Source organism: Mediterraneibacter torques (assembly GCF_044591705.1).
Taxonomy (GTDB): domain Bacteria; phylum Bacillota; class Clostridia; order Lachnospirales; family Lachnospiraceae; genus Mediterraneibacter; species Mediterraneibacter torques.
Window position 1 is genome coordinate 2,595,222 of the sequence record NZ_CP172594.1, and the last position, 115,343, is coordinate 2,710,564.

A 115,343-nucleotide genomic window follows, 5' to 3' on the forward strand; every position below is an offset into this window, starting at 1 on the left:
TGTAAGATGTTTTTCCATCCGGCCAAAATTCGACGATACGGTTTTCTTTCTTAATCTGCTCCGGTGTATTATTTTCTTCCCACATTGGAATAATAGCACCGTTTTTCACAAATACAGGAAGTTTCCAAAGTGGAGCTGCAAAGTTGTTGAGAACCTGTCCTCCCTGATACTGCTGACCTGTGAAATAGTCAATCCACACTTCTTTTGAATCCGGAAGATAAATATTATTTCTTACATCATTTCCCTTATCATCTGCAGCAGTGCTCTTATAAATCGGAGCTACAAGAAGATTCGATCCAAGCATGTACTGATACTGCATTTCTTTACTGCTTGCATAACTGTCGTCCGGATATTCAAGGAACATTGCTCTTATAAGCGGCAGTCCTGTATCTCCATTGCCTGTATCAATGTTTGCCGCCGAAGCTGCCCCAGTATAAATATACGGAAGAAGCTGTGCTTTTGTTTTCAAATACATACGGTTGATTCCTGTATATGGATCTCCAAACGTATATGGCATCTTCGCATAAGTTCCCCAACCGTCCATGTTAAGCATAAGTGGTGTAAATGATTTCCACTGATAATCTCTTGTAGCAATCAACTGATTTCCACCGAAGATACCATCCATATCACTTCCTATGTTTGGGTTACCGCTAAGAGAAGTTCCGATATATGTAGGAATGTGAAAACGGATGTATTCCCATTCACCGCCGTACTGGTCTCCTGTCCAAATACCACAGTAACGCTGCGATCCTGCCCATCCGTCAAGAGAGATAATGTTCGGACGTACCTTACCTTCTGTTGTAGCAATATCGTAAGCTGTCTTCACACCGTCAAGCTGCATGGAATATCCATGTCCAACCCATGCAACATCTGTCTTCAATGTAGAAACACCACCGACTTTAACTTCGTTTTTAAAATCACGAAGAAGCTGCCATTCTGTCTTCGGATTAGAATCCGGTGTCAGATAACTCTGTGTCCAAAGTCCTGTTGCTACCCCTTTTTCATTTGCATATTTTGTAAAGTCTGCAAGATTCTGTACGTTTGCCGCTACTGCCGCCAATCGTTCCTGAGAGCTTTTTCCTTCATTATCAACGCCGCCTGTCTTGCCATATCCGTTCTGACCGTATCCCGCACCATATCCGTCATTTGGGAGAAAATATCCAATTGGCATATCATATGTAAAATAATCGTCAATCACCTGTCTTGCCGAATACTTATAAGGAGCTTCTACTTTTGGATAGTTTTCGATGCCTACTGTTGGTTTCGTGCCGTTCAAAGACTCAATGTTCATTCCATCTTTCGGTTTATATCCCGTAGACATTCCGCTCTCATACTTTGTCGTTCCTGCACTTGTGTAAGGTTCATTTCCTTTGATTGTCCAACCCTTCCCACCTTCTGTATCTGACCATGAATCACGGTTGTATGCGTTCAAGTGACCTTCATAAAACGCATATTCGGGAAGGAGAACCGGATTACCTGTTACATGATAATACTCACTCAAAAGTTCCTGTGTTTTTTCACTGCTGTCTTTTCCATCAGAAACAAAATAATAAGCGTCAAACTCTTTTTCTTTATGAGTCGCTGTTACAGTATCTCCTTCACTCTTTCCAAAGTCATATTTACCGTCTGCAAATGTGTTTCTCAAAACACCATATCCACTTGTCGTGTAGTAAAATGGATTTGGAGATGCAACTCCGCCATCTGTCCAGTTACTTTCATTAGCAATATTTATCGTCTCGCCTGTATGTACGAATCTTCCATTCTGCGTACCTCCGCCATAGAAGTTCTCTCCATTGTTCTTCTTAAGAGTCTGCACTGTTGCCGAATTCGAGATGGACAATGCTTCTTTTTCTTCCATCACGACCTTATCGCCACTTAAAACTTTCATCTTCGCCGTAGCTTTATCGAATTCGACAGAAACCGATCCACTTTTAATCGTAATTTTTCCATCTTTATCCGAAATATCAGCCTTTGGATGTGAATAGTTAGAAGAGTCGTCTGAATACTGCTGAATCCTTCCGACATGAGCTTGCGATTTGGGAGTCGCATATTTCGAGAACTCGCCACTCGGATCTACGTTATATCTGAAGATCCCATCCTCAAGAAACGTAAGCTGCGCTGTAACGCCACCATTGAATTTCACAACAACGATATTGTCCTTGCTGCCTTTTTCCACTGACTCGACGCTTGTCAACTGCCCGGCAAACTCTTCCGCAGCTTTCGCCGGTATCGGCGGAAATGCTGTAAGCACCATGCCAAGCGCCGTAACAGTTACAGCAGCTTTCTTTCCTGCTCCTTTCATTTTCTTAGTCCATTTCATCTTTTTCCTTCTCCTCCTTTTCTACGGGTAAATTGTACAAAATGTTTGCATTTACCACTAAGTACTTTATTATATAATAATTTTCAATAAATGTATTTATATAAATCATTACCCATTTGTACTTTTTTACTTTTCTCACCCCTTATATCCACTATTTTCGTCAATTTTCAACATATATAAAGCTTCTGTCGATTTTCTTTCAGTTGCAAAAAATCCTTTTTCAACGCATTCTTGGATTGCGTTTTTATAAAATTATCAAACAGGGGAGAAAATGCATTTTCTCCCCTGTTCTATAGATTTACCTATGATCAATTTATACGAAGATGGAACTGTTCAATCAGACAAGCAATATTTTCTTCCGTATCTTCAAGCTCATCTGCGATTTGAGAAATCGTTTTTCCTTTTTCAAGTTTTTTCTGAATAAGAGTGCTTCTTTCTGCTTTTCTACCTTCTTCTCGTCCTTGCTTTCTACCTTCTTCTCTCCCCTGCTCTCTTGCCTCTTCTCTCTGCACTTCGATATCTGTCTCATAGTCATATTCGTCTAATAACATATTGACAACCTCGCTTCCTTTTCGCATTAAATAATCAGCAAGAATCCCTTTTTCAATGCACTCTTTTATCGCTTTTTTATAAGGCTCTTCCTCCCCGGAGATCTGATAGTTCTGCACGATTTCCATGAACTGGCTGTATTCTTTCAGTACCTGACACTTTTCTAAGATTTCATGATGCTCTTCCGGCCGGATATTGATGACCTTTACTTTTAATTCCAGACTCGGCTCACCGTCTTTTACGATATAGGCATCTGACAGGCGCAGTTCTTTTTCCTTTTCCCACTTTTCTTTTCCGTTATAGAATGTGTAAAATTCCGGTGTCGGAAGGGGAACGATTTTCTTTTTATATCGGCTTCTCGGTGGCACGAGTCTTTCATATGCACGCCCGATGTACAGCAGACTCCGAAGGGGCATGTTTTCGTTGATCGTAGACTGATGCTCGCCGAATACGATCACTTTTCCTCCTGCGTCAAAAGAAATATCATTTTGAAAATTCATATAGATCGTATTGTCTACACGGAATCTGCGAATCTTCGTTCCTTCCGGCAACGGCTCATCATGAATTGCGTTAAAAAGTGCGATCTCGTTCGCTTCTGCTGATTCGTCCTCATAGAACAGATCTACAAAGACACTGTTTTTAATTTCTCTGTTTTCTTTTCCTGCCATAGGCTCTCCTTTCATGTGCATGAATAAGTCCTGCAGTACAGGTGGGAAAATACTTTTAAGCTTACTGCTTTCAAGCTTGCCGCTTTTAAACTTGCCGCTTTCAAACTTGCTGCTTTTAGATTTGCTTTCGCCAAAAGTTTTTCCTCTGAAAAAGAAAACTTTTTTCTTTTTTAAGACCTTCTCTTAAAAATCAGTATACGAAAAAAAGAACTATTCTACAAGGCTATCCACGCAAAAACTGTTGTTGTATTGTATCGGGTAATTTTGAGGGAATTCCTCAGACCGGCGAAGCTGCCGGTATCTTTCACAGAAAGAATTTCTGTGAGTGGAATTATCATAGCATCTATATTTTATCGCAATGCTATGTTTACATTTTTAACTAAGTTCAGACTAACTTCCGGTATTCCAATTAGGGGAGTTCTCAGATTGCCTCCCCTTCTCTGTAAATTTAATTAAGATCCGTTCCTCCCAAGTTGAAACTCTTCAATCAGATGAGCTATGTTTTCTTCCGTATCTTCAAGATCATCTGCAATTTCAGAAATTGTTTTTCCTTTTTCAAGCTTTTTCCGAATTAAGGCGCAAGTTTTTTGAAGAGTCCCTTGCTTTCTACCTTCTTCTCTTCCCTGCTCTCTTGCCTCTTCTCTCTGCACTTCGATATCTGTCTCATAGTCGTATTCGTCTAATAGCATATTGACAACCTCGCTTCCTTTTCGCATTAAATAATCAGCAAGAATCCCTTTTTCAATGCACTCTTTTATCGCTTTTTTATAAGGCTCTTCCTCCCCGGAGATCTGGTAGTTCTGCACGATTTCCATGAACTGGCTGTATTCTTTCAGTACCTGACACTTTTCTAAGATTTCATGATGCTCTTCCTGCCGGATATTGATGACCTTTACTTTTAATTCCAGACTCGGCTCACCATCTTTTACGATATAGGCATCTGACAGGCGCAATTCTTTTTCCTTTTCCCACTTTTCTTTTCCGTTATAGAATGTGTAAAATTCCGGTGTCGGAAGGGGAACGATTTTCTTTTTATATCGGCTTCTCGGTGGCACGAGTCTTTCATATGCACGCCCGATGTAAAGCAGACTCCGAAGGGGCATGTTTTCGTTGACCGTAGACTGATGCTCGCCGAATACGATCACTTTTCCTCCTGCGTCAAAAGAAATATCGTTTTGAAAATTCATATAGATCGTATTGTCTACACGGAATTTCCGAATCTTCGTTCCTTCCGGCAACGGCTCATCATGGATTGCATTAAAAAGCGCGATCTCATTCGCTTCTGCTGATTCGTCCTCATAGAACAGATCTACAAAGACACTGTTTTTAATTTCTCTGTTTTCTTTTCCTGCCATAGGCTCTCCTTTCATGTGCATGAATAAGTCCTGCAGTACAGGCGGGAAAATACTTTTAAGCTTACTGTTTTCAAACTTGCTGCTTTTAGGTTTGCTTTTGCCAAAAGTTTTTCCTCTGAAAAAGAAAACTTTTTCTCTTTTTTAAGACCTTCTCTTAAAAATCAGTATACGAAAAAAAGAACTGTTCTACAAGACTATCCACGCAAAAACTGTTGTTGTATTGTATCGGGTAATTTCGAGGGAATTCCTCAGACCGGCGAAGCTGCCGGTATCTTCCACAGAAAGAATTTCTGTAAGTAGAGTTACTATAGCATACATGTCATTTAAAAACAATGCCTTACTTTACGAAATGCAAAAAGAGAAACCGATTGCGCCTCGCATTTGGTCTCTCTTTTTATCATCCTATTTTTCGCTGTAATGATGAGTTTCTTCCAACATCATATCTTTCACTTTCATTAAGCGAATCTGTGTACTTCTTTCATTCTCATCCAGCTTCATCGTAATATATTTTATACTTTGTTCCGTCTCCGGAATGATCACATGCTCAAGTGCATTGACACGGCGTCTCGTCTTCTCGATCTCCGCCGCCATAAGCTGGCAGGCTTTCTCACATTCAGCAAGACGGATCATATCCGGAAGAACATCTGCAAGCGATTTTACTGCTCCGTCCAAGTCTCCTGACGTAAAAGCAAAACCATAAGAATAAATATCATTTTCATCCGCCGTTCTTGTTTTATACTGAAATGTCGGAATATCCACGCTCATGACGTTTTTTTCTCCGGCTTCCAGATTCACTTCCTGCTTCGGAGCCATAAGCGCCGTATTCAGAGCCGCCTCTGACATGCCTGCTTTTGCGATTACGAAGTTTTTATTTGCAGAGCGGATTCCCGCTTCTACTTTTTTACGAACTTCCATGTTTTCCCGCACGAGATCAAGGTACTGACGCATCAGCTCGTCACGTTTATCTTTCAAAAGCTTATGACCACGAATCGCCGTGATCCGCTTCTTTTTAAGCCGCGTCAGCTCCATTCTGGTCGGATTCACTTGTTTTGCCGCCAAAATTCTACCTCCTTTTCCTGCTGCCGCAGATGATCGCAGCATGCTTCCTCTCAGTTTTTTGAAGATATTTCTCCACTTTCTTTTGCGCGCTGTATCTCTGCGGCTGATTTGTAAGTATCGCAGATTGCCTTGCGGCAACTATGATACATTCTCTTACTCTGCGTAATACTGATCTAAATATTTATCATCAATACGTTTCAATTCGGTTCTCGGCAGCATTCTAAGCAATTTCCATCCGATATCAAGAGTTTCTTCAATACTTCTGTCTGCGTTATATCCCTGCGATACATATTCCGCTTCAAAAGCGTCCGCAAATTTGGCGTACATCAAGTCGATCTCTGTCAACGCTGCTTCACCCAGAATGACCATCAGCTCTTTTGCATCTTTTCCTCGTGCATAAGCTGAGAAAAGCTGGTTCATCGTATTCGAGTGATCGGCTCTTGTTTTGCCTTCTCCGATTCCTTTGTCTTTCAGACGGGAAAGGGACGGAAGAACATCGATCGGAGGCGTGACTCCTTTTCTGTAAAGATCACGGCTCAAGATGATCTGACCTTCCGTAATATACCCTGTCAAGTCAGGAATCGGGTGTGTTTTATCATCTTCCGGCATCGTCAGAATCGGGATCATCGTAATACTTCCGTTCTTACCGTTTTGTCTTCCTGCTCTTTCATAAATAGAAGCCAAATCTGTATACATATATCCCGGATATCCGCGGCGTCCCGGAACTTCCTTACGAGCAGCCGACACTTCACGGAGAGCATCCGCATAATTTGTAATGTCTGTCAGAATAACGAGTACATGCATCTCTTTTTCAAAGGCAAGATACTCTGCTGCTGTAAGCGCCATCTTCGGAGTTGCGATACGTTCGATCGCCGGATCATTTGCAAGGTTAATAAACAAAACTGTTCTGTCAAGCGCTCCTGTCTCGCGGAAACTTTCCACGAAGAAGTTCGACTCTTCAAACGTAATACCCATAGCGGCAAACACTACGGCAAAGTTTTCATCTGTTCCAAGCACCTTAGCCTGTCTTGCGATCTGAGCCGCAAGCTGCGCGTGAGGCAGCCCTGACGCCGAGAAGATCGGCAGTTTCTGACCGCGGACAAGTGTATTCAGTCCGTCAATAGCGGAAACTCCTGTCTGGATAAACTCTTCCGGATAGCATCTGGCCGCCGGATTCATCGGCAGTCCGTTAATATCCATACGGGCATCCGGCAAAATTTCCGGGCCATCGTCAATCGGTCTTCCGAGACCGTCAAATACTCTTCCAAGCATATCTTCCGACACGCCAAGCTCCATGCTTCTTCCAATAAAACGGACTTTACTGTTGGAAAGGTTGATTCCCGTCGCGCTCTCGAACAACTGGACGAGCACGTCGCTTCCGTTGACTTCCAACACTTTACATCTTCTTGTTTCTCCGCTTGCAAGCTCGATTTCTCCGAGCTCATCATAAGTCACGCCTTCTACGCCGCGCACAAGCATCAGCGGTCCGGCTACTTCCTGTATGGTTCTATACTCTTTCGGCATTTAGCGGTCCTCCTTTACAAATGCATTTGCAATCTGAGCGCTTAATTCCTCGTCTACTTTCACAAATTCCGCATCTAATGCATCTTCTTTCACATATTTAAAACGTCCGATCTGCTCACGAACCGGCATAGAGATCAGTTTCCGGAGAGACGCTCCTTCGCCAAGCGCGGCAACAGATCTTTCATAAAATGCATTTACTAATCTCATCATCATGTGCTGTTTCTTCAGAGAGGTATACGTATCTACTTCATGGAATGAGTTCTGATGAAGGAAGTCCTCTCGAATCGATCTGGCTGCTTCCATTTTCAGGCGGTCTGTCGGAGAAAGTGCATCCATTCCGACCATTTTTACAATTTCTTCCAGCTCTGCCTCTTCCTGGAGAAGTGTCATCATTTTCTGACGTCCTTCCATCCAGTCTTCCGCCACATTTCCGTTAAACCATTTTTCCATATCGTCAAGATACAGAGAATAACTGTTCAGCCAGTTGATCGCCGGGAAGTGTCTCTTATACGCAAGAGCTGAGTCAAGACCCCAGAATACTTTTACGATACGAAGCGTTGCCTGCGATACCGGCTCGGACGTATCGCCACCCGGAGGCGATACTGCGCCGATTACGGAAAGCGCTCCTTCCCTTCCGTCTTTTCCGAGAGAGATCACATGTCCTGCACGCTCATAAAACTGTGCCAGACGGCTTCCCAGATAAGCCGGATATCCTTCCTCGCCCGGCATCTCTTCAAGACGTCCCGACATCTCTCGAAGCGCCTCTGCCCAACGAGATGTAGAATCTGCCATCAGCGCTACAGAATAACCCATGTCACGGAAATACTCCGCGATCGTAATTCCCGTATAAATCGACGCTTCACGGGCAGCAACCGGCATATCAGACGTATTGGCGATCAGAACTGTTCTTTGCATCAGCGCCTGACCTGTCTTCGGGTCTTTCAATTCCGGAAACTCGTTCAAAACGTCTGTCATCTCATTTCCACGCTCTCCGCATCCGATATACACAACGATATCTGCTTCCGCCCATTTTGCAAGCTGATGCTGGATCACTGTCTTACCGCTTCCGAACGGTCCCGGCACTGCTGCCACACCGCCTTTTGCAATCGGGAAAAACGTATCGATCACTCGCTGTCCTGTTACAAGCGGCATCTTTGGCGGAAGTTTCTTTTTATACGGACGTCCACGGCGAACCGGCCATTTCTGCATCAATGTCAGTTCTCTGTCTCCGTTTTCCGTCTCAACGACAGCCACAACTTCTTCTACTGTAAACTCTCCTGCCTTGATTTCTTTAATTGTTCCCTTTACTCCATAAGGAACCATGATCTTCTGCTGCACGAGAACCGTCTCCTGCACTGTTCCGATCACGTCTCCCGTCTCGACTTCATCTCCGACTTTTGCAGTCGGAACAAATTCCCATTTCAGGTTTCGTTTCAAAGACGGAACTTCCACGCCGCGCTTTAAGCTGTTTCCCGATACTTTCATAATATCGTCCAACGGTCTTTGTATTCCGTCATATATACTTGTAATCAGTCCCGGTCCGAGTTCTACGGACATCGGCACTTCCATTGACTCTACCGGCTCTCCCGGTCCAAGTCCCGAAGTCTCTTCATATACCTGAATCGAAGCTTCATCTCCGTGCATCTCGATAATCTCTCCGATCAGACGCTGATTCGACACGCGGACTACGTCAAACATATTTGCATCGCGCATTCCCTCTGCAATAACAAGTGGTCCTGCGACTTTCTTAATCACTCCTGTGCTCATTAGCTTACTCCTCCAAACAGAATATCCGAACCGACCGCCTGTTCCACGGTCTTCTTTACACCGTTTACTCCCGCTCCCGTATTGCCTGACACGCCCGGTATCTGAATAATTGCCGGAAGCGTATTTTCACGGTACTGCTCTATCTCTTCTTCGATCTGTGCAGCCACGGCTTCGGTAATATATATAATCCCGTACTGACCGTCTGCAAGCTGTTTTAATTTTTTTCTGGCATCTTCCCGGGTCTTTACAGGGCAGATGCTAAGACCTAATGTGGCGAATCCGTAAATGCTGTCGTAATCGCCGATGACTGCTATCTTATACATACATCTCCCTTATCCTTTCCCTGATCGCCTCGTCCGAAAAACCGTTCTGTTTTCCTGTCAGTATAATCCGTACGGTCTTGATCTCCGTCTCTCTTGCGATCAAATATCCAAGCAGAGGTCCTACCGAAAACGCCTCGTACTTCTGCGGCTTCAACATCTCGATCATACGGTTGTCGCACCACCGTTCAAACGCGGAGGCTGACTCTCGAAGCGCCTGTGCGCCTTTTGCATACGCTGTTCCCTCCAGATACTGTGCGATCTCATCTTCTCCGGCAAGAGCCGCGCGGATGAGCTGTTCAACATTCACCCCATCACACTCCGCCATAGCGCTTCGCATGAAATCAGCGCTTTTTCCCGTTTTCCGGGAACGCACGGCAATCTTGATATCCGCAATAGCAACCATTGTATCTGCATAATTTTCAATGATCGGTTCACCGGATTCTTTTCCCGCTTTGCGAATAGCTTCAAGCGCCGCCTTATCAATCATAATATCGCACAACTGACCGTCTCTTGTATGAAGAAGCGTTTCAAGAGCTTCCTGCGCAACATTTCCCATATGAGACGGCAAACGCGAAAACTCTCTGTTCTCCACGATCCGAAGCATCTCTTCTCCCGGTATCGGGCAGTCATCATAAAAAATATTCGGATTACGCGCTTCCGTACAAACCTCTTTGATCGCAGCTTTCAGATTATGATACAACTTCGGATAAGAGAGAACATTAAATACGCTCGCATCAGGAGCGACCTCTTTGATCACTTCCCATGTTTTCTCTTCTTCACGCCGCAGGACGACATCAGGATCATCCTGATCCGCCATATCACCCCAGCCTTTCTCGACAACAAACTGCAGCGCTTCCGCCGCCGTTTTACAGGACAAAAGCTGCTCGATGACTGCATCAGAGAACAGGGCGACTTCCAGCGCACGTATACGTGCGACTGCGTAAGTATATTTTGTATTCCCCAATTCTAAACCTCCTTATGCTGTAACAATCCGCCGCATTAAAAATGCGGATTGTTATGCTCATTGCAGATCACTGTTTACGAAAAGAGCTGTCTCTTCACTACATCTGCCAGTTCTTCTCTTTTCGCATCAAAAACTGCTTTTATCGTACAATTTTCTTCGATGCCGCCATATACAAGGATAAATCCTCCGTCAATCTTTCTCGCCTCTTCGGAAATCACAAGTTTTCCGCCTTTTGCCTTTGCCGATGCATCGATTTTCTCTGCAAATGACTTCGGCATCCTGTCGAGATCTCTTTTAGAGAAGCAAATTGCTCCATCCTGGGCAAGCATATATTTATCAAGCATTTTTCCAAGCATTTCAAAATATGCCGCGTCATCCATGTTCATCACCTGACTGTACGCATCCTCAAGCACACTGCGGATCACATCCTGTTTTGCCGCCAAAAGAGCCTGTTTTCTGTTCATATCAGCCGACGATTCCGCCCGTTTTGCATATTCTTTCGCGTCAGCCGCAGCTTTTACACGGATATGTTCTGCATCCGCCCCGGCTTTTTCAACCGCATCTTTCACGATCTTTTCCGCATCTTTTTTTGCCTGATCGAGAAGTTCTGCCGCAGACTGCTCTGCCTCCTCGAAAATCCGGGATTTCATTTTATCTAATCCGCTCATTTATCGCTGTCTCCTTTTCATCAATTCCAAACCAGACGTCTTTTCCTTAAATCTGAATTCCGTTTACGGCAAGGAATGAGATCAGCAGCGCCAGAATAGCGTATGTCTCAACCATAGCCGGGAACAACATAGCTTTACCGAACTGCTCCGGTTTCTTTGCGACGATTCCGATAGACGATGCCGCCGTTTTTCCCTGTGCAATTCCTGAAAGAAGTCCTACGATACCGATCGGAAGACACGCTGCCAATATCAAAAGACCTGAAGATACGGAAACATCCAATGCTCCGCCTCCGAGAATACCGATCTTTGAAAGTGTGATAAATCCTACAAGCAGTCCATACAGACCCTGTGTACCCGGAAGGAGCTGGATAATAAGCACTTTTGCAAACTTACTCGGATCTTCTGTCACAACGCCTGCCGCTGCCTGTCCTGCAATACCTACTCCGATCGCCGATCCTGCTCCGGCAAACAATACCGCAACTGCCGCTCCGAGCAGTGCATAAACAATTCCTAAATTTTCCGCAATATTCATGATAAAGTTTCCTCCTTAACATCTGCATATTTTGTATTTTCTTTAAAAGGATTAAACGGCTCTCCGCCGCCTTCGTAAAATTTCCCGAAAAACTCCACAAACTGCAAACGGTTTGTGTGTACATACGCACCCAAAAGATTGATCGCCAGATTGAGCGTATGACCTGCGATAAAAATTACGACAAATGCGATCACGCCGATCACATTATTCGGAAGCATGCTTCCCATCTGGTTAATAACCGATGCGATTACTCCGGTTGCAAGTCCGAGCGCCAGCAGACGAGAGTAAGACAACACGTCGCTGAGCCAGCCGCTCACATTGTAAAGATCATATGCGCCAAGCGCCAGACGAAGCGCCGGGTTTTTCTTCTCTCTTCCCGACATAAGCACGATTCCCACCGCTCCTGCTATCGCCAATGCCTTCGCTCCTGTATTGAGCCATGCCGGAAATACAATATTCATCTGTGCGATAGATGCAAAAATATCGCTCGGCAAAAGCATCAATATAAGACCGATCAAAAGCATAAACCAAAGAACAACGTCACAGAAGAAGTCCATCACTTTTCCGTCTTTCAGACAGAGATATCCTTTGATCCCCAGTCCCACAAACAGGTGGATGACACCGAATAACAGTGAGAACACAAGCAGTTTCATCGGGTCGTTCAACGGCACAAACCAAAGCGCCGGAACGGTGATCGTCGTTCCGAAAAACTTCTCCGAAACAACATCTACGATATTTCCGAAATATCCTCCGAATAAAATTCCCCACACAAGAGTGGATAATCCACAATAGAAGAATAATTTCATCGATTTTTTCATTCCCTGAGACATTCTCGGGAATTTCTTCACAAGCACAGCGCAGACGATTGCCACAATCGCTCCATACGCCGCATCCGAAAGCATCATTCCGAAAAAGAATACATAGAAAAACGACATGATCGTCGTTGGATCAAGCTCCCCTTTGTGAGGAAGTCCGTAAGACTCTACAACGCCCTCCACACTTGCCGAAAACGGATTGTTCTTTAAAATAACCGGAGCTTCTTCGTTTTCCTGCAGTTCCTCAACATCTACCATACAGTCATATTTTTCTGTCAGATAACCGGAAAGATGCGCCGCCTCACACTGAGGAATGTATCCGCTTATGACAAACGTTCTCTCCGACTGCGGGATCTGACCGAGCACTGCGTATTTGTCCGCGCGTACTCTGTAGTAATCCGCTAATATTTTTAATTTTTCTCTCTGATCCGAAAGGTCTTTCACCTCATTCTCGATCTGTTCAATCCGCGCTCTGCAGTCTGCGATCTCACTTTCCAGCTCTTCTTTTTGAAACTTCGGAACGTCTCCCCACATCTGGGAAGGTCTTGCAAACCCGGCGCTTCTAAGCGCATCTTCCGCTGCCTGCACATCTTCTTTCATGCAGACGACTGCTAGATATACCATGCCCGGTTCTGATGAAACAATGTTTACATCTGCTCCGGTTATATCCGGCGCTTTCTCTGCCAAAATCCCATATACCGTCTCCGCGTCAGTACCTCCCGGCATCGTTCCGAAAAATACTGCCGTCCGGTCTGTCTCTGCCGGTGTCAGCGGAACGTCCAGGCTGATCCACGGATTGAGACTCTCGATACTGTTGTTCAGTTTCGTAATCTCCGCCATCTGTTCAGAGCGCTCTTTATCCAGCCTTCCGATCTGTTTTGCCGTTTTCAGAAGATCTCTTCGCTCATTGCGAATCCGCTCTTCTTCTTCCCGCTCAATCAATGCCTTTCCTTCTAAAGATGCAAACATCGACTTCTTCTCAGGAACATATTTATCAAGAATATCGATCGCCTGTTCTGCCAGAGTCGACGCTTTCTCGAAACCTGCCTTTTGCCCTGCAGTGTCCATCTTCTTAAAATCTTCATCTTCTTCGATTACATGATTGATCTCCACAACACCGAGGCTCTGTAATTTTTCGAGGATTGCTTTTCGGTCTTTCTTTAAGGCGCAGATGCTGATTCTCTGCATCTTAAGTACCGCCATCTGTCTATCCCTCCTTTACAGTCTTATTTCTGTTATGTCAATCTTTCCAACACAAGAGCAGCCGCCTCTTTCTTTCGTTCAAGAGCCGCCTTTTTCATCTGTTCTGCTTCTCTGCGCGTTTCTTCCGCCGCCTGTGCCAGCATAACTTCTCCGTCTTTCTTTGCCTGATTTGCTGTTTTCAAAGCGTCTGACTTTGCTTCGTCAATCAGCTTGTCGGCAGCCTGTTTTGCTTCTTCTTTCGCGGTCTTGAGGATTCTCTTGCTTTCCTGTTCCGCTTCTTTTACGATCTGATCTGCCTTATTTTCTGTTTCCCGGATAGATTTGATCGTTTCTTCTACCATTTCCGCAACACCACCTTCCGCTTTCTTTTCTATCTTTTTAGTTTTACCATACTTTCCCGCTTCATACGGGACGTTCCCTTTTCGGGAAACGATTCCCTCCTCCTGTGCCCTATCTGAACAGACGTAACACAGTGTACAGATTCAACGTTAAACGAATGTAAAACGCCCTCCCGCACCTTATCCGAACCGATGTAACCGCAAACGTTTCTTAGCAGTTTCTTAGCACATTGACACTATTATATACCGAAAGTCTTCAATAGTGAACTACACTTTTCCCGAATTTTTTTACATTATTTCGTCATTTTGCACATATTTTCACAACTTATTTCGTTCAGGTATTCCCATGCCATTCTAATTCATGAAGCTCTCCTTCCAACTCCATTTTCGCAAATCCGTTTTGACGCAGAGCTTCATAGAGAACAACCGCCACAGAATTTCCAAGATTCAAAGATCTGATCTGTCCCATCATCGGAATGCGCACGCAAGTATCTTCATGATCTACAAGAATCTCCTCCGGTATACCTGCGCTCTCTTTTCCGAACATAATGTAACAATCCGGTTCATACGCCGCTTCGGTATATACTTTTTTCGCTTTTGTAGTTGCCATATAGATTTTGGCACCCGGATTTTTCTCAAGGAAATCCGCATAATCAATATAAGTCGTGACATCCAGATCATTCCAGTAATCCATCCCCGCGCGTTTCAATGCCTTTTCGGATAATTTGAATCCAAGAGGCTCGATCAGATGAAGACGCGTCCCTGTTGCCACACATGTTCTTCCGATATTTCCGGTATTGGCCGGAATCTCCGGCTCATAAAGTACAATATTCAGCATAATTATTTTCTCTCATTTCTCAATCGCCCGATAAATCTTTCCAGCCGGCCGATTGCTTCTTTTAGATCTTCCAACGAATATGCGTAGGATATTCTCAAAAATCCTTCGCCGCATTCGCCGAACGCCGTTCCCGGAACAACTGCGACTTTCTCTTCATTTAACAGCCTGGTTGCAAATTCTTCTGAAGTCATTCCAAATTGTTTAATACTCGGGAAAACATAAAACGCTCCGAACGGTTCAAAGCATTCCAGTCCCATCTTTTTAAACTCATGCATGAGGAAGCGCCGTCTCTGATTATAGGATTTCCTCATTTCTTCTACTTCATCCCCACAGTTTCTAAGTCCTTGCACAGCCGCATACTGGCTGTTTGTAGGCGCACACATGATTGCAAACTGATGAAGCTTCGTCATCTGAGATATGATAACTTCCGGTCCGCAGCAATATCCGAGTCTCCAGCCTGTCATTGCAAACCCTTTTGAAAATCCGTTAATAACAAGCGTCCTCTCTCTCATTCCCGGAAGGCTCGCAATCGATACATGTTCTTCTTTATATGTAAGTTCCGAATAAATCTCGTCAGACATGACATACAGATCATGCTCTTCGACAAATTTTGCGATCGGTTCTAAATCTTCCCGCGTCATGATCGCTCCTGTCGGATTGTTCGGAAACGGAAGAACGAGAACCTTTGTCTTAGGCGTCGTATATTTTTCAAGTTCTTCTGCCGTCAGTTTAAATTCATTTTTTTCCTGAAGAGGAATGATCACCGGAACTCCGTCTGCCATAACCGTACACGGCAGATAAGACACATAACTCGGCTGCGGAATGAGCACTTCATCTCCGGGGTCGAGCATACAGCGAAGTCCGACATCTATTGCCTCGCTTCCGCCTACAGTGACAAGTGTTTCATGTACTGCATCGTATTTTACATGGATCTTTCTCTCAAGATAATTACAGATCTCTTTTCTCAGTTCTTTTAATCCGGCATTAGAAGTATAAAACGTCCTTCCTTTTTCAAGGGAAAACATTCCTTCTTCTCTTATGCGCCATGGCGTATCAAAGTCCGGTTCTCCTACTCCGAGGGAAATTGCGTCTTCCATCTCGTTCGCCACATCAAAAAATTTACGGATGCCGGACGGTTGTATCTCAACGATTTTTCTTGATAATGGATTTCTCATTACAGTGTCACCGGTATCCTTTCCGACCCTTTTTTCACGCCCATGATCGTTCCGTGGTCTTTATATTTTTTCAATATAAAATAAGTTGCCGTGCTCAAAACGCCGTCAATCGTAGACAGACGTTCAGATACGAATCTCGATACTTCTTTCAGCGTCTTGCCTTCCAAAGTTACAAGCAGGTCATAACTTCCGGAAATAAGATAAACCGCATATACTTCCGGATAGTTATATAACCGTTCCGCGATCCGATCGAATCCGCTGTCTCTTTGCGGCGTCACACGCACTTCGATCAGCGCCGTCACCATCTCTACGCCGGCTTTATCCCAGTCGATCAGCGTATGATATCCGCAGATGATCTTCTCTTTCTCCATATCTGCGATCTCATTTGCCACATCTGTTTCTTCCACACCGACTAACACTGCCAGTTCTCCAAGCTCTACCCGGCTGTGCTTTTCGATATACTTCAAAATCTCCATTCTCAACGCTTCTTTTTTCTCGTTCATTTTCTGCCTCCTATACCTTTATATATCATTTCCGTTTTACTTGTTGTAAAATAATATTTTATCATGGATAAAACTTTTCATCTGTATGTATTTTTATTATTTTTCACACTTTTTATAATCCTTCTGCCATCTCGCCAGTTCATCCGGCGCAGGTCTGTCCAGATATCTTATCTCTTCTTTGCTTGTGATCACCCGCGCATTCTGCGCTTTGGCAACCCCAAGCCTGACGGCTCGCGCCCCCGCCTTTTCCAGCACTTCAATCACCTGATCCGCTTCATCGGTCAAGATCAGATAACTTCCGGCAGAAGTCAGCTGATACGGATTCAGACGATAATATTCGCAGATTTCTACAGTCTCCTGCTTCAGCGAGATCGATCCCATTGCAATTTCAAAACCGATCTTTTCTTCCTCTGCCATTTCCCATAAGGCCGCCAAGATGCCTCCGCTTCCGATCTGCCAAACCGAAATATCTCTTCCTTTTGCCGCCTCTAAAATCTGCTCCGGCGTTATGAGCTGATCACGAAGCTTTTTTGCCTGCATCAAAAATGTGTTAATAAATCTTTGCGATAATTCTTCCTCCGCCGCTTCTAAAATGCGAAGAGAACCTTCCAGACCTGCATATCCGCATAAGAGCAATTCTCGATTTTTAACAAACTTCTGTCTGTTTCCCGTTTTTTTATCTGCAGTCTCTTCTAATGCATGCATCCCCGGATCTTGTACTTTCGTTCCGCCTGCACATGCGTACACGATCGGAGTTTGCACCGCCGCCGTTCCCTCTGCCGACAAAGACGTCAGCTTTGCTTTAATGCACTCGCAGCCTTTTTGGATTTCCCCGCAAACATCCGCAAGAAACTCTTCCTCTGTCTCTTCCGGAAAAAGAATTCTTACCGATATCCCTTCTGCCTGTATTTTGCGGGCTGCCAGTTCTCCCGCCGCGCCCAAAACCGCATAATACCCTATCCCGGCATGGCCGCCGCAAACACATACGTCTGCCCACGAAAAACTTCCGTCCGTCTGATCCATATGAACTTTCTTTTTCACCGACCGGTTCCATATAGTCGGTGAGATCTTTCCGATCTTCATATTTCTTTGCTTTTCCTTCCATTGTTATTTTAAAAATTGACAGCTCCGCCGCTTTCAGTATGTCTGCCTGTCCTTTACTCTGACAGATAATAAATCGCCGCGTTTCCTGTGAGCGGATCTCGGTTTTTATAATCAAACAACACTGTTTTCCCGTCAATTCGTTCCAAATGAGTCATTTTTCTCATCTGACGTCTGTCGTATCCTTCATATGCTTTCAAATAGGTCCGCTCTTTCTCTTCTTTTTTATAAAATGCCGCCGCTTCATCCGATGAAACTCCGCTTTCTCTAAGAAATTCCGGACGTTTTTTCACATTATCCCTCAAATACATATCCAATGTCAACATTTCCATATATTGTTCCGATCTTTCTTTACACGTTTTCACGATAAAATCATATAAGATCTCATACCTTCCGATCCGTGAATGACTTACGGCAAATGCATTTTTTTCATCATAATATGCCGCCAGACATTCATACATACAAAACGGAGATGCAAATTCTTGCTCTAATGCCGCCATCGTACAGCAAAACTGCCCGCTGTTATAATACACTTCAACCATCTCTTCTATCTGCTTTAACCGGATGACCTCCGCATAAGTAAGCCATTTTGTAGAAAGGACTTCATACGGCGCACGATCCTGATACACAATCCCGTATTCCTGCGCCCTGTCATGCATAACAGATCCTTTTAAAACTTTCAGAAAACCAAGCTGAAGCTGCTCCGGATTCATTTTATATACACGGTCAAATGATTTTCCGAAGCTTTCATATCCTTCATACGGCAATCCTGCGATAAGATCGAGATGCTGATGCACATTGTTTCCTTTTTTAATTTTGTCAACAATCGTTGACAAAACATCGATTTTCATCGTTCTGTTGATTTCCCGGATCGTAATCTCATTTGCCGATTGAACACCGATCTCAAGCTGGATCAGACCCGGACGCATACGATTGATCAACGCGATCTCTTTTTCATTCAATAAATCCGCGGAAACTTCAAAATGAAAATTTGTGATTCCGTTATCATGCTCATGAATATAAGTCCAGATCGCCATCGCATGATCATGCCGGCAATTAAACGTCCGATCCACAAATTTCACCTGAGGTACTTTCTTGTCGATAAAAAACTGAAGTTCTTTTTTTACGAGCTCTATCTCCCGGAAACGTAAACATTTGTCGATAGAGGAAAGGCAGTAACTGCATGAAAAAGGACATCCTCTGCTCGATTCATAATAGATGATCCTGTTCTCAAAATCTTCAATATGATCATAGACAAACGGAATCGTGCTCAAATCAATAACAGGACGAAAATCATTTTGGATTACAGCTTTGTCCTTATTTCTATAAGCAATTCCCGGAATATCAGAAAAGAGTTCATCTCTTTTTACTCCGGAACAAAGCGCCCCTTTTTCTTCATGATAAACACGGAGCAGTTCCGCAAACGTCTCTTCCCCTTCTCCGCACATCACGCCTTCTACTTTCGGATACTGTTCCAGCACAGCCTTCGCATCGTAAGATACCTCAGGACCTCCAAGCCAGATTTTTGTATCCGGAAGAATCTTCGGCAGTTCTCTCAAAAGCTGTCCTACATATTCAATATTCCACAAATAGCAGGAAATTCCCAATAGGTCCGGTTTTCTCCTATATATATCCTGCAAGATCGCATCAAACGTCTGATTGATCGTATATTCCGCAACTTCGATTTCTTCCGTATAAGTTCGCGCATATGCTTTTAAGCTGTGGACGGCAAGATTTGAATGAATATATTTTGCATTTACTGCCGCTAATAGTACCTTCATAATTTCTCCTATCTCTTTTTCCAACAAAATTTATACTCTATAATAACACTAAAAATAATCCGCCGCAAAGAACTGTTACATTTTACTGTGATTTTGCGCTCTATTCATTGACATTTCTCTTAAAACCATGTAAAATTAAGACTCGTGCAGCCGGGGTGTTAGCGGTACCTTGTACCTGCAATCCGCTATAGCAGGGGTGATATTGTGCAGAGGGCGACAGCCGGCAGAGCTGCCTTAGGTAAGTGGCGTTGATGTTTGGGTCTTACGCGACGGGAATCTGTGAATCGTGTCAGGTCGGGAACGGAGCAGCACTAAGCAGAACCTTCCGGGTGCCGTAAGGGCGCCTGAACTGAGTTAACTGCCTAAGTAACGTCTGTTAGCCTAGCTCGAAGCACAATGCACGAAAAAGTATTTATAAAGTTTATATGATCTCAATGAAAAGTCCGTGCCGAAACAGCTATACTGCTGTAACGTCTGCACGGGCTTTCTTTTTGTAATGGCAGCGAGCTAAAGTCCGGACTTGCCGGAGACCTTGGCGACCGCTTACAATCCCGGAATGTGCCTTTAGCGCTTCCGGCGATTCTTTTCCCTCAGTTCCCTGAAAAATCCGGTCATAAGCGCACTGCACTCTTCCTCAAGCACTCCGGTTGTCAATTCTGCCTGGTGATTAAATTGTTTTATATCCAAAAGATTCAAAACCGATCCCGCACATCCTGCTTTTGGATTCATGCATCCGACAACAACGCGGGTCAGCCTCGACTGAATGATTGCTCCTGCGCACATTTGACATGGCTCTAACGTCACATACATTGTACATTGCTCCAGCCTCCAGTCTCCCATTTTTTTGCTTGCCTTTTTGATTGCCTTAATCTCCGCATGTGCCAACGGGTCTTTATCTGTATTCCTTCTGTTATAACCTCTGCCTATGATCTTTCCTTCATAAACAATAACGCATCCGATCGGTGTTTCATTAATCGCATATGCTTTTTGCGCCTGTTTAATGGCTGCCCGCATATACTTTTCATCTAACTTCAACTTCTCATTTTCTTCCATTATATCCCTCCTGTATGTTCCTCCGCTTTCTTTCCTCCCATACGTTCTTTTTCTTTTCTTTCATGAATAGATTAGATTGAAAAGACAAGAATCGAGGTAAAAGATGGACACGGGTACTTTTTATCTATATGAATATGAAAACAATGTACGAAAGCGCAATGCGGGATTTCTGAAAATCTACCGCCGCTATCAATCCTGTATTTTTCAGGCACACATCCGAAGCATCAGCCTTGAAAATGTTTTCGAGGCGGAAATGTATGCGTTCTTTTTCAAGGAAAATCAAATCTGCGCAAAACAGATCGCTCATTTTCCCATTGACTCCATGACACACAGCATACGTTTCTGCGCTCCGCAATCTTCCTTCCCCGAATGCCGCCGTCTCGAATCGATCGACGGGTTTTTCCTGAAATGTTCCGAGTCATCCTCCCTTTGGCTTACGCCGAACTGTCCTGAAAACATAGATTCAGATCAAATTCATTTTCTGGATACCGACTCCACGATTCAAAGCGACTCATATCCCGCCTCCCTATCCACCAGACCGGACAGCCCGCAGAACAACTCTCAGGAGAAGGCGAATCCTCTCACAAAAAGCGAATCACCGGATGAGGCGGAGCCTCGCGCGAAAGACGAATCACCGGATGAGACAAAACCTCCCGCGAAAGACGAATCACCGGATGAGACAAAACCTCCCACGAAAGACGAATCACCGGATGAGACAAAACCTCCCACGAAAGACGAATCACCGGATGAACCAGAACCTCGCGCGAAAAGCGAATCAAATTCCTCCATCCGGGGAGAAGTGCGGCAAAATGAGATCTCAAAAACCGGTCTTTCTCTTCCGCGAAAACTATCGCTTTCCGATCTGACAGTTCTTCCTCGGAAATTTTGGTTTCTTTCAAACAACAGTTTTCTTCTGCACGGTTACCACAGTTACGGGCATCTTCTCCTTACCGAGCAAAACGGACGGCTCTGGCTCGGAGTTCCCGGCATATATGACTTAAGAGAAGCCCGCGCGGCAGACCTTTTCGGTTTCCCACGCTTCTGCAGATCTTACGCCGATTCTGATATGCTGACTGACGACGAGCGAAACGCAAACGCTGATTTCGGTCATTGGTTTCGCTGTGTCGGACTCCGGCCTAGATGATCCCGTTCATTTCCTGATAGAGACGTTTTGCATAACTATCTGTCATACCGCACACATAATCCGTCACAAGCAGCAGGCGGAGATACAATTTCTCCGCTTCGCTTTTGCCTTCTGATTGGATTCGGTATGCATTCTTATAATTATCCGATATAAACGATATTACTCTCCTGTCAATCGTTCCCTGCTTTTCTTTTGTATCGAAATACAAAGCCGCCTGTACAAGACGCTCCATCAAATAATCTATAACAGCCGACTCAGATACTTCCATCTTGTAGATTGCCATTGATGAAAAAACATATCTGTCCGCCATGTCTCCAAGCAGTTCCATCAGTTCTTCCCCGTTTGTTCCGTAAAACAGATCCTGACCGAACTTTCCCGACATGATCGCATCGTAATTCGCCATAAATCCTTCTGTCGCACAGTTAAGCAAAAATCCCTGTGCATTTACAATCCAATTTTTCACGGCGTAAGATTCCGGATCATGCACCCGCTTTTGTATTCCCCTCTCGTAAAGCTGCCGAAGTCTGTATGCGGGTCGAAACGTACCGTTTCGTTTCTTCTCTTCCAACTCTTTTAGTTCCCGCTCCAGATCCGCATATCGGATAAATCCTTTCACAAAAGAATCTTCAATATCCGCCGTCTTATAGGCAAGATCATCCGCCGCTTCCAACATATATGTCAGCGGATGCCGGTTTCTTCCCGCCCCTGTCTCTTTTGTCACTTTATGAAATATTTCCTCGTCCGCAAAATAATATCCCATCTTCCGGTCTTTTATATTTCCACTGTTCTCATCTATCTGCAAAGATGATCCGGGGTATTTAATGATCGTATTCAGGAGCGCATATGTCAGATTCATACCATGCTCATCGACAAGATAGTGCAGTCTTGTCACAAGACGAAGCGCCTGAGCATTTCCTTCAAAGTGAAAAAAATCCTGTTTCATCTGCGCGGTAAACATCTCGGAAACATTCTTTTGGCAAAACGTAAGTTTCGGAAGATTTCTTTCAAACCATTCCCGGATCGCAATTTCTCCAAAATGTCCGAACGGAGGATTTCCGATGTCATGGATCAAGCCCGCACACTCAAGTATATGAGAAATATCCTCTTTCATCTGAGGCGTAAATCCTGAGTTTTTCCGATGCTCCAGTATATTTTCTCCTATCGTCTGCCCCAGTGATTTCCCAAGCGAAGATACTTCCAGAGAATGAGTCAGCCTCGTCCTTACGAAATCGCTTTTATCAAGAGGGAAAACCTGCGTCTTATCCTGCAGCCGGCGAAAAGATGCACTTCCGATTATGCGGTGATAGTCTTTTTCAAATTCACTTCTTAGATCGCCCGCCTTTGCAAAATTCCCGCCTGCTCTCTCACGTTTTGTCGAAAGCAGCCTGCTCCATTCCATACGTTATCGTCTCCTTTCCTCCCGCAAACAGGCGGAAGCGCCAAAATCCACATTCCGAAGTTGTAAATGGCCGCCAAGTCTCAGGCAAGCCCGAACTTTGACATATCGCCGTTGCAAATCAACCCCACAGAAAACTCTGCGGGGCTGTATCACTTTCCTTATTGTTCAATTATCCGCCGAATTGAAACGAAACGTCAATCGAGATAAATCGGCGGTTCATACGCCTTGCCGAGTAAAGCTTTCTTACGTTCCTGAAGTCCGAGAAATGCCCACTCTGTCATATCTGTCCATTTATGGATCGTACGGTCATACACCTGAACGTATCCGATCCTTGTCGGATGCATCCGCACGCTGTTCGACTGGTATTCTTTTCCGGTGTACGGATTCACATCGCCTGCCTGAGTATCCTCATCCGCATCATCATGTGTAATGACCGGCTCAAAATCTTCCGTGCTCCCGCTTTCTGCAAATGCCGTTTCATCTTCTGCCGCATCTTCTGTCCATTTTGCATCCGACGAAACAGACTCATCTTGAACTACAGCTCCTGCTTTGTCGGCATGATCCGTATCGTTTTGATTTACATTTTCTCCGATACCGCTTTCTCCGACCGCATCCGTCTGCACTTCATTTTCTTTTGGTGAAACTTCTTTTTCCGCTTTTGACTGTGAATCTCTTCTTCTGAAAAAACTTCCGAGCCTGCGTTCTTTTTTCGGCTTTTCGAGTTCCTTTTTAATCTCTTCTATCGACTCGCCCGCCTGCACGTTCTTTTCAAGTTCATTCAACTCTTCATGAATTTCGTATAATTCGCCGATCGTCATATCGCGATCGTTCGATACCTCTTCTCCCGGTGTCTCTAACCCTTCCGTATCCGGCATACTCATATCCGCTTCTTTTTCCGGCTGGATATATTCTGCCTCCACAGATTCTTCCGGCTGGATATACTCTGCTTCCACAGGTTCTTCCGGCTGGATATACTCTGCCTCTACAGGTTCTTCCGTCTGAATATACTCTGCTTCCACAGGTTCTTCCGTCTGAATATACTCTGCTTCCACAGGTTCTTCCGGTTCAATATACTCTGCTTCTGCCTTGTTTTGTGCAAACTCTTCTGTATGCTCAAACATCTCCGGCACAGTCTCTTCGATCAGTTTTTCTTCCGGCTCTGCATACTCCGCTTCTGCCTGCTCTTTTGCTGTCAGCTCTTTATGACCGGAGGCTTCTACAGCTTCAACTCTCGCTGCCGCCGCACGCTCCAACGCCGCAATGCTTCTTACTTCCCCTGCCCCTTCTGCCGACATGATACTCAAATGAAACGGACACTCAAGCATTTCCGCGATCATACGCATATCCTGTTCCTGAAAATTATCTCTGCCAAGACGCTGTGTCAGGTTCTGTCTCGACATTTTCTTCCCTGTTTTTTCCTCGATCAATTCCGCAAGCTGCTTGATCGTCATTCCTTTCCTTCCGAGAATGATCTTGACTTGTTCCCCAAATGTTAAATCCTGCATTTTTTCCTCCTTATGTATATTTATACTCTTTACCAACCCTTTACGGTATTCCCCATATACTTTATCCTATCTCTTTTTCCCAGTCTGCGTCAAGAGATTTTCCGCAATGCGGTTTTTAGAACCAGCGCGGACCGGACTGTTGCTTATACTTATACTTATGCGATTCTTCTGCACGGTACTGTCAGGCTTTTTATTGAAGAAGATATTCTTCCAGTGTCAGATTCTTTTTCATGATCTCTTCCGCCGCCGTTTTCCCTACATACCGATAATGCCACGGTTCATAAATGATTCCCGTGATATCCACCTTTTCCGGAGGATATCTTAAAATAAATCCATATTCCCAACAATGTTCCATCAGCCATTTTTGTTCGTCCGTCTCTCCCTGCCGGTCATCCAGACCTTCATACTCGGACGCTATAATATCCACTGCAAGTCCGGTCGCATGTTCGCTCGTTCCCGGAACTGCCACTGACTTTTTCGTCTCATCATAAGCTTCCAAAGGCGTACGTCCGTTTGCCATCCAGTCCTGCATGGTTGCATTAAACACTTCCTTCTGCTTCTCAGAAGAACGGTAAGCGGAAGCAACATACATACTAAGTCCCGCTTTTGCCCCATCGTCAAGCATCTGCCGAAGAGGTTCTTCGATACGCGCATCGACAAACCGTTCGCTTTCCAACTCCACCATAGATTCCGGCACATAAGAAACATCCAGAGGATGAGAGTCGTTGACAAGAACCAATGCCCACCCTTCTTTGTCGCTTCCTAAAGCCTCTGCGCTGTTATTCGCCGCCTCATGCTTCATGATCTCTTCTTTCAGCTCATTTGTTTTCTTTTTTAATTTTTCTTTTTCTGCGGCAAATTCCGCTTTATTTTTTGACAAAACCGACTTCGCGGCAACTCCTGTACACAGAACTCCCGCCACAAGACCGATCGCTATGCCGATGACCAACATTCGTCTCAGCCGGAATTCTCCGGTCAATTTTTTCATAATTTCAACTCCATATCTATATCGGCGGCAATCTCTTTCTCTGTAGAACAGATCGCCATTTTATATAGTTTATTCGGATGCTCATATTCCCGGTAATAATAATCTTGCCGAAACAGATCCGGTTTCCGTATCAAAACCGGCGGATTTCCCAATCGTATCTCAAACGAGTCAAGCGAAAGCTTCATACCGAATCTTGTCGCTTTCAAAAAACTTTCTTTGAGCACCCAGTATCTGTAAAATATATCCGCCCTCTCCTCCGGTGTCTTTCCCGACATCACTGCCTCATATTCCGAACCGCAAAAATACCGTTTTGCCAAATGCTCCCGCGCCCTGCCGATCTGCTGAATATCACACCCGACCTGTATGCGTTTTCCCTCTGCCAAATCCCCTCCCATACAGACGGCACACATGACAAACTCCCCTGAATGTGACAGGTTAAACACTGTTTCCTTCGGAAGTCTGTATTTCTTCCTCAACTTCTCCCACAGACTCCATGCCGCCACGCTCTGCACTCTCTTTAAAGGATCTGCCTGCGCCATTGCCTTTTCTTTCCGAAAACGGGGAAGCCGTTCAAAATATTTTATATATATTTCTTTATCGTAAAGCGGCGTAATGTCCGCCGCCCATCCCTTTACCATACTTTTCCTTATCTGTCTCTTAAATATCTCACTTCAAACGTTTCAATCGTGATCGGTTTATTAAACAATGTTCCCTGTGCATAATCACAGCCGATCTCCCTGAGTACATTAAACTGATCCTGAGTTTCCACGCCCGCTGCCTGAACAGACGCTCCCAACTGTCTGCATATGTCGATAACAGCCTGCGCCACGATCCGGCTCCTTCCGTTTCCGACAATATTTGAAATCACGCTCTTATCCAGTTTCAATCCGTCGAACTCCATAAGAGACAAGATCGAAAAACTTGAATCTTTTGCACCGAAATGATCCAAGATCACTCTTACATTTCCTTTTCGTATCTTACTGCTCGTCTCTGCCAGCATCTCCTGATTCATATCGCTGCTTGATTCCGAAACTTCAACTTCGAGATACTCGCATCTGACATGATGTTTTTCTATGAGATGCAGCATTTTATCCGCAAGTCCTTCCTGCCGAAGAGTTGCCCCTGCAAAATTCACCGAAACCGGGATCATCGGAATATCTCTTACTTCCCATTTATGAAGCGTTTTGCACACTTCCTCAAACACATAAAGATCAAGGTAATGGGAAAGTTTTGTTTCTTCCAGCATATTAAGATATCTTCCCGGATCTACTATTCCGAGATCTTTGTGATGATAGCGCACAACCGCTTCCGCTCCGCCGACCTCGCCTGTGAGCGTATCGATCTTCGGAACAAGACATACGATAAAATTCCCGTTTTCAATATCTTGTAAAAGATCTTCTTTTATGATCGGTTCGTGATGTCCTTTTTGCAAATTTTTGTAATATTTTCTTTTTTCCTCGCGCATCATCACTTCCGCGTTGTTGACAAGCTTGTCTACCTCGATATCGATCTTCTCCCACGCATAGCCGATAGAAACAAGTCCGAGACTGATATTGTCAAGCTTTGTATGCACCGCATGAACCTGTTTTGTAAAATCCTGATAAGACGTATTTTCTACAAGCACGAGATACTCATCTCCCGTCAGCCGATATGCTTCCCCACTGTGAAAATACTCCTCCAGAACTTCTCCGACACGAATTACGACTTCGTCTCCGTAATCTCTCCCGAACTCTTTATTAAAATTTTTCAGTCCGTTGATATCGACGGAAAGCGCGCCGATCGATTTTAATTTCTTCTCATCCACAGTATCAAAATAGTGAACAAGACTGTTTCTGTTCAAAAGACCGGTAAGATCGTCATGATAACTCAGATATTCCTGCTGCTTCTGCATCTTCTGCAGTGCGATTGCCTGCGGAATATACTGAACGATAGCGCGCATCAAGTCGATGGTGCAGCCTCCCCGTCTGACTCCGACAACCGCAAGAACAGCAGTCACATCTTCACTGATCGGAAGAAACACGCTATAATCCCGAGCCGTCGTATCGGTAATCTCTGTTTTCATCCATTTCGGCTGACGCTCTTCCGGGAGAAGTTTCATCCGATCACGCTGCCACTCGATATTCTCATCGCACCACTCGTAGATCGTCTCGATGTCTCCTCTGTCTTTTTCAATATAATAAGCATACTCCGCATCATAATAGCTGCGAACCGTACTTAATATTTCGTTTACGATCTCGCTAAGAGACCGGATTTTGTAACCTTCACTCATAATTCCCCGCCCGTTTCATTTTCTTTGATCTGTAAATCCATATATTTATTTAAACTGTTCTGTCTGACATTTTTCTGTGCATTTTAATGCAAATAATTTACTTGCATAAGCATTATTATTTTAGTATACAGCCATATAAAATGCAAGATAAAAAAAGAGCCAGTCACTCGTGATCTGACTCTTTTTATCTGTTTCTTTTCACAAACATGCTATCGATGTATCCTTTCGACAACCGTAAGCATCTGTCACACTTAATAGTGGATCAGGTCTTTCGCTCCCTGTGCAAGTTTCAGGCGGTTCATCGCCCGAGCAAGAGATGCCTGCGTGTGGTAATATTCCTGAATGCTTTGTTTCTGCCGCATCCGCTCTTGTGCATGTTCCCTTTGTTCTCTGGCATGACGCACGTCAATATCTTCCGGGCGTTCCGCCGTATCGACGAGCAGTGTCACACGGTTATTCACGATCTCCGCAAAACCTGTTCCGACTGCGATTTCCGTCACTTCACCTTCTGTTGATTCCATGCGCGCAATACCGACAACAACGGCGATCACCATATTTTCATGGTGCGCCAGTACGCCTTTTTCTCCGTCCGGCGCCGGAATCGTCAGTTTCTTACATCTTCCATTGAAAAATACTTTATCACTTGCTATGATTCTCAATCCAAATGTATCCATAATACACCTCTGCCTACTCCGCCGCCTTTGCTTTCTCGATCACATCGTCGATTGAACCTACATTGAAAAATGCCGACTCAGGATACTCGTCCATCTCTCCGTCGATGATCATCTTAAATCCTCGGATCGTCTCTTTCAGCGGCACATATTTTCCCGGAACTCCGGTAAACGTCTCAGCCACAAAGAACGGCTGCGACAAAAACTTCTGGATTTTTCTCGCACGCATAACGGTTGCTTTATCTTCATCCGACAACTCTTCCATACCGAGGATTGCGATAATATCCTGCAGTTCTTTATATTTCTGAAGAATCGCGATCACTTTGTTCGCCACTTCGTAATGCTCTTCCCCAACGATCTCCGCTTCCAAAATACGGGAACTTGACTCCAGAGGATCAACTGCCGGATAGATACCTTGCTCTACCACTTTTCTCGAGAGAACCGTCGTCGCATCCAAATGAGCAAACGTCGTTGCCGGAGCCGGGTCTGTCAAGTCGTCGGCAGGAACGTATACCGCCTGTACGGAAGTAACCGAACCGTTTTTCGTTGACGCGATCCTCTCCTGAAGTTCTCCCATTTCCGTAGCAAGCGTCGGCTGATATCCGACCGCCGACGGCATTCTTCCAAGAAGCGCAGACACTTCCGATCCCGCCTGTGTAAAACGGAAAATATTATCAATAAACAACAAAACATTTCTGTGTTCTTCATCGCGGAAATATTCTGCCATAGTAAGCCCTGTTTCCGCCACGCGCATACGCGCTCCCGGCGGCTCGTTCATCTGACCGAACACTAACGCCGTCTTTTCAAGAACTCCCGATTCTTTCATCTCTGTCCACAAGTCATTTCCTTCACGGGAACGCTCTCCTACTCCTGTGAATATGGAGTATCCGCCATGCTCTGTCGCTATGTTTCGGATCAGCTCCTGAATAAGCACCGTTTTTCCTACTCCGGCGCCGCCAAACAGTCCGATCTTTCCCCCTTTTGCATAAGGAGCAAGAAGATCGATTACTTTGATTCCCGTTTCCAGGATCTCAACAACCGGGCTTTGGTCTTCAAATGTCGGAGGATCTCTGTGAATCACCCACTGATCTGCATCTGTGATCTGTTCGCCGTCATCTACCGTCTCTCCAAGTACGTTAAACAATCTTCCCAGCGTCTTCTCTCCGACCGGAACTTTAATCCCCGCTCCTGTTGCAGTTACTTCCATGTCTTTGTGAAGCCCTTCGCTTGCAGCCAGCATCAGACAGCGAACTTCATTGTTTCCGAGATGCTGCGCCACTTCCATAACACATTTCTTTCCGTTATTTTCAACTTCCAAAGCGTCTTTGATAAAAGGAAGGTTCCCGTCTTGAAACACAACGTCTACAACAGGACCCATAACCTGTATGATTTTTCCTTTATTCATGATCTTTCTCACTTTCTTAGAACTATAGCGGCATTCTGCCGCCTGTTTGACATACTGATCTTCCCGAGGTATCAGCCCCGGCTTTTTTCTGCTGCATTTCTATTTTCGCTGTGCCCTTGCCCCGCTGCACACTTCTGTAATTTCCTGTGTGATCGCCGCCTGCCTTGCTCTGTTATATATGATCGACAAGTCATGGATCAGACTTTTCGCACTGTCTGTCGCAGATTTCATCGCCATCATGCGGGCGTTATGTTCGCTTGCATATGCTTCCACAAGCGCTCCGTAGACGATTCCGGTCACATAATTCGGAATGATACTATCCATTACCGCTTCTGCAGACGGATACAGCGCGATTGCTTCTCTGTGCACGTTCAACGGCATTTTCATTTCGTTAAACGAGCTTCTTTCAAGCGGAAGAAGCTTCATTACTTCTGCTTCTGCCTGAACAGAATTTTCCATCCTCGTATAAACAATATAGATCTCGTCCAATTCCCTCTCCCTGAACTGGTCGAGCAGAACCGCGGCAATATCCCTCGCCCTGTGCATCGTCGGATTTTGTACCGTATATTGAAAATTGGTATCGATCTGCACGTCCCGCTTTGCAAAGTAATGACGACCGAGTTCTCCTACGATAAACAATTTATGAATCCCCGGACGGGCCAGTATCTCTTCTTCTAATTTCACGATATTATGATTATACGCCCCTGCCAGTCCTTTATCCGCCGTAATAACGATCGAACCGATCTTGCGCTCTCCTTCCGGAACATTCTCGCGCGCCGAAAAATATCCATGATGCAAGTCCGGCAAATGTCTGAGTATTCTCGATATTTCGCCTTGCAGGCCATAAAAGTAAGGCTCTGTATCCGCAAGTTTTTTCTTCGCATGGGTCATTTTCGACGAAGAGATCATATACATCGCGTTCGTAATCTTCATCGTATCTTTTACACTGTTGATACGGCTTTGTATCTCTCTGATATTTGCCATATTATCACCTGCTCTTTTTAAATTCCTCTGCGATCAACACAATCTGATCGATCAATTCATCAGACAACACTTTTTTCTCTTCGATCTCTTCGCCGATATTTGGGTATTTCGTATCAAACCACGTCATGAGATCAAGACGGAACTGACGTATTTCTTTTTTATCGATGCCGAGGAATATTTTGTGTGTCGCGGCACAAAGAGTAATTACTTTTTCATGCAGTGACATCGGATGATATAACGGCTGTTTCAAAAGTTCCATCAGTCCGCTTCCATATTCCAGCTGTTCCTTCGTCGCAGGATCCAGGTCCGAGCTAAACTGTGTAAACACTTCCATCTCTCTATACTGCGCGAGATCGATACGGATACTTCCCGACGCTTTTTTCATCGCCTTCGTCTGTGCCGCCCCGCCTACACGCGATACGGAAAGACCGACATTTACCGCCGGACGCATGCCCGCCGCAAACAATCCGCTCTCCAAAAAGATCTGTCCGTCTGTGATCGAGATCACGTTCGTAGGAATATATGCAGATACGTCTCCTGCCTGTGTCTCGATGATCGGCAGCGCAGTGATCGAACCGCCGCCGTTTTCATCACTTAATCTGCTTGAGCGTTCCAGCAGTCTTGAGTGAAGATAAAATACATCTCCCGGGTAAGCCTCTCGTCCCGGAGAACGTCCGAGCAAAAGGGAAAGCGCCCTGTATGCAACCGCATGTTTTGACAGGTCGTCATACACGATCAATACGTCTTTTCCTTTATACATAAAGTATTCTGCCATTGCGGTTCCCGCATATGGAGCAATATACTGAAGCGGCGCGCAGTCGCTTGCCGTTGATGACACGACGATCGTATAATCAAGAGCGCCGTTTGTCTTTAATGTATTAACAACTTTTGCTACCGTAGACGCTTTCTGTCCGATTGCAACATAGACACAGATCACATCTTTGTCTTTTTGATTCAAAATCGTATCAAGAGCGATCGACGTTTTCCCTGTCTGTCTGTCTCCGATGATCAGCTCTCTTTGCCCTCTTCCGATCGGAAACATAGAGTCAATAGAAAGGATTCCCGTCTCCATCGGAACACTGACAGATTTTCTGTCAACGATTCCGGGCGCTTCCTGCTCAATCGGACGATAACCGTCGGCTTCTATACTTCCTTTTCCGTCTATCGGCTCGCCAAGCGCATTTACGACTCTTCCTATATAAGCGTCTCCAACCGGAACTCCGGCTCTCTTTCCCGTACGGGTTACTTTCGTTCCTTCACTGATTCTTGTATCGCTTCCGAAAAGAATACAGCCGATCTCGTTTCTTCGGATATCCTGAACCATTCCCTTCAATCCGTTTTCAAACGTAACGATCTCACCGTACATCGCATGATCTATTCCATAAATCGAAGCGATCCCGTCGCCTACTGTAATGACAGTTCCCACTTCACTGTCTTTGCTCATCATATCAAAATTCTCAATCTCTTCTTTTAAGATCGAAATGATTTCATTTGAGTTGATCGAACTCACCTCGCTCACCTCCGTGTTAATCTTTGTTCTAATCTGTCCAGACGGCCTTTCGTGCTCCTGTCATACTCATCGTTTCCTACCCGCAGAATAAATCCGCCTATCAGAGAATCATCTTTTTTCATCTCAATATACGCGCGTTTTGCTCCGTATTTTCTGCACAAAAACGATTCCATGCCTTTTTTTTGTTCTTCACTTGGAAGCGCCGTGTAAAAAAGAACCGCTCTTATGATCTGTTCCTCCTCATCTGCCCGCATATCGTATGCGTCAAAAATTTCTCCAAGCAGACGAACCTTACGATAACGGCAGACAATCTTCAGAAAGTTTCTCATTTCCCGCGGAAACACTTTATCTATGACCTGTTCCTTCTTCTCTTGACGAATCGTCGGATTGTCCAGAACATCTGTGATCTGCGGTACTTCCGAAAATATTTCACGAGTTTTTTCTATCGTCTCTTTCGGAATATTCAGTTCAAAAAGCGTTTCTGCGTATCTCACTGCCGAAGAAGAACAAATTACTTTTCTATTTGTTTTCATTTCCGTGTCCCTCTCCTGTTTCTCTTAGAAACTGATCGAACAACTGACTCTCTCTTTCTTCGTCCGACTTCCCGCCTGCAATCTTCGCCGCCGAAGCGATCGCAAGACCGGTGACCTCGCCCTTCAGTTCATGGATCGTTTTTTCCCGTTCAATGCGGATTGTCTCTTTTGCCGACGCGATCATGCTGTCCGCTTTGTTCCCCGCTTCTTCCAGAATACGGTCATACTCTGCCTTTGCGCTTTTTCTTGCATTTTCTACGATCTGAACAGACTCCTGTTTTGCTCCGTTTAACGCCGCTTCATATTCTTGTTTCATTTTAAGAGCGCCATCCTGCGCATCCTGCGCGCTCTGCAGTCCGTCTGCAATCAGTTGTTTACGTTTCTCCATAATGTCTGTCACAGGCTTGATCAGAAAATGTCTCAGCAAGAGATAGAGAATTATCACATTTATTATTGTATAGACAAGATTCATATTTATTTCTATCATCTTTTTCCCATGCCTTTCCCGTCATTTTCACAATGTAACATCTGACTTTATTAACCGAGAAGAATGATGATCAAAATTCCGATAATAAATCCATAAATAGCCGTTGCCTCCGCAAGCGCACATCCGAGAATCAGATTCTTACTGATCTTACTCTCTGCTTCCGGCTGTCTTGCGATCGCTTCTGCCGCTTTTCCTGTTGCGATACCGATACCGACGCCTGCTCCGATACCTGTCAATACTGCTACTGCTGCTCCGATTGCTATAATTGCTTCCATGTTTTTTGTTCTCCTTTAATTTTTTAATCTGTTTGATTGTTTTTTATTGATTGTTTTTTATTCTTAATCGTTTCCATCATTTGAAACAGCCCGGCTGTTTATCTTTTGATTCTATTCCATTTCCTCCGTCATAAATAACGCGGTCAGAAATACAAATACATATGCCTGAAGAAGCCCGTCAAAGATATCAAAATAGAAACTTACGGGGATCGGGCAAATAAGCGGCACAAAATATTTCAAAAATTCCAGCACTACAAATCCCGCCAGCATATTTCCGAAAAGCCGCATACAAAGCGACAATGGGCGGATCACAATTTCCAATATCGTAATCGGCGCCACAACCGGAACCGGCTTTGCAAAATGTTTCATCCAGTGGACTACTCCGTTTTTATGAATTCCCGAAAATTCAATCACGCACATACTCATGATCGCCAGCGCCGCAGTCACATTCAAGTCTTTTGTCGGCGGTTTAAAACCTAACAATCCGATCGTATTCGACACTGCCAGATAAAGAAGTACCGTGATAAGATACGGCACATAAGCTTTATTTTCTTTTCCGATAATTCCTTCAAAGAAATCCTGCGCCCAACCGATCATTGACTCCAATGCAAGCTGTACCTTTCCGGGATTTTCAACCTTAAGGTTTCTTACTAATATAATGGATAAAAGAACCAAAACTGCCATAATGATCCAAGTGACAACAACCGATTCCGAAATTCCTCCTAAAACAGGAAGTTTCAAAACCGTTTTACAATTCAGTTCCTCCATCAATGTTTCTGTCAGATTTCCCGTATTGCTCCCTCCTTTTTCTTTGCTTTTTTATTACAGGCTTCCGTTCGTTTTGGGTATAAAAAAAGAGCTCTTTTCCATCGAGAACCGTTCCCCATCGAACCCCTGTTATATCTTCATCTCTTAGGTCCGACCGTTTTCGGTACAAGCCGTTTTTTCTGTATTTCCGGCTTCCCTAAAAGTCGAGTAAAACATTACACCCGAAGAATATTTTTGTCAATATTTCCACTTTATTTTCTGTTTTGGCAAAAAATCCGTTTTTTTCTTTCATTTTGCCACCTCATAACATAAAAAAAGATGAAAATTTATTCAATTTTCATCTCTCTTTTTTAACAATATTCTTTTTCTGTAAATTATCAAAAATTATATACAATGCACCCGCTGTTTTTGCAATATATTTTGTCGCTTTCCACAATCTTTATGTCTATTTTTTAACAAACATTGTCAAAAATAGACTTGTTTCTGTGATAATGTTTATAAAACCACATCTATTGTACCGACTGCCGTCTCCCAAGCGCCGCTTATGACGCCTGTTTCATATACCTTTTCTTCTTTCTGTCATCTGTCTCCGTTTTTTGCACTGCCTTTCGGCACTTTCTGCGATTTCTCCTGTATATCTTGCTCCACTTCCGAAGACTCTCTCGCAATTCTCAAAAAGTCTCTGTCATGCGCTTTTCTTCTCGGTATAAAGCTTCCTGCCACCTTTCCTTTTCCTCTGCTTTTCACATAGAAAAATCCAAGTACGGAAAATACAGCCGCGCCGATAAAATTAACGATCAAATCCTGCATCGTATCAAGCAGTCCGATATCAAGATATCCTCCCAATCCAAGAGATTGTCCGTTCACCGCAACATCTGTTATGTTTTGTATCGCATACGGCACATTATGTCCGCCCGGATCAAGCATAACAGATCGAATCGTATGGATAACCGTATCTTTCTGCATATCGAGTTCCATGATCATATCCATCCCAAACTCAAAAAACTCCCACACAACTCCGATCGTCATCGAAAAACAAAACGCTACGATTGCCGTAAAAAGCGGCGACAGTGAAAAAACCGTCCGGTCACTTCTGTTCAGCAGATCAACAAGCGAAAATCCGATCGCCGCCGCAAGAAAACCGTTCAATGTATGTAACACTGTATCCCAGAACGGAAATACAAGATAAAATTCACTGATCTCGCCGAGTATCTCTGCCGAAAAAATAAATACAAGAATGATAATCTCCAATGCTGTCGGCAGTTCCACTTTAAATGTAATCTGTGCCAAACTCGGAATCACAAGCAAAAGAAGCGTAAGTATACACAAAAATACATTTTCATAATTCCGATTCAAAAGTTGGAGCACGAGCATAATGATCACAAGCGCCCTCAATGTAAAATACACTATAGCCGAACTTTTATGTTCCCTTAGCTCCATGCTAAGAGCTGTTGTCCAATTTTTAAATTTTCCGGCCGCTTTCTTATTATCTCTTTTGCCATTTACGTCATTTACATTATCATTCTTATTTTTCTTTTCTCTCATAAACCTCTTTCCTCTGTTTCTGATCTTTCCTTATCAGACCCTTTGCCGCTTTTCTATTCAAGACCGCCTTCTTTACTTTTTTACTTTTACAGTTACATGTATAAAATTATACCTGCCGCTCCGCTTACGAGCATCAGCATGATCGGGTTGATCTTCCGCTTCCGCGACAAAAACAACACTCCTCCGAAAATAGCTACCGCGCCGATATCAAGCGATTCTTTCATTGTTTTTAAATCCGGATCTCCTGTTCCGAAAAAAGAAAGCAATATGATCGTTGCCGCGGCTGATACGATCAATCCCAGAGAAGCTGCTTTCAATCCGTTAAGCGTCTCAAAAATATAGACTGACTCTTTATGCTTCTGAAAAAAACGATACAGAGTCAATGAAATCGCAACTCCGCAAAAAACGCATCCGACTGTTGCCACAACCGCGCCTGCCGCACCTGCGATCTGCAAGCCGACAAACGTAGATGTATTCACTGCCAGAGGACCGGGCGTCATCTGAGATATCGTAATAATATCCGCAAATACTTTTTCTCCGATCCATCCCGCTTTTACTACAACTTCTTCATGGATCGAAGGGATTACCGCATACCCGCCTCCGATACTGACAAGGCCGATCTTCAAAAATGTCAAAAATAATTTTAAAAGAATTTCCATTTGTGACCTCCGCTTCTTACGTAAACCCGAAGGATACAAAGCCCGCAGCATACTGCCAGAATCAGCGCCACATTTACATCAAAAATAAAATTTGCTATAAAGGCGATCGGAATAAGGGAAAAAAGAAAAAATGATTTTTCTTTCAATATCACAGTGCACATATCTGCTACAACACTGACGATCAAAGCCGCAACTCCGGATTGCATTCCTTTTAAAACAGCGGCAACAATTTTATTTGCAATAAATAAATCATAAAATCCTGAAATGATTCCGAGAATCACAAGCGGCGGAATTACAGAAGCCGCACAGCTAATCACCGCCCCTGCCGTTCCCGCCGCCTTATACCCCGACAACGCCGCCAGATTCACCGCGATCGCCCCCGGACTTGACTGCGCCACAGCGGACATCTCCATCAGCTCATCTTCTGTAAATATCTTTTTCTTTTCAACAAAACTTCGGCGTACAAGAGGAACAACAACATAACCTCCGCCAAACGCAAACATGCTGATATAAATATTCACTGCAATCAGCCACAAGTAAATGCCCGGTGTTATTGACTTTTGTTCCTCATTGCTCATTGTGATTCCTTCCTCTTTCCTGCACCTTTCATTCCGGCATGCGTAAAATATATTCAAACGGGCATACCAAAAGATCAGTAAGGTTTCTCAGCCGCCTTGTTTCTTTGTTTTCATTCGTTTAATTACTTTCAAACGGGTAAATTCTTCACGCTCTTTTTCTTCCAAAGCATTCGTGATCGTATATACAAGTGATGTATACATCGGAATCGTGATATTCTGCAATGCATTTGCCCTCTTCTGCGTCTTTTTGATATTTCCCGCAAGGCGGTACGCCGCATTTTCTACCATAGACAATTTCACCGTCAGATCTTTTACCTTGCGGAATGCTTCTCTCGCCTTATCGATCGATTCACGGGTCGTACTAAATGAATACGTTGGCTTTCCGGCATCAGGCATATATTTGACATGAGGGATTTCCGTTCCCATAATACTGCGCGTCTGGATCGTGATCGAATTTTCGATCGGAACTGTATATGCAAGCATCTCAACATTGCTGATTCCGTTTTCGATGTTCGCCCTTTGCAGACATTCATACGCATAAGTGAACGTCGTGTCGATCTCTTCTTGGATCGTCCGTGCTTCATCGATCAGATCCATCAGTTCTCTGATCAGTATATTTCTTTTTTTATCCATCAGATCATAACCTTGCTTCGCCAACGCAAGCGAATTTTTCGCCAGCATAAGATTTCCTTTTGTCGGAAATGTACGCGGATCCATATGCCTCCTCCTTCCCCGCTTTTATTTTTACTCTGAAAGGATCAGTTTCTCTGCACCCTAACTTATTCTTCTTCAGACGGTTTATAATATTTATCAAGAATCTTCGTATCAACGCGGTCAAGCTCTTCTCTCGGCAAACGTCCGAGCAGTTTCCATCCGAGATCAAGCGTCTCCTCCATTGTACGGTTTTCATTCATTCCCTGACCGATATATTTTTCTTCAAATTCTTTTCCGAACTCAAGATACTTCTTATCAATAGGCGACAATTCATCCTCACCTATAACAGACGCCAGATTTCGGGCATCTCCGACTTTTGCATATGCGGAGAACAACTGATTTGCCAGATCCTGATGATCTTCTCTCGTATATCCCTCGCCGATACCGTCTTTCATAAGACGGGACAATGACGGAAGAATGTTGATCGGCGGATAGATCGACTGTCCGTTAAGGGGACGGTCAAGTACAATCTGCCCTTCTGTAATATATCCCGTCAGATCGGGAATCGGATGTGTGATATCGTCATTTGGCATCGTAAGAATCGGAAGCTGTGTTACAGAACCGTTCACTCCCTGTACGATCCCCGCTCTTTCGTAAATCGTGGCAAGTTCACTGTACAAGTATCCCGGATAACCTTTTCGGCTCGGAATCTCACCTTTTGACGAAGAAACTTCACGCATCGCTTCTGCAAAGGATGTCATATCAGTCAAGATTACAAGAATATGCATATTCTGTTCAAACGCCAGATATTCCGCCGCCGTCAATGCCACTTTCGGCGTGATAAGACGTTCCACAACAGGATCGTTCGCCAGATTCAAAAACATGGCTACGTGATCCGCAACCCCGCTCTCCTCGAACGTATTGCGGAAGAAATCCGCCACATCATGCTTTACACCCATTGCCGCAAATACGATCGCGAACTTTTCATCTGAATTTTCTCCCAGAGACGCCTGTTTTACAATCTGCGCCGCCAGTTGGTCATGGGGCAGACCATTTCCCGAAAAGATCGGCAGTTTCTGTCCGCGGATCAGCGTCGTCAGTCCGTCGATCGCAGAAATTCCTGTTCTGATATAATTTCGAGGATACTCTCTCTTCACAGGATTGAGAGGAGATCCATTCACGTCTCTTCTTAACGTAGAAGCAATCGGTCCAAGTCCGTCGATCGGATTTCCGATCCCGTTAAACGTTCTGCCAAGTATATCCGGCGAAAGCGCGATCTCCATCGGATGGCCTGTCAGTTTTGTATGCGTATTTTTCAGGGACATATTTTCAGAGCCTTCAAATACCTGAATAACGGCTTTATCTTCATATATTTCTACGATACGGCCGATCTTTCTCTGCGTACCGTCTACGACGAATTCCACGATCTCGTCGAAAAATGCATCCTGTACGCCCTCCAGCGCGATCAGCGGGCCGTTGATGCTGCTTAATCCTAAATATTCGATTGACATGATCTTCGGTTCTCCTTATGCATTCTTTTCCAAAACATTCTGATAAAACGCGTCGATATCACGATGATATTGAGCAAACATTTCCAATCTGTCGTTCGGCACATCATATTTGATCGAGATTACACGGTCGAAAATATTTTCCGCCTTCAGCACAGACATAGGATGCCCCATCGTCACAAGCGTCCTTGCCTGTTTATAAAGATATAAAATTGTGTCCATCATCAAAAACTGTTTTTCCATTGAGACACATGTATCGTCTTTATGAAATGCGTTCTGCTGTAAAAATCCCAAACGGATCACGCGGGCAATCTCAAGTACAAGCTTCTGATCATCCGGCAGAACGTCGCTTCCGATCAATTTTACGATCTCCAACAGGCTGCTCTCCTGATTCAGAAGCGCCATTAACCTATTTCTATAATCAACAAACTGCGGGGATACATTATCCTGATACCAATGGCTTAAATCGTTCAGATATTCGCTGTAACTTGTGAGCCAATGAATTGCCGGAAAATGTCTCGAATACGCAAGACTTTTATCCAGTCCCCAAAAACAGCGCACAAAACGTTTCGTATTCTGTGTGACCGGCTCGGAAAAATCACCGCCCTGAGGCGATACCGCTCCGATGATCGTAACCGATCCGTCTGTTCCGTTCAGATTGTGCATCATTCCGGCTCTCTCGTAAAACGCCGACAATCTTGATGCCAGATAAGCCGGAAATCCTTCTTCTGCCGGCATCTCTTCCAAACGTCCCGAAAGTTCCCTCAGTGCCTCGGCCCATCTGGACGTAGAATCTGCCATGATCGCCACATCGTATCCCATATCCCGGTAATATTCCGCCAGCGTAAGTCCTGTATAAATACTTGCCTCACGGGCAGCCACCGGCATGTTTGACGTATTTGCGATCAGCGTTGTTCTGTCCATAAGCGGATTGCCTGTCCGCGGGTCTGTCAATTCACCGAACTCTTCCAGAACCTGCGTCATCTCATTTCCACGCTCTCCGCATCCGATGTAAATAATAATATCCGCATCCGCCCATTTGGCGATCTGATGCTGAGTCATTGTCTTTCCGGTTCCGAATCCTCCCGGAATCGCAGCAGTTCCTCCCTTTGCGATCGGAAACATCGTATCGATGATACGCTGTCCGGTCACAAGCGGAACAGACGCCGGAAATCGGTGATGTGTCGGGCGGGGCACACGGATCGGCCACCGCTGTGTCATAGTCAGCTTCTTTTCACCGCCATCCGGAAGTTCTAATATAACGAGAGTTTCATCGATCGTATACTCTCCGTCTTTTACAACCTCTTTTACCGTTCCTTCCACATCCGGAGGAATCATACATTTGTGAAGGATCGCATGTGTCTCCGGCACTTCCGCTATAATATCTCCGCCATGAAGGTACTGACCTTTTTCAACGACGATGTGAGTCTTCCATTTTTTCTCTCTGTCAAGCGAATCCACGCTGACTCCTCTTGTAATAAACGCGCCGCCTGTCTCTGCAATTCTCTCAAGCGGACGCTCGATTCCGTCAAATATATTATTCAGGATTCCCGGCGCAAGCGTTACCGAAACCGCATTTCCGCTTGCGACAACTTCCTCTCCCGGTCTAAGTCCTGTCGTTTCTTCATACACCTGGATCGTCGTCCTGTCTTTATCAAGAGCGATCACTTCGCCTACTAATTTTTGTTTTCCGACATAAACCATTTCCGACATACGAAATCCTGTATTTCCTTTCAGGTAGATGACAGGTCCGTTAATTCCATAAATCGTTCCTGTGTTAAGCAATTCCGTCACCTCCTAAAAACAAAAATTTGTCATATTCGTCCTGGATCTGCGTTTTAAACGAATGGTCCATCAAAATATTACGCGAACGGATTACCGCGCGCACCCCGCCGATAAAATCTTCCGCACTCACCGTAAGCTTCGCCCCGGTTTCTTTTTCCAGCTCCGTACGTTTTTTTTCATCGGACGGATTAATATAAATAACGACCGGGTCATCGCCTGCAAACCGCTCTGCCTTTCGGATACACTTAACAAGAAAGTCGTCGTATGCTTTTGTTTTCATATAATCGTTCACAAGCTGCATCGCTTCTTCAAACACTTTGTCTTTCAGCTCCTGCTGCACTTTTCCCTGGCTTCGTTTAATCTCCAGCTGAGACTTTGCCAATGCCTGACTTACTGTCCGTTTTGCATTTGTCGTCTCTGCTTTTATGCGCGTTTCCGCCTGCCGCATCATCTCTGACTTATGGTCGCTGAATATTTTTTCCAGCGCTTCTCTGTGCGCATCTATGATCGCATTTCCTTCTGCGCGCGCCTGCTCCATAGACACAGTCTGCATATATGTGAGTTTTTCTTCAAGAGTCAACCGAAAGCCCTCCCTTTTCTACGATTTATCTGCTTCATTTGCCTGATTTATTTTCTGCTCTATCACTGCTTTGTCCGCTGTATTCTTCATTCGTCGGAATGAATATCTCCGCCTTATAATTTCAATCCGATCGCTTCCGTTATATAAGATGTGATAAAATCTTTTTTTCGTCCCGTTCCGTGCCGGTCCGGAATTTCCACAAGAAGCGGCATCTTACGTTCCAATCGGAATGTATCGATGATCGCCGGAAACTCCCTGCCGAATTTCTCTGTCAAAAGTACAATTCCTATACTTTTGTCTTCAAGAACACGTTCCAACGCCTGCTTTAGTTCATCTTGTTCATGAACGACAATGCCGTCTACTCCTGCCAGACGCATCCCGGTATATGTGTCAACATTGTCGCTGATCAGATACATCTTCATAACTTCAGATCCTTTTCCTTTCTGCCTTACCGTTTACGCTGCTCCCGCCGCGCCGTCCGCATGTATCTTTATTACAGGTTTCCTAAAATCATGAAGGAAATGATCAAACCATAAAGACACACTCCTTCTGCAAGACCTACAAAAATAAGAGATTTTCCGAGTACGCTTGAATCTTCACTGATCGCACCTAACGCTGCGCTGGCTGCGCTGGCAACCGCAATTCCGCCGCCGATACAGGAAAGTCCCGTAACGATCGCAGCCGCAAGATATCCCATGCCTGTTGCGAATCCCGCATCGGCAGTCACAGCTTCCGCAGCCTGTACATTCGGTCCGCCAAGAAGCATGATCGATGCAATCGCAAACGCTCCGAAAAAGAAGAAAGCATTCGTTCCTATTGCTCTTTTATAACGTTTTCTGCTCTTTTCCCCAAGAAGATAATACCCAAACGGTACGATAATGCTCACGATCAGCGTGATGATAAAAACGATTTTTGTTCCCATTGTCATTGTAAGTTCCTCCTATGATATGATGAATTTTAAGAAATCTATTTTCGGCTGTTTTTCTTTGTCTTTCTTTTTGCATACGGATCAAATGCATGACCGCTGCCTTTATAAAAACGGCTGAACAGTTCGTAATATTCCAGACGCAGCACCTGGATTCCGACGATCAGACCTTCGAATCCGCAAACGAACAGGTTTCCGAAGATCACGCCTGCCCAGTTCGGACTTCCGCTCTCTGCTCCCGCCAACTGCAGCACAACTTCCATGATCGCGGCATGACTCACCGCAAACGCTCCGATACGGATAAAGGAAATCGTATTAGAGAAGTAACTGAGCAATGTTTCAAAGAGTTCAAAAAATCCCTGCACAACAAACATTGCCTTTCCTGTCTCCATCTTATCCGCCCGCTTCTGAAGCATCCTCGTAAGGGGTTCTCTGAAAAAGATGAGCAAAAGCGGGATTCCGAACATGATCGCCATAACGATTCCGCCCGGAAGCGGATTTCCCGTCATAAAGAGAACGACTGTCACTACGACCGCAAGATAAAATACAAGTCCTGCCGCACCGTTCGGATCAAACCATGCGCTTTCCATATTTTTCCCTCGTACCGCATTGATAATGTGAAGCACCATCGCAACCATGATCAGAAACATACCGAACGCCACCGCAACAATAAACACCGTATTCAGCTTTCCGAGAAACGGCAAAGTCGTCATATGATCGATCGGCCGTATCCACAGCGCCGGAAGAACGTCTTCAAATCCGAAAATACTTCCAAACAGAAATCCGAAGATCGTGGAAAAAACACCTGCCGTCGCAATAATCCCCGCAAGCGGCGCTTTCTTAAACTTATAGACCAATCCTCCGCCGATCATCAAAAGCAGTCCCTGCCCGACATCTCCGAACATCACTCCAAAGATAAATGAGTACGTCAGACCGACAAACATCGTCGGATCCATCTCGTTATGTGCCGGGAGTCCATACATACTGACGAACATTTCAAATGGTTTGAATAATTTCGGATTTTCCAGCTTTGTCGGCGGTTCTCCGAAATATGCGTCATGATCGTCTTCCACAACGACGAATACTTTATCGTCTTCCTTTACTTCCTCAACGAATTTATCTACATCATCTTCCGCCATCCATCCGCACAGAATATAGTAATCTTCCTGTTTATCTTCCATTCTGGCCGCAAGTTTTCTCACATCGAAGTTATTGGACAGTTCTTCCAGCCTGTCCCTTGCCGCAACTAACTGCGGAGCGCGGTCCGCCAGCATCTCTCCTGCCTGTTTATCCAGATCTTCAATTTCTAAATTGACACGGGCAATCTCGTTTTCGAGTACCCGGTATGCCGTATCGGGAGTTCCTTCAAATTCATCCTTCAACTCGATTCTTTCAAAATGCAGCGACCGGAATACCGCGTCAACTTTCTGTGTCTCCGCCTGCGAAACGAAATATACTCCATAAACATAACTTTCATCCCGCTCTCCTTCTACGAAGATTGCTTTTAGATCATCCATAAGATATTTTTGCATCTTATGATAAAATTCCACTGCGATACGGCCGAAACGATAAGTGATATATCGATAATGAAGCACACGGTGAAGATCGCATTCCAACGGTCGAAACGGCGCTACGATCTGCTGTTTTGCCCTGTATTCTTCAATTTTCTGCTTAAGCTTTTCCTTTTTTTCCTGAAGTGTACGATAATCTTCATCCGCCTTGCGTACAAGCTCAAACATATCGTCAAGACCGAGTTTCGTATCCGGCTCTACTGTTTCTGCATTCGGAAGATATCCGACAAATTCATTTGCCTTACTTAACACTTCCCTGTAGGGGTTCAGCTCCACAAAAGGTCTTAAGTTATCTACTGTCTTAAGTTCCGACAGCGCAGACTCAAGCTGAATCTCATACCGCGAAAGATACTGATCGGTAACACGGTCGATATCATTTCGCGGACCTGATATATTAATAAATTTCATCTTTACGATCATCGGGTTCTACCTCCAATGTATGCTGCCGTTTCTCCCGGATTCAGTCCGTACCGGACGCATTCCATAACGGTTGTCAGCTTTTTCAATTCTTCTTCTTTTAAGAAGAGATAGGTGTTGATCGCGGAGACCGAATACGGATTCTTTCGCCGGTCTGCCGTGTACAGATGATGCAGACAGTCCGCATACATCTGCTCCATTGTCAAATTTTGTTTGAAATTATAATGCCGGGCATAAGTTGTTCTTATTACGACATTTTCAAACTCCTCGACTCCCGGAGCCTCCACCATATCTTTCACTAATTCTGTTGACAATTTATAGTGTATCGGAATCAGCATCAGATAGATATCCGCGGGCTTCATATTGTAATACTTTTTCGCCCTGTAGATCCACTGAATATTCAAAAGATCGATCTTTGACCCACGATCTCTCATAAACAGCTCAAGATCCGACTTTTTCAAAATCTTCTTCTGCTCTTTCCATGTAGATGTATAATAATAAAGATCCAACGCCAGATTGTAATCATAAAGAGTCACATTATCGGTATCTTTTATTTTTTTCAACGGAGCGTAATACTCCGTTTCTTTTAGATTTTCCACAAGCTCATCTGTCGTTCTGGCTGTGATCAGCTTTCCGATAGATATTTGCGAATACCGGTCAAAAAACGCACTTTTATAATTAAGATCAAACGGTTTCTTATAATGGTTGATCACGATACGCAGACAGTAATTGATCAGCTCGATCTCGTATCCTTTCATGATCAGCTTCATAAATTCTCTCTGACTCTGCCCGCAGAAACGGTAAATCTTTGTGTAATCGTGATAAAGCGACTGCACAAGCACCTTCTCTATGTTTCCTCGATGGATCTGATCTTCCGTTAAAGTGTCAAGCACTTCCGCATACGCCGTATTTTTCCGCAGATAGTCCGCAATATCCGGAACACTTCGTAAATTTGCTATATCCGCAAACTGCTCCGGCGTCAAAAGCTTCGCCTCCATTGCCCGGATCTTTGTCACAATCCCGCTGTACTTAAGTAAATTTCCCATAAGTTACACCTCTGTGATCCGTCTCAATATCTCATGCGCATATTCTGTATGCTTCTCTTCATATTCTTTCCGGAGGCTGCAGATCGTATCCTCACTTGCGCCGCTGCTGCTGTTAAGAACTCTCGACTGTTCTTTTTCCAACTGTTCCCGGATTTTCTCAAGGCGTGCTTTCGTTTTATTTTCTAAGTCCTCGTCAAATTTTTTCCGTTTTTCATCAAATTCCTGTCCAAGTACGTCTTTTTGCTCTTCTGCATGACGAACAATCGCAGACGCTGCATTTTCAATTTCCGTCAATTTATCCAAAATAGCGTCCATAAAAAGCCTCCTGTCAGCAATAATATATCCCTATGATACACCTTTTCCTCCAAAATGCAAGCCACATCTTCCAAAAATGCGCTCCCTTTAACATTCCCTTAACATCCGTCCATGTTATCCTCTGCCTAAACAGGAACGATTCTCAAACATCCGCAAATCTTTGACCTGACATATGCTGCATATTATGATACAATCTAGTATAACGACCAAAATACAAGGAGACACATATGAGACTTAGAAATATTCCCCGCGCCGACGATACTCTTCAGGCACATTTTACTGTAATCAAGAATCCGAAAGAGTTCCGCGGAAACTGGACTTCGGTTTTCGGAAACGACCGTCCGATACGGATCGAGATCGGAATGGGAAAAGGACGCTTCTTATTAAATATGGCAAAAACCTATCCTAATATCAACTTTATCGGAATCGAACGATATTCCAGCGTCCTGCTTCGGGCAGTAGAAAAATTTGACACCGAAGAATTTTCAGATTTGCCGAATATCCGCTTTGTCTGCATGGATGCAAGAGAACTGCCGGAAGTATTTGCCGAATCAGAAGTCGACCGCATTTACCTGAATTTTTCCGACCCATGGCCAAAATCACGTCATGCAAAACGCCGTCTTACATCAACAGAGTTTTTATCCCGTTATGAAAAAGTCCTCCCACCGCAAGGACTTGTGGAGTTCAAAACGGACAACACCCCTCTTTTTGACTTTTCTCTGGAACAGGTAAAGGAAGCCGGATGGACGCTTCAGGCTTTTACATACGATCTGCATCACAACAAAGAGCTAAACAAAGAAAATATTATGACAGAATATGAAGAAAAATTTTCTTCAAAAGGAAACCCGATCAATAAACTGATCGCAATGAGAAAATAACGGCGGCAGCACGGATATGCTATAAAAAGCAGGGTGAGACGCTTCCAACGAACCTCTCCCTGTTTTTTTCATATAATATAGAAAGATGTATGAGACGCTTTCCGGCCTCGCTTATTTAAGCTGTCCGCTCAATCCGTTCCGTTAAAAGGAGTTTATATGAAACGAAAACATCAAAAATACCGTCTCTGTGAAATATGCTACTGTCATCCGAGACTTAACCGAAAACTTCTTATTATCAAAAATTCTTTTGATGAAGTGTACAAAATCTTAAATTCAGACTTCTGTTCCCGCAAACACTCCTGACAAACAACTTTTTATTCTCATGTACACACAGCCGGTGACAACCGCAAATACAGACAAAAACAATACTATTTTTTAACAAAAGATGAAAAGTAAAAACAAATCGGTAAAATAAAGACGAAAATAAAAGAAAAAATAAAGAAAATCGAATTTTTTTGTTAAAAAGGGTTGATTTTTCATAAATTTTAAATTATAATCTTTCTTGCGTTGTAAAACAACATACTATTGCATGCGCGATTAGCTCAGTTGGTAGAGCACCTGACTCTTAATCAGGGTGTCCAGGGTTCGAACCCCTGATCGCGCATTCTAATCACTGTTTTTGCGGACTTGAGAGCCGCGGGGACGGTGATTTTTTTGTACTTTAAATTCAAATATCCGTCTCTTCCCCATTACAAAAAGCGGACAGCTCAATCACCATCCGCTTTTCTTATCGATTTACTATTTACATCACTTACAGGCTTTCTACTTTTCCGCAAACAACTCTCAGGATTGTTCTCAAGTCTTCGATATCAACAGTTCCGTTTTTGTTTATATCTCCCGCCTGTTTCTGCGTTTCTGTCAGTTGTGTCTTTTTACAAATACTTCTCAAGGCTTCACGGACATCGCCGATTTCAACCTTTCCGTTCAAGTTTACATCCCCTTTGACAACTTCAACTTCATCTTTTACAAACTCGACTTTTACAATGCCTGATGAAGCTGTAATCGCATATTTCATAGTAGTACCAGTATAAACCTGACCGTTTTCTTTGTACACTTCTCCGTTAATCGTCCAGTTTTTCACAGAATAACCTTCGTTCGGAGATGCCATAAATTGAACTTCTGTATTCGGAAGAATCTGCGCTCCATTTGATAAATTTTCTCCTGTTGCCGCATTAACCGCTCTTAAAGAACCGTTTGAACCGGATTCATACTGAAGCGTGATCTTCTGTTCTGTGCTTGAATCACCTTTGACAATAATTTTTACATCTACCGAGCCTTCCAAATAGTGATCTGTAGCTGTCGCATGCACAGTTACAGTCGCTTCACCCGCCTTTTTCGGGATCAGCTTACACGATCTGTCTGCGTACGCCTCTTCCACGTCACAAATGTCAGGGTTGTTCGCTTTAAAAGTCACGATTCCCGGAGCTGCCCCCTGCAGGAATACCTCTTTTGCATTTCCTCCCAGTTCAACTGTCATTACCGGACTTGTCACAGCGATCGGGTGTTTCACTTTCTGATAGTTTACATCAATTACATACTCCCGCTTTTCTTTCTCATTCTTTTCGTAAAGAGACGTCTCGTAATAAACTTTGCCGTCCGCTACATGCAAATACCAGATACTGCCCGAAACATTTTCTTCTAACTCAAAAACTTTTTCCGGCTCTGTATTCTTATCAAAGTTCCATTTCCATACAGCTTTCGGAGTGTTGTAGTAAAGCATCCCGTCATAATATGCAATTTCCATACAACCCTTGCCTTTATTATACTGTGACACCGGCCACTCATCCTCGATCTCAACGACCAGTTCTCCCTTCTGAGTCGGGTCTTCCGAATCATACCTCCATATTCCGCTCTTTATCACTCCGTCTCTGGGGAATGATCCGGCAACATATAAACCGCCTTTATATGCGGCCATTTTTCTGGAAACCCATTTCCACTCTACGTTGTCATAAGTTGTATCGTTACAAATTTCATAGCCTTCTCTGTTCCATGTGTGATCTGAAAATTCCGTCTCACTTTTCAGGAAATATTCATGTTTTACAGGGTGGCTTTTTTCCTCCAACACACAGCTTCCGTCATCCCATGTCGCGTCTACAAAATACCATTTTCCATTAATTTTAATCTGATTCCACGCATGAGGCTGGCCTTTTGAAACTCCACTCACTACTTTACACGGAATATTCAGGCGATTCATGTAATACTTATACGCCAATGCATATCCTTCACACACACATTTTTTCTCAAAAATGGCACCTTCAATATCATGGGCCACAAAAGCGCCCAATGACGCACTGTACTGAATTGTTCTAACCAGATGATCATGCACTACAAGCGCTTTTTCCAGATCAGTCGTACAGTTTTCCGTCATCTCTTCAACCATTTCCCATTCCCGTTCCAATTCTTCCGTACGGTCAAAAGGACTTCCTGTCTCGCCGGAATAATAAGGATAATAAGTTTTCAAAAGTCCTGTTTGCGGATCTGTATCGGTTATATCGTTTCGGATCGTCCAATAATATTCCGGTTCCTCATAGTGGATACCGAAAATCACCTTGTTCAATTCTTCATGCGTTATTTTGTACGCGGTTAAATCAATCGCCGTCTGCTTCTTTGCCCAGCAGTCTTTCAGATATTGATCTAACGGAAGCAGCTTCTCTTTAGAGTTTGCTTCTGCAAGCTGTACTTCTGACTGCACTGCCGCCTGCTACGGGTTTTCCTGTGCTCCTACGACGGACGTCCCCGCAATCAATATTCCGCCGCAAAGCGCCAGTGCGCCCGCTCGTTTTTTCCAACCTCTTTTCCATGCCTCATAGTTTTTGTTCATTTTTCTTTTTCCCCTTTACCTTCAATCTGTCTTATGAGTCGCTATGCTGCACTCTATCGTTTTATAAAATTCTTAACAAGTTGCTCCGCCTTTCAAATGTTTCTGCGCTCTTATGTTTTCATCTTTGCGGGCTAACAGTCCATCTCCCAAAAGCTGTTCCTGAACATTTTCAAATCCGAGTCTTTCAACCGTATCCGCAAATCGCTCTCCCGTGATCCCCTGTTCCCGGAACAAAAGAATTGCTTTTTCCACAATATCAAGCACTTCTTCTTTATCTGTAAACACTTTTTCAAGGTATCTTCCCCGCGCTACTTTCTTGCCCCAGCGTCCGCCTATATATACGCGATACCCCGAAACAAATTCTTCAGTCACACCAAACGGACATTTACTGATGCACCTTCCACAGTGATTACATACATTTTCGTCGATCACAATCTTTCCGTCCACCATTTTTGCCGCATGGATCGGACAATTTTTTTCTACCTGGCAAATCCGGCAGCCACGGCACTTTTCAAGATCGACCCACGGAACTTTCTGACCGATAATTCCAAGATCATTCAGATCCGGTTTTACACAATTATTCGGACATCCTCCTACCGCGATCTTAAATTTATGCGGCAGCTTCACATCGCTGTATCCATGGAAAAATCTTTCATGAATTTCTTCGGACAATGCAAACGTATCGATCAGCCCGTACTGACAAGTCGTTCCCTTGCACGATACAACCGGACGGACTTTTGAGCCGGTTCCTCCCATCTCAAGTCCTGCCTGCATCAGATATTCCCGCAGCGGTTCTATATTGTCATAAGGAACGCCCTGAATCTCCATCGTCAGACGAGAGGTCATTGTCACTTCTCCGCTTCCGTATAACTGCGCCGCCTCGGCAATCGTGTGCGCTTCTTCGGCTGTAATCTTTCCGTTTCTTGTGATCACACGTCCGTTAAATTTATCCGGCGTCCTTTTATCCTTTAAAAATCCAAGCGCTTTTACTCTCGTCTCGTCTTCTTTAGAGACAGCTTCTTCTATATTATTTTTCACTTTTACATCATTGAAAAATGTTGCTCCTTCAAGAACGACTGTATTCGTATAGCCGTAATGACGCAACCGGTTTTGAAGAAAATATCCTCTTTTGCCCTTTGCACAGACAAGAAGCAGTTTCTCCTCTTTTCCAAGTCCTTTGATTTCGCCGTTTACAGCTCCTAAGTTTACATATACCGCTCCTCTGATCGACGGCTCCGGCGCAACATCGACAACCGTATAGCCTTCTGCTTTTCCTGCGGCATACTCCGCAGGAGTCATGCTGACGATCGTACCGTCCAGTTTGTTCATCAATACATAAACAGCCTGCACAAACGGATGGATTGCTGTTGAGAACGGCGGTGCATATGCGAAATCCGCATTTTCAAAATCATCCAGAACCGCGCCCATATTCAATCCCATCACTGCGATATCAACCATCTTATCAACAGAGCCCGGACCAAACACCTGAACGCCAAGCAGTTTTCTTGTACTCCGGTCTGCAATCAGTTTCGTAATGAAAAACGAAGCGTCCGGATAATAATGCGCTTTATCATCCGTCGGAACAAGCGCCGTAACTACATCGTAGCCCGCTTCTTTTGCCTGCGCTTCTGTCAGTCCTGTTCTTCCGGCATTCAGACCCGGAAGCTTCACAACGCCTGTGCCGAGAACTCCCGGATACGACTTCTGCGCTCCGGCAAGTACCTGTGCCAATGTACGTCCTTCCAGATTCGCCGAAGATCCCATCGGTGACCACTGACGTTTTCCCGTCAGACGGTTCTTCACCATCACACAGTCTCCTGCCGCATATACATCATCCAGATTCGTTTTCATCTGATCGTCTGTAAGAATCGTTCCTTTGAACATCTCTATACCGCTGTCATTTAAAAACTCCGTATTCGGACGGATTCCCGCAGCCATGATGATCATTTCACACGGCAGATTTCCGGCAGACGTCTTAATTCCCGCCACACGGCCCTGTGTACCTCTTTCATATATCTGCTCCGCTTTCGTTCCTGTAAGCACGCGGATTCCCTGCCGGATCAGATGTCTTTTCGCATAGAGCGCCATCTCAGGATCAAAAATATTCGGCAGGATCTGATCCGCAAAATCAATGACGGTCACCTGGATTCCTTTTGCCTGTAAATTCTCCGCAGCCTCAAGTCCGATGAAACCAGCTCCGATCACAACCGCTTTTTTCACATTGTTTTGTTCTGCATATGTACGGATTCCTTCTGCATCGTCAGGCGTTCTCATCTTAAATACGCCTGCCAGTTCTTTTCCTTCTATCGGAAGGATCGCGGGAGATGCTCCTACTGCAACTACTAATCTATCGTAGGAACAGACTTCTTTCTCGCCTGTCTGTACATCCTGCACCGTCACTTGCTTTTTTTCTGCGTCGAGTGCAACCGCTTCTTTCCCCGTTCTTACTTCAACCCCGGTCAGCGCGGAATATTTCTGCGGAGTATTCACGATCAGCTCGTCCCTGCCCTCGATCAGTCCGCCCACATAGTACGGCAGACCACATCCCGCATAAGAGATATCTTTATCTTTCGTAATCACAGTCACATCAATATTTCTGTCTTCCCGTTTCAATTTCGCAGCAGTTTTTGTTCCGGCAGCCACTCCGCCGATGATTAATATCTTCATTTTGACGCCCCGCTTTCTTCCATATTCAGTTGATCGATCTTTCCGCAGACAAATCTTAAGATCTTCCTTAAATCTTCTATATCAACGTTTCCGTTTTCATTTACATCCGCCGCCTGCTTCTGAAGCGCTGTCAGTTCTGTCTTTTTGCATATACTTCTCAAGGCTTCACGAACATCGCCGATCTCGACCTTCCCACTTAAATTTACATCGCCCTTCACAAATGCCGGCTCATCTTTTACAAATTCAACTTTCACGCTGTCAGATGAAGCGGTGATCGCGCGCTTTAATTCCATGCCTGTATAAACGATGCCGTTTTCCTTATATACTTCTCCGTTTACAACCCAGTTTTTCACAGAATAACCGGAATTTGGAGACGCCGTAAACTGAACTTCTGCATTCGGTTTGATCTTTGCTCCGTTTTCAAGTATTTTCCCTGTTGCCGCATCAACTGCTGCTATACTTCCTCCGTCTCCGGCTTCATATTGAAGAGTGATCTTTTCTTCAATATCATCCCGCTCTTTAACGATCACTTTTACATCTACCGCACCTTCCGCATAATGATCCGTCGGATCTGCATGAACCGTTACGATCGTCTCCCCGGCTTTTTTAGGAATCAGCTGACAGGACTCGTCTTTCCACACAACTTGAACGTCGCAGATCTCAGGATTCTTCGACGTATATGTTACGTTCCCCGGAGCCGCCGACTGCAGGAACACATTTTCACCGCCCATTACAACTGTCATAACCGGTTTGGTTACTGCGATCGGATGCTTTGCTTTCCGGTAATCTTCGTCAAACACATATTGCCCCTTCTGTCTCTCTCCTTTTTCATAAACGCCTGTCTCGTAATAAATCTTCCCGTTTGCAGCCTCTGCATCCCATATTTCGCCCGGAATACTCTGATCCAGTTCAAATACTTTCTCAGGTTCTGATTCAGGATCGAAATTCCATCTCCATACAGCCCGCGGCGTATTGTAGTAAAGCATTCCGTCATAATAAGAAAGTTGTGAATATCCTCTTACTACATTGACAGAGTTCAGCTGCCACTGATCTGTGATCGGAAGCACTAATTCCGCTTCTTTCTCTATATTTTCCGCATCGATCCGCCATATACCGCTCACTTCTTTTCCGCCGACGATCAACGATTTAGAGCGGTACAGTCCGCCCTGATAAGCGTACATTCCCTGAAGATCATTTTTCCAGTCTAAATTGTCATACGTCGTATCGCTGCAAGTTTCATACAGTTCGCTTTCCTTGTTCCATACATGATTCGGAAACTTATTCTCACTGCACAAAAAATACTGATGCTTTACGTCATGACTGTTCGCCACATCATCCCATGTCGGATCTACCATGTACCAATTCCCGTTAAGCTGAATCTGATTCCACGCATGAGACTGACCATTTGACGTTCCGCTTACGATCTTGCACGGAATTTCCAAACGATTCATATAATATTTATACGCAAGCGCATATCCCTCGCACACAGCTTCTTTCTCAAAAATTGCGCCTTCAATGTCATGAGCCGCCGCCTGCAGTCTGGAAGAATACACGATTGTATCGCACAAGTGCTCATGTACTACCAGCGCTTTTTCTATATCCGTTTTACAATATTTCGTTTTTTCCTTTACAACTTCCCATTCCCGTTCCAGTTCTTCGCTCCTGTCAAGAGGTTTTCCCGTCGTTCCCTCGTAATATTGATAATACGTTTTTACGAAGCCTGTTTCCTCGTCTTTATTAATAGCAGTGTTGCGCAACACCCAATAATACTCCGGATTTTCATAATGTATCCCGAAGATGACCTTATTCAGTTCTTCTTCATTCAGTTTATACGCGCTTACATCAATCACCTCTTGTTTGTTCTTCCAGCACTCCTTCAAATATTCCTCGATAGAAAGCTGCACCGTTTGCAGCTCCTCCTTTGCCAATCGTATCTCCGTTTGATCCGCCGTAAACTGCGGATGCTCCTGTGCTCCGGCGACAGACGTTCCCGTTATTATCATTCCTGCACAGAGTGCTAGCGCTCCAACCCGCTTTTTCCAGTCCTTTTTCCATAATCCATATTCATTTTTCTTTTTCCCTTTTCTCTACGCTCTTCCGCTTCTGTTTTACAGACCGATATTATACAGACAGGCTAACATTTAGGAATATAATTGTCAACCATATTCCGCATATTTTCACCCTTTTTTCTGACGATTATTTTCCCCTCTTTTATTCCTTTTCTCCTTCGGTTCTCCGAACTGTTTTCCTCGTTTATGACGGTGCAAAAATCCCCCTCTCCGGATGATCCGAAAAGGGGGATTTTATGTTTTTATTTGATTCTATTCTGATGAGCCGCTATCTTAACACGGTTACTCTTTTATCTATATCTTCTTTTTCTTTTTTATCGGGTTCGCTGACTATGCCTCCAAACGGCATCTGAGCTACCAGTTTAAAGTTTTCCGGTATATCAAAAATTTCCTTCACCCGTGCATCTATTACCGGATTATAATGCTGCAGCGAAGCGCCGACATTCAACTCTCTTAGCATAGACCAAACAGCAAGCTGCAGCATCCCGTTTGCCTGATTTGCCCAAACAGGAAAATTATCCGCATATGTACTGAACTGTTCCTGCATTTTCTTAACAGTTGCCTCGTCATATAAAAACAGCACTGTTCCGGCTCCGGCTTTAAACGAATCTATTTTTTCCCGAGGTACTTTTCCCTCAAAAACATTGTAAATTTCATCCCACAGCCGATCGTGTTTTTCACCAAATGCAAGCACGATTCTTGCACTTTTCATATTGAATGCATCCGGCACTAATTCTGTAACTTCCTTTATCTTTTCTTCAATCTCTTTTTCCAAAACCGGCAGATTCTTATCAATGTTATAATATGTTCTTCTGTTTTCTAATGATTTTATGATGCCCATAACTGCCTCCTCCTTTAACAGTACGTCTAAATATTCTTTCTTTAACTTAAATTCCCTTTTTGCGAAAGAACATAAAGGAATAATTTTTATATCGTTTTTTCTCGCTTCTTCAACCAGTTTAGCAACTAATCTGCCTGCGATTCCCTGTCCGCCATAACTTTTTTCCACAAAAGTGTGGTCTATGATCCATACTTTATCCGACTTAGCATATGTGCTTTCTCCAATGAATTTTTCATCATCGTATGCGGCCGCTCTGTTTTCTTTTTGTTCATATATAATTTTTATCACTGTCGATTACCTCCTGCTTATACAATACATTTTTTCATTTACGTTTGCGCCTTTTTCATCATGCTTTTTCCAGCCTGCTGTCCGGTACGATCCAAGTCAAAGCGATCGCAATATATATCAAATACGAAATGACCGGAAAATAAAAAGCAAAAATAATAGCGGCGGCATATGCGATAATAGAAAGCTTTCCTTTTAAATCATTTCCGATATTTCGGAAAATTTGAGAGTCCTTTCCATTAATCTTTATAACTTCAGCCTGGACTATATTGTAAGAGACAGCACACATAAAGAGTATGATTCCATAAAATAAAGCCGGTAAACTTTTATACGGATTTAGTCCCATCCATTCCGTTGCCATCGGGATCAATGACATCCAAAAGATCCAATGTAAATTTTTCCATAACAATCTACCTGATACTGAATCTGTCATATTAATTAAATGATGATGGTTTGCCCAATATATCCCCACATAAATAAAACTTAGAATATATGCTAAAAATGTCGGGAAAACCTCTTTTACCGCATCCAAAGTTAAATCTTTCGGTGCATTAAGCTTTAGCACCATGATTGTTATAACGATCGCTAATACGCCATCACTAAAGGCTTCCATTCTCCCTCTGCTCATTATACTTTTCCTTGTAGTTCGTATTAATACTCTGCTGTTTCTTTGATGAATGTATTGCTTCTAAGTTCTAAAAACGCCTTTTGAAGCTCTTCCTGCGTATTCATTACAATCGGACCGGCCCATGCAACCGGTTCATTCAACGCCCTTGAATTCATATATAAAACTTGAGCCTTCTCATTCCCGTTCTTAATTGTAAGACTGTCTCCTTCCGTTAATTTGACGGCTGTTTTTTCCTCTATGTGCTCGCCGTCAATATAAACGTCTCCTAAAAGTGTAAAGACCATTACCGAATCATCCTCTTCCATCGTAAGTGTAACTTCTGCATCAGCATTTAGATGGATATCGTAATAATCCATAGAGAGATAATCGCCTTTATAGCCTTCATGTTCCCCATATTTTCCGGCTAAAAGTCTTATCTTTCCTCCTTCTATTTCAATCTCCTTTATATCTTCGTTTTTAATACTATTGTAACTTGGCTTACTCATTTTATCTTTTGCCGGTAAATTCAGCCACAACTGTACTCCTAAAAGCCTTTCTGCCGCCGGAACCATCTCCTCATGCATAATTCCGGAACCCGAATTCATCCACTGAACTTCTCCGTCTGAAATACCCGCTTCATTCCCAAGACTGTCTCTATGAACCATCTTACCTCTCGATACATAACTGATCGTTTCGATCCCTCTATGCGGATGCATTGGAAATCCTGCTGTATAATCGTCGGGATTAATGCTATCAAAAGAATCAAGCATTAAAATAGGATCAAACTCTTTTGTTGTCAGATTCCCCAAAACTCTTACTAATTTTACGCCTGCGCCATCTGTTGTTCTGAATCCTTTGACTTTAGTCTTCACTTTTCTTTTCATTATAATTTTCCTCCTATTTTCTTCAAAAGATACAGCAGTTTTTCCTTTTCTTCCTGATCTAAAACTTCCATGCTTTCTGCTATCATCGCTTCATTTCGAGGTACGATTTTACTAATTACATCATATCCTTCTTGCGTCAGATGCAGTATGCACACGCGTCTGTCTTTCTCGTTACACATTCTTTCGACATAGTTCATTTTTACTAAATTGTTCACTATAAGAGGTATCGTTCCTACACTGCTTAAGATTCTTTCCCTTACCTCTCCTACACTCATATCTCCCTTGCTGTAGAGAGCCTCTAAAACCATAAACTGGCTAAAGGTTAAATTGTACTCCGCTGCTATCTTGGATGTCTTTTTATCCAAGGCGTTTACATTTCTGTGAAGTCCGATCAATATCTTCATCTCAGTTCTTCCCAAAAATCATTCACCTCCTTAAGCATTTTATATCTAACTAGATAATATCTATATAGATAGATTATATTATTTTTTCACATTTGTAAATAGCCAATCAGTATTTCTCAAAAACGCCCTTTAGATTAAGGATTATACAGATTACTCCAACAACAAACGCCTGCAAAGAACTCTCGGAAGTTTAACACCGATGGAAAAACGCGAAATTTACTTACAAGCCGCACAAAAAAACTCCTGCCGGAAGATAATCTACCGGCAGGAAAAAATTTTATATTTTTCAGTTGTCTACTTGACAGAGAGCAGTTCCATTCCCACTTCAGCCTTGATTGTGTACCCAAACTATGTCATTTTATTCTTCGCCTTTTTCCAAGACTATAATTTCATATGGGCGCAATGTCAGCACCTTATAATTGTTCTTATGATTTTCCTCGTAATTTCCCAGGATTTTTCTTCCGGACTTCCATTCCTGTGTAAATTCCATCTGACTTTCTACATCACGAAAATTACAACAAACAAGGAGCTTCTGTTTATCCAAACATCTTGTATATGCCAACACGCCGGCATTTTCTACTTCCATAAATTCAATGTTTCCCCTGGCGATAACTTCTTTTTCTTTACGAAGCATAATCAGCTTTTTATAAAATTCTAAAATGGAATCTCTATCCTGTTTTTGTTTCTTTACATTGATTTTTTCAAAATTATCCGATACAGGAATCCATGGCTTTGTATCCGAAAATCCACAGTATCTTTCATCTGTCCATTGCATCGGGGTACGGCTGTTATCTCTTGAACGGGCGGCCAGAATTTCCAGCGCCTCCTCTTTTGTTTTTCCTTCGTTTAAAAGAATCTCATAGTAATTCCGACTCTCTACGTCTGCATACTGCTCAATAGATGTATAGTGCGGATTCGTCATTCCGATTTCTTCTCCCTGATAAATATAAGGAGTTCCTCGCATTAGATGAATCATACCGGCAAGCATCTTTGCTGATTCTTTCCAATATTCCCCTTCGTTTCCAAAACGTGATACGATACGAGGCTGATCATGATTGCACCAAAACAGTGCATTCCATGCATTTCCCCTCTGCATTCCCATCTGCCATTTTTCAAAGATAACTTTCAATTCCATATAATCCGGTTCCATAAGTTCCCACTTGTTTCCATCCTTATAATCCACTTTCAGGTGATGGAAATTAAAACACATAGACAACTCTTTTTCTTCTGCACCTGAATAACGGATACAATGTTCAAGCGTTGTAGATGACATCTCCCCTACTGTTACATAATCTTCAATTCCTGTATCTCGTACAAGTTCTTTCAGATATTCATGAACGTACGGTCCGTCTGTATAAAATTTTCTTCCGTCTCCTTCAAAATCATCTTCCCAAATCTCAGGCTTCGAAATCAAATTCACTACATCAAAACGAAAGCCTTTTACACCTTTTGCTTTCCAAAAACGAATAACTTCTTTCAACTCTTCTCTGACTTCCGGATTTTTCCAGTTCAGATCTGCCTGTGTCACATCAAATAAATGCAAATACCATTTTCCGAGAGAGGATACATATTCCCATGCAGAACCTCCAAACTTTGACTGCCAGTTTGTCGGGGGCTGATCCGGCGCCCCCTCCTTAAATATATAATAATCCTGATATTTTTTTTCACCTGCAAGCGCTCTCCTGAACCATTCGTGTGATGTAGATGTATGATTAAACACCATATCAAACATCAGTCCAATATTCCGTTTTTCCCCTTCTGCAATGAGATTGTCTAAATCTTCCATTGTCCCAAACATCGGATCAATATTTCGATAATCCGCTACGTCATACCCATTGTCTCTCTGGGGTGACACAAAAAATGGTGTGAGCCACAAATAATCAACACCTAAATCTTTCAGATAATCCAATTTTTCTGCAACACCTCTAAGATCTCCGATTCCATCTCCATTGGAATCCTTAAAAGACTTTGGATAAATTTGATAAATCACTTTATTACTAAAATCTGCCATACTGCTTTCCCTCTATTCTATTTCAATAATCACTGTTTCATTTTCCTGCGCGTAAATTCCTGTATGAAAATGAACTGTTTTTTCATCTGCCCCATCTGTGATCACACAAACAGTCACGTCCGAGTATCCTGCTTCCTTAATTTTCTGACGATTAAAACGAATTAACGGAGTTCCTGCTTTTACCTCCTGTCCTTCTTTAATCAGATACTCAAATCCGTCTCCCTGCATTTCCACAGTGTCAATTCCGATATGTAATAACAATTCCATGCCATTGTCTAATACAAGTCCACAGGCATGTCTTGAATCTTCCATAACTCTATCACGGGTTTTGTTGCCACAAATCGGGCAAATTATCCATTCTGAAATCATAAATTATCCATCTCCATTTATCTTGTTTTATTTGATCTTTCTATTTTATATTTACTATCTTGACAAATTCATATCGTACACTTATCTGGAATTACTATTGTTCTCTAAACTTTTTCAAAAATAAAGAAAATGTTGTACCTTTTTCATCGGATGCCACCTTGATATACCCGTTCTGCTTATTCACAATATCACGGGTAAGATATAAACCGATTCCCACACCGTCAACTCCTGCTGACTGCTTTCCACGGTAAAATCTGCCGAAGATTTTTGCCTGTTCTTCTTCAGGAATGCCAATTCCGTTATCGGATACATCCAATCGCAAATACGATGGATATTCGGTGATTTTCAAGTCCACAACTCCTCCGCTTGGTGTGTATTTCACAGCATTGTCAAGTACATTGGTAACAGCTTCTGCCGTCCAGTTAAAATCAAGCAGGGCTTCAAAGGTCTGCCCACAATCAAAGGTAATCGTAATATTTTTATCCCTTGCTTTGGCATAAACCGTTTTCACCGCTTGCATAACAATATCATTTAAACTGTTTTGTTCAGGTTTCAATCGGATAATGCCACTTTCCAAACGGGACATTTTAATCAAACTGTTTGTCAAAAAAGTCAGCTTTTCAAGGGACATCTGCAAGGTGGCAATATATTCACTTCTCTCCTCATCGGATAACCCTGTATCACCTAATAACTGTGCAAAAGTGTTTGCCGCTGCTACGGGCGTTTTGATTTGATGCGAAATATCAGAGATTAAAGTTTTGATCTGTTCTTTCTCTTGTGTCAGCATTTGATTCTGTGCCTTTAAAATATTGCGGAGTTTTAGAAGTTGGTGCTGCAGCCGTGCGGTCAGGGTATCCTCAGCTTCTGAAAAGACCATCCGTTCCTGCTGTTCTACCAAAGCTTCAATGAGCAGCGTAATCTCCTCTAACAGATTATCGTTATAGCGGTTGTGCAGAAAGTCCATTAGGAACAACAAGCCACATAAAAATACAAATGCAAAAGAGATAAAAAGCGTACGGAAAAGGATGTCCTCCATAAAAAAGAACACACCAACAGATACCACCGCCGTAGCAGTACCTATAATTAAAATCAGTTTTCTGTAAATTCCAAAATGCTTCATCGTCATTCTCCAAAAGTGTAACCCATACCAAAAACCGTCACAATGTATTCCTGCTTTTCATCATGCAGTTTCTGCCTTAGTCGCTTAATATTCACACGCACGGTATTATCATCAACAAAGTTTCCGTCTATATCCCAAAGCTGTTCCAAAAGCATTGCCTTTGTAACAACCCTTCCCCTGTTTTCCATTAGATAAAGGAGCAATTTGTATTCTGTTGAGGTCAAATGTATTTCCTGTCCCTTCATCAAAACAACACACTTTTCTTTATCTAACTCTAAATCTCTGTATTTCATACGAAATTTTCCTATGCCGGTTCTTTTTAGAACTGCCAATACTTTTTTTCGTAAAACTTCAATAGAAAAAGGCTTTGATATATAATCATCACAACCAACGCCAAACCCTTCCAACATATCTTCTTCCGTATCATTAGCGGTCAAAAATAATACAGGTGTTTCCGATGTTTCCCGAATTTTCTTACAAAATTCCAAACCATTTCCGTCAGGCAGGTTAATATCAAGCAGAAACAAATCATACTTTTGCTTTTGGTATTGCTGCAATGCTTCCAAATACCCATAGACTGCTGTAACCGTATGCTCGTCTTTTTTTAAGGCGATAGAAATACCCTTGCTCAGAATTTTATCATCTTCAAGGAGAAAAATATTTGCCATAGCCGTAAAACGCACCACCTTCCTCAATATGCAAAATTGCAGGAACAGACGCAGCAACGCTGCGTCCGTCCCGCAACCTCATTTAATTCTCAAAATTGTGCAGTCTTTCAATGACCGTTTCATCAGAAGTTGCCTTGTGAACAATGGCAGGAACACTTAAACAAATTACAAAGATTGCTGCAATCAAACCGATGACAAGAGCAACAGGGTATTTAAATACTGCATAGTTTGCCATATGCGGAACTGCATCTGCCACCAACATTAGGAACGCATTGCCAAAAGTCATAATCAGCAGAGTAGAAATCAGAGCATAAATACCGCCTTCTAAAGTAAGTATCTTCATAATCTGCTTTTTCGTTGTTCCGATACTTTCCATAATGGCAAATTCATTTTTCCTTGCCACCACACCCGTCAGCATTACATTGACAAAGTTAATCAAACCAATGACAATGAGCAGAATTGCGGCACCGTTCCCCAACAAGCTTAAAGAGTAGTTCATCTGTTCAAATAGTTCTTTCTGATTAACAGAAGATCTAAGTTGCCATTCTGATCCAGTCAAGGTACTGTTGATCGCCTGTAATTCGCTGTCAATTCGCTCTAAATCGTTGAAATTCTTAATGTCAACACCGATTGCCGAAATGATCGGTTCTTTCGTCAGTCGTTCCATACCCGCTTCGCTGACAAAGATGATATTCGGCACAATTTGAATGTCCTTGCGTCTGCCAATACCTTCTGAAAGAGTATTATCATAATCATCATAGTAAAAAGCTCCGCCAATTTTGAAATCAGTTGCCTTGCCGTCTGTACTGTCGGCAGTTAGTGTCAATGTTTCACCCACTAAAGCGGTATTAGGAGCGTTATATTCGGTATCTTTTCCTGCAATCGCTGTTTCGCCACGCTTAAATGCTTCCATGTCAATAGGCGTATCAGAATGCTCTGCATTGTATTCTTCCAGTACCCTGTCGTCTGGAAGTGTTGTAATATAGCAGCCGTAGTCACCGGCATCAGCATACCCTTTAAGTGCCTCTATCATTTGTTCATAGGACTGCCCTTTGGATTTATATCTACTATCCTCATATTGGATTTTCATAAAGCCTTCTAAAGCGGTTTCATCAAAGTCAATACCTGCCCAGACTGTCTTTTGAATATCTACATTTTCAACACCGTCGATTTGCTTAATCTGTTCCACAAAATGTTCGTCGAATTGAGGTACTTCCTTGTTGAGTTGCTCAGGCTGTTCAAATTGAATATCATTGTATTCAAAGTTATAATCCATGTATTCCTTAATAAAGTTCTCAGCCGACATACTGCTTATAACTCCATTTACACCTAAAATCATAGTAATTCCCATAAATAAGGACATAAACACAAGGATAGCCCGCTTTTTGTCACGGAACACATTATGAAATGCCATCACATGCAGCTTGCCACCATTAGTGGAATTTCTGCTTTTTGTTTTCTTCGGTGCAAAATTCTGAAACTTCAATGCTTCTATTGGCGAAATTTTTGCAGCCGCTTTTGCAGGAGCATTGCAGGCAATCCAAACAGTTACCGCCGAAAAGAGAATGGACAGAATATAGATAGATGGATGGAAAAACACTTCGGCATCCATCATCGACTTGCCCTGTTCAAAGCCCTCGTTCAAAACAAAGGGAACAATTCCAAAGGAAACAGCAGTGGCTAACACAATACCAATCGGGATACCAATGCAGGCAAACTTAACTGCCTGATTTTTTACCAGTGATTTAATCTGTTTTTGCGTTGTTCCAAGCGTTTTCATCAAACCGTAAAAACGGGTATCCTTTGAAATGGATATATACAAAACATTGTAAATAAGCAGATAGCCGCTGCCAATGATAAAGAATACCAATAGAATTACCATTGCGATAACTGAACCGCTTGATGATTTCATGGAAACCGCACCGCCGAAAGATTGATTTTCGTTAAGCTCCACATCTTTTTGAATACGATAAAAATCATCGGGCATTTTATTCAGCGACAAAGAAAGAACGCCGTCCTCTGCCATTGTATAACCTGCATTTTTGCAATACGCTTCGGAAACAAAGCCCATTCCCGTACCTGTATAGGAATGAAACCATCCGCTTAATGTGAAATTTTTTTCCTGCTGACCGTTTTTATCATAATAGGACAGAGGAATTTCCATATTCAGCTTCGGCTCTTTCATTCCAAGCTGTGAAAGAGCATCCTCTGACAGCATAATTTCATTTTCATCTGAAGGATATTTCCCTTCTATATCTTTGATTGTTTCTTTATAGTGTTTTTCCCATTCCGTAGGGTCGTAATACGAAAGTGCGATAGAAAGATCACGCCCCTCGTCGTTCTTCTCAGCAACCGAGCCGACCATATACTGCGTACCGACAGTTTTAACATATTCCAAATTCTTAATCTGCTGTTCCTGCTTTTCTGTCGGCATCGCAAGGGACGCATTAGCGGTTGTGCCTGCGGTACGCACCTGCATTAACTTCATATTTTCCATATAGTTAATGCCCAAACTAAACACAGTTGTAATCATAAAGGTAGTGAGAACGATCGCAAACACCGCAAACAGGTTACGAATACGGTTTGCTTTCATCATTCCCTTTTCCACTCTCTTAACTGCTTTTTTATTTCGGTTAGCGTGCATATCTGACACCTCCCGAAACAACCTTGCCATCCTCAATGCGGATTGTACGGTCTGCCATTTGAGCGATTTCCTCATTGTGCGTGATCATAATGGTGGTTTGGTGGAACTGACGGCTGATCGATTGCATCAGCAAAATAACATCCATACTTGTTTTTGAGTCCAGATTTCCCGTCGGCTCATCCGCAAGGATAATGGCAGGCTTTGTCGCAAGGGCACGGGCAATCGCAACCCTCTGTTGCTGACCGCCTGAAAGATTATTCGGCATATTTTTAAGCTTTTGTTCTAAGCCAAGAGTATGGATAATCTCTTTTACAAATCTTGTATCGGTCTTGCCACCGTCGATCTCAATAGGGTACACAATATTCTCATAAACATTGAGAACAGGAAGCAGATTGTAATTCTGAAATACAAAGCCGATATTTCTGCGGCGGAAAATTGTCAATTCCTCGTCCTTCATTTTCAAAAGTTCTTTTCCTCGGATAGTAACACTACCAGAAGTAGGGCGGTCTAACCCACCAATCATATTTAAGAGAGTGGATTTACCGCTGCCTGATGTACCGATAACAGCAACAAATTCGCCTTCCTCTACGGAAATGGATACCCCATCCAAAGCATGGACTTCGTTTTCTCCGCTTCCGTATATCTTTCGTAAATCTTTTGTTTCAAGTATTGCCATATTGAAAACCTCCAAATTTGTATTTTTTATTTTGTAAGTTCAGTATAGCAACCACTTCTTACAATCTCATTACAATCCAAACTAAAAAATAACAGCATCTCTTTTGTTCCTACCATGCACTTTTACGAATTGATTTCTTTTTTTAATGAAGCAATCCACTCCTCTATTGCCTCTGCCAATGTGTATTGTTGCTGTAAAACTGCCATACCCGTAACAGGAATATCTTCTTTACTTTTTTTCAAAGCAATATTTTCTTCCAGATATTTTTTCAATACCTCCATACTGCTCTCAATATTATCCAGACATTCTTGCTGTCTTTCTCTGGGCATACTGTCCAGATTTACAATGACAGCATTAAAATCTAAAAAAATGTTTATCGGCTTACAGGATATTTCAAGCATCAATTTTTCAAACTGCCGTTTCCCTTTTTCAGTTAAAGAATACACTGATTTTTCTGGCATTTTGCCCTCTCTTTCAATATGACTTGAAATATATCCTTTTTCCTCCAACTGGATAACCTTTTTATAAATGGACGGGGTACTAATTTTTACCCATTTTGAAATATTGCGGTACTCTACCAACTTTTGAAGGTCATACGCACTCAGAGGTTCTTTCTTTAACATTCCCAAAACAATTAAGTCAATGGTCGCCATATCAATTTCCTCCTTTACTCTCTTGACAACTACTATAAATTATAGTAGAATACCATTTGCGTTTCAACTACTATAATTTATAGTAGTATATTTTATTCTATTTGTCAAGTGAAAGGAGAAAGAACACTATGGACAATCAAAACAGAAAATTGGAGTTATTGGGCAATGCTCCAATCCCAAAAGCCCTTTTAGCTATGGGTATTCCAACAATGATTGGTATGCTCATCAACGCCTTATACAATCTCGTTGACGCCTATTTCGTAGGCGGATTAGGCGAAAGTCAAATGGCTGCCATCTCGGTTGTGTATCCACTCGGTCAAGTAGTCGTTGGCTTAGGATTACTTTTTGGTAATGGGGCAGCATCCTACATTTCTCGACTGTTAGGACAAAGAAATAAGGATCAGGCAAACAAAGTGGCAAGCACTGCACTATATAGCAGTCTTGTTGTTGGTGCAATTATGATTGTTTTATCAATCCTCTTTTTGAAACCCATTCTAAGACTTTTAGGTGCAACAGAAAGTGTCCTTCCTTATGCAGCTACCTATGCCAGTATTTACATTGTTTCCTGCATTTTCAATGTTTTTAATGTCACAATGAACAATATCGTGACAAGTGAAGGAGCTGCAAAAACTACAATGTGTGCCTTGTTGTTAGGTGCAATCCTCAATATCGGTTTAGATCCATTATTTATATACACTTTTAATTTTGGTGTTGCAGGAGCTGCTATTGCCACAGCAATTTCTCAGGTAGTATCTACTCTTGTGTATCTATTTTATATTTTCAGACAAAAAAGTGCTTTTCAGTTTAGAATAAAGGACTGTACTTTTTCTAACGAAATTTTATCTGAAATTTTCAAAATTGGCGTTCCGACACTTGTATTTCAATTATTGACAAGTATTTCTATCTCTCTAATAAACAATGCCGCAGGTAATTACGGCGATTCAGCCATAGCAGGAATGGGTGTTGTTACTCGTCTTATATCTATGGGCAGCTTAACAGTATTTGGTTTTATCAAAGGCTTTCAACCGATTGCAGGTTATAGTTATGGGGCGAAAAAATTTGATCGTCTGCGTACTGCAATCAAAATTTCCATCTTATGGTCAACTATTTTCTGTGTAATCGTAGGGTTATTATTCAGTCTGTTTTCTACGACTATTGTTTCACAGTTTACAACCGGAAACACAGAAATGATTCACATTGGGGCTTCCTCTTTAAGAATAAACGGTATTACATTTATGCTGTTTGGATACTATACGGTATATTCCTCTTTATTCCTTGCTCTTGGAAAAGGAAAAGAAGGGTTTATTCTTGGGGCTTGCCGACAAGGTATCTGCTTCATTCCCGTTATCTTAATTTTTCCATTTATATGGGGATTAAACGGTATTTTATACGCACAGCCGATTGCCGATGTTCTCTCTGCACTTATTACAGTATTTATGGCAATCCCTTTGCATAAAAGTTTAACTATTGCCGAACAGAAAATGAAAACAACTTCTATCCCCTGTGACAGACAATAAAATCAAGCATAAAAGTAGTAACAGAGCCGATGAACTGTGAAACATTTCTCAACTTCATCGGCTCTGCGTCTTTGCGTCTGGCTCTTTGATGACAGTTATTTGCAAGTTCTTTGCATCAATTAAACTTTCCTGTTTACATTTCGGACAATAAAGGGGGAAGTTTTTCAATTCTGTATCTTCCCTGATTTTGTCACGGGTTTTATTGCCACATATTGGACACATTATCCATTCTGATTTCATAAATTATCTATAATCCTCTATTCTATATTGTTCTACAACTTCATTTCCTAAAAGAGTTATTGCCTTTTGGGGGCATAAGCTAATACAGCGATAACACATTGTACAGCGATCATTCGACACAACTTTCTTATTTCGTAAAATAAGATTTTTCATTGGGCATATAGAAACACATTTTCCGCAACCAATGCAATTATTGTTAATCTTTAACTTATTGGAATAACCTTTTGTTTTTTTATAAAACCAAAGCCTTTGTCCCAATAATCCGATGATATGTGAAACTAGCGTAATACCTTCTTGTGGATAATCTCCATTTATAATCTGCAAAGCCACTTCCTCGATTTTTCTATCTGCCTGTGCTATAATACAACGATTTTCATCCATTGTCTTTTTTAATAACTTGCTATCACAAACAGAGTCTGGCATATGAATATGTATTCCACCCAAAATAGTTGCCCCGTATCTTTTTAACATTCTTGTCGTGCAGCCCGCACCATCACCACTAAAAGCCCCCATTGTCGCAATGCACAGTATTTTCTTATTTTTCCAGATGTCAGCATTCTTTTTAATAAAGTCACGCACCATATATGGAGCATTAGAAAACTGTGTAGGATACCCTATGTAAATCTCTTCGTTTTGTTGAATTGCTGAAATAGCTTCAGGGCTTTCCATAGGAATAGCTTTTGCAGATGAATGAATAAGAGATACCAACTTTTCAATGCAATATTTTGTATTACCCGTACCACTTAAATAAATTCCAACCATAAATTCTCCTAAAACTCACAACTAAATATTCCAATTAAATCTGTCAGTTTATCTTCCCATTTGTATGCGTAATGAACATTCTCCATCGTTGCAAGAGTCGTAAGACCTTGCACATAAGCAAATAATGCAACTATCAAATCTTCTTTTTTGCTTTGTGTCATATTTGTATCGGCAAGTAATTTCAACACCTGTTCTTTGTAAATCGCAAAGGGCTGATAATTACTTTCTCTACCACTATCAATATTCAAATCAATTTGTATATTTCCTTGCTGAAAAAGAAAGTTAAAATATTGCGGATGGCTTATAAAAAAGGAAATATATGCTTTGCCAAATTCCAATAAAAAAATAGGTGTCCCTCTATATTGGGAAACTGTATTTTCGAGTACTTCTGTAAACTTTTTCGTAATATGTAATTGCATTTCTTGAAGCAATTCTTCCTTGTTAGAAAAATGACTATATGGTGCAGCGTGACTTACACCACAAGCTTGTGCCACCTTACGGAGAGAAAGTTGATTTATTCCATTCTTATTTACCAATTCAATTCCTTTTTCTATCAAATCATTTTTCAAATTTTTATGATGATAAGGCTTCTTTTCCATACACAACCTCCAATCTTTACAGTGTCTATATTATATTCTAAAATCTTTACACTGTCAAGATTTTAGACGAGGTTTCATTGAAAACACAGAGCAAATGATCGTGGTTACTCACAATTTCATTGGCTCTGCGTCTGTGCGTCTGGCTCTTTAATGACGGTTATATATAGTTCCTTTGCATTTACCAAAGTGTCCTGCTTACATTTCGGACAGTAGAGGGGATAGTTTTTCAATACTGTATCCTCTCTAAGCCTATCACGAGTTTTACTACCGCAAACAGGACAGCGTATCCATTCATTTTTCAGCATCTTTTCTTCCTATTACGATATTGTGCAATCTTTTATCGGTTATAAATTTCTTCCTTCTGGGGTCACCTTCTGCACGATAAATCATTAAATTTGACAAATCAAATATAGAACTCCATATTGTTTCAAAGTCTGGCTCATCATCGTATTGACACATAAAACCATATTCACCTTTTAACAGTTTTTGAGTTTCAACAACAGGGTCATTGTTTTTTACATTGTTAATGCAATTATCCATAACAACAGAATATCTTGTATAGGAATGATAATCATCTCCCTTAGCAAAATCATAAGGCTTAAGTTTGTCTGAAATAAAACTATTAACCGTACATACCAAGTAACCATCGTCAACGCTTTTTGCTTCACCGATTTTCTTTATATTCGGCGTACATTCAACTACCACCATTTTACCTCTTTTGTCTGCAATCAAAATATTATAATTTGATGCAATAGGTAACTGCATTAACAGATTAAGCGCTTGCTCTGTGGTATTTGCTTTTTCAAGCAAATATCTAACCGCGAAACAAGAGTTGAAGAGCTGTTCGTCAAATAGGAATAATCAGAGTATTCCAAGCTCTGCCTATCTCTGTAATCTAAAAAAACATCACAGACCTTTCTCTGTTCCATTGTCAAATCAAGTTGTTCATAGTTTCGTTCCGCCTTATCCCTTTCGTCGCTTTCTTTTTGATAATCCTCGCTGCGTGTGAGCATTTTATAAACGGTATCTTCTTTTAATTTCTCCGCTGCAATTTTCACAAGCTCGGCAAAATCTTTGTCATACATCACAACCTCCTACACCAATACTTTTAGTTTCTTCACAGGGGCGTTTATGACTTTGACAATCAGCTCGTCAACACAGTCTGTATATCTGCCTTGCTGAATAAGTTGATTTTTCAATTCCACAAGGCTATGTAAAAGAATTGTTCTTTCCTCACTATCCAGATATGCGTGGTATTTTATTTCTCTCATTGTCAGCACCTCCGTTCTTGATTTCATTATATAGAAAAACGGTCAGGGTACTCAAATGTGTAATAGAAGTATAAAAATAAGCGTACCACTATTTCTAATGATACGCTTATCTGCCCTTATACAAATGAATGTCGCCTACATTTTTGTAGCAAGGTGGACACTACATAGATAAATATATTTCAAAAAACCTTTATTTTTCGTTTGTGTTCCCATACCCGATATCTATTACCACTGAAACATCAAAATAGTTTTTTAGGTGTTTATTGCGTGAATTTTTGCCCTCTGAAGTAAAGGTAAAATGTTTCGCAAAGTGCCTAAAATAAAGGATTTCTACGAGTTTTTCTTTTGTATCAACACAATAGTCTCCACATGTGTCGTCATCGGAAATTGATCAACCGCTCTCCATTTCTCAATCTGATACCCTGCTGTTTTTTCGTCTTCCTGTGCCCCTTCGCACAATATTTTCAGATCTCTTGCCAATGTTGCGGAATCGCAGCTTACATAAACAATCCTCTCCGGCTGCATCTTAAGAATCGTTTCCAACAATTCAGCGTCGCACCCTTTCCGAGGCGGATCTACGACGATCACATCCGCGTGTGCCTTTTCTCCTCCGTGCTGTTCTTCATAATCTTTATAGTATTTCGGAAGGATTTCTTCAGATTTTCCCACAAAAAACTGTGCGTTTTCTATTCCGTTTAACAGTGCGTTTTCTCTTGCATCATCAATCGCAGGGGGCACGATTTCCACGCCGTAAACCTGTTTTGCCTTCTGCGCAAGAAACAAAGAAATTGTTCCGATACCGCAGTACAAATCCCAAACCGTTTCATCTCCTTTTAAGCCTGCATATTCAAGCGCCTGAGAGTATAATTTTTCCGTCTGTACCGGGTTTACTTGATAAAACGACAAAGGAGAAATCTGATATTTCACTGAGCCGATATAGTCTGTAATATATCCTTGCCCCCAAAGCACCTCAAACGTATCTCCCATAATTACGTTTGTTCGCTTTGTGTTGGGACTTGCCGTTATACTCGTCATTCCGTCAATTTTAGCAAGCTCTTCCACCAACTCTTTCTGATGCGGAAACCATTCTCCGCTTTTATCCGCTTTATCTTTATTCACAACAAAACACACCATGATTTCTTTTGTCGTAAATCCATAACGAAGCAGCACATGACGAAACAGACCCGTTCCTGTTTTTTCATCATAGGAACGGATCTTATATTTTTTCATAAAATCAAGAATGCTCTCTAAAATATGTTCATTTACCGCTGCACCGAGAATGCAGTTTGTATTTGCTATAATGTCATGTGTACGGCCTGCGTAAAATCCTGTTACGGGATTTCCTTCTTTGTCTGTTCCAAACGGAAACTGCGCCTTATTTCTATAATAAAACGGAGTTTCCATCCCAATGATCGGCTCTTTTGTACATTCCAAAAGTTCAGATGAAAAACCGCCGATCCGTTCAAGATTTCCCCTGACTTTTCTTTCTTTAAACTCAAGCTGCTTTTCATAGGACATTTCCTGAATCTGACAACCCCCGCATTTTCTTGCGAAAGGACACTTAGGTTCAACCCGGCTGTTTGACGGTTCAAGCACGTTTATCAATCGGGCATATCCGTAATTTTTCTTAGCCTTGATCACTTTAACTTCTGCAACATCTCCTATTACAGCGTCTTTTATGAACAGCGTATATCCGTCTATCTTTCCGATTCCTTCTCCGTTGACACCGATATCCGTGATTTCAACAACTACAGTATCATTTTTCTGCATACACATATCTTCCCTTTTCTTTCTGTTTTCCTGCATTTTTTGCACATCCGCATCTGCGCACATATTTCCCCACCGGAAACACCGTATAGTTACGATCTATCCGCCGCCTACAATCGGCTTTTTCTGTTTACGCTCCTGACGTTCTGCGCAAATTAGAATCGAACAATCGGTTAAATCCTAACCAGTCTGTACCTGTTTTCCCTTTAAATATTTCCGTCAAAGTCTGCATTTTTGCATCTGCATTATCCGCAAGATTCAACGCTACCGCCTCCGCAAGCGCCGGTTTTTTCGGAGAACCGTATTCCAACTCTCCGTGGTGGGCGATAATACAGTGTTTCAATTCATTTGCAAGGCGAACCGGAAAATCCGGTATTGTCCTGATTGCCTCGTCGAGCATTTCCACTCCGATCACAATATGCCCTATCAACTGTCCTTCATCTGTATAATCATTGTCCGGAAATGACGAAAGTTCCCTTGTTTTTCCGATGTCATGGCACATTGCCGCTGTCAACAGAAGATCTTTGTTTAAAATTCCATATGATCCGGCAAAATATTCGCACATCCGAAGTACGCTCAACGTATGTTCCAGCAGTCCTCCCGAAAATCCGTGGTGTACCGTTTTCGCTGCAGAATGTGACCGGAATTTTTTAATAAATTCCTGATCGTTCACAAAGAAATATTCTAACAGACTTTTCAGATACGGATTGGAAATGTGACGGATAAACTCTGTCAGCTGTTCATACATCCCGTCAACGCTTTTCTCTGTGGTAGGCATGTAATCTGCCGGGTTGTATTCCTCTTCACCGGCTTTGCGGATCTGTTTTATATTAATCTGCAGATTTCCGTTATAATTGATCACTTCTCCATATACTTCTATAAAATCTTTTTCATCATAGTCCGCAATCCCCTGCGAATTCGGGTCCCATACTTTTCCGTCAAGCGTTCCTGTCTTATCCTGCAAAAGCACGTTGTCATATGGTTTTCCGTTTCTTGTTTCAGCCGAACGTTTTCCCTTACACAGATAAATATTTCTGATTGTTTCTCCTTCATGTAACCCACTGATATATCTCATGTCTCGCTATTCCTCTTTCTATTTTTTCTTTATTTCTCTATGTTCTATTTCTTTTAATCTGTTTTCTTATTTTTTCATTCCTGCTTTTTTACTGAACTTCTTCTTTTCTTATTTTCTCATTCCTGCTTCTTACTGAACTTCTTCTTTTCTTATTTTCTCATTCCTGCTTCTTACTGAACTTCTTCTTTTCTTATTTTCTCATTCCCGCTTTTTACTGAACTTCTTCTTTTCCTATTTTCTCATTCCTGCTTCTTACCAAACTTCTTCTTTTCTTATTTTCTCATTCCCGCTTCTTTATTTAACTTCTTCTTTTTCTGTGGTCACGACAGAAAATTTTATATTGACATATCCGTCTGAACCGAGCCGTTTTCCGACAAACTCCATCGTTTCTCCTACAGACGAGCCTATCACAATGTTTTGGTATGCGGCAATATCCTTTATCTCTTCTCCCGATGCTTCACATATAATATCTCCGATTTGTATTCCCGCCGCCATCGCCGGTGAATCCGGATCAACATCTGCCACATAAATACCTGACGGCATTTTATGTTCTTCTGCAAGCTGCTCCGTCACCGTTGTTCCGTAAATTCCGATATATGGAACGCTTTTCCCATTGATGAGCAATTCTATAATCGGCTTCAAATCTGAAATTCCATATGCATTCACAACATTTTTTCCTGTGTCGTTCCATACGGATGAAGAAATCATCCCTACCACTTCGCCATCCATGTTAAACAACATGCCTGTTCCTTGTTCCTCTGCCGGAATGTCTGTCGCGATCACTGCGCATTCTCCGTCGAAAAATGTCGCCTTATAATTCGATGCGCTGACAACGCCGTAAGACATTCCGTCTGCATATCCAAATATATTTCCGAGAGCGATCACTGCATCTCCCTGCGCCACTTTCTTTGAATTACCTAAAACGGCTACTTTGATCAATCCGCTGTCATCCTCATCTACGACATGTTTCCCGATGCCGAACACTGCTATCTTTCTGTTATTATCGACCTTTTTCAGCGCTGCATCGAAGCTTTTTCCATCGGAAATTGTCACTCTCCATGCAGAAGCGCCTGTGCAGATCGAACTGTCGGCGATAATCAAAAATTCCCGACCGTTATCTCCGGCGATAACACCTGTAACACTCTGCAAAATTCCTGTCATCTCTCCGTCCCAGTCTGCCTTTTCAGATACAGAAGATACAGAAACAATACTTTTTCTCGCCTCTTTTACACGTTCATTCAACCCGGCGGTCATCTCTTCATAACTTTCCGCATCGAGCGCAGGATCTTCTTTTCCCTCTTGATTTTTCTCAGAATCTTCCGCTGCCTGTTCATCTTCGGGGATCATCACAGTCTTTGCATTTCCCGCAAACCATTGCTGCATCCACGGTTTAAGCGCAAAAAAACCTAAGCAGGCAAACATCCCCAATATCAGACCATAGATCGCAATTCGGATAAATTGTTTTATAAGCGTTTCCCTGCTGCCCTGTTTCCCTTTTATCTTTTCTTGTAAAAAAGAATATTTCTTCTCTTCCGCCTCTTCTTCGGGCGATTTTTTTTGTTCTTTATCACTCGGCATGGACTTATTTTCCTCCAAATTCTAGTATACCTGATTCAATCCTCTATGAAAAGGTTTTTCTTACTTCCTGAAAGTCCTTTTCTTTATACGGATAATAGAGTAGAATGAGGATACAAACATTACAGACAGGTGAAGATTTATGAATAACAAAACATTAATAAAACTTGAATTTGATAAAATTATTTCCATGTTGGAAAATGAGGCAAGTTCTTTCCGCGGAAAACAACTTTGCCGACGGCTGAAACCGGTAACGGATCTTACGAAGATCGATTTGCTTCAGGAACAGACCGCCGCCGCTTTTACAAGGATCATTAAAAAGGGGCGGATTTCTTTCGGCGACGCAGCTCCTGTGGAAGAATCTCTCAAACGACTTGAGATCGGAGGCGCTCTAAATACAGCGGAACTTCTCCGCATCTGCCGTCTTCTTTCAAACACTGCGCGGGCCAAGTCATACGGACGGCATGACACGCAGGAAGATCTTGCCGACTGTCTTGATATTTATTTTGACGGACTTGAGCCGCTCACACCTCTTTCAAATGAAATTGAAAGATGCATCATTTCCGAAGATGAAATCAGTGATGACGCAAGCAGTGCGCTAAAGCATATCCGAAGGAGCATGAATAATCTCAACGACCGTGTTCACACAACACTTTCAGGTCTTGTAAACGGTTCTTTAAGAACGTACCTGCAGGATGCTCTGATCACAATGCGCGGCGACCGCTATTGTATCCCTGTCAAAGCCGAATACCGCAGTCAGGTACAAGGGCTGATCCATGACCAGTCCGCATCCGGTTCTACATTATTTATTGAACCTATGGCTATTGTAAAACTGAACAATGACTTAAAAGAATTATATGTACAAGAACAGGATGAGATCCGAAAGATTCTTGCTTCTTTAAGCGAAGAGGCCGCACAATATATCGAAGAGATCCGAACAGACTACCGATCTCTCACCGATCTGGATTTCATTTTTGCAAGAGGCGCTCTTGCTCTTACTATGCGCGCAAGTCGTCCGATTCTAAATGAAGAAGGACGTATCCGTATCCGGGAAGGACGCCACCCTCTTCTCGACCAGAAGAAAGTTGTCCCGATCACCGTATCTCTCGGCGATGAATTTTCTCTTCTCATCATCACCGGACCTAATACAGGCGGAAAGACCGTCTCTTTAAAAACGGTCGGACTTCTCACCCTCATGGGGCAGGCCGGACTTCATATTCCGGCAGGCGACCGTTCGGAAATCGCCGTATTCCGACAGGTTTACGCCGATATCGGAGATGAGCAGAGCATAGAACAAAGTCTGAGTACATTTTCTTCACATATGACAAATATTGTTTCCTTTTTGAAAAAGGTCGACGATCGTTCTCTCGTTCTTTTCGACGAATTAGGCGCAGGAACCGACCCGACAGAAGGAGCGGCCCTTGCCATTGCTATTTTATCGCATCTCCATAAGCGAAACATACGCACTATGGCAACAACCCATTACAGCGAGCTGAAAATCTATGCCCTTTCTACCCCGGGCGTTGAAAATGCCTGCTGTGAATTCGATGTGGAAAATCTCCGGCCGACTTACCGGCTTCTCATCGGTATTCCGGGTAAAAGTAATGCTTTTGCGATTTCCGGAAAGCTCGGACTTCCCGACTATATTATCGACGATGCAAAAAAACGTCTGAGTGAACAAGACGTCTCTTTTGAAGATCTCCTAAGCGATCTTGAGGCAAGCAGACGCACGATCGAAAAAGAACAGGCTGAAATTGCCGCTTATAAAAAAGAGGCCGAAACTTTAAAGCGGCAGGCTGTACAAAAACAGGAAAAGCTCGAAGAACAACGTGACCGCATCATCCGTGAAGCAAATGAAAAAGCAAATGCAATACTAAGAGAAGCGAAAGAAGTTGCCGACGAGACGATCCGCAATTTTCACAAATTCGGAAAGGAGAATATCTCCGCCGCTGAAATGGAAAAAGAACGGGAGCGTCTGCGCAAAAAGATCAAAGATACTTCCGCTTCTGCTTCACTGAAAACAAACAAACCGAAAAAGACTTACAAACCGTCTGATTTCAAACTCGGAGAATCTGTAAAAGTATTAAGTATGAATCTGACCGGCACCATCGGCTCTCTCCCCGATGCAAGAGGCAACGTCACAGTTCAGATGGGAATCCTTCGGTCACAAGTCAATATTTCCGATTTGGAAATTATCGAAGAAGTATCGCCTTACGCACCGAAGCGGATGAACCGTACGGCAAAAAGCAAGATCAAGATGAGCAAGTCACTTTCTGTAAGTCCTGAGATCAATCTGCTCGGAAAAACAGTAGACGAAGCGGTCGCCGAACTGGATAAATATTTAGATGACGCCCTGCTCTCGCATCTAAACAGCGTACGCGTAGTTCACGGAAAAGGAACCGGAGCTTTAAGAAAAGGAATCCACGAATATCTCAGAAGACAAAAACATGTAAAATCATACCGCCTTGCCGAGTTCGGAGAAGGCGATGCCGGAGTCACAATCGTTGAGCTCGGATAACGGGTTCACCCATAAAACGGAGGAAAAATATGATCGGAAAACAAAGAATACTAATCGTTGACGATGATGAAAATATCGCAGAACTTATCTCTCTCTATCTTACAAAAGAGTGTTTTGACACAAAAATAGTATTTAACGGAGAAGACGCCTTGAGCACATTTGAAACATACGAACCGAATCTGATTCTTCTTGACCTTATGCTTCCGGGCATCGACGGCTATCAAGTATGCCGGGAGATCAGGGCAAAATCAGGCGTGCCGATTATTATGCTTTCGGCGAAAGGGGAAATATTCGACAAAGTACTCGGTCTGGAACTCGGTGCGGACGATTATATCTTAAAGCCTTTTGATTCAAAAGAAATGATTGCGCGTGTGCGCGCCGTTCTTCGCCGTTATCATCCGATAAAAAACGAACCGTCCCAGGCGGAAAAGCCAAAGTGTGTCGAGTATGAAGGACTGACCATCAACCTGACAAATTATTCTGTTCTCTGTGACGGAAACACTGTTGAAATGCCGCCAAAAGAACTGGAGCTTTTATACTGTCTCGCCTCATCTCCGAATCAGGTATTTACAAGGGAGCAGCTCCTTGACCGTATATGGGGTTATGAATATCTCGGTGACACCCGCACTGTCGACGTCCATATCAAACGTCTCCGGGAAAAACTTAAAGATCATCCTCAGTGGAAATTAGGAACCGTATGGGGCATCGGCTATAAATTTGAGACAAAATAACAGATAAACAGGAGACTACCGCGTATGAGAAGCACTCTGCACATTAAATTTATTGCACTTTATATCATATTTGGATTTTTATGTCTATTCTCAACTGCAACGCTTACAGAGCAGCTTGTGACAGATAAGCTTACCGAAGACACTTCTCATACGCTTTACAGAGAAGCTACTTTTGTTGCCAATGATTATCTCCCATCTTACTTCTCCGGCGATTCTTCCATCTATAACGTCCAGTCACAGTTGTCTGCAATGAGACTGTACTTCAACGCTTCTATCTGGTTCGTAGACAGTACCGGAAGAACACTTACCTCTTCCAGTTTAGAAGACACTGTATGTCCTGATAGGATCAAAGACTTCAACCCTGCCGAAATCGGCGGAAACCGCTATATTACAGGTACATATCACGGATATTTTGACGAAGATATGATCACCGTTATGGCGCCTGTGACACAAGGTTTTTCTACAAAGGGATACCTTCTGATCCACAGTCCCGTCTCTGCCATCGAAGAGAGATGCGCTCCGATCATGACTCAGGTATACATCTCCACAGCAGTCATTTTCGCACTTTCTCTTATCTTTCTCCTCGGCGTACAGTTTTTCATCCATCGTCCGCTCAGGCAGATTTCCGAAGCGGCAAAACAATACGCTATCGGAAATCTTGACTATGAGATTCCGGTACACACTCATGATGAACTCGGATATCTCTCTGCTTCACTGAATTACATGGCAGTCAGACTGAAAGATATGGATGACTATCAAAAAAAAATTGTCGCAAATGTCTCTCATGATTTTCGTTCTCCTCTCACGTCCATAAAAGGATATGTTGAGGCAATGGCCGACGGAACGATCCCGCCTGAATTGTACGGAAAATATTTAAATATTATTTTGTTTGAAACAGAGCGTCTCACCGACCTCACGCGAGATCTGCTGACATTAAATGAATTCGATACAAAAGAACTTCTTCTTAACAAGTCAGATTTTGACATACAGGAAGTTCTGAAAAGTACCGCCGCATCTTTTGAATCTGCCTGTACCCAAAAACATATTTCCATCGAACTGCTTCTCATGCCTGATGCTGTTTTTGTTTTGGCAGACAAACGTAAGATCCAGCAAGTCCTCTATAACTTGATCGATAATGCGATTAAATTCAGCGAAAACGATTCTTTGATTACTGTAGAGGTTAGTGAAAAGAACGAAAAAGTATTTATTTCCGTAAAAGATCACGGAATCGGAATCCCGCGGCAAGAGCAGACTAAAATATGGGAGCGTTTTTACAAATCAGACCTTTCCCGCGGCAAAGATAAAAAAGGGACAGGCCTTGGCCTGTCCATCGTAAAAGAAATTATTCAAGCTCATGACGAGCATATTAATGTAGTAAGTACCGAAGGAGTCGGCACTGAATTTATCTTTTCACTCAGTCGGAGCGGGTAACTCTTTACCCGCTAATGGAAAACAGAGTTTCCTCGCTTACGCCTGACGAAAACTATTTGTAAAGCATCCGCTTACGCCTGACGAAGACTATTCGTAAAGCATCCCCTTCACGTCCGGGTCGTCCATATTTTCTTTATCCACCCAAACATATCCTGTATCGACGGTTGCCTCATTTCCGATCTCAAGCGCAGCCCGCGCCGCCGCCACAACTGTCGCATATCCCATGCCGAACGGATTTTGCACAATAAGACCATCTATCGTTCCGTTTTTCAATGCCGCGATCTGTTCCTTTCCGGCATCAAATCCCATCAACACGATATCTTCTTCATTTTCTGCTGTCTCAAAAGCATCCATTGCCAGTAAAACCGCATCGGCATTTACCGCAAAACAGCCCTTCAGGTTCGGGTATTTTTCCATATAACGGGCAACCACATCCGCATCTGTCATCCCGTCCGCGACAGCGCGAATATCTTCCAGTTTCGTGCGCACCTCTTCCGACATCGCTTCTTCCCCTTCATCTGCCGGAGTCTGACCGGACGATTCCACCGTCCACTCGGCAAGCTGCTCTTTCGTCACCCCGAGTTCGTCCGCTGCAGCCTGCATCTTAAGATCGTCAAACTGATCCATATAGATCGTCTCTACAACCTTCACATTCGGATAATTTGCCGTAATTTCTTCTGTCACTGCCTTTGTTCGCTCTTTTGCCGTTCCCGAAACAGAATCCTGTGCGATCAACAGAATCTCTCCTTTTTCTTCGATCGCCTCGCTCATTTTCCGAGCCCCTTCTTTTGCCGCCGCCACATTATCCGTCATGCAGGTGCACTGAATTCCCTGATAATTGTTCCTCGAATCAAATGCCACGACTGCAATTCCGTTTTCTGCCGCAAGATCGAACTGAACAGCCGACGCATCTTCCGCTACGCTTGCAACAGCGATCACATCCGGATATCGCGCCAGCTCCTCGTCAAGGATATTCACCTGTTCGTCAATATTCTCACTGTCTGCCGGAGCGTTATAAAGAACTTTTATCTTGTCCTCCCCTTTATATCCCAGATGCTTATTAATGTCTTCCGCCGCCTGCTCAACTCCGGCCTGCACTTCGCTCCAGTAAGCCGTTCCCTCTCTCTTTCCGATGACTGATATATACGTCCCCGGCTTCAGGTCAAGATTACTGATATCTGCATATACTTCAGGGGAAATCCGGTCAAGATTCGGCTGCCACGCAAGCTCTTCCTTTTCCTTTCCCGTAAATGTATCTTCCTTTTCAGACGGACTGCATGCGCAGACTCCCATTGCCACACACAATGCAAATGCCGCCGCTGCTGTAATTTTTCTCTTCATTATAATTTATCCCTCCGCTTTTATCCTTTTATAATACACCATATCATACAAAATAAATGTGAATTTTTACTAAACTTTTATTTCTTGAAGAAATCCCCTTATTATGGTACAATTTTACAATATATTGCACATTTTGCGAAAGGAATGAGTGACAAACATGACAACAGAACACATTTGTATTATGATCGCCATTATTGTTTATCTTGGCGCCATGCTCTATGTCGGCTACCGTTGTTCCAAGAACAACCATGATACGACCGATTTTTATCTTGGAGGGCGTAAGCTCGGACCTCTTGTGACGGCAATGAGCGCCGAAGCCTCCGATATGAGCAGCTGGCTTCTGATGGGGCTTCCCGGTCTGGCCTATCTGACAGGTATTGCCGACGCCGGATGGACTGCCATCGGACTCGCCATCGGAACGTACATAAACTGGAGGATCGTAGCAAAACGGATCCGCCGCTACACTCTCGTAGCCGGCAATTCGATCACGCTTCCTTCTTTTTTCAGTAACCGATACAGAGATCAGCGTAAGATCCTTCAATCTATCGGAGCGATTTTTATCGTTATATTTTTCATACCGTACACAGCCTCCGGATTCGCCGCATGCGGAAAACTGTTTTCCAGCCTGTTCGGGGTTAATTATGTTGCCGCTATGATCATAAGTGCGATCGTCATCGTAGGGTATACGGCGCTTGGCGGATTTCTTGCCGCCTCAACAACAGACTTCATTCAGAGTATTATCATGTCTGTTGCCCTGATCATCGTCTTTATATTCGGCATCAATATTGCCGGAGGTATCCCTGCCGTAGTTGAGAACGCACAGTCGCTTCCGGGATATTTGACGATGATGACTACATACGATCCTGTTGCAGGTGTCGAACAGCCTTATCCGATCATCAATATTATTTCCATGATCGCATGGGGGCTCGGTTACTTCGGTATGCCTCATATCCTGCTTCGCTTCATGGCTATCGAGGACGAAGAAAAACTCACGCTCTCCAGACGCGTTGCGACAATCTGGGTTGTCATTTCCCTTGCAGTTGCGGTTTTGATCGGTGTGATCGGTCTGGCAATGAGCGATGTAGGCGCTTTAAAAACTCTGACAGGTTCCGATTCTGAAACGATCATTGTGCAGATCGCCGACTTGTTAAGTAAACACGGTATTCTTCCTGCCTTACTTGCGGGAACGATCCTTGCCGGCATTCTTGCCTCTACAATGTCCACGGCAGACTCACAGCTTTTGGCTGCATCCTCCGCCGTATCTTCCGACCTTTTCGGCGACAGAGTTGCCAAAACGGGAGACAAGAAAAAAGCAATGAACGCAGCTCGCTTCACCTTGCTTGCCATCGCGGTAATCGCCGCTTTTATTGCCCGTGATCCGAACAGTTCGGTATTCGGCATCGTTTCCTTTGCATGGGCAGGTTTTGGCGCCGTATTCGGTCCTGTCGTATTATTTGCCCTCTTCTGGAGACGCTCAAACTGGCAGGGCGCACTTGCCGGAATGATTTCAGGCGGAGCTATGGTATTCATCTGGAAATACCTCGTACGTCCTCTCGGCGGTGTATGGAACATTTATGAGCTGCTCCCGGCTTTCAGCGTATCATGCCTTATGATCGTCATTGTAAGCCTGCTCACAAAAGCACCTTCAAAAGAGATCACAGAAGAATTCGACCGGGTTTAGGTTCTTAATTTAGAACATACAAATCACTTGTATATTCAAACTCATTGTATTAAAATAGTGATAATAAAGAGAACTACCTTTCTTTGTTTCTCTTTTTAAATTCAAAAAAGGAGGATACATACTATGGCACACGTTATTAGTGATGAATGCGTAAGCTGTGGTTCTTGCGAAGCTGAATGTCCTGTAGGCGCTATCTCTGAAGGCGATGGCAAATACGAGATCGACGCTGATGCTTGTGTAGACTGCGGAGCTTGTGAAGCTGCGTGTCCGACAGGCGCTATCTCAGCTGAGTAATATAAATCGCAAAGTGATCACAAAAGAGAAGCACCGCTCCTATGTGGAGCGGTGTTTTTTTGTAGGAACTTGACGAACGATTTTTTCGTTCTGAAGTCATGGTCTATGCTATAATAACCTCAAAAGCAAAATGAGGAGGTTCACATATTAATGGGTGAAGTCAGATTTATGATTTCCGAAGCCGCAAAACAGGTCAATGTCGAATCACATGTATTAAGATATTGGGAAGAAGAACTCGACCTGACGATCGGGCGAACGGAAATGGGACATCGATACTACACCAAAGATGACATTCAGCTCTTCTGCTGTATCAAAAAACTCAAAAACGAAGGAATGCTCTTAAAAGACTTAAAACCACTCATTCCCGAATTAAAAGAAAAAAAATCTAAGTTAAAAACTCCCGAAAAAGAAAAAACTCAACTTCAGACAGTCACTTCAGAAACAGGAGATATTCTTCTTCCTCTTAATACGATCGATCAAATGCGTGCTCTCGTAGGCGATGTTTTCCGCGAAGCGCTGAATGAAAACAACTCCATATTAAAAAATGACATCAGCAGTACGATCACCACTGACGTCATTCATGAAATGGATTTTATACTTGAGGCAAAAGAACGCCGTCAGGAAGAACATTTCCGCAAACTGGACATGCTCATCCGCAGACAGCAGACCGCGCGAAAAGAATCCTCTAAATCAGGCGCGATCATGAAATTAAAAAGCATATTTACATAATCACTGCTGCTGACGCAGTTCATTTCCGAAACGGGTATACTGCGGCATCCACGCAAGACGGACGGTTCCGATGGGACCGTTCCTCTGTTTTGCGATAATGATCTCCGCAATATTCTTATCCTCCGTATCCGGATTATAATAATCATCACGGTAAATAAACATACATACGTCGGCATCCTGCTCGATTGCTCCCGATTCACGAAGGTCGGAAAGCATCGGTCTTTTATCCGTTCTCTGCTCAACCGCACGGCTCAACTGAGACAATGCGATCACCGGTACGTTCAATTCTCTGGCAAGTCCTTTCAACGATCGTGAAATCTCCGAAATTTCCTGCTGGCGGCTTTCATTTTTACGTCCGCCGCTTCCGCTCATCAACTGCAAATAGTCGATGATGATCAGATCAAGTCCCTGCTCCAATTTGTATTTACGACATTTTGAGCGCATCTCCGAAATACTGATACCCGACGTATCGTCTATGATCATACGAGAGCTTCCGATCGTGCCTGCTCCCTCGATCAGTTTCTCCCAATCCGTATCTGTCAGGTTTCCGTTTCTCAGCACCTGTGCGTCAACATGCGATTCCAGTGAAAACAGACGGTTTACAAGCTGTTCCTTTGACATCTCAAGACTGAAGATCGCTACCGCAAGATTTTGCCGAAACGCTACATGCTGCGCAATATTGAGCACGAACGCCGTTTTTCCCATAGACGGACGCGCCGCTATAAGAACAAGGTCTGATCTTTGCAGACCGGACAGTTTGTAATCAAGGTCGATGAACCCTGTCGGTATTCCGGTGACATTTCCTTTCGTCTTAGACGCCTTTTCGATCACATCCAGCGCGTTTAATACGACCTGCTTTATCGGAACGTATTCCTGGGAATTCCCGTTTTCCGCAAGTTCAAACACTCGCTTCTCTGTTCGTTCAAGCAGTTCATCAAGAGGCTCGTTTTCAAGATAACACGCATTCGCCGTCTCTTCGTTAAGTTTGATCAAACTGCGTAAAACCGATTTTTCTTTTACGATTTCCGCATAATATTTTACGTTGGCAGATGTCTGAGTTCCTACGAGAAGATCTCTTGCAAATTCCATACTGCTTACTTCCGGAGGCACGTCTTTTGTTTTTAAATATTCCTGAAGCGTGATCAAATCTACCGGACGCCCCGATTTAAACAGATCTGTCATAGCGTCGAATAAGATCCCATATGCCGTCTGATAAAAATCCTGTCCGGCCAAAATCTCCGATGTGACCGTAATCGCATCTTTATTCATCAGCATCGCCCCAAGTACAGCCTGCTCGGCTTCTGTACTATGGGGCGGTATCCGCTTCATGGCAGCTTCTATATTTTCCATGAGAACTCCTTATGCTTCTTCTTTTACAACAACTTTCAACTCTGCCGAAACTTCAGGATGAAGTTTTACTGTCACGATATGCGTACCAAGCGACTTGATCGACTCTTTCAACTGGATTTTTTTCTTATCAATATCTAACTGCATCTGATCTTTGACCGCTACCGCGATTTCTTTGCTGGAAACAGAACCGAACGTTCTTCCGCCTTCGCCGACTTTGATCGCAAGCTCGACTTTGCCTGCCGATAATTCCGCTGCAAGTTCTTTCGCAGCGTCAAGATTTTCCTGAGCCACTTTTTTCTCGTTATTTTTCTGAAGTTTCAGATCATTCAGATTTTTTCCCGTTGCTTCCACGCCCAGTTTTTTCGGCAAGATAAAATTCCTTGCGTATCCGTCGTTCACATTAACGATCTCCCCTTTTTTCCCGAGAGATTTTACATTTTCCAATAAAATAACTTTCATCTATATATCTCCTTTCTCAATCATATCGTCTATCGTTTCTTTCAATGTGCTGATCGCCTCTTCCATATTCGTATGGTCAAACTGCGCTCCCGCAGAATTAATATGACCTCCGCCTCCCAGCTTTTCGGCAATAATCTGCACATTTACCTCGTCGATCGAACGCGCACTCATATAAATCTTTTCCTGATAAACCGTCAATACAAACGACGCGTTGATCCCACTGATATCAAGAAGCTCGTTTGCGGTCTGCGCCGCAAGAACCGTCGGACTTTCAATATCGCCCGGGCAGACTGCGATCGCAAACTGATTCTTATAAACCTCAGCCTCCCTCATCGCCTCTGCTTTCGCTCTGTATGATTCCATATCGTCCCTGAACATCTTTCTTACCCGGGTGATATCCGCACCGCAGCGGCGAAGGAATGCCGCCGCTTCAAACGTACGCACTCCCGTCCTGTTCATAAAGTTCCTTGTGTCGATCATAATTCCCGCGTACATGCACTCCGCCTCGACAGCCGGGATTTTGATACTGTCAGAGATATATTGAAGCACTTCGGCTACCATTTCACATGTAGATGAAGAATACGGTTCTACATAAGATAAGACTGCATTTGCGATTACCGTACTGCTCTGACGGTGATGATCTAAAACGGCAGTCATTCTGGAACGCCTCAAAAGTTCGGGACATTCTGTCATCTGCGGCTTATTTGTATCGACTACGATCACCATCGTATTATCCGTAATATAATCCATAGCTTCATCTGAAGTCAGAAAGATATCATCCTCATACGCCGGACTTTCCACAATCTCATTATAAAGCGGCCGAACCGACTCTGTCACCGTATTCACGATAATATGAGCTTTCTTCTCAAGGCTGACCGCCGCTCTGTAAATTCCCATACAAGCGCCGAACGAATCCGGATCCGCAATCTTATGACCCATGACAAGAACTCTGTCTTTCGTCACGATAAACTCTCTTAAAGCCTCTGCTTTTACACGGGCTTTTACACGGGTGTTTTTAGCAGTCTGTTCTTTCTTACCGCCAAAATAAGTGATTCCGCTGCAGTCTTTTATCACCGCCTGGTCGCCTCCGCGCGCAAGGGCAAGGTCGATCGCCACACGCGCATACTGGTAACTAAGCGCATATGTCGCCGTATTCAGACCAAGTCCGATACTTAACGTTGCCGAGCGGGCATTTCCGATATTAACCTGCTTTACTTCTTCAAGAAGCGAAAAACGGTCTTCCGCTATTTTTTTGTAAGCAGATTTGCGAAGAACAATAAAATATTTGTCCTTCTCCATTTTCTTTACAATACCGTCCACATCGCCGATATATTTATTGATCTTTCGATCGATCAGAGCAACCAGAAGCGACTGTCGTACCTCTTCAACGCTCTCCATCACCTCGTCGTAATTATCGATGTAGATCAGCCCTGCGATCATCCGCTGCTCTTCATTTTCGCGGATATACGCATTCAATTCTGTTACATCCTGCATGGATACCGCTACGAAAAACTCCTCTTCCTCGGGAATCTGTAACAATTTTTCCTTGTCGCTGAAGCCGTGAAGCGATACTCTGCGCAATTCTGCCTGATAGTGTCTGTCACAGTACTCCACCTCCATCTCAACATGTTCCATGTCGTCTTTAGGAAAAACACTTGTCGTAAGAGCCGGTATCATCCTGTACAGATATTTTTCTTTTCTTGAACTTTGCGTTAATTTTGAAAACGCATCATTTTTCCAAAGAATACGTCCATCCTCAAGAGCGATCGCATAAGGAACCGCAAGTTCCTTTAACAGCGTATTTTCAATCCCCTTATACTGCGTGGAAAATTGAATCAAATCCGCTAAAATAAGCGATCTGTTATAAAAATACAATCCTCCCGCAATCGCCAGATAAATCAGGATAAACATAAACATGATAAACGCTGCTTTCCGGTCTACCATTAAAACCCATATATTCATCGCAACGAGTAAAAACGTCATGATAAGCGGCCAGTTCATATACAGCCTGAGTTTTCCTTTTAAGCGCATTTTCTTCTTTTTCATAGTGATACTACCTCATCCGCACCCTTTAGGACACATGCAATGTGCATCATTAGATTACCAAAAAACTTTGTTTCGCTACAATGTCTTATTATAACATCTTTTTGAATTTTATTCTACTATACTTTTTTCTTCAAATTATTGCAATCACCTATTATTTTAGTATCAAAAACCTTAATTCCCTACCTATACGCTATATTATAAATAGAAAAGGAAAATCCCAGGCGACTTCCCCAAAAAGTAATTGACTGTTACAAAAAAGGCTGACTCAAAGAGTTTCCCCTAAGAATCAGCCTTATATTCTTGATTAGTCCTGAACGTACGGCATCGGCTATGTACTTTTTACCAGTTACATGCATGATTATTCGCTGTTTTTAGCGGTGTTTTGCCTTGAAATTGTGCAGATTTTCCACTCTTTACATTTTTCTAGTATCATTTTGGTATCACCGGAAAGCCTGGAACTTCGCCCAGCAGATAGGTCAACCCGCTCTCATATCTTAAGCGAATGACAGCAGGTAACCTATCCGGGAGCTGATCCACGGCAATGTTCCTTTCGGGATTCCAGCTGCTACGAGATCCTTTTGTCCCATGCACGCCCTTGCTCTCGCAAGCTCATACTTTTGTCTGTCAAGTTTCATCTTTATATCACCTCACTTTTCAGATTGTTTTCAGATGTTTTTCAATCTGTAAACTTCTTTTTTAGATTGTTTTCACTCTGTACATTTCGAGTCAAATATGGCATTCTGTTTTTAAATGAAAAGAGGTGAATAGATATGCCAACCTATACAGGCGATATGATACGAAAATACCGCACCGAAAAAGGACTGACACAGAAGAAACTCGGCGAATTATGTGGTATCGCTGACTCAAATATAAGAAAATATGAGTCCGGTAATCAAAACCCTAAAATAGAAACGCTTCAAAAAATAGCCGATGCCTTAGATATTCCGGTAAACCGTTTGCTTGCCGGAAAAATTATATCTAGGGATGAATTAAAAGAGAAACTCTCGGAATATGGTCTGACTCATCTTGTACCAGACACAGAAGAAGAACGGACTGTATTGGAAAATTGTAAAAAACTAAATGAAACCGGAAAGAAAGAGGCCGCAAAAAGAGTAGAAGAACTTACCCATTTAGAAAAGTATACAAAATAACCACCGTACCTTAAAGTACGCCGGTAAATGAGTTTTCCCAGAATTGGGAGAAGCCGAATAGCCATTACACAAAATCGTGCAGTGCAACCTGCTCAAAAATGAGCGAAACCGTACATTGACAATAATATACTTACCCAGGGAGCCGATGAGGTGCTATACCAGTTGCCGGACACATTGAAAGGAGCTGGTAATATGGTTACATACTCTGACTTGTTCACGTTTGTAATTATGCTTTGTGCAGTCATAACCCTTGTTGTTACGATTTTTAGACACAAAAAATAGCGCCCCTGTCTGGTAAACTAAGGCGCTATCTTTATAGGTTTTATTTTGCCGGCGGCTAGGTGTGCACTAGCTATCGGCTCCCTTGTTAAATATATTATAGTTAATTAAATAAAATATGTCAATTATCTTCGATCATTTTCAAAAAAGCCGGAGTGAAACAGATCCGCGTTCACGATCTCCGGCATTTCTCACGCCTCGCTATTGATTGAACGTGGTTTTTCTGCTATTTTGGTATCTGAACGCCTGGGACACGAGAACGTGTCAACCACACTAAACGTATACTCCCATCTTTTCCCCTCTAAGCATTCAGAAGTTGCGGAAAAACTCGAAAGGTTATATCATTACGAATAGTATCATATCAGTATCAAAAAAGGCTGACTCAAAGAGTTTCCCCTAAGAATCAGCCTTATATTCTTGATTAGTCCTGAACGTATGGCATCAAAGCGATATGTCTTGCTCTTTTGATTGCTACTGTAAGAGCTCTCTGATGTTTTGCACAGTTTCCTGTGATTCTTCTCGGAAGAATTTTTCCTCTTTCAGAAACATATTTCTTTAATTTTGCTACATCCTTGTAATTGATCTCGTTATTTTCTTTTCCACAGAATACGCAGACTTTTTTTCTTCTGCGAGCCGGACCTCTTCTCTTAAATCCGCCTTCCGGTCTGCTTCCCTTTTCGTAAGCCATGATGATTCTCCTTTCCTAATTGAACGGCAGCTCCTCATCAATACCATCCGGGATATTCATAAATCCGTCTCCTGCCGGAGCGCTCGGCGCCGGACTCGGTGCAGACTGCTGATACATACCTCTGTTGGCTTCGCTCTCTGCTCTGCTCTCTGCGAACTCCTGCTCTTCCACGATCACTTCTGTTGTGTATACTTTCATACCGTCTTTATTCGTGTAGCTTCCTGTCTGAATACGACCGGAAACAGAAACCCGCATGCCCTGACGAAAATATTTTTCCGCAAACTCTGCCGAGCGGCCGAATACAACGCACGGAATAAAATCCGCTGTCGGTTCGCCGTCTCTTTTAAATCTACGGTCAACGGCAACTGTATATCTTGCAACTGCCGTTGTATTATCTCCCTGTGAATATCTGACTTCAGGATCTCTAGTCAACCGTCCCACTAAAACTGCCTTATTCATATATACCTCTTTCCGCTTATGCTTCCTGTTTCACGCATAAATATCTGAGTACGTTGTCCATGATGCGGATACGCTGCTCCACTTCTCCCGGAACTGTACTTTCAGCTTCGAAGTGTACGAAGTAGTAAAATCCTTCTGTCATTTTCTGGATTTCATAAGCGAATCTTCTTTTGCCCCACTCATCCACGTCTGTTACGTTACCGCCGAAACGTGTGATAAGAGCTTTCACTTTCTCGATTACGTTCGCTCTTGCTTCGTCTTCGAGTTTTGCGCTCACAACAACAGCTAATTCATACTTATTCATGTTCTTATACCTCCTTATGGTCTCTGGCTCCTGTTTTCATTACAGGAACAAGGAATTATGATACATATCGGTTTCAATCCGACAGTATGTCACAATTATTGATGATACCATAAGTCTTTTTTAGTTTCAAGTCCTTTTTACGATTTGTCTCGTGTTTTTTTCGACTAATTTGCGGGCAACCATGATCTGATGTCCGCAGCCTACGCACTTCAATCTGAAATCAGCTCCGACCCGAAGCACTTCCCACTCCTTGCTCCCGCACGGATGAGGCTTCTTCATCGTAATGATATCGCCTATATCAAATCTGTCTGCCATATAATTTCCTTTCTTCGTCATCAATCTACCGCAGTCAGAACTCCCTGTACAAGAAAACGTTCGTCATCGCGGACATTTGTACACGTTGACAGACTGACAATCTGCGACTGCGCCGTCAATTCCACGTCTTCTACCTTATAATTCGAGGATTCCTCGCAAAGCTTCAAATACGCCTCATAATCCGCATCCGTAGCATAATCAAGCTTATAATTATCCGCCGTATCTTTCACAACTCCAGCTGAGAACACCTTATATGTTCTAACCTTTCCATCCGGTGTATATATGTAGAAGTTTGGATGCTTCTTACAGAAAGATTCATTTTCGTATTTAAGAAGCTCCGAAAACATTTCTCCTCCGACGTTAAGATGATGACCGTAGATAAACGTGTTTTTGTCTGAAAAATCATTACTGTTTCTCATATCTACAAAAATCGCACCAAGCTTATTGTCATTTGCCGTAAACGTCTTTGTCAGATACTCATTATTATCCGCGCTCTTTACAACGGGATAATTGATCACCGCCGGCTCATCAAAGCGAATCCATGCAACCGTGTCTTCGTTTTCTTTCAGCAAAGCGTCAAAATCAACAGTAAAACCTTTCCCTTCTTCATCCGCCGTAATGGCAATGTTTTTAATCTTATCGTACTCTTCCCCGCCGGAGTAATACGGAATCAGCATCGTGATAAGCTGATACAACGAAAAAATAAACACGCACGCCGCTATAATAAGCACTCCTCCGGAAGCAAAATTAAATGCTGCCCGTTTTTGTTTCTTTTTCTTTTTTGACATCGCCTTTGATTTTCCGTTCGGATGACCGCCTTGCTTTCTGACAATTCCATCTGCCGATCTGACCGGCTTCTGTTCTGCAGGATTTCCCTGAGCCTTTCCCGCCGCTCTTCTTAAGGACGGATCTGCCGGCGTTCCCGCTTTCCCCGCTGTTCTTCTTGCGGACGGATCTGTCGGCGTTCCCGCTTTCCCTGCCGTTCTTCTTGCGGACGGATCTGTCGGCGCTCCCGCTTTCCCTGCCGTTCTTCTTGCGGACGGATCTGTCGGTGTTCCCGTTTTCCCCGCTGCTCTTCTTGCGGACGGATCTGTCGGTGTTCCCGTTTTCCCCGCTGCTCTTCTTGCGGACGGATCTGTCGGCGTTCCCGCTTTCCCTGACGCTCTTCTTAAGGACGGATCTGTCGGCGCTCCCGCTGCATCCCGCGTTCTTCCTGTTTCAGAATGTTCCTTTCGCAGACTTCCTTGCGCACGCCCTGCCTGTTCAGACGGTTTCCTCACACTTCCCGACTCTCGTCTCATCGGAGTAACCGTTCCGCCCGGCGTTGTTCTTCTGGTCGGATCGCCGCTTTCCGATGTTCTTCGTACAGATGCCGAACTGCTTTTTCCTGACGGTCTTCCTGCTGAGGCGGGAGCGCCGTTTCCCGACGGTCTTCTTCCCAGACCTTCATTTGCCCGCGCGCTTCCCTCAGCATTCCCTTCTCTTCGCACCGTACGTTTTCGCGCGTTTTGATCCATTGTATTTCTTTCATTTCTGTCCATAGGTAATTTCCTCTCCTAAAATCCCAAAACATCGTCTACAAGAATTATTTTAAACCGCTTCGGAATTCTGCTGAATCTTGTGACCAAGACCTGACAGCAGATGCAGTCTGAACTCTTGCAGTCAAAACAGCTTCCGTTTTTTACGCATGGAGTCTCAAGTCCGAATCTCTGTGAATTGATCGGCGCAGCTTCGTTTCTCGCCCTTTGCACCGCATCTTCTTCTGACTTCACCACTTTATTCATTCCTACGATAAGCAGTACGTTTTTCGGTCCGAACGCATATGCCGCCACACGGTTCGCATTTCCGTCAATATTAACAAATACTCCGTTCTCACTCATAGCATTGACACTTCCGAGGTACCAGTCGCATGTAAACGCTTTCAATGCAATCTCCTGACGTTCTTCGGGTGTCGCCGCCTGATCCCTGTCATAAAACTCATAATTTCCCGCATTGATCGCATCAAGAAGTCCCGATTCCCGAACCGACATCGAGCCGCCCATTGTAACCGAGCTTCCCTCCTCCATCAGCTCCAGCGCTTTTTGAACAGCTTCTTCTTTCGTTGATGCATAATAAGCTTCCATATTTCTTGATTCAAGCGCTTTCACAACACGTTTGCCAAGCGCTTCATTTCTCATCCGTCTTACATCCATAAGAAATACTTCCTTTCTTTTATTTTATATTTACAGCAACAAGCGTAGTGTTCCCGCCAGAACTTCCACCTGCCGGAAAATCTGTCTTTCTGTCACACTCTCTGCAGCCGGATCAGGTATGTCTTTTTACCGTTTCCCGAAGCACATATTTTTTATCGCTGTACCTGTCGGCAATATAACTGTTTGCTTTCTTTTCCGTCTCGTCTTTCAGCGGCTCAAGCTTCACTTCTTCACCGTATTTTCTTTGAAGCGCTTTTTCAAGAAGATAATCACATACCTGCGGATTTTTCGGAAGAAGAGGTCCGTGCAAATATGTTGCGATCACATTTTTATATATAACGCCTTCATAACCTGATTTTCCTGTATTTCCCAAGCCGTAAAACACTTTCCCGAACGGAGTGTGATCACCGATATATGTCCTTCCTCCATGATTTTCAAATCCGACTACAGGCTGTTCAAAAAGCGGACTGTTCAACACGATATTTCTGATCAGTCTCTCCGGCTGCCATTCTGTCGTTATATCAAGAATCGAAAGACCTTCTATCGTCTTTTTATTTGTCTTGTAATATTTCCCGAGAAGCTGATATCCCCCGCACACAGCGAGGACAACTCCCCCGTCTTCAACATATGCTTTAAAATCATCTTTGATGTCTTTTAGGAAACCGCATACAAGTTCCTGCTCTCTGTCAGATCCGCCGCCTAAGAGCACGATATCCAACTTAGAAAAATCAATTTTTTCACCTGATAGAAACGGAATCACCTCTGCCTCCATCCCCCGCCATTCAAGACGTTTCCGAAAACACTGTATATTTCCTCTGTCACCGTATAAGTTTAAGAGATCCGGATATAAATGTCCGATTGTAAGTTTCTTCATCGTTCCGTACCTCCTTTCCCCTCTAATTCAGTCAGCATATGGTTCGTCTGATACAATCCGGAGTAGTTCACGATAACATAAAGATTTTTCGTGCCCTGCTCTACACACTCAAGCACCGATGCACGCATATCGTCTGTAGATTCGCAAGAAACATCTTCGTATTTCAACCGAAGCGCCATATCATACTTCCTTGTTCCCGCCGTAATAATCTTTCTTGCGTTACTTTCCGCAAGATACTGAAAATCCACATCCCAAAGCCATGATACGTCTTCCCCATCCTGATACGTATCATTGATCTGAATGATAATATCTTTCGGATTCGGATCTCTGAGTACATGCGATACTTTCTGCTGAAAACCGATCGGATTTTTCGCAAGGTGGAGCTGCACTCTTGCACCGTTTATATTAAAAATACTTTCTCTGTTATTTCCATAATCAAACGCCTCTATCATCTCTTTAAAATGTTCATATCCCGCTCCCATCGTTTTAAGAGCCGCATACGCCGACAGAGTATTGTAAATATTATAAGGTGTCCTTATCTGCGGATCAAAGTGGATTCCGTCCATATCAAATGAATACAATTCATCTTCTCTTACGACATGTTCAGCCGTATATTCCGGATTTGGTCTGTTCCATCCGCAGTTCGGACAATGATACAACCCTAACTGACCATAATGGAAAAACTGATATTCCAGTTTCTTTCCGCATTTGCGGCAAAAAATGCTCTCCCGTATTTCAGATCGTGAAACATCGTCAAATATCTGCTCGCTGATACCATATGTGACAAATGCATTTTTGCTTTCCTGCGCCAAAGAGTAAGATAAAATGTCATCACAATTTATAATAAGCGTTGTCTTCGGAACGCTTGTCACCGCTGTCATCAATTTATTATAAGTAATATCAACTTCACCGAAGCGATCAAGCTGATCTCGCGAAATATTTGTCAGCAGCGCACAGTCTGGCTCTATTTTCGGCAGCACCCCTACAGATGCGATCTCATCTACTTCTATGCATGCATAATCCGCATCCAGATTGCCATGCTTGTCTGTTGCAAGAACAAACGCCGAAATAATTCCGTTTAACATATTAGCGCCCGTACGGTTAATAATCACTTTCTGACCTTCATGCTCTAACGCCTTACATAAAATCGCGTTCGTCGTTGTCTTTCCGTTTGTTCCCATTGTGACGATCGTCTTTTTTCTAACCTGACCCGATAATTCCTTCAGTATATTCGGATCGATCAGACGCGCCACATATCCCGGAAGCGTCACCCCGCTTCCACGGTTTAACTTTTTGATCAGACTGCTCGTCGCTTTCGCGCATTTCACAGCAAATTTACTTCTCAATCTCATACTTGAACCAATTTCCCTTTTTATTTATTTTTCTGCTTTTTTAACAGTTCCCGAATGGCATACGCAACACCAAGCTCATCATTTGACTTCGTAATATATTTTGCCGCTTTTTTCAATTCCGAAACCGCATTTCCCATCGCTACCGTCGCTCCGAAATCCATTGACATCATCGAATAATCATTCAAACTGTCTCCGAGAACCATAACCTCATCCATAGTATATCCAAGCGACTCGATATATTCCTTCAATATCGGACCTTTCTGCGCTCTTGCATCCGTGATCTCCACATTTGATTCAAATGATGAAGCGACTGCGATTTTAGGATTTTTTTCAAGATGTTTTGTCACCCTGCGGACTAACTCAAGATCATGTGAAAACATAAATAGTTTAAACACCGGGATACCCGCTTTCTCAATCTCTTCAAAATCAGAAACAACCTTTACACTTTCTATCGCCCTGCGATATTCGCTTGTTTTCACGACCTCTTCCCGGGTCATATTTACATGAAAAAGCTGCATCTCCGCTATAATACTTTCTTCGACTTCTTTTTCCGTTCCGATACGGTAATCGCCTTCATTTGTAAGAAATACGATCGATATCGGAAATTCTTTCACCTCTTCGCAGATCTCTCTGCACAACTCCATTCCGATGCCGCATTCTTTTACAATTTTTCTCTGCGGATCTCTGACTTCCGCTCCGCTTCCCAATATATAATCACAAACAATTCCTGTTCCGTCAAGCTCTGCCATAGCGCCTTCATAACCTCTGCCTGTCGCCACCATAAACCGGATGCCTGCCGCACACGCTTCCTTTACTGCCGCGATCGTATCCGGAGCGATTCTGTGGTCATCACAAAGAAGCGTTCCATCCATATCGCTCGCTATCACTTTGATCATATCTTCATATCTCCAATCTATATACAATAGTTCAGCCATACAGTGTACGTAGAGCATAAAACATGCTTGCATGTTTTTACCGACGGACATCTGTGTGCGGTTACTTGCTATTCTATCTATTATAAAGTTTTTCCCCGCATTTTACAACACAAATCGCCCTAACCTGCACAGTCGTTTTTCCATAACCGTCACAGTCGTTTCTACAGTTTGATTTCCCCAAGTCTTCCGCTGCCTTTCAGATATTTCCTATATACAAAGAAAAAAACAACGCTTGTCACCGATGCCGCCAGTATATCCGCCACCGGCTCCGCATAAAAAGCATCTTTCGCCGTAAACAACGCCGGGAGAAAACATGTTGATGAAAAGTAAAAAACTTTTCTTACAACAGACATCCCAAGAGACAACTTCGTCATGCCAAGAGCAGTAAGCGCATCAACAAAAACATACTGCAGACTTAACGGAACAACCATCAGAGTAAACACTTTGATCCCCCACACGGACAGTTCCCGGTACTCTGCATTATCCGTAAAAATACGAACAAAATACTGCGGAGCCACTCTTGAAATAATAAACATCACCGCCGTAAAGAAAACACAGAGCATCAACACCCAGAGCACTGTTTTCCGAATACGATCCGCTCTGTTTGCTCCATAATTATAACTAATAAGCGGCTGCGACCCTCCTGTCACGCCAAGCATCGGCGCCGTGATCAAAAGCATATAGCTTTGCACGATCGTAGCCGCCGTGATCAACGTATCCCCGTAGTCTGCTCCGCCGTAATACTGCAAAACAGCATTCAGCGCAATGATGATCACACTGTCTGATGCCAGAATCAAAAACGGAGAGAAACCAATCTTCACGATTCGTTTTCCAATCTCCCGCTCAGGCTTCACCAGCGTCAGCGGAATACGCATCTTCTTTCTCTTCAATGTATAAAGAACAAAGATGCATGATGACATCTGTGCAATCACCGTAGCCACTGCCGCCCCCGCAATATCCATTTCAAGTCCGAAAATAAATACCGGATCAAGCACGATATTTACGATTGCTCCGATCAGTGTCGTCAGCATTCCAAGCCCCGGATATCCCTGTGCCGTAATAAAATAATTCATCCCCATTGACAAAAGAGCGAAAAAAGTTCCAAGCGTGTAAATAGTCATATAAGTATTGGCATACGGAAATATATCTGCGCTTGCCCCAAACCATCTCAGTAAATAATCTTTCGTAAGTAAAAATACAATCGTCAATATTCCCGAAAAAATAAGCAGCATAGAAAAACTGTTTGCCAGTATCTGCTTAGCGCTTTTTTCATCTCCCGCCCCGAGACGTACCGAAAACAAGACGGAACCCCCGATACCGATCAGCGTTCCGAACGATGACAACAATGTAATGATCGGAGCACATACCCCCGCGCCTGCCAGCGAGTCAGCCCCGATCACCGGAATATTTCCTATATAGATTCTATCCACAATACTGTACAGCACATTAACAAATTGCGCGAACATAAACGGAATTGAAATTTTTAATACAAGCAAAGGAATAGAATCCCTGCCAAAATCATTTTCTTTTTTCATAACTCATATAACCCTCTCCCTAAGATTTCAGGTTATATATTATCACTTTCTCACAGATATAAAAACCGCGAAAAGTGATTTTTCTAAAACTTTTTCTCGATTTTATTCCTGCAATATCCTTACATCCGCTCTTGCATGTAAAAACGGCAGTGAACGGGAACAGCACACTCGCCGTTCCCGTTCACTACCGTCAAAAACTTGTCAAAAGAAATGAATTTATCCTTCAATCGCAATGGATTTCTTAGTCTCTACTGCTTTCGCATCCTTTTTCGGAATTGTCAGGCTCAAAATACCGTTTTCAAATTTTGCTTTAATATCTTCGTGAGTGATCGCATCGCCTACATAAAAACTCCTCTGCATTGTACCTGCATAACGCTCTTTCCGAATGTATTTTCCCTTCTTATCTTCCTCGTCCTTGTCAAGTCCTTTCGCCGCCGAGATGGTCAGATAACCATTTTCAAGATCCACGGTAATCTCGTCCTTTTTAAATCCCGGAAGATCAATATCCAACTCATATCCCGCTTCATGCTCACGAATATCTGTCTTCATCATGTTTTTGGCATTCTTACCATACAGCGGATTTTTCTTTCCCCAGAAATCTCTGTCAAATCTCTCAAACGGGAAATCCATCCAATCATCGTCAAACAAATTCTCTCCAAAAATACTAGGCATCAACATAAGTCATATCTCCTTTCAAAACACTTTTGAATTTATTGTTTTCTTTGTTATATCTGTAATATAGCACCCGTTATTAGCACTGTCAAGGGTTGAGTGCTAATATTTTTGCTATTTTTTTGCAAACCCTTTAAAATCAATGGTTTGCAGTATCTTATTTCTTTTGAAATTGTGATTTTTTCTGTTTTGACACCAATTTGACACCATTTGCGCTAAAACTACAAGCCATGCAAGCGAAAAATGAGCTCCCGTTGAGAGTTTGATCTCATAAGTGGAGATCATTTTTTTCGCTTATAAGGCGATAGCCGCGACCGAATGAATGCAGGTCATGAGGTCCATAGCGAGTAGTTCTGTAATCATTCTTAAAGAAATCTGAGCCGTCACATAATCTGAACCAAATCCCTCTTCGCAATCTCTTTTCGATCCTGAACCAGTCTGTGATATGGTTATAAACTTCCATTTCATTGAACTGCTCCACAGCTACATTATATCCGGTCACAATCGATTCGTAATGCCCTTGTTCTGGATGATTAACTGTATACGTTTTTGTTCCTGTTTGCTCTTTTCTCCAGCCCGAGTAATATCCCGCATGCATTGTCTCGTCTAAATGTTGTCCTGCAACTCCTGAGATATCAGCTTGACATGTGCTACAAATTGTATGTTCTACCATTTCATATACTGGTTCATTGACAGTTTCTGTCCAAGCTTCCTGATCGACTACCCATTCTCCTGTATAGATCGGAATACTATAATCATGAGTATGTACCGGAGCTGTATTTTGAGTTCCGCCGTTTCCTGAGTTCCCTCCATTAGATTCCCCTGTTGTTTGGGAAGCGTTATTTTTCTGTGTAGAAGCAGAAGCATCCGGTTGAGATGCTGTCTGCTTCTCATCCTATTCTTTCTTGTACCGAATTTCGGTACAAGAACCTGTTCTAAAAAACACCACACATTTATTATACTTGTTATGCAAGTATTTGCATGCCCATATTATAGCTACAAAATATTAGTTCAATCGGATTTTTGCAACCGTACACCACAACTCCGCAACACTTTCTTATAGTTTAGATTAATCAAAAGAAGGGTGTCAAGCATTCAACACCCTATTATTCGACCTTGCAATCATTATACAAATATTTTTATTCATAAATGTTTGAATACATTTCATTGAGTTTTTTCACTCCATTCTCTATCTCCTCTTTCAGTTTAGCATATACTTCATAATCATCTGCTTCCATTTTTTCTTTATGTTTTATCTGACCGTTTCTATCAAGACTATACTCTTTTGGTTTTGTAGAACCGTCGTCTGCCAAATGGTTTTCTCTTGAAATATAAAGTGTTATAAAATCGCCTGTTTTCCGAATTGTAATACCCGGATTTTCTTCCAAATCGCTATTCTTTACGAGAAGTGTGGCTACGATAAATTTCTCTCTGTCACTCATTTCCTGATTCCATTTCCATATAGAAGGTCTGTCAAACATATAAATATCATACTTAAAATCGGAATCTGTGAGGCAATAATTATTACCTTCTTGCTCAAATCCAAGTTCCTCCAACTTATCTTCATATGTCCGCACAAGATGGTCCTGCTTGCCGTTTTGAATTCCTATATAAGCTGAAACTAAAATAACTATCGCCAATACTACTATTGTTCCTATTTTAAATATTTTTAAGTGTCTTACTTTTTTATCGATTTCTTGTACCATAGAGAAGTTATCCTTAAGCATAGAATCCAACGGAACTCCTGATTCGTCACTAATCTTTACTAATGTTTGTAAATCCGGATAATTCTTTTCCTTTTCCCAGTTTGAAATAGTTTGCCTCGTCACATGATAATATTGTGCAAACTCTTCTTGAGACATCTTTTTTTCTTCTCGTAATTTTAAAATTGTTTCTCCTATTTTCATACCGCTTACCTCCTTTTTATTTTATTTTATCTCTCCACTCTGCAAAGTCCAGCAAACTTTATTTACCCCCTCCTTTTTCGGGCGCAAATAATTTTTACCTCTTCATATTTTGAAAATATTCCTTATAACATCGATTTCTAAAATTAACACCTTGCTGCCTTAGCATCTCACCGGCTGCAAATATAAGTTCTGTTTTTATTGATTTTTGCTTCGCAAAATGGGATAATAGACGTAAAATTTTTTATTGATTTTTAATCTTACGCAAGAGGAGGTTATTTCATATGGAAAACACTGAACTTATCATCCCGGCTCCGTCCGATCCGTTAAAAAAACACAAGAGTCATTTTTCCAAGATCGGACTTTTTTATTTCTGTGGAGCGATCATAATTTCGGGAGTGCAGATTTCTGTCATTACATTGATTCAGTTGATCGCACCCCAGCTTATGGTGAATCCGAATATTTCCCTGATCATCTCATCGCTTTCGATGTATCTTATTGCAATGCCGCTTTTGGTCATCATCGTACGCACGATCCCCGGCATGGTCATCCACAAGAAGAAAATGACGGCAGGGCAATGGATTATCGCCTTTTTTATGTGCTATGCGCTTATGTATGTTACGAATGTAATAGGCACATTTACGACAGCTATCTTCGGAACACTAAAAGGAGATCTCGTAGACAACCCGATCCAGGACATTCTTACCGGACTGTCTCCGCTCACAGCATTTTTCCTTATGGTGATCTGCGCTCCCATCGTCGAAGAATATGTTTTCCGAAAACTCATCATCGACCGGACAGTACAGTACGGACAGGCAACGGCTATCCTTCTGTCAGGATTGATGTTTGCGTTATTCCACGGTAATTTTAATCAATTTGTATACGCATTTACACTCGGTGTGTTCTGGGGATTCATTTATGTAAAAACCGGGCGCTTGATCTACACGGTTGCCCTGCATATGACAGTCAACTTTTTAGGCTCGATTCCGGGACTGCTTTTAATGAAATCAACATTTTTCAATCAGCTTTCTCTGTTAGCGGAAAATAACCCGTCAGCCATCGTCGGACTCGTTATGCAGCATCCGGTTCAGTTTCTTTTGATTTGTTTTTACATGCTGCTTCTTTTCGGTCTTGTCATTACAGGCATCATATTTTGGGCGATCAACTTTAAGAAATTCAAATGTGCCCCCGGAGAGATCACAATTCCGAAAGGAAAACGTTTCTCAACGATCATCTTAAATGTCGGAATGATTCTGTATTGTCTGTTTTGGATCATTCAGATTATTTTACAGTTGTTCGCTTAAACAAATCTATTTTCAGATTAAAATGCAGCTTTACCCTCACAAGAGAAAGCTGCATTTTCTAATATCTCACTATTCTTGTTCTATCAATCATTCTGCATCGTCATATCAGCAAATCTTCATCGCAGTCTCGTAAGCGCCCCACACCACGCTCCGTAAATTTCCAACCTGTTCACAATCGCCGACCAGGTAAATATTCTTTCCTTTTCTTTCCAGCGGATTAGGCAGGTAACCGACTGATCCGATCACAGAGTCACAAGGAATCTCTATCTCTTTTCCGGTTTTATCTGTACAGATCACCGAATGTTCTTTTACTTCTTTTAACTTTGTTTCGAGATATACCGGAACTTCGTGCAGCTCAAACCATTCCCTCAAATAGGAACTATTGGCAAGGCAAACTCCTTTCTGCGCCACAAGATCATTTTTCATCTCAACAATAACCGGTCTCTTTCCCTGAAGCGCAAGCTCATAGGCAATCTCGCTTCCCGTAAGGCCTCCTCCGATCACTACAACTCTTTCTCCTACATCCCTTCCGTTCAGATAGTCGCATGCCTCAATCATCCGTTCATGTCCCGGAATATTTTTCATCACGCGCGGAACAGAACCGGTTGCAATTATTACCGGAGCATCGCCGAACTTTTCAACGCTGTCAATCTCCTTACCTAAATGAACCTCCACATCCAGTTCTTTCATTTGTCTTCTGTACCATGCCAAAAGTTCTCTTAATTTCCCCTTATAAGATTCTGCACTTGCCGGGATGAACGTGCCGCCAAGAACGTTGTTCTTCTCATAAATAACCGGATCATGCTCACGAAGCTTTAACACTCTGGCAGCTTCCATCCCTCCGATTCCTCCGCCGATAATATAGACTCTTCTTGGATTCTTTGTTTTCTCTATAAAATGCCGATCCCACTGCATCGTTTCCGCATTAACCGCACACCTTGACAAATGCAGGCTGTCACTTAATTCCTGATCGTTTGGCACTCCTTTATAGTGACACATATTAAAACATCCGTTATGGCATAAAATACAAGGCCGAATCTCTTCTTCCCGATCTTCCATCATCTTTGTGACCCATTCCTGATCTGCCAAAAACTGCCTCGCGAATCCCGCTCCGTCCAATCTTCCTGCGGCGATCGATTCTGCCGCTGTTTTCGGGTTCATTCTCCCCGCACATACAACCGGAATCCGAACAAACTGTTTAATATGTTCTACATCTTCCAGATTACAATTTTCCGGCATATAAACAGGCGGATGCGCCCAATACCACGCATCATATGTACCATTATCGCAGTTGAGCATGTCATAACCTGCATCTTGCAAATATTTCACCGCTTTTTCAGATTCTTCCATATCTCTTCCGACTTCCGTAAACTGCTCTCCCGGAAGAGCGCCTTTTCTGAATCCTTTTGTCTTGGAAAGAACACTGTACCTTAGCGATACAGGAAAATCTTCACCACATACTTTTTTAATCGCCTGCACGATCTCTACAGCAAAGCGATATCTGTTTTCAAAAGATCCTCCATATTCATCTGTTCTATGATTTACATATTTTAATGTAAACTGATCAAGAAGATATCCTTCATGTACCGCATGTATTTCCACTCCGTCAACTCCCGCATCCTGCAAAAGTTTCGCCGACTTTGCAAACGCTTCCACAAACTCATGAATTTCTTCTCTTGTCATCTCTCTTGAAGGAACTTTATCCGACCAGCGGTTCGGAGACGGGCTTGCCGTCGCAGTAATCTTATCCAGATCCATAAACGGCTTTGATAAAACGCGCAGCGCCTTATTCGTATATAATTTTTCCATCATCTCGCTGATCGTAAACGACCGGCCGAAACCCGCTGTCAACTGAACAAAAAGTTTGGCTCCTGTTTTATGAAACTCCGGCATCCACTCTTTCAGATCTTCATACATCTTTTTATTCTTGTACAGCCATTGTCCAAACATAGGATTATATACCGGCTGACACCCCGGAAGGACAAGACCCGCATTGTTTTTTGCAGCCTCCCTAAGAAATCGCGCACCCATTTTGTCAAAATGGTTTTTCTCCATCCATCCGAACAGATCGGTTCCTCCCATAGAAGTCAATACGATACGGTTTTTTATCTCGCAGTTTCCGATACGCCACGGAGTAAATAAAGGTTTTAGTTTCTCATCCATGTTTCAATTCTCCCTTCTGTTTTCTATAGGAAGCGCATACTGCTCCGCAAGTTTCTCAATCTCCTTGCGCACCTGATTTACAACATTCTTCGGGCTGACAATTTTTGCCTGACTGCCAAGCGCAAATACCCAGCTTATGAACTGACTGCTTACCTGAACGTCTACACTCACAGTGAAATGATCGGCATCTGCCGGAATCATCATCACATCTTTCCCGAAACGATCTACAATAACACCTGCCAGCGAATTTTCAACAAGAAGTTTTACCGACTGTTCTTTTCCCCCGAACATGCCAAAACTCTTTTTTGAATACGACGCCATGTCGATCTTTTGAAACTCCTCCTTTCCCTCCCGTATCTCTTCCGACAGCAAAATATGAAGCATTTTATCGACTCTGTAATGCCGGATCTGCTCTGCCCGGGAATCATATCCGATCAGATAATAATTCTCATGATCCCATAGCAGCCCCCACGGGCTGATATGGTAATACGCTCCTCCGTGACGAAGCTCCGGTTCTTTTTTCACATTCCACTGATAATATTGAAATTTAATTTTTTTGTTTTGTGAAATTGCATTATAAATCGTATCGACGCTGTAATAAACAGTTTCATTCATCGTCTTAATCCGCCCTGAAACAAACACCTGCCGCCGAAGATCCGCCGCATCATGCTGACTGACAAGAGTTTCCAGTTTTCCTATCAACCGGTTCGTCATCTTCTCTGTAATAAATTTTGACGACTGTATCGCATCAACAAGAAGTTTCAGTTCAGCCAGTTCAAATTGTCTGCCTATCACATGATAGCGGTATCCTCTCCCGCTGCGCTCACCTTCTACTTCAATGCCGAATTCTTCTAAATCTTTCAACGATTCATACAGACTTCTTCTCTCTGCGATAATATCATACTTTTCCAACTCTTTTTGAATCTCCGGCATTGTCAGATAATGTGTTTCATCCGTCTTTTCACACATGATCTGTGCGAGACGGTACAGCTTAAACTTTTGATTTGCTCCCTTCGGCATAATACAACGCTCCCGTACTTTAGTCATAATGATATAATATCATATTTCTGCGTTTTCCACTACGGAAACCATCTCTGACTTCTCACTTCACGGCTTTTCACTCTATGAATTCATAATAATCCGCTTCGCAGCTAAAAAGCATCCACGTTCCTTCTACATACCCCATATAACCCTTTTCCGTATTATATCCTTTCATATCTTCTTCCCCTTTCGACAGACTGATTTATAATTTTTATATTTATTCCGCTTTTGTTATATTTACAATATCAGTTAAGCTGTCGTATAAAAATGACTCTTTCATACTTCTTCGTTACGGCAAGGGATTTGATTTTCTTTCATTTTGTTTAATTTTCGCTTCGCTTTTAAGGCTTCAAAAAAGACGCCGATACGTCAATATGATATCAGCGCCTTTTCCCCAAAATTTTTATCTAAGTTCCGTTACGGATTCTGAATTTTCTTTGGAAATTCATTCCATCTGCCAATCGTCTATTACAGGACAAGATCGTCTATTTTTTCAAATCCGTTTAACGTAAATGATTCGACTGTATTTCCGGCTACAAGATAAAATGTTTCTCCGATATACAATCCTCGGACATTTCCGTAATTAACAATATCTTTTGAAAATACTTCTTTAAAACCTTCCGCTTCATCGTAAGTAAACATTTTATATTCGATCGAATCTCCGTACGCCATAAATCCAAACAGATTCTTTTCTGCATCGGCAAATACCGCCTTATAATTATATCCTGCGTCTGTGCTAAGCACATTCTCTAAAACATAGGTTGACATCTCCTTTACATTTGCCGGATCACTTATGTCAAACATAGACAGCTTCACACCTTCTGTCGTCATGCCCTCTTCATCTACGCTCAATCCGATTCCAAGCAGTTTTCCATCGCCATACGGATGCAGATAATCTGAAAATCCCGGTATCTTCAATTCTCCGATGATCTTTGGATTTGACGGATCTGAAAGGTCCACGGAAAACAGCGGATCGATCTGCTTAAATGTCACAAAATATCCGATATCGCCCATAAATCTCGCTGAATGGATTGTTTCCTCTTTCGCCAGATTCTGAATACTTCCGGTCATTTCCAGATTTTCATCCAACACATATAACGCATTTGTTTCTATAGATGCATTATCCACTGCCACTTCATCTTCAACTATAACATCCGATCCGCCTTCTTCCACATACGGAACAGGCATGATCCGGTTGTTATAATCACTGGGAATCACTGTCGCTGCAATTCGCAAATATCCGTTATATTCATCGATACTAAAGGAATCATTCAAAACGCCGTCGATCTTTGTCTGTCCTACCGCATCTAAAGTTCCCTTATCATAAGCGATCTTACGGATCGAAGTCTGGATATTCTCTGTCTCGCTTTTTCCGTAATACTCCTCTGTTATATAAATATTATTTTCGCTCACATAACACATTCCCGCGTTTCCGAAAATCGCCTTTGTCTGTAATTTCTCAGTCGGGTCGGAAAGCGCAAATGCAGAAATAACCGTGTGCTGACTTCCGGTCGTTCCCTGCGGCATATATATATCTTCCGCGCGGAGCAGACTTCCCTGGATCTGCGGGATATAATCGCTTTCGTTTGATACCGACGAATCATAATATGTGTAAAAATTGCTGACTAAATAAACATATCCGTCTTTCACGCGCATTGTATGATACTGCCCGCTCTGAGAAATCACTCCTGCTTCTCTCGGATTCGCCGGATCGGTCACATCATAAACTGCCGCGCATGTATAATCTTTATAAATTCCGTCTTCTGCTTTCTTTCCTTCTTCACATTTTGATTCGGTATACAATATCACAAGCCGCCCATCGGAAACAAAAACCTCTCTTATAAAACAATTTTCATCTATCTCGATACTTGCCAGATCTTTCATCTCTGCTTGAGATACATCTACAATCTCTACTGTCTGATCATTTAGAATGTAAAGATTCTTCCCGTCAGTCTTAACAGTGTCCGCTTCGCCGACTCCCTCTTGTCTGATATTTGTATCAGAATAATCGGCACCTGCCATATCTTTTGTCGATTCGGCTACAGAAGATTCCGCCATGGCCCCGTCCGTCATATAGGCCGCGTCTGCTCTGCCGAATCCGTTCTGCCCTTTCGCCCTTTTCTCATTTTCTTTCAAATATTTTTTAATTTCATCATAATTTTTTGCCAGTGCGATTTTTCCCTGATCTTCTTCTGATCTGCCTTCTGTTACCGTTCCCGGCCGTTCATTTTTTCCTGCGTTCATATTCGTATATCCGACTGCTCCCACTACAAGACAAACGCAAGCCGCTGCTGCCACTGAGGCATATTTCCAACGGCGATTATTCGACTTTTTCTTCTTTCTCGTCTCCAACATCTTTTCAACCGCTTCCGGCTCAAGCGAACCGGGGATCTTTTCATCTTCAACAGTTTGCTTCATCTTCTCTTTCATTTCTTTCTCAATCATATCCTGATTTTTCGTTTCTTTTTTATTCTCTGACATAGATAATCTCCTTTCGTTATTTTGATGGTTTTTGTTATTTTTTCTTCTTATTATCTTCTATTTTCTCCATCTTCAAAACGCCTGCCATTCAGTCCAGCATTTCACGCATCTTGCCGAAAGCACGGCTCTTCCTTGATCGGACCGTTCCCGGGTTCTTCCCCAGCATCTCGGCTATTTCTTCGCTTCTGTATCCTCCGAATACGGAAAATGCAACTATCGTCTGCTCCTCTTCCTCTAATGATTCAAACGCCTTCTTTACATCATGGCGCTGTGCAAAATCTATTTCCTCTGCTCCGAGGTTTTTGGCATCCTCTTCACTCACTTGATTCGACGTATTACCGTTTTTCCGTAATATCTTTTTACACTCATTATTTAGAATCGTAAACATCCAACTCTTGAAAGAATTTTCTTTCTTTAGTCCGGATATATTTTCATATGCAGATATCACTGCCTCACTGACCGCATCTTCTGCATCCTGCGTATGTTTCGTCATATAAAGCGCAAACCGATACAGATCTTTATAAATCTCAGCATACAACTGCGAAAAGGCTTTCGTATCTCCCAACTTCGCTTTTTTAATAAGCTGACGCTGTATATCCACTATTCCTGCGGACATAAGCTCCCTCCTTTCATCTCTTTCGCACTGACTTAAATATGCTTTCATATATAAGAGTACCTTGATAAGCATTTTGTTGCATTAAAAACAACAAAATTTTTTAACTTTTCTCTGTAAGAACAAAGTGACAATCCCACTTCAATATCTTCCCGAAAGATGTTATCCCATAAGAACTCAAAATTTTCTATAGAATAAAAAAATATCTGCGGGATGAACTGTCTGTGTTCAGCCAACAGATATTTTTTCTCTATGTTTCTCTGATCTTATCTAATCTTATCTAATCTTATCTATTCTTCTCTATTCTTATTAGCAGATCTCCGCTCCCGCAGGCATTGCTTTCTCAGGAGTCATAAGCGCCAGATTGCCTTCTGCATCTTCTGCACAAAGAAGCATGCCTTCACTGAGTACTCCCGCCAGCTTTGCAGGCTTCAGGTTCACAAGTACCATCACTTTTTTCCCTACCATCTCTTCCGGTGTATAATGTGCTTTAATACCTGAAACGATCTGTTTCACCTGACTTCCTACCTTTACCTGAGAACAAAGGAGTTTTTTTGATTTTTTCACTGCCTCACAAGCGATGATCTCTCCTACTTGGAACTGCATCGCTCCAAACTGTTCAAACGTAATCTCCGGCTTTGCCTCGATATCGATCACATCTTCCTCTTCCTCTGCTTCTTCTATATGAGGATGAAGTTCTTCTACTTTTTTCATTACTTCTTCCAGATCCAGTCTTTGGAAAAGAATCTCCGGTTTCTCCGTCACATGCCCGTCTCCGAGCTGATCCAGAATCTTTTTGCTTGTAGACGGCATGAAGGATTCAAGAAGGCGCGCTCCTGCTGAGATTCCCTGGATCAGATTCCAAAGAACTGTTTCCAGACGATCTTTCTTTTCTTCATCTTTTGCCAACGCCCACGGCATCGTTTCATCGATATATTTGTTGCAGCGTTTGAACAGATTAAAGATCTCTGTGATCGCATCCGCCACACGCAGCCCGTCCATTTTCGCATCAACCGCTTTCGGTGTATTGTCGATCACCGCTTTCAGATCTGCATCGACATCCTCCGCCGCTCCTTTATCGGAAACAACGCCGCCAAAGTATTTATTTGTCATAGAAACTGTACGGTTTACAAGGTTTCCTAATGTATTGGCAAGATCGGAATTTAAACGTTCTACCATAAGCTCCCATGTGATCACTCCGTCATTTTCAAACGGCATCTCATGAAGAACGAAATAACGTACTGCATCTACCCCGAAGAAATCAACAAGCTCGTCTGCATAAAGAACATTTCCTTTTGATTTGCTCATCTTCCCGTCTCCCTGAAGAAGCCACGGATGACCGAATACTTGCTTCGGAAGCGGAAGCCCAAGCGCCATTAAAAAGATCGGCCAGTAGATCGTATGGAAACGGATAATGTCTTTTCCGATCAAATGCAGGTCAGCCGGCCACAATTTTGCATACTGTTCCGTGCTGTCTCCGTCTGCATCATAACCGATTCCCGTGATATAGTTTGTCAGCGCGTCAAGCCATACATAAACGACATGCTTATCGTCAAAATCAACCGGAATTCCCCACTTAAACGAAGTTCTGGATACGCACAGATCCTGAAGTCCCGGAAGAAGGAAGTTGTTCATCATCTCATTTTTTCTGGAAACAGGCTGAATAAATTCAGGATGTGTATTAATATGCTCGATCAGTCGGTCTGCATACTTACTCATTTTGAAGAAATACGCTTCTTCTTTCGCCGGTTGCACTTCTCTTCCGCAGTCAGGACATTTTCCGTCTACGAGCTGTGACTCTGTAAAGAAAGACTCGCACGGCGTACAGTACATTCCTTCGTAATGACCTTTATAAATATCGCCCTGATCATACAGCTTTTTGAAAATCTTCTGTACCTGCTTCTCATGGTCTTCGTCTGTCGTACGAATGAATTTGTCATAGGACGTATCCATCAGATCCCATATCTTCTTGATCTCAGCGGAAACACCGTCTACAAATTCTTTCGGTGTAACGCCCGCTTCTTCTGCTTTCAGTTCGATCTTCTGACCATGCTCATCTGTTCCTGTCTGAAAAAATACATCATACCCCTGACTTCTCTTATAACGGGCAATCGCATCTGCCAAAACGATCTCATATGTGTTTCCGATATGCGGCTTGCCGGAAGTATAGGCAATCGCCGTCGTAATATAATATTTCTGTTTCTCTGACATAGTTTTCTCTCCTTTATCCCCCTGTGATCCGAAGAAATATCTCCTCTGAATCTTCAGTTGGTTTTGTCTTTAAAAAGGATAGCATACATACCAAATAATGTAAAGGTTGGATAAATACCTCTCTTTTACAAATGCATTTACAAAATAACACTTCAGCCCGCGCCATTCGTAAAACCGCGCTGCGTGCTTATCGTGGCTAATTCCATTGTTTTACTCATGAAAATTTCTCGAAAAGTTATTAAAAACTTCATCTTGAAAATTTCCCGTTTTCTATTCATAATATAATCTGTAATGAAACCGTAATAGTTTTTTAACAAAGCTTATACTTTATAAAGAGGGGATTTAAAATGACAGCTTCAAAATCGAAAAAGAACAAATATGAAATAGACATGTGCAATGGAACTGTTTTAGACAAACTGATTTCATTTTCCATTCCGCTCATGCTCTCCAGTATTCTCCAGCTTCTTTTCAATGCAGTAGATATCGTCGTTGTCGGAAGATTTTCAGGAAGCCGCGCTCTGGCGGCAGTCGGCTCTACGACAGCGCTAATCAATGTATTTACGAATCTTTTTATCGGAGTTTCCCTCGGAGCGAACGTACTGGCTGCCCGTTTCTATGCGACAAAACAGGAAAAGCAGATGTCTGAAACAGTACATACCGCAGTTACTTTCGCTTTGATCAGCGGAATCGTCATGGTCTTTGTCGGACTTTTCTTTTCAAAAGCAGCCCTGCTGCTTATGGACACTCCTTCAGACGTCATCGGCCAGTCCGCCCTTTATATGCGGATTTATTTCGCCGGAATGCCCTTCTTTATGCTCTATAATTACGGAGCGGCAATCCTGCGTGCCGTCGGAGATACAAAACGGCCTTTATTTTTCCTTATCATCGCGGGAATCGTAAACGCAGCTTTAAACCTCTTCCTCGTGATCGTATTACACCTCGGAGTCGCGGGAGTTGCAATCGCCACAGTGATCGCACAGATGATCTCCTGTCTCCTTGTCCTTCGCTGTCTATATCGCTCGGACGGAAGCTATCAACTTCGATTTTCCGCAATGACAATCAAGTGGATCTATTTAAAACAAATTTTTCAGGTAGGTATTCCCGCAGGCATACAAAGTACGGTTATCAACTTCTCAAACGTACTTCTTCAATCTTCGGTAAACTCTTTTGGTTCTATCGCAATGGCGGGCTATACAGCTGCAAATAATATCTTCGGATTTCTGTACGCCGCAGCCAACTCGATCACACAGGCATGTATGAGTTTTACAAGCCAGAACTACGGCGCGGGAAAATGGAAACGAATGGACAAAGTTCTTCGGAACTGTATTCTGCTGTCCGTTGTCGTTTCATTAATCTTAGGCGGAGGTTCATATCTCTTCGGACCGGAACTGTTAAAAATCTATACTTCAGATCCGAAAGTCATTCAATGCGGAATGGAAATACTTTTGTATACTACCGTAACTTATTTTATGTGCGGACTGATGGACCTCTTTCCCGGCGCGTTGCGCGGAATGGGATATTCTGCAATTCCGATGCTTCTTTCTATCATCGGAACAGTCGGAACGAGGATTGTCTGGATCTTCATGATCTTCCCTCGCCACAGATCATTGGATGTTTTGTTTATCTCTTATCCCGCATCATGGCTTATCACGATCATACTGCAGGTAATCTGCTATTTCTTCGTAAGAAAAAGGATACACAATCCCCTTCCCTAAGGTGAAAAACCTACCTTAAAAAGGGAAGGGGCGAATCCAATCAATATATATTTTACATCGGCTTTATCCTTGGAAATCTGATGTCTACTTTGAACAGATCTCCGTCAAGATACAACTCGAAAACTCCTCCTTGCATTTCAGTCAGACTTTTGGCGATTGAAAGACCGAGTCCGCTTCCTTCCGTACTCCGGGAAATATCTCCTCTGATGAATCGCTCTGTCAACTCATCTGCCGAAATATTCAACTGCTGCTCGGATACATTTTTCAAAGAAAACTTAACTTCCGACTCCGATACCGAAAGATCTGCATAAACTCTCGTCCCCGGCATTGCATATTTTGCCGCATTGCCGAAGATATTTTCAAGCACCCTCCACATACGGCGTCCGTCTACATGTATCACCGCCGCTTCTTCCGGAAGGTTCAATACAACCGACAGGTTTCGCGCGGCAAATTTTTCTGCCATTTCCCCTTCCGTCTGCTGTACCATCTCACGGAAATCAATATCCATATATTCTAACGTAATATTTCCGCTGCTTACTTTCGACGCTTCCACAACGTCTTCTGTCAGCGTCTTAAGTCTCTGCGCTTTTACTTCAAGAATATCAAGATACCCTAGTATCTTTTCATCGGCAATATCAGACCGCTTCAAAATATCCACATAATTTATAATTGATGTAAGCGGAGTCTTGATGTCATGCGATACATTTGTGATCAAATCCGTTTTCAAACGTTCGTTTCGCATCGCCTCATCAATCGCGCGGTTCAGACCGCTTCCGATATCATTGACATTCTCGGCGATATTGCGTTCCGTTCCCCGCAGTCCTTTTAGTTCGATCCGATACTCAAGATTGCCTGATGCGATCTGTTCGATCCCTTTCTTGATCCTGACTTTTGCAAGCATACTTCCCACGACAATCCAAAACGTCACTCCGTCTGCTGCCAGAGCTGCCAGCGCCATCGGTACATTTCTGACAAAAAACGTAATCCAGTGGATGACTAAAAATGCACTGATCCAAAGAACGGTCCGCCAAACGTCATTACTCGAATCGACTATTCTTTTGCAAAAAGAAAGAATCATACAAAGCAGACTTCCATTCCACAAACTCTTCGCTTTCATTCTGCGGATAAGACTCATATAACCCGCGAAAAAGCAGATAAACGTAAACGCTCCATATAAAAATGCACCCGCTATCTCTAAAAAACTTACTTTCTGAACAAACAGCATAGAATAAACTTCCGGCATATCGCTCATATAGCGCGCTCCATAATAGTCAAGAGTTTCTACCATATTGTAGACATTATCGCTGTCGATCATTCCCATGCCTACGATAACTGCCGTTCCTACTGCCCATACTCCGATCACGGCAACTGCCGCGATCTCTGTTTTCCATCTGTCAAAGCCTGTTAAATGAACTTCGTTATCTCCATCTTTTCTTCCTGCCATCAACCCTGACATGACAAAACTGATAAGGAACAAAATTCCGCTAAGACACAAGATCACGAACCCGCCTCTTAGCAGCGGGATATTTTTTTCATAAATCCGGTCTCTTTCATAGAACATATCTTTGACCGGATAAGAAGTATCAACTGCCACCGCAAAAATACTGTCATACGTCTTGTCGGTATCATAAGAGCGCACCATATCCCATTCATTTGTCGGTAATATATCCATATTTGTTTCAAAATCTTTTAATTTCGGATAAACAAAAATGTATTTCACATTTTTTCCTGATTTCATGTCCGCTATGCATTCTTCAATGTTCGTTTTTATTCCCGACTCGCCTTTTGCCATAAGATTTGCATATTCGCTTTTATTTGTCGTAACTTTTTTTGTATCCTGATCTATATATAAATAAGTAAAGTTTGTGTTTCCCTCTTCCAGGTGTTCCCACCCGCTCTTATATCGGCTGTATTTATCATTTATACTCGTAAGAACAGATGCCAGATGATCATAAATAACCATAAGCTTTCCGTTTAACTCCGGGCGTTCATTTACAACTTGGAGAAGATTAGCCGCTCCTAAGGGCGCATAATTCTCACGGACTGAATCCCCGTAATTCCAACAGTCTGTATACAATTTACTGCCTTCTGCATCATATATGCTTATTTTATCACTCACTCCGGATGAGGTAAGCGTTCCGTTGCTTAAGTCATTTAAAAATGACTCAACATCCATTCTATCATCTTCTAATACGAGTTGAAGTTCTCCTGTTTCAAGCTGATTCAGAAACTCTTCCGTATAGTAATAATAGTATTTTCCGCTTGGCTGTTTGCAGACGATTACTGCGTTTTTATCATATACACCGCCTGATTCTACACTGTATGCCTTGCTCCACTCTATCAGATCCGACAGTCTGTATACCAGTCCGGAATGATTTTCAGCGTCTGCTCCCGACGCTCCAAAATAAGACATTACGTCGATCACTTTATCCGGATTGTATGCTCCGTCTGACTCAAACAGCGTTTTTAACTGAAACTGTTCAAGCACCTGAAACATATAGCTTTCTACTGTATTGCTAAAATCCGAAGATTCTTCATATGGCTCTCCTATTAACTTTACCGTCTCTGCCGGATTCAGCGTTCCGGTCAGCCGCGTTGTTACTATAAGAGATGTGAAAAACATCGCTCCGGTTAACACGCCTACGATCAGGACGACCGCTTTCATCGCAGTCCTTCTGTACCATCCTTTCATTCACATTCCTCTCTTTACCTGTTTTTCTTATCTACTGCACCTTCTCAATCTTATATCCGACTCCCCAGACAACTTTCAAATACCGCGGCTCTTTTGGATTAATCTCAATCTTCTCCCTTATATGCCGTATATGAACGGCAACCGTATTGTCAGCCCCGATAGCTTCCTCATTCCAGATCATTTCATATATCTGATTGATCGAAAAAACGCGCCCCTGATTCTTCATAAGAAGAAGGAGGATATTATATTCGATCGGAGTCAATCTTACTAACTCCCCATCTACTGTCACTTCTTTCAGATCGTCATTAATCCTAAGGCCGCCGACAGAATATATTTTATCATTTTCATTCTGAGCCGTGCCGCCAAGCTGCGTATACCTGCGAAGCTGAGATTTCACTCGCGCAACAAGTTCCAAAGGACTAAACGGCTTTGTAACATAATCGTCCGCTCCTACATTAAGTCCGAGTATCTTATCCGCATCTTCCGATTTTGCGGAAAGGATAATGATGGGAATACTGTTTTTCTCTCGTATTTTCAAAGTTGCCCGAATCCCGTCAAGTTTCGGCATCATCACATCAAGAAGAAGCAGATGAACCTCTTCTCTTTCAAGCATTTCAAGAGCTTCCGTACCGTCATACGCCTTCAGTATACGATATCCTTCCTGCGTCAGATAAATTTCGATTGCTTCCACTATTTCTTTGTCATCGTCACATACTAATATATTGTACATTATCAATCACCTCTCCTACTCTCTCCTAATATTAACATGATAACGCATATTTTTTAAAAGGAATAAGAAAAAATCTTATAACTTTATTAATATCATGACAACCGGAGCTGTTTTTCATTACCTTATTCCTTTTTCTGCTCATCTTATTGCCTTCCCTTCTACTTTATTTGATTTCATGTCAATAACAAAAGTGATTTGTTTTCTATTCGTTTTGTGATATAGTTAATATCACTCTCTTTTATCATTTTTTGCCCCGCTATAAAAAGGATGCTGATATACACAGCACTGCCGACATCCCGGGAATATTCCGAAAAAATATACGACAAGCAAGGTTATTTATACTCACATCTTTTTCTCACTCGCATATAGTAATTAAAAATGTTTCTTAAGCGGTGTTTTTATGTCTTCATTTTCATATGATTTCTCTGTTTTAGGCGGTGATGCGCGTCAGGTTTTTCTTGCAGAAATGTTAGCAGAATCGGGCCGTTCTCTTTGTCATTACGCTTTGGCCTCTCAGCCGAACAACTGCAGCTCCGTCTCCGAACATGTTTCCATAGTACGCGAAGCGCCTTCTCTCGAAGAAGCCTGTATCCATTCCGGGTCCGTCATCTGCCCTTTTCCGTTTACTAAAAACGGCGCGGATGTTTCGGTTGAAAATAGCATCTATCGTTTCTCTATTCAGACGCTGCTTCA

At 42.8% G+C, this 115,343-nt stretch carries 105 protein-coding genes, 1 tRNA gene, 1 other RNA gene and 2 pseudogenes (2 of these 109 cut by a window edge); 16 read left to right on the plus strand and 93 right to left on the minus strand.

Going from position 1 to position 115,343, the window contains the following annotated elements:
* The 17 genes from ACH9UM_RS12105 to ACH9UM_RS12185 all read right to left on the minus strand — a co-directional run.
* Positions 1-2,320, minus strand: partial view of a discoidin domain-containing protein gene (locus tag ACH9UM_RS12105; protein WP_400091460.1) — the beginning only. The gene continues 3,989 nt to the left of window position 1, outside the view; only the first 2,320 of its 6,309 coding nucleotides appear in the window; it begins with the start codon at positions 2,318-2,320; its stop codon lies beyond the left edge, outside the window.
* A gap of 308 nt (positions 2,321-2,628) precedes the next feature.
* The gene (locus ACH9UM_RS12110) at positions 2,629-3,558 is read right to left on the minus strand and encodes a hypothetical protein (RefSeq protein WP_370768556.1); all 930 of its coding nucleotides are present in this window, start codon (positions 3,556-3,558) and stop codon (positions 2,629-2,631) included.
* A 431-nt stretch (positions 3,559-3,989) separates the two neighbouring features.
* Positions 3,990-4,913: a hypothetical protein gene (locus ACH9UM_RS12115; RefSeq protein ID WP_004847734.1), complete on the minus strand. Its 924-nt coding sequence runs from the start codon at positions 4,911-4,913 to the stop codon at positions 3,990-3,992.
* A 381-nt stretch (positions 4,914-5,294) separates the two neighbouring features.
* A complete protein-coding gene (locus ACH9UM_RS12120) occupies positions 5,295-5,951 on the minus strand; it encodes a V-type ATP synthase subunit D (RefSeq protein ID WP_009321516.1) in 657 nt (218 codons plus the stop codon).
* Positions 5,952-6,104: 153 nt separating this feature from the next.
* Positions 6,105-7,475, minus strand: coding sequence for a V-type ATP synthase subunit B (locus ACH9UM_RS12125; RefSeq protein WP_400091464.1), 1,371 nt, complete (start codon positions 7,473-7,475; stop codon positions 6,105-6,107).
* Positions 7,476-9,242 carry a V-type ATP synthase subunit A gene (locus ACH9UM_RS12130; protein WP_004848555.1) on the minus strand — a complete coding sequence of 589 codons (1,767 nt, stop codon included), beginning with the start codon at positions 9,240-9,242 and terminating at the stop codon, positions 7,476-7,478.
* A complete protein-coding gene (locus ACH9UM_RS12135; protein WP_004848552.1) occupies positions 9,242-9,565 on the minus strand; it encodes a V-type ATP synthase subunit F in 324 nt (107 codons plus the stop codon). Before ACH9UM_RS12135 ends, ACH9UM_RS12130 begins: the two co-directional genes overlap by 1 nt.
* Entirely contained in the window at positions 9,558-10,529 is a 972-nt protein-coding gene (locus ACH9UM_RS12140; protein ID WP_009243682.1) for a V-type ATPase subunit, read from the minus strand. Before ACH9UM_RS12140 ends, ACH9UM_RS12135 begins: the two co-directional genes overlap by 8 nt.
* 74 nt (positions 10,530-10,603) lie before the next feature.
* Positions 10,604-11,197 carry a V-type ATP synthase subunit E gene (locus ACH9UM_RS12145; RefSeq protein ID WP_004848548.1) on the minus strand — a complete coding sequence of 198 codons (594 nt, stop codon included), beginning with the start codon at positions 11,195-11,197 and terminating at the stop codon, positions 10,604-10,606.
* Positions 11,198-11,243: 46 nt separating this feature from the next.
* Positions 11,244-11,729 (minus strand): V-type ATP synthase subunit K, encoded by a 486-nt coding sequence (locus ACH9UM_RS12150; RefSeq protein ID WP_004848546.1) that lies wholly within the window; start codon positions 11,727-11,729, stop codon positions 11,244-11,246.
* Positions 11,726-13,747 (minus strand): V-type ATP synthase subunit I, encoded by a 2,022-nt coding sequence (locus ACH9UM_RS12155; protein WP_004848544.1) that lies wholly within the window; start codon positions 13,745-13,747, stop codon positions 11,726-11,728. The genes ACH9UM_RS12150 and ACH9UM_RS12155 overlap by 4 nt, the downstream gene beginning before the upstream one ends.
* A gap of 32 nt (positions 13,748-13,779) precedes the next feature.
* Complete coding sequence (locus ACH9UM_RS12160) at positions 13,780-14,088, minus strand: hypothetical protein (RefSeq protein WP_004848537.1); 309 nt, start codon at positions 14,086-14,088, stop codon at positions 13,780-13,782.
* Between the two features lie 331 nt (positions 14,089-14,419).
* Positions 14,420-14,923: a tRNA (cytidine(34)-2'-O)-methyltransferase gene (locus ACH9UM_RS12165; protein WP_004848535.1), complete on the minus strand. Its 504-nt coding sequence runs from the start codon at positions 14,921-14,923 to the stop codon at positions 14,420-14,422.
* A gap of 2 nt (positions 14,924-14,925) precedes the next feature.
* A complete protein-coding gene (locus tag ACH9UM_RS12170; protein WP_004848534.1) occupies positions 14,926-16,098 on the minus strand; it encodes an aminotransferase class I/II-fold pyridoxal phosphate-dependent enzyme in 1,173 nt (390 codons plus the stop codon).
* Positions 16,098-16,601, minus strand: a complete 504-nt coding sequence (locus tag ACH9UM_RS12175; RefSeq protein ID WP_004848531.1) for an Lrp/AsnC family transcriptional regulator — start codon at positions 16,599-16,601, stop codon at positions 16,098-16,100. The genes ACH9UM_RS12170 and ACH9UM_RS12175 overlap by 1 nt, the downstream gene beginning before the upstream one ends.
* 96 nt (positions 16,602-16,697) lie before the next feature.
* Positions 16,698-17,684, minus strand: coding sequence for an AIR synthase-related protein (locus ACH9UM_RS12180; protein ID WP_004848529.1), 987 nt, complete (start codon positions 17,682-17,684; stop codon positions 16,698-16,700).
* A 74-nt stretch (positions 17,685-17,758) separates the two neighbouring features.
* On the minus strand, positions 17,759-19,483 hold the full coding sequence (locus ACH9UM_RS12185) for a B12-binding domain-containing radical SAM protein (protein WP_009243683.1): 1,725 nt from the start codon (positions 19,481-19,483) through the stop codon (positions 17,759-17,761).
* A 142-nt stretch (positions 19,484-19,625) separates the two neighbouring features.
* Between ACH9UM_RS12185 and ffs the strand changes: the two genes are divergently transcribed.
* An RNA gene (gene ffs / locus ACH9UM_RS12190) (signal recognition particle sRNA large type) lies at positions 19,626-19,887 on the plus strand.
* A gap of 160 nt (positions 19,888-20,047) precedes the next feature.
* On the opposite strand, the gene tadA is transcribed toward ffs, so the two are convergent.
* Positions 20,048-20,536: a tRNA adenosine(34) deaminase TadA gene (gene tadA, locus ACH9UM_RS12195; RefSeq protein WP_004848523.1), complete on the minus strand. Its 489-nt coding sequence runs from the start codon at positions 20,534-20,536 to the stop codon at positions 20,048-20,050.
* 103 nt (positions 20,537-20,639) lie between these two features.
* On the opposite strand from tadA, the gene ACH9UM_RS12200 reads away from it, so the two are divergent.
* On the plus strand, positions 20,640-21,680 hold the full coding sequence (locus tag ACH9UM_RS12200; protein WP_004848519.1) for a DUF6128 domain-containing protein: 1,041 nt from the start codon (positions 20,640-20,642) through the stop codon (positions 21,678-21,680).
* On the opposite strand, the gene ACH9UM_RS12205 is transcribed toward ACH9UM_RS12200, so the two are convergent.
* The 25 genes from ACH9UM_RS12205 to ACH9UM_RS12325 form a co-directional block, all read right to left on the minus strand.
* Complete coding sequence (locus tag ACH9UM_RS12205; protein ID WP_004848514.1) at positions 21,673-23,079, minus strand: deoxyguanosinetriphosphate triphosphohydrolase; 1,407 nt, start codon at positions 23,077-23,079, stop codon at positions 21,673-21,675. The two genes, ACH9UM_RS12200 and ACH9UM_RS12205, sit on opposite strands and share 8 nt — an antisense overlap.
* A gap of 194 nt (positions 23,080-23,273) precedes the next feature.
* Positions 23,274-24,584, minus strand: coding sequence for a hypothetical protein (locus ACH9UM_RS12210; protein WP_009243684.1), 1,311 nt, complete (start codon positions 24,582-24,584; stop codon positions 23,274-23,276).
* Between the two features lie 190 nt (positions 24,585-24,774).
* The gene (locus ACH9UM_RS12215; RefSeq protein ID WP_004848508.1) at positions 24,775-25,572 is read right to left on the minus strand and encodes a D-Ala-D-Ala carboxypeptidase VanY; all 798 of its coding nucleotides are present in this window, start codon (positions 25,570-25,572) and stop codon (positions 24,775-24,777) included.
* Positions 25,569-26,210, minus strand: coding sequence for a 4'-phosphopantetheinyl transferase superfamily protein (locus ACH9UM_RS12220; RefSeq protein ID WP_004848506.1), 642 nt, complete (start codon positions 26,208-26,210; stop codon positions 25,569-25,571). The genes ACH9UM_RS12215 and ACH9UM_RS12220 overlap by 4 nt, the downstream gene beginning before the upstream one ends.
* Before the next feature lie 8 nt (positions 26,211-26,218).
* Positions 26,219-27,841 (minus strand): GGDEF domain-containing protein, encoded by a 1,623-nt coding sequence (locus ACH9UM_RS12225; RefSeq protein ID WP_004848504.1) that lies wholly within the window; start codon positions 27,839-27,841, stop codon positions 26,219-26,221.
* 251 nt (positions 27,842-28,092) lie between these two features.
* Positions 28,093-28,515 (minus strand): ATP synthase F1 subunit epsilon, encoded by a 423-nt coding sequence (gene atpC, locus ACH9UM_RS12230; protein WP_004848501.1) that lies wholly within the window; start codon positions 28,513-28,515, stop codon positions 28,093-28,095.
* A 13-nt stretch (positions 28,516-28,528) separates the two neighbouring features.
* Positions 28,529-29,917 (minus strand): F0F1 ATP synthase subunit beta, encoded by a 1,389-nt coding sequence (gene atpD, locus ACH9UM_RS12235; RefSeq protein ID WP_004848500.1) that lies wholly within the window; start codon positions 29,915-29,917, stop codon positions 28,529-28,531.
* 99 nt (positions 29,918-30,016) lie between these two features.
* The gene (gene atpG, locus ACH9UM_RS12240) at positions 30,017-30,901 is read right to left on the minus strand and encodes an ATP synthase F1 subunit gamma (protein ID WP_004848498.1); all 885 of its coding nucleotides are present in this window, start codon (positions 30,899-30,901) and stop codon (positions 30,017-30,019) included.
* A 4-nt stretch (positions 30,902-30,905) separates the two neighbouring features.
* Positions 30,906-32,411 carry a F0F1 ATP synthase subunit alpha gene (gene atpA / locus ACH9UM_RS12245; RefSeq protein ID WP_009243685.1) on the minus strand — a complete coding sequence of 502 codons (1,506 nt, stop codon included), beginning with the start codon at positions 32,409-32,411 and terminating at the stop codon, positions 30,906-30,908.
* Positions 32,412-32,416: 5 nt separating this feature from the next.
* Positions 32,417-32,944, minus strand: coding sequence for an ATP synthase F1 subunit delta (gene atpH, locus ACH9UM_RS12250; protein WP_004848494.1), 528 nt, complete (start codon positions 32,942-32,944; stop codon positions 32,417-32,419).
* The gene (atpF, locus tag ACH9UM_RS12255; protein WP_400091473.1) at positions 32,931-33,431 is read right to left on the minus strand and encodes a F0F1 ATP synthase subunit B; all 501 of its coding nucleotides are present in this window, start codon (positions 33,429-33,431) and stop codon (positions 32,931-32,933) included. Before atpF ends, atpH begins: the two co-directional genes overlap by 14 nt.
* A gap of 50 nt (positions 33,432-33,481) precedes the next feature.
* On the minus strand, positions 33,482-33,706 hold the full coding sequence (gene atpE / locus ACH9UM_RS12260) for an ATP synthase F0 subunit C (RefSeq protein WP_004848489.1): 225 nt from the start codon (positions 33,704-33,706) through the stop codon (positions 33,482-33,484).
* 111 nt (positions 33,707-33,817) lie between these two features.
* Entirely contained in the window at positions 33,818-34,474 is a 657-nt protein-coding gene (locus ACH9UM_RS12265) for a F0F1 ATP synthase subunit A (protein WP_400091476.1), read from the minus strand.
* Between the two features lie 579 nt (positions 34,475-35,053).
* Positions 35,054-36,019 carry a hypothetical protein gene (locus ACH9UM_RS12270; protein WP_004848480.1) on the minus strand — a complete coding sequence of 322 codons (966 nt, stop codon included), beginning with the start codon at positions 36,017-36,019 and terminating at the stop codon, positions 35,054-35,056.
* 92 nt (positions 36,020-36,111) lie between these two features.
* A complete protein-coding gene (locus tag ACH9UM_RS12275; protein WP_004848478.1) occupies positions 36,112-36,678 on the minus strand; it encodes a chromate transporter in 567 nt (188 codons plus the stop codon).
* Entirely contained in the window at positions 36,663-37,256 is a 594-nt protein-coding gene (locus tag ACH9UM_RS12280; RefSeq protein WP_004848476.1) for a chromate transporter, read from the minus strand. Before ACH9UM_RS12280 ends, ACH9UM_RS12275 begins: the two co-directional genes overlap by 16 nt.
* Positions 37,257-37,343: 87 nt before the next feature.
* Positions 37,344-37,973 carry a V-type ATP synthase subunit D gene (locus ACH9UM_RS12285; RefSeq protein WP_004848475.1) on the minus strand — a complete coding sequence of 210 codons (630 nt, stop codon included), beginning with the start codon at positions 37,971-37,973 and terminating at the stop codon, positions 37,344-37,346.
* Positions 37,974-38,035: 62 nt separating this feature from the next.
* A complete protein-coding gene (locus tag ACH9UM_RS12290) occupies positions 38,036-39,421 on the minus strand; it encodes a V-type ATP synthase subunit B (protein ID WP_004848473.1) in 1,386 nt (461 codons plus the stop codon).
* Positions 39,422-39,436: 15 nt separating this feature from the next.
* Positions 39,437-41,203: a V-type ATP synthase subunit A gene (locus tag ACH9UM_RS12295; protein ID WP_009243688.1), complete on the minus strand. Its 1,767-nt coding sequence runs from the start codon at positions 41,201-41,203 to the stop codon at positions 39,437-39,439.
* On the minus strand, positions 41,196-41,783 hold the full coding sequence (locus ACH9UM_RS12300) for a V-type ATP synthase subunit E (RefSeq protein WP_009320138.1): 588 nt from the start codon (positions 41,781-41,783) through the stop codon (positions 41,196-41,198). Before ACH9UM_RS12300 ends, ACH9UM_RS12295 begins: the two co-directional genes overlap by 8 nt.
* A gap of 113 nt (positions 41,784-41,896) precedes the next feature.
* Positions 41,897-42,205 carry a V-type ATP synthase subunit F gene (locus ACH9UM_RS12305; RefSeq protein ID WP_004848467.1) on the minus strand — a complete coding sequence of 103 codons (309 nt, stop codon included), beginning with the start codon at positions 42,203-42,205 and terminating at the stop codon, positions 41,897-41,899.
* 71 nt (positions 42,206-42,276) lie between these two features.
* Positions 42,277-42,711, minus strand: a complete 435-nt coding sequence (locus tag ACH9UM_RS12310; protein WP_004848465.1) for an ATP synthase subunit C — start codon at positions 42,709-42,711, stop codon at positions 42,277-42,279.
* Positions 42,712-42,749: 38 nt separating this feature from the next.
* The gene (locus tag ACH9UM_RS12315) at positions 42,750-44,699 is read right to left on the minus strand and encodes a V-type ATP synthase subunit I (protein ID WP_004848463.1); all 1,950 of its coding nucleotides are present in this window, start codon (positions 44,697-44,699) and stop codon (positions 42,750-42,752) included.
* Positions 44,696-45,742: a V-type ATPase subunit gene (locus ACH9UM_RS12320; RefSeq protein ID WP_004848461.1), complete on the minus strand. Its 1,047-nt coding sequence runs from the start codon at positions 45,740-45,742 to the stop codon at positions 44,696-44,698. Before ACH9UM_RS12320 ends, ACH9UM_RS12315 begins: the two co-directional genes overlap by 4 nt.
* A 3-nt stretch (positions 45,743-45,745) precedes the next feature.
* Positions 45,746-46,057: a hypothetical protein gene (locus ACH9UM_RS12325; RefSeq protein ID WP_004848459.1), complete on the minus strand. Its 312-nt coding sequence runs from the start codon at positions 46,055-46,057 to the stop codon at positions 45,746-45,748.
* A 227-nt stretch (positions 46,058-46,284) separates the two neighbouring features.
* Between ACH9UM_RS12325 and trmB the strand changes: the two genes are divergently transcribed.
* Both trmB and ACH9UM_RS12335 read left to right on the plus strand, forming a co-directional pair.
* Positions 46,285-46,935 (plus strand): tRNA (guanosine(46)-N7)-methyltransferase TrmB, encoded by a 651-nt coding sequence (trmB, locus tag ACH9UM_RS12330; protein ID WP_004848458.1) that lies wholly within the window; start codon positions 46,285-46,287, stop codon positions 46,933-46,935.
* Positions 46,936-47,466: 531 nt separating this feature from the next.
* Positions 47,467-47,539 (plus strand) — tRNA-Lys (locus ACH9UM_RS12335).
* Between the two features lie 147 nt (positions 47,540-47,686).
* Here ACH9UM_RS12335 and ACH9UM_RS12340 read toward each other — a convergent pair.
* From ACH9UM_RS12340 to ACH9UM_RS12410, 15 genes and pseudogenes are all read right to left on the minus strand, one after another.
* Positions 47,687-49,627 carry a dockerin type I repeat-containing protein gene (locus ACH9UM_RS12340; RefSeq protein ID WP_009243691.1) on the minus strand — a complete coding sequence of 647 codons (1,941 nt, stop codon included), beginning with the start codon at positions 49,625-49,627 and terminating at the stop codon, positions 47,687-47,689.
* Between the two features lie 201 nt (positions 49,628-49,828).
* Positions 49,829-52,423 (minus strand): FAD-dependent oxidoreductase, encoded by a 2,595-nt coding sequence (locus ACH9UM_RS12345; protein WP_004848452.1) that lies wholly within the window; start codon positions 52,421-52,423, stop codon positions 49,829-49,831.
* Entirely contained in the window at positions 52,420-54,426 is a 2,007-nt protein-coding gene (locus ACH9UM_RS12350) for a transglutaminase domain-containing protein (RefSeq protein ID WP_044929440.1), read from the minus strand. Before ACH9UM_RS12350 ends, ACH9UM_RS12345 begins: the two co-directional genes overlap by 4 nt.
* A gap of 334 nt (positions 54,427-54,760) precedes the next feature.
* Complete coding sequence (locus tag ACH9UM_RS12355; RefSeq protein ID WP_044929488.1) at positions 54,761-55,333, minus strand: nitroreductase family protein; 573 nt, start codon at positions 55,331-55,333, stop codon at positions 54,761-54,763.
* 33 nt (positions 55,334-55,366) lie between these two features.
* Positions 55,367-55,621 (minus strand): annotated as a pseudogene (locus ACH9UM_RS12360) (GNAT family N-acetyltransferase); the annotation flags it as partial.
* Positions 55,622-55,679: 58 nt separating this feature from the next.
* Positions 55,680-56,246, minus strand: coding sequence for a TMEM175 family protein (locus tag ACH9UM_RS12365; protein WP_009320141.1), 567 nt, complete (start codon positions 56,244-56,246; stop codon positions 55,680-55,682).
* 23 nt (positions 56,247-56,269) lie between these two features.
* A complete protein-coding gene (locus ACH9UM_RS12370; RefSeq protein ID WP_004848443.1) occupies positions 56,270-57,109 on the minus strand; it encodes a pirin family protein in 840 nt (279 codons plus the stop codon).
* Positions 57,109-57,528 carry a MarR family winged helix-turn-helix transcriptional regulator gene (locus tag ACH9UM_RS12375; protein ID WP_009243480.1) on the minus strand — a complete coding sequence of 140 codons (420 nt, stop codon included), beginning with the start codon at positions 57,526-57,528 and terminating at the stop codon, positions 57,109-57,111. The genes ACH9UM_RS12370 and ACH9UM_RS12375 overlap by 1 nt, the downstream gene beginning before the upstream one ends.
* Before the next feature lie 343 nt (positions 57,529-57,871).
* Positions 57,872-59,524, minus strand: coding sequence for an alpha,alpha-phosphotrehalase (gene treC / locus ACH9UM_RS12380; protein ID WP_009320142.1), 1,653 nt, complete (start codon positions 59,522-59,524; stop codon positions 57,872-57,874).
* Between the two features lie 12 nt (positions 59,525-59,536).
* Entirely contained in the window at positions 59,537-59,893 is a 357-nt protein-coding gene (locus ACH9UM_RS12385) for a PTS glucose transporter subunit IIA (RefSeq protein WP_009243482.1), read from the minus strand.
* 94 nt (positions 59,894-59,987) lie between these two features.
* A complete protein-coding gene (locus tag ACH9UM_RS12390) occupies positions 59,988-61,013 on the minus strand; it encodes a sensor histidine kinase KdpD (RefSeq protein WP_009243483.1) in 1,026 nt (341 codons plus the stop codon).
* A gap of 2 nt (positions 61,014-61,015) precedes the next feature.
* Positions 61,016-61,681, minus strand: a complete 666-nt coding sequence (locus ACH9UM_RS12395) for a response regulator transcription factor (protein ID WP_009321542.1) — start codon at positions 61,679-61,681, stop codon at positions 61,016-61,018.
* Positions 61,682-61,763: 82 nt separating this feature from the next.
* Positions 61,764-64,325: an ABC transporter permease gene (locus ACH9UM_RS12400; protein ID WP_009243485.1), complete on the minus strand. Its 2,562-nt coding sequence runs from the start codon at positions 64,323-64,325 to the stop codon at positions 61,764-61,766.
* Positions 64,315-65,001, minus strand: coding sequence for an ABC transporter ATP-binding protein (locus ACH9UM_RS12405; protein WP_009243486.1), 687 nt, complete (start codon positions 64,999-65,001; stop codon positions 64,315-64,317). Before ACH9UM_RS12405 ends, ACH9UM_RS12400 begins: the two co-directional genes overlap by 11 nt.
* 122 nt (positions 65,002-65,123) lie before the next feature.
* The gene (locus ACH9UM_RS12410; protein ID WP_009243487.1) at positions 65,124-65,654 is read right to left on the minus strand and encodes a PadR family transcriptional regulator; all 531 of its coding nucleotides are present in this window, start codon (positions 65,652-65,654) and stop codon (positions 65,124-65,126) included.
* A 128-nt stretch (positions 65,655-65,782) separates the two neighbouring features.
* Between ACH9UM_RS12410 and ACH9UM_RS12415 the strand changes: the two genes are divergently transcribed.
* Positions 65,783-67,171, plus strand: coding sequence for an MATE family efflux transporter (locus ACH9UM_RS12415; RefSeq protein ID WP_022003228.1), 1,389 nt, complete (start codon positions 65,783-65,785; stop codon positions 67,169-67,171).
* Positions 67,172-67,225: 54 nt separating this feature from the next.
* Here ACH9UM_RS12415 and ACH9UM_RS12420 read toward each other — a convergent pair whose 3' ends face one another.
* From ACH9UM_RS12420 to ACH9UM_RS12465, 10 genes are all read right to left on the minus strand, one after another.
* Positions 67,226-67,411 carry a cysteine-rich KTR domain-containing protein gene (locus ACH9UM_RS12420; RefSeq protein ID WP_044953282.1) on the minus strand — a complete coding sequence of 62 codons (186 nt, stop codon included), beginning with the start codon at positions 67,409-67,411 and terminating at the stop codon, positions 67,226-67,228.
* Between the two features lie 3 nt (positions 67,412-67,414).
* A complete protein-coding gene (locus ACH9UM_RS12425) occupies positions 67,415-68,173 on the minus strand; it encodes an EFR1 family ferrodoxin (protein WP_009243489.1) in 759 nt (252 codons plus the stop codon).
* An 8-nt stretch (positions 68,174-68,181) separates the two neighbouring features.
* Entirely contained in the window at positions 68,182-68,772 is a 591-nt protein-coding gene (locus ACH9UM_RS12430; RefSeq protein ID WP_009243490.1) for a TetR/AcrR family transcriptional regulator, read from the minus strand.
* Between the two features lie 116 nt (positions 68,773-68,888).
* Positions 68,889-69,077, minus strand: coding sequence for a cysteine-rich KTR domain-containing protein (locus ACH9UM_RS12435; protein ID WP_022003227.1), 189 nt, complete (start codon positions 69,075-69,077; stop codon positions 68,889-68,891).
* Positions 69,064-69,582 carry a carcinine hydrolase/isopenicillin-N N-acyltransferase family protein gene (locus ACH9UM_RS12440; protein ID WP_083804896.1) on the minus strand — a complete coding sequence of 173 codons (519 nt, stop codon included), beginning with the start codon at positions 69,580-69,582 and terminating at the stop codon, positions 69,064-69,066. The genes ACH9UM_RS12435 and ACH9UM_RS12440 overlap by 14 nt, the downstream gene beginning before the upstream one ends.
* On the minus strand, positions 69,537-69,857 hold the full coding sequence (locus ACH9UM_RS12445; RefSeq protein WP_009243493.1) for a hypothetical protein: 321 nt from the start codon (positions 69,855-69,857) through the stop codon (positions 69,537-69,539). The genes ACH9UM_RS12440 and ACH9UM_RS12445 overlap by 46 nt, the downstream gene beginning before the upstream one ends.
* Before the next feature lie 9 nt (positions 69,858-69,866).
* Positions 69,867-70,043 (minus strand): hypothetical protein, encoded by a 177-nt coding sequence (locus ACH9UM_RS12450; RefSeq protein ID WP_009243494.1) that lies wholly within the window; start codon positions 70,041-70,043, stop codon positions 69,867-69,869.
* Positions 70,044-70,373: 330 nt separating this feature from the next.
* Entirely contained in the window at positions 70,374-71,876 is a 1,503-nt protein-coding gene (rlmD, locus tag ACH9UM_RS12455) for a 23S rRNA (uracil(1939)-C(5))-methyltransferase RlmD (RefSeq protein WP_118188689.1), read from the minus strand.
* Between the two features lie 64 nt (positions 71,877-71,940).
* Entirely contained in the window at positions 71,941-72,885 is a 945-nt protein-coding gene (locus ACH9UM_RS12460) for a 3'-5' exoribonuclease YhaM family protein (protein ID WP_004848334.1), read from the minus strand.
* 294 nt (positions 72,886-73,179) lie between these two features.
* A complete protein-coding gene (locus ACH9UM_RS12465; protein WP_009243502.1) occupies positions 73,180-74,463 on the minus strand; it encodes a S1C family serine protease in 1,284 nt (427 codons plus the stop codon).
* A 139-nt stretch (positions 74,464-74,602) separates the two neighbouring features.
* Between ACH9UM_RS12465 and ACH9UM_RS12470 the strand changes: the two genes are divergently transcribed.
* From ACH9UM_RS12470 to ACH9UM_RS12480, 3 genes are read left to right on the plus strand one after another with little or no spacing between them, the layout of a single operon-like run.
* On the plus strand, positions 74,603-76,978 hold the full coding sequence (locus tag ACH9UM_RS12470) for an endonuclease MutS2 (protein ID WP_009320324.1): 2,376 nt from the start codon (positions 74,603-74,605) through the stop codon (positions 76,976-76,978).
* A 29-nt stretch (positions 76,979-77,007) separates the two neighbouring features.
* Positions 77,008-77,709, plus strand: coding sequence for a response regulator transcription factor (locus ACH9UM_RS12475; RefSeq protein WP_009243504.1), 702 nt, complete (start codon positions 77,008-77,010; stop codon positions 77,707-77,709).
* Positions 77,710-77,733: 24 nt separating this feature from the next.
* Positions 77,734-79,140 (plus strand): HAMP domain-containing sensor histidine kinase, encoded by a 1,407-nt coding sequence (locus ACH9UM_RS12480; RefSeq protein ID WP_004848327.1) that lies wholly within the window; start codon positions 77,734-77,736, stop codon positions 79,138-79,140.
* Positions 79,141-79,227: 87 nt separating this feature from the next.
* On the opposite strand, the gene ACH9UM_RS12485 is transcribed toward ACH9UM_RS12480, so the two are convergent.
* Positions 79,228-80,481, minus strand: coding sequence for a substrate-binding domain-containing protein (locus ACH9UM_RS12485; RefSeq protein WP_004848325.1), 1,254 nt, complete (start codon positions 80,479-80,481; stop codon positions 79,228-79,230).
* 157 nt (positions 80,482-80,638) lie between these two features.
* Here ACH9UM_RS12485 and putP point away from each other — a divergent pair, with 157 nt between their 5' ends.
* From putP to ACH9UM_RS12500, 3 genes are all read left to right on the plus strand, one after another.
* Positions 80,639-82,162 (plus strand): sodium/proline symporter PutP, encoded by a 1,524-nt coding sequence (gene putP / locus ACH9UM_RS12490; RefSeq protein WP_009243506.1) that lies wholly within the window; start codon positions 80,639-80,641, stop codon positions 82,160-82,162.
* Positions 82,163-82,285: 123 nt separating this feature from the next.
* Positions 82,286-82,456 carry a DUF362 domain-containing protein gene (locus tag ACH9UM_RS12495; protein ID WP_009243507.1) on the plus strand — a complete coding sequence of 57 codons (171 nt, stop codon included), beginning with the start codon at positions 82,286-82,288 and terminating at the stop codon, positions 82,454-82,456.
* A 150-nt stretch (positions 82,457-82,606) separates the two neighbouring features.
* A complete protein-coding gene (locus tag ACH9UM_RS12500; RefSeq protein WP_004847863.1) occupies positions 82,607-83,185 on the plus strand; it encodes a helix-turn-helix domain-containing protein in 579 nt (192 codons plus the stop codon).
* Here the strand turns inward: ACH9UM_RS12500 and dnaB are convergent, their stop codons facing one another.
* The 4 genes from dnaB to ACH9UM_RS12520 form a co-directional block, all read right to left on the minus strand.
* A complete protein-coding gene (gene dnaB / locus ACH9UM_RS12505; protein WP_004847864.1) occupies positions 83,186-84,535 on the minus strand; it encodes a replicative DNA helicase in 1,350 nt (449 codons plus the stop codon). It lies immediately after the preceding gene.
* Positions 84,536-84,544: 9 nt separating this feature from the next.
* Positions 84,545-84,994 (minus strand): 50S ribosomal protein L9, encoded by a 450-nt coding sequence (rplI, locus tag ACH9UM_RS12510; RefSeq protein ID WP_004847865.1) that lies wholly within the window; start codon positions 84,992-84,994, stop codon positions 84,545-84,547.
* The gene (locus ACH9UM_RS12515; RefSeq protein ID WP_004847866.1) at positions 84,995-87,040 is read right to left on the minus strand and encodes a DHH family phosphoesterase; all 2,046 of its coding nucleotides are present in this window, start codon (positions 87,038-87,040) and stop codon (positions 84,995-84,997) included.
* A gap of 494 nt (positions 87,041-87,534) precedes the next feature.
* Entirely contained in the window at positions 87,535-87,675 is a 141-nt protein-coding gene (locus ACH9UM_RS12520; protein ID WP_004847867.1) for a hypothetical protein, read from the minus strand.
* A gap of 135 nt (positions 87,676-87,810) precedes the next feature.
* On the opposite strand from ACH9UM_RS12520, the gene ACH9UM_RS12525 reads away from it, so the two are divergent.
* Both ACH9UM_RS12525 and ACH9UM_RS12530 read left to right on the plus strand, forming a co-directional pair.
* Positions 87,811-88,191, plus strand: coding sequence for a helix-turn-helix domain-containing protein (locus ACH9UM_RS12525; RefSeq protein WP_009320325.1), 381 nt, complete (start codon positions 87,811-87,813; stop codon positions 88,189-88,191).
* A gap of 422 nt (positions 88,192-88,613) precedes the next feature.
* A pseudogene (locus ACH9UM_RS12530) lies at positions 88,614-88,824 on the plus strand (tyrosine-type recombinase/integrase); the annotation flags it as partial.
* A gap of 67 nt (positions 88,825-88,891) precedes the next feature.
* Here ACH9UM_RS12530 and rpsR read toward each other — a convergent pair.
* The 13 genes from rpsR to ACH9UM_RS12595 all read right to left on the minus strand — a co-directional run bounded on the left by rpsR (position 88,892) and on the right by ACH9UM_RS12595 (position 99,703).
* The gene (gene rpsR, locus ACH9UM_RS12535; RefSeq protein ID WP_009320326.1) at positions 88,892-89,158 is read right to left on the minus strand and encodes a 30S ribosomal protein S18; all 267 of its coding nucleotides are present in this window, start codon (positions 89,156-89,158) and stop codon (positions 88,892-88,894) included.
* 15 nt (positions 89,159-89,173) lie between these two features.
* Positions 89,174-89,617: a single-stranded DNA-binding protein gene (locus ACH9UM_RS12540; RefSeq protein WP_004847870.1), complete on the minus strand. Its 444-nt coding sequence runs from the start codon at positions 89,615-89,617 to the stop codon at positions 89,174-89,176.
* Positions 89,618-89,633: 16 nt separating this feature from the next.
* Entirely contained in the window at positions 89,634-89,921 is a 288-nt protein-coding gene (gene rpsF, locus ACH9UM_RS12545) for a 30S ribosomal protein S6 (RefSeq protein WP_004847871.1), read from the minus strand.
* Between the two features lie 126 nt (positions 89,922-90,047).
* Positions 90,048-90,236, minus strand: a complete 189-nt coding sequence (locus tag ACH9UM_RS12550) for a DUF951 domain-containing protein (RefSeq protein ID WP_044929522.1) — start codon at positions 90,234-90,236, stop codon at positions 90,048-90,050.
* 20 nt (positions 90,237-90,256) lie between these two features.
* Positions 90,257-91,024: a class B sortase gene (srtB, locus tag ACH9UM_RS12555; protein WP_009321556.1), complete on the minus strand. Its 768-nt coding sequence runs from the start codon at positions 91,022-91,024 to the stop codon at positions 90,257-90,259.
* Between the two features lie 768 nt (positions 91,025-91,792).
* Positions 91,793-92,428: a lactate utilization protein gene (locus ACH9UM_RS12560; RefSeq protein ID WP_004847874.1), complete on the minus strand. Its 636-nt coding sequence runs from the start codon at positions 92,426-92,428 to the stop codon at positions 91,793-91,795.
* Between the two features lie 112 nt (positions 92,429-92,540).
* A complete protein-coding gene (locus ACH9UM_RS12565; protein ID WP_004847875.1) occupies positions 92,541-93,302 on the minus strand; it encodes a type 1 glutamine amidotransferase in 762 nt (253 codons plus the stop codon).
* Positions 93,299-94,654: a MurT ligase domain-containing protein gene (locus ACH9UM_RS12570; RefSeq protein WP_004847876.1), complete on the minus strand. Its 1,356-nt coding sequence runs from the start codon at positions 94,652-94,654 to the stop codon at positions 93,299-93,301. Before ACH9UM_RS12570 ends, ACH9UM_RS12565 begins: the two co-directional genes overlap by 4 nt.
* Before the next feature lie 20 nt (positions 94,655-94,674).
* Complete coding sequence (locus ACH9UM_RS12575; protein ID WP_009243512.1) at positions 94,675-95,550, minus strand: Cof-type HAD-IIB family hydrolase; 876 nt, start codon at positions 95,548-95,550, stop codon at positions 94,675-94,677.
* Positions 95,551-95,750: 200 nt separating this feature from the next.
* Entirely contained in the window at positions 95,751-97,124 is a 1,374-nt protein-coding gene (locus tag ACH9UM_RS12580; protein WP_004847878.1) for an MATE family efflux transporter, read from the minus strand.
* 216 nt (positions 97,125-97,340) lie between these two features.
* On the minus strand, positions 97,341-97,802 hold the full coding sequence (locus ACH9UM_RS12585; RefSeq protein ID WP_004847879.1) for an Hsp20/alpha crystallin family protein: 462 nt from the start codon (positions 97,800-97,802) through the stop codon (positions 97,341-97,343).
* A 262-nt stretch (positions 97,803-98,064) separates the two neighbouring features.
* Positions 98,065-98,469 (minus strand): hypothetical protein, encoded by a 405-nt coding sequence (locus ACH9UM_RS12590; RefSeq protein WP_004847881.1) that lies wholly within the window; start codon positions 98,467-98,469, stop codon positions 98,065-98,067.
* 466 nt (positions 98,470-98,935) lie between these two features.
* Positions 98,936-99,703, minus strand: a complete 768-nt coding sequence (locus ACH9UM_RS12595; RefSeq protein WP_004847883.1) for a helix-turn-helix domain-containing protein — start codon at positions 99,701-99,703, stop codon at positions 98,936-98,938.
* Between the two features lie 281 nt (positions 99,704-99,984).
* On the opposite strand from ACH9UM_RS12595, the gene ACH9UM_RS12600 reads away from it, so the two are divergent.
* Positions 99,985-101,004, plus strand: coding sequence for a CPBP family intramembrane glutamic endopeptidase (locus ACH9UM_RS12600; RefSeq protein WP_004847884.1), 1,020 nt, complete (start codon positions 99,985-99,987; stop codon positions 101,002-101,004).
* A 105-nt stretch (positions 101,005-101,109) separates the two neighbouring features.
* Here the strand turns inward: ACH9UM_RS12600 and ACH9UM_RS12605 are convergent, their stop codons facing one another.
* From ACH9UM_RS12605 to metG, 5 genes are all read right to left on the minus strand, one after another.
* Positions 101,110-103,167, minus strand: a complete 2,058-nt coding sequence (locus tag ACH9UM_RS12605) for an FAD-dependent oxidoreductase (protein ID WP_004847885.1) — start codon at positions 103,165-103,167, stop codon at positions 101,110-101,112.
* A 3-nt stretch (positions 103,168-103,170) separates the two neighbouring features.
* Positions 103,171-104,187: a YafY family protein gene (locus ACH9UM_RS12610; RefSeq protein ID WP_009320329.1), complete on the minus strand. Its 1,017-nt coding sequence runs from the start codon at positions 104,185-104,187 to the stop codon at positions 103,171-103,173.
* Positions 104,188-104,676: 489 nt separating this feature from the next.
* Positions 104,677-106,689, minus strand: a complete 2,013-nt coding sequence (locus tag ACH9UM_RS12615) for a beta-propeller domain-containing protein (RefSeq protein ID WP_306514260.1) — start codon at positions 106,687-106,689, stop codon at positions 104,677-104,679.
* A gap of 88 nt (positions 106,690-106,777) precedes the next feature.
* Positions 106,778-107,305, minus strand: coding sequence for an RNA polymerase sigma factor (locus ACH9UM_RS12620; protein ID WP_009243552.1), 528 nt, complete (start codon positions 107,303-107,305; stop codon positions 106,778-106,780).
* Positions 107,306-107,611: 306 nt separating this feature from the next.
* Positions 107,612-109,513 carry a methionine--tRNA ligase gene (gene metG, locus ACH9UM_RS12625; protein WP_004847890.1) on the minus strand — a complete coding sequence of 634 codons (1,902 nt, stop codon included), beginning with the start codon at positions 109,511-109,513 and terminating at the stop codon, positions 107,612-107,614.
* A 347-nt stretch (positions 109,514-109,860) separates the two neighbouring features.
* Between metG and ACH9UM_RS12630 the strand changes: the two genes are divergently transcribed.
* Entirely contained in the window at positions 109,861-111,228 is a 1,368-nt protein-coding gene (locus tag ACH9UM_RS12630) for an MATE family efflux transporter (protein WP_004847892.1), read from the plus strand.
* Between the two features lie 52 nt (positions 111,229-111,280).
* Here the strand turns inward: ACH9UM_RS12630 and ACH9UM_RS12635 are convergent, their stop codons facing one another.
* Positions 111,281-113,920, minus strand: coding sequence for a sensor histidine kinase KdpD (locus ACH9UM_RS12635; RefSeq protein ID WP_288558492.1), 2,640 nt, complete (start codon positions 113,918-113,920; stop codon positions 111,281-111,283).
* A 31-nt stretch (positions 113,921-113,951) separates the two neighbouring features.
* Positions 113,952-114,650, minus strand: a complete 699-nt coding sequence (locus tag ACH9UM_RS12640; protein WP_004847894.1) for a response regulator transcription factor — start codon at positions 114,648-114,650, stop codon at positions 113,952-113,954.
* 400 nt (positions 114,651-115,050) lie between these two features.
* Here ACH9UM_RS12640 and ACH9UM_RS12645 point away from each other — a divergent pair, with 400 nt between their 5' ends.
* Positions 115,051-115,343 carry the beginning of a dipicolinate synthase subunit DpsA gene (locus tag ACH9UM_RS12645; protein ID WP_004847896.1) on the plus strand. The gene runs 604 nt beyond the window's last position, so the window shows 293 of its 897 coding nt (coding positions 1-293); the start codon lies at positions 115,051-115,053; the stop codon falls past the right edge of the window.

What these genes read in the sequence shown, in the direction of transcription:
- rpsF (WP_004847871.1), bottom strand. Translation starts at nt 89,921, where the DNA reads ATGAATAAGTATGAATTAGCTGTTGTTGTGAGCGCAAAACTCGAAGAC.
- ACH9UM_RS12420 (WP_044953282.1), bottom strand. Translation starts at nt 67,411, where the DNA reads ATGAAATCAGAATGGATAATGTGTCCAATATGTGGCAATAAAACCCGT.
- ACH9UM_RS12485 (WP_004848325.1), bottom strand. Translation starts at nt 80,481, where the DNA reads ATGAAGAGAAAAATTACAGCAGCGGCGGCATTTGCATTGTGTGTGGCA.
- ACH9UM_RS12445 (WP_009243493.1), bottom strand. Translation starts at nt 69,857, where the DNA reads ATGTATGACAAAGATTTTGCCGAGCTTGTGAAAATTGCAGCGGAGAAA.
- ACH9UM_RS12460 (WP_004848334.1), bottom strand. Translation starts at nt 72,885, where the DNA reads ATGAGATATATCAGTGGGTTACATGAAGGAGAAACAATCAGAAATATT.
- atpD (WP_004848500.1), bottom strand. Translation starts at nt 29,917, where the DNA reads ATGAATAAAGGAAAAATCATACAGGTTATGGGTCCTGTTGTAGACGTT.
- ACH9UM_RS12435 (WP_022003227.1), bottom strand. Translation starts at nt 69,077, where the DNA reads ATGCTGAAAAATGAATGGATACGCTGTCCTGTTTGCGGTAGTAAAACT.
- ACH9UM_RS12595 (WP_004847883.1), bottom strand. Translation starts at nt 99,703, where the DNA reads ATGAAAATAGGAGAAACAATTTTAAAATTACGAGAAGAAAAAAAGATG.
- ACH9UM_RS12620 (WP_009243552.1), bottom strand. Translation starts at nt 107,305, where the DNA reads ATGTCCGCAGGAATAGTGGATATACAGCGTCAGCTTATTAAAAAAGCG.
- ACH9UM_RS12325 (WP_004848459.1), bottom strand. Translation starts at nt 46,057, where the DNA reads ATGGACGCTATTTTGGATAAATTGACGGAAATTGAAAATGCAGCGTCT.
- ACH9UM_RS12270 (WP_004848480.1), bottom strand. Translation starts at nt 36,019, where the DNA reads ATGAGAGAAAAGAAAAATAAGAATGATAATGTAAATGACGTAAATGGC.
- ACH9UM_RS12385 (WP_009243482.1), bottom strand. Translation starts at nt 59,893, where the DNA reads ATGATTTCAGAATGGATAATTTGCCCGATTTGTGGCAACAAAACCCGT.
- ACH9UM_RS12125 (WP_400091464.1), bottom strand. Translation starts at nt 7,475, where the DNA reads ATGCCGAAAGAGTATAGAACCATACAGGAAGTAGCCGGACCGCTGATG.
- ACH9UM_RS12320 (WP_004848461.1), bottom strand. Translation starts at nt 45,742, where the DNA reads ATGGGAAATTTACTTAAGTACAGCGGGATTGTGACAAAGATCCGGGCA.
- ACH9UM_RS12180 (WP_004848529.1), bottom strand. Translation starts at nt 17,684, where the DNA reads ATGAAGATCGGAAAGATCTCACCGACTATATGGAACCGGTCGGTGAAA.
- ACH9UM_RS12600 (WP_004847884.1), top strand. Translation starts at nt 99,985, where the DNA reads ATGGAAAACACTGAACTTATCATCCCGGCTCCGTCCGATCCGTTAAAA.
- ACH9UM_RS12305 (WP_004848467.1), bottom strand. Translation starts at nt 42,205, where the DNA reads ATGAAGATGTATCTGATCAGCGACAATGTTGACACATATACCGGGATG.
- ACH9UM_RS12110 (WP_370768556.1), bottom strand. Translation starts at nt 3,558, where the DNA reads ATGCACATGAAAGGAGAGCCTATGGCAGGAAAAGAAAACAGAGAAATT.
- ACH9UM_RS12225 (WP_004848504.1), bottom strand. Translation starts at nt 27,841, where the DNA reads ATGAGTGAAGGTTACAAAATCCGGTCTCTTAGCGAGATCGTAAACGAA.
- ACH9UM_RS12115 (WP_004847734.1), bottom strand. Translation starts at nt 4,913, where the DNA reads ATGCACATGAAAGGAGAGCCTATGGCAGGAAAAGAAAACAGAGAAATT.
- srtB (WP_009321556.1), bottom strand. Translation starts at nt 91,024, where the DNA reads ATGTCAAAAAAGAAAAAGAAACAAAAACGGGCAGCATTTAATTTTGCT.
- atpC (WP_004848501.1), bottom strand. Translation starts at nt 28,515, where the DNA reads ATGGATACATTTGGATTGAGAATCATAGCAAGTGATAAAGTATTTTTC.
- ACH9UM_RS12615 (WP_306514260.1), bottom strand. Translation starts at nt 106,689, where the DNA reads ATGTCAGAGAATAAAAAAGAAACGAAAAATCAGGATATGATTGAGAAA.
- ACH9UM_RS12130 (WP_004848555.1), bottom strand. Translation starts at nt 9,242, where the DNA reads ATGAGCACAGGAGTGATTAAGAAAGTCGCAGGACCACTTGTTATTGCA.
- rpsR (WP_009320326.1), bottom strand. Translation starts at nt 89,158, where the DNA reads ATGGCTTACGAAAAGGGAAGCAGACCGGAAGGCGGATTTAAGAGAAGA.
- metG (WP_004847890.1), bottom strand. Translation starts at nt 109,513, where the DNA reads ATGTCAGAGAAACAGAAATATTATATTACGACGGCGATTGCCTATACT.
- rplI (WP_004847865.1), bottom strand. Translation starts at nt 84,994, where the DNA reads ATGAAAGTTATTTTATTGGAAAATGTAAAATCTCTCGGGAAAAAAGGG.
- ACH9UM_RS12605 (WP_004847885.1), bottom strand. Translation starts at nt 103,167, where the DNA reads ATGGATGAGAAACTAAAACCTTTATTTACTCCGTGGCGTATCGGAAAC.
- ACH9UM_RS12580 (WP_004847878.1), bottom strand. Translation starts at nt 97,124, where the DNA reads ATGAAAAAAGAAAATGATTTTGGCAGGGATTCTATTCCTTTGCTTGTA.
- treC (WP_009320142.1), bottom strand. Translation starts at nt 59,524, where the DNA reads ATGGCAGATTTTAGTAATAAAGTGATTTATCAAATTTATCCAAAGTCT.
- ACH9UM_RS12280 (WP_004848476.1), bottom strand. Translation starts at nt 37,256, where the DNA reads ATGAGCAATGAGGAACAAAAGTCAATAACACCGGGCATTTACTTGTGG.
- ACH9UM_RS12160 (WP_004848537.1), bottom strand. Translation starts at nt 14,088, where the DNA reads ATGGTAGAAGAAACGATCAAATCTATCCGGGAAACAGAAAATAAGGCA.
- trmB (WP_004848458.1), top strand. Translation starts at nt 46,285, where the DNA reads ATGAGACTTAGAAATATTCCCCGCGCCGACGATACTCTTCAGGCACAT.
- ACH9UM_RS12470 (WP_009320324.1), top strand. Translation starts at nt 74,603, where the DNA reads ATGAATAACAAAACATTAATAAAACTTGAATTTGATAAAATTATTTCC.
- ACH9UM_RS12145 (WP_004848548.1), bottom strand. Translation starts at nt 11,197, where the DNA reads ATGAGCGGATTAGATAAAATGAAATCCCGGATTTTCGAGGAGGCAGAG.
- ACH9UM_RS12285 (WP_004848475.1), bottom strand. Translation starts at nt 37,973, where the DNA reads ATGGATCCGCGTACATTTCCGACAAAAGGAAATCTTATGCTGGCGAAA.
- ACH9UM_RS12405 (WP_009243486.1), bottom strand. Translation starts at nt 65,001, where the DNA reads ATGGCAATACTTGAAACAAAAGATTTACGAAAGATATACGGAAGCGGA.
- ACH9UM_RS12465 (WP_009243502.1), bottom strand. Translation starts at nt 74,463, where the DNA reads ATGCCGAGTGATAAAGAACAAAAAAAATCGCCCGAAGAAGAGGCGGAA.
- ACH9UM_RS12220 (WP_004848506.1), bottom strand. Translation starts at nt 26,210, where the DNA reads ATGGTAAAGGGATGGGCGGCGGACATTACGCCGCTTTACGATAAAGAA.
- ACH9UM_RS12640 (WP_004847894.1), bottom strand. Translation starts at nt 114,650, where the DNA reads ATGTACAATATATTAGTATGTGACGATGACAAAGAAATAGTGGAAGCA.
- ACH9UM_RS12155 (WP_004848544.1), bottom strand. Translation starts at nt 13,747, where the DNA reads ATGGCGGTACTTAAGATGCAGAGAATCAGCATCTGCGCCTTAAAGAAA.
- ACH9UM_RS12475 (WP_009243504.1), top strand. Translation starts at nt 77,008, where the DNA reads ATGATCGGAAAACAAAGAATACTAATCGTTGACGATGATGAAAATATC.
- atpH (WP_004848494.1), bottom strand. Translation starts at nt 32,944, where the DNA reads ATGAAAACAAATAGAAAAGTAATTTGTTCTTCTTCGGCAGTGAGATAC.
- ACH9UM_RS12205 (WP_004848514.1), bottom strand. Translation starts at nt 23,079, where the DNA reads ATGGAATGGAGCAGGCTGCTTTCGACAAAACGTGAGAGAGCAGGCGGG.
- ACH9UM_RS12355 (WP_044929488.1), bottom strand. Translation starts at nt 55,333, where the DNA reads ATGGGCATCATAAAATCATTAGAAAACAGAAGAACATATTATAACATT.
- atpG (WP_004848498.1), bottom strand. Translation starts at nt 30,901, where the DNA reads ATGGCAAATATCAGAGAGATACAAAGCCGTATCAACAGTGTAAAAGAT.
- ACH9UM_RS12175 (WP_004848531.1), bottom strand. Translation starts at nt 16,601, where the DNA reads ATGAACGAGAAAAAAGAAGCGTTGAGAATGGAGATTTTGAAGTATATC.
- ACH9UM_RS12370 (WP_004848443.1), bottom strand. Translation starts at nt 57,109, where the DNA reads ATGAAAAGAAAAGTGAAGACTAAAGTCAAAGGATTCAGAACAACAGAT.
- ACH9UM_RS12165 (WP_004848535.1), bottom strand. Translation starts at nt 14,923, where the DNA reads ATGCTGAATATTGTACTTTATGAGCCGGAGATTCCGGCCAATACCGGA.
- ACH9UM_RS12210 (WP_009243684.1), bottom strand. Translation starts at nt 24,584, where the DNA reads ATGCAGGATTTAACATTTGGGGAACAAGTCAAGATCATTCTCGGAAGG.
- dnaB (WP_004847864.1), bottom strand. Translation starts at nt 84,535, where the DNA reads ATGGAAAATATAGAAGCTGCCATGAAGCGGATACCGCCCCATAGTACA.
- ACH9UM_RS12495 (WP_009243507.1), top strand. Translation starts at nt 82,286, where the DNA reads ATGGCACACGTTATTAGTGATGAATGCGTAAGCTGTGGTTCTTGCGAA.
- ACH9UM_RS12410 (WP_009243487.1), bottom strand. Translation starts at nt 65,654, where the DNA reads ATGGCGACCATTGACTTAATTGTTTTGGGAATGTTAAAGAAAGAACCT.
- ACH9UM_RS12265 (WP_400091476.1), bottom strand. Translation starts at nt 34,474, where the DNA reads ATGGAGGAACTGAATTGTAAAACGGTTTTGAAACTTCCTGTTTTAGGA.
- ACH9UM_RS12135 (WP_004848552.1), bottom strand. Translation starts at nt 9,565, where the DNA reads ATGTATAAGATAGCAGTCATCGGCGATTACGACAGCATTTACGGATTC.
- ACH9UM_RS12150 (WP_004848546.1), bottom strand. Translation starts at nt 11,729, where the DNA reads ATGAATATTGCGGAAAATTTAGGAATTGTTTATGCACTGCTCGGAGCG.
- ACH9UM_RS12590 (WP_004847881.1), bottom strand. Translation starts at nt 98,469, where the DNA reads ATGGTAGAACATACAATTTGTAGCACATGTCAAGCTGATATCTCAGGA.
- ACH9UM_RS12290 (WP_004848473.1), bottom strand. Translation starts at nt 39,421, where the DNA reads ATGTCAATCGAATATTTAGGATTAAGCAGCATCAACGGCCCGCTGATC.
- putP (WP_009243506.1), top strand. Translation starts at nt 80,639, where the DNA reads ATGACAACAGAACACATTTGTATTATGATCGCCATTATTGTTTATCTT.
- ACH9UM_RS12480 (WP_004848327.1), top strand. Translation starts at nt 77,734, where the DNA reads ATGAGAAGCACTCTGCACATTAAATTTATTGCACTTTATATCATATTT.
- ACH9UM_RS12215 (WP_004848508.1), bottom strand. Translation starts at nt 25,572, where the DNA reads ATGAAAAAATTGACCGGAGAATTCCGGCTGAGACGAATGTTGGTCATC.
- ACH9UM_RS12515 (WP_004847866.1), bottom strand. Translation starts at nt 87,040, where the DNA reads ATGAAAAAGAAGAAAATGCGCTTAAAAGGAAAACTCAGGCTGTATATG.
- ACH9UM_RS12350 (WP_044929440.1), bottom strand. Translation starts at nt 54,426, where the DNA reads ATGATAATAACGGGAACGTCTGTCGCCGGAGCACAGGAGCATCCGCAG.
- ACH9UM_RS12390 (WP_009243483.1), bottom strand. Translation starts at nt 61,013, where the DNA reads ATGAAGCATTTTGGAATTTACAGAAAACTGATTTTAATTATAGGTACT.
- ACH9UM_RS12520 (WP_004847867.1), bottom strand. Translation starts at nt 87,675, where the DNA reads ATGAAACTTGACAGACAAAAGTATGAGCTTGCGAGAGCAAGGGCGTGC.
- ACH9UM_RS12365 (WP_009320141.1), bottom strand. Translation starts at nt 56,246, where the DNA reads ATGAGCAGAGGGAGAATGGAAGCCTTTAGTGATGGCGTATTAGCGATC.
- ACH9UM_RS12635 (WP_288558492.1), bottom strand. Translation starts at nt 113,920, where the DNA reads ATGAAAGGATGGTACAGAAGGACTGCGATGAAAGCGGTCGTCCTGATC.
- ACH9UM_RS12170 (WP_004848534.1), bottom strand. Translation starts at nt 16,098, where the DNA reads ATGAGAAATCCATTATCAAGAAAAATCGTTGAGATACAACCGTCCGGC.
- ACH9UM_RS12610 (WP_009320329.1), bottom strand. Translation starts at nt 104,187, where the DNA reads ATGCCGAAGGGAGCAAATCAAAAGTTTAAGCTGTACCGTCTCGCACAG.
- ACH9UM_RS12585 (WP_004847879.1), bottom strand. Translation starts at nt 97,802, where the DNA reads ATGTTGATGCCTAGTATTTTTGGAGAGAATTTGTTTGACGATGATTGG.
- ACH9UM_RS12575 (WP_009243512.1), bottom strand. Translation starts at nt 95,550, where the DNA reads ATGATCAAAGTGATAGCGAGCGATATGGATGGAACGCTTCTTTGTGAT.
- ACH9UM_RS12400 (WP_009243485.1), bottom strand. Translation starts at nt 64,325, where the DNA reads ATGCACGCTAACCGAAATAAAAAAGCAGTTAAGAGAGTGGAAAAGGGA.
- ACH9UM_RS12560 (WP_004847874.1), bottom strand. Translation starts at nt 92,428, where the DNA reads ATGGATGTAAGACGGATGAGAAATGAAGCGCTTGGCAAACGTGTTGTG.
- ACH9UM_RS12550 (WP_044929522.1), bottom strand. Translation starts at nt 90,236, where the DNA reads ATGGCAGACAGATTTGATATAGGCGATATCATTACGATGAAGAAGCCT.
- ACH9UM_RS12525 (WP_009320325.1), top strand. Translation starts at nt 87,811, where the DNA reads ATGCCAACCTATACAGGCGATATGATACGAAAATACCGCACCGAAAAA.
- rlmD (WP_118188689.1), bottom strand. Translation starts at nt 71,876, where the DNA reads ATGTGCGCAGATGCGGATGTGCAAAAAATGCAGGAAAACAGAAAGAAA.
- ACH9UM_RS12310 (WP_004848465.1), bottom strand. Translation starts at nt 42,711, where the DNA reads ATGACAATGGGAACAAAAATCGTTTTTATCATCACGCTGATCGTGAGC.
- ACH9UM_RS12275 (WP_004848478.1), bottom strand. Translation starts at nt 36,678, where the DNA reads ATGGAAATTCTTTTAAAATTATTTTTGACATTTTTGAAGATCGGCCTT.
- ACH9UM_RS12565 (WP_004847875.1), bottom strand. Translation starts at nt 93,302, where the DNA reads ATGAAGAAACTTACAATCGGACATTTATATCCGGATCTCTTAAACTTA.
- atpF (WP_400091473.1), bottom strand. Translation starts at nt 33,431, where the DNA reads ATGATAGAAATAAATATGAATCTTGTCTATACAATAATAAATGTGATA.
- ACH9UM_RS12345 (WP_004848452.1), bottom strand. Translation starts at nt 52,423, where the DNA reads ATGAAGATATTAATCATCGGCGGAGTGGCTGCCGGAACAAAAACTGCT.
- ACH9UM_RS12315 (WP_004848463.1), bottom strand. Translation starts at nt 44,699, where the DNA reads ATGATCGTAAAGATGAAATTTATTAATATATCAGGTCCGCGAAATGAT.
- ACH9UM_RS12395 (WP_009321542.1), bottom strand. Translation starts at nt 61,681, where the DNA reads ATGGCAAATATTTTTCTCCTTGAAGATGATAAAATTCTGAGCAAGGGT.
- ACH9UM_RS12415 (WP_022003228.1), top strand. Translation starts at nt 65,783, where the DNA reads ATGGACAATCAAAACAGAAAATTGGAGTTATTGGGCAATGCTCCAATC.
- ACH9UM_RS12200 (WP_004848519.1), top strand. Translation starts at nt 20,640, where the DNA reads ATGGACACGGGTACTTTTTATCTATATGAATATGAAAACAATGTACGA.
- ACH9UM_RS12430 (WP_009243490.1), bottom strand. Translation starts at nt 68,772, where the DNA reads ATGGAAAAGAAGCCTTATCATCATAAAAATTTGAAAAATGATTTGATA.
- ACH9UM_RS12630 (WP_004847892.1), top strand. Translation starts at nt 109,861, where the DNA reads ATGACAGCTTCAAAATCGAAAAAGAACAAATATGAAATAGACATGTGC.
- ACH9UM_RS12425 (WP_009243489.1), bottom strand. Translation starts at nt 68,173, where the DNA reads ATGGTTGGAATTTATTTAAGTGGTACGGGTAATACAAAATATTGCATT.
- ACH9UM_RS12570 (WP_004847876.1), bottom strand. Translation starts at nt 94,654, where the DNA reads ATGAGATTGAGAAGTAAATTTGCTGTGAAATGCGCGAAAGCGACGAGC.
- ACH9UM_RS12540 (WP_004847870.1), bottom strand. Translation starts at nt 89,617, where the DNA reads ATGAATAAGGCAGTTTTAGTGGGACGGTTGACTAGAGATCCTGAAGTC.
- atpE (WP_004848489.1), bottom strand. Translation starts at nt 33,706, where the DNA reads ATGGAAGCAATTATAGCAATCGGAGCAGCAGTAGCAGTATTGACAGGT.
- ACH9UM_RS12500 (WP_004847863.1), top strand. Translation starts at nt 82,607, where the DNA reads ATGGGTGAAGTCAGATTTATGATTTCCGAAGCCGCAAAACAGGTCAAT.
- tadA (WP_004848523.1), bottom strand. Translation starts at nt 20,536, where the DNA reads ATGGAAGAAAATGAGAAGTTGAAGTTAGATGAAAAGTATATGCGGGCA.
- ACH9UM_RS12185 (WP_009243683.1), bottom strand. Translation starts at nt 19,483, where the DNA reads ATGAAGGTACTATTAGCGGCAGTAAATGCAAAATATATTCATTCAAAT.
- ACH9UM_RS12450 (WP_009243494.1), bottom strand. Translation starts at nt 70,043, where the DNA reads ATGAGAGAAATAAAATACCACGCATATCTGGATAGTGAGGAAAGAACA.